General features: G+C 70.2%; 98 protein-coding genes, 2 tRNA genes and 1 pseudogene (1 of these 101 cut by a window edge). 50 read left to right on the forward strand and 51 right to left on the reverse strand.

Translation table 11 applies throughout. The features are described 5' to 3' along the window. Positions 1–237: 237 nt before the first annotated feature. Positions 238–1,929 carry a methyl-accepting chemotaxis protein gene (locus BMX97_RS12250; RefSeq protein ID WP_091750101.1) on the reverse strand — a complete coding sequence of 564 codons (1,692 nt, stop codon included), beginning with the start codon at positions 1,927–1,929 and terminating at the stop codon, positions 238–240. Between the two features lie 478 nt (positions 1,930–2,407). Between BMX97_RS12250 and BMX97_RS32830 the strand changes: the two genes are divergently transcribed. Further along, positions 2,408–2,578 carry a hypothetical protein gene (locus BMX97_RS32830; protein ID WP_167543911.1) on the forward strand — a complete coding sequence of 57 codons (171 nt, stop codon included), beginning with the start codon at positions 2,408–2,410 and terminating at the stop codon, positions 2,576–2,578. Positions 2,579–2,587: 9 nt separating this feature from the next. Here the strand turns inward: BMX97_RS32830 and der are convergent, their stop codons facing one another. The 3 genes from der to BMX97_RS12265 form a co-directional block, all read right to left on the reverse strand. Continuing rightward, positions 2,588–3,934, reverse strand: coding sequence for a ribosome biogenesis GTPase Der (der, locus tag BMX97_RS12255; protein ID WP_060846863.1), 1,347 nt, complete (start codon positions 3,932–3,934; stop codon positions 2,588–2,590). Positions 3,935–4,038: 104 nt separating this feature from the next. Then, entirely contained in the window at positions 4,039–4,839 is an 801-nt protein-coding gene (locus tag BMX97_RS12260; protein WP_177202209.1) for a tetratricopeptide repeat protein, read from the reverse strand. Positions 4,840–5,059: 220 nt separating this feature from the next. Continuing rightward, entirely contained in the window at positions 5,060–5,653 is a 594-nt protein-coding gene (locus BMX97_RS12265; RefSeq protein WP_091750107.1) for an NnrU family protein, read from the reverse strand. Between the two features lie 105 nt (positions 5,654–5,758). On the opposite strand from BMX97_RS12265, the gene BMX97_RS12270 reads away from it, so the two are divergent. Both BMX97_RS12270 and BMX97_RS12275 read left to right on the forward strand, forming a co-directional pair. Then, entirely contained in the window at positions 5,759–6,916 is a 1,158-nt protein-coding gene (locus tag BMX97_RS12270; RefSeq protein WP_091750110.1) for a hypothetical protein, read from the forward strand. Between the two features lie 64 nt (positions 6,917–6,980). Further along, a complete protein-coding gene (locus tag BMX97_RS12275; protein WP_091750113.1) occupies positions 6,981–7,574 on the forward strand; it encodes a COG3904 family protein in 594 nt (197 codons plus the stop codon). 19 nt (positions 7,575–7,593) lie between these two features. Here BMX97_RS12275 and BMX97_RS12280 read toward each other — a convergent pair whose 3' ends face one another. Beyond that, the gene (locus tag BMX97_RS12280) at positions 7,594–7,818 is read right to left on the reverse strand and encodes a hypothetical protein (protein WP_091750116.1); all 225 of its coding nucleotides are present in this window, start codon (positions 7,816–7,818) and stop codon (positions 7,594–7,596) included. Between the two features lie 154 nt (positions 7,819–7,972). On the opposite strand from BMX97_RS12280, the gene BMX97_RS12285 reads away from it, so the two are divergent. Continuing rightward, on the forward strand, positions 7,973–8,899 hold the full coding sequence (locus BMX97_RS12285) for an oxidoreductase (protein ID WP_091750118.1): 927 nt from the start codon (positions 7,973–7,975) through the stop codon (positions 8,897–8,899). Positions 8,900–8,922: 23 nt separating this feature from the next. Here the strand turns inward: BMX97_RS12285 and BMX97_RS12290 are convergent, their stop codons facing one another. Next, on the reverse strand, positions 8,923–9,333 hold the full coding sequence (locus BMX97_RS12290; RefSeq protein WP_244538395.1) for a phospholipase A2 family protein: 411 nt from the start codon (positions 9,331–9,333) through the stop codon (positions 8,923–8,925). A 284-nt stretch (positions 9,334–9,617) separates the two neighbouring features. Here BMX97_RS12290 and BMX97_RS12295 point away from each other — a divergent pair, with 284 nt between their 5' ends. Together BMX97_RS12295 and BMX97_RS12300 are read left to right on the forward strand one after the other, a co-directional pair. Then, the gene (locus BMX97_RS12295; protein WP_091750121.1) at positions 9,618–9,839 is read left to right on the forward strand and encodes a hypothetical protein; all 222 of its coding nucleotides are present in this window, start codon (positions 9,618–9,620) and stop codon (positions 9,837–9,839) included. Then, positions 9,836–10,015, forward strand: coding sequence for a hypothetical protein (locus tag BMX97_RS12300; RefSeq protein WP_091750123.1), 180 nt, complete (start codon positions 9,836–9,838; stop codon positions 10,013–10,015). The genes BMX97_RS12295 and BMX97_RS12300 overlap by 4 nt, the downstream gene beginning before the upstream one ends. Here BMX97_RS12300 and BMX97_RS12305 read toward each other — a convergent pair. Continuing rightward, entirely contained in the window at positions 10,006–11,859 is a 1,854-nt protein-coding gene (locus tag BMX97_RS12305) for an ABC transporter ATP-binding protein (RefSeq protein WP_091750126.1), read from the reverse strand. The two genes, BMX97_RS12300 and BMX97_RS12305, sit on opposite strands and share 10 nt — an antisense overlap. A 443-nt stretch (positions 11,860–12,302) precedes the next feature. Between BMX97_RS12305 and BMX97_RS12310 the strand changes: the two genes are divergently transcribed. The 3 genes from BMX97_RS12310 to BMX97_RS12320 all read left to right on the forward strand — a co-directional run bounded on the left by BMX97_RS12310 (position 12,303) and on the right by BMX97_RS12320 (position 15,685). After that, the gene (locus BMX97_RS12310) at positions 12,303–12,566 is read left to right on the forward strand and encodes a hypothetical protein (RefSeq protein WP_091750129.1); all 264 of its coding nucleotides are present in this window, start codon (positions 12,303–12,305) and stop codon (positions 12,564–12,566) included. A 93-nt stretch (positions 12,567–12,659) separates the two neighbouring features. Continuing rightward, entirely contained in the window at positions 12,660–14,489 is a 1,830-nt protein-coding gene (gene ilvD / locus BMX97_RS12315; protein ID WP_091750132.1) for a dihydroxy-acid dehydratase, read from the forward strand. 5 nt (positions 14,490–14,494) lie between these two features. Further along, positions 14,495–15,685, forward strand: coding sequence for a winged helix-turn-helix domain-containing protein (locus tag BMX97_RS12320; protein ID WP_091750135.1), 1,191 nt, complete (start codon positions 14,495–14,497; stop codon positions 15,683–15,685). A gap of 295 nt (positions 15,686–15,980) precedes the next feature. Here the strand turns inward: BMX97_RS12320 and BMX97_RS12325 are convergent, their stop codons facing one another. From BMX97_RS12325 to dnaE, 3 genes are all read right to left on the reverse strand, one after another. After that, the gene (locus BMX97_RS12325) at positions 15,981–16,559 is read right to left on the reverse strand and encodes an ATP-binding protein (RefSeq protein ID WP_177202197.1); all 579 of its coding nucleotides are present in this window, start codon (positions 16,557–16,559) and stop codon (positions 15,981–15,983) included. A gap of 111 nt (positions 16,560–16,670) precedes the next feature. Continuing rightward, positions 16,671–17,534, reverse strand: coding sequence for an AlbA family DNA-binding domain-containing protein (locus BMX97_RS12330; RefSeq protein WP_143074608.1), 864 nt, complete (start codon positions 17,532–17,534; stop codon positions 16,671–16,673). A 305-nt stretch (positions 17,535–17,839) separates the two neighbouring features. After that, positions 17,840–21,376, reverse strand: a complete 3,537-nt coding sequence (gene dnaE, locus BMX97_RS12335) for a DNA polymerase III subunit alpha (RefSeq protein ID WP_091750144.1) — start codon at positions 21,374–21,376, stop codon at positions 17,840–17,842. A gap of 526 nt (positions 21,377–21,902) precedes the next feature. Between dnaE and BMX97_RS12340 the strand changes: the two genes are divergently transcribed. The 6 genes from BMX97_RS12340 (at position 21,903) to BMX97_RS32835 (ending at position 25,887) form a co-directional block, all read left to right on the forward strand. After that, positions 21,903–23,270: a glutamate--cysteine ligase gene (locus tag BMX97_RS12340; protein WP_091750146.1), complete on the forward strand. Its 1,368-nt coding sequence runs from the start codon at positions 21,903–21,905 to the stop codon at positions 23,268–23,270. 233 nt (positions 23,271–23,503) lie between these two features. Next, a complete protein-coding gene (locus tag BMX97_RS12345) occupies positions 23,504–23,941 on the forward strand; it encodes a hypothetical protein (RefSeq protein ID WP_091750148.1) in 438 nt (145 codons plus the stop codon). A gap of 179 nt (positions 23,942–24,120) precedes the next feature. Beyond that, the gene (locus BMX97_RS12350; RefSeq protein ID WP_091750151.1) at positions 24,121–24,393 is read left to right on the forward strand and encodes a sulfurtransferase TusA family protein; all 273 of its coding nucleotides are present in this window, start codon (positions 24,121–24,123) and stop codon (positions 24,391–24,393) included. A 32-nt stretch (positions 24,394–24,425) separates the two neighbouring features. Continuing rightward, entirely contained in the window at positions 24,426–25,010 is a 585-nt protein-coding gene (locus tag BMX97_RS12355; protein WP_091750650.1) for an NUDIX domain-containing protein, read from the forward strand. A 150-nt stretch (positions 25,011–25,160) separates the two neighbouring features. After that, on the forward strand, positions 25,161–25,463 hold the full coding sequence (locus BMX97_RS12360; RefSeq protein WP_091750154.1) for a hypothetical protein: 303 nt from the start codon (positions 25,161–25,163) through the stop codon (positions 25,461–25,463). A 265-nt stretch (positions 25,464–25,728) separates the two neighbouring features. Beyond that, positions 25,729–25,887, forward strand: a complete 159-nt coding sequence (locus BMX97_RS32835) for a hypothetical protein (RefSeq protein WP_177202198.1) — start codon at positions 25,729–25,731, stop codon at positions 25,885–25,887. 1,165 nt (positions 25,888–27,052) lie between these two features. Here BMX97_RS32835 and BMX97_RS12365 read toward each other — a convergent pair. Further along, positions 27,053–28,300 carry an amidase gene (locus BMX97_RS12365; RefSeq protein ID WP_091750157.1) on the reverse strand — a complete coding sequence of 416 codons (1,248 nt, stop codon included), beginning with the start codon at positions 28,298–28,300 and terminating at the stop codon, positions 27,053–27,055. 243 nt (positions 28,301–28,543) lie between these two features. On the opposite strand from BMX97_RS12365, the gene lptB reads away from it, so the two are divergent. The 5 genes from lptB (at position 28,544) to BMX97_RS12390 (ending at position 33,004) form a co-directional block, all read left to right on the forward strand. Continuing rightward, on the forward strand, positions 28,544–29,419 hold the full coding sequence (gene lptB / locus BMX97_RS12370; protein ID WP_091750160.1) for an LPS export ABC transporter ATP-binding protein: 876 nt from the start codon (positions 28,544–28,546) through the stop codon (positions 29,417–29,419). 368 nt (positions 29,420–29,787) lie between these two features. Then, positions 29,788–31,368: an RNA polymerase factor sigma-54 gene (gene rpoN, locus BMX97_RS12375; protein WP_091750163.1), complete on the forward strand. Its 1,581-nt coding sequence runs from the start codon at positions 29,788–29,790 to the stop codon at positions 31,366–31,368. A 140-nt stretch (positions 31,369–31,508) separates the two neighbouring features. Beyond that, on the forward strand, positions 31,509–32,120 hold the full coding sequence (gene raiA, locus BMX97_RS12380) for a ribosome hibernation-promoting factor, HPF/YfiA family (RefSeq protein ID WP_060845371.1): 612 nt from the start codon (positions 31,509–31,511) through the stop codon (positions 32,118–32,120). Between the two features lie 90 nt (positions 32,121–32,210). Then, positions 32,211–32,675 (forward strand): PTS IIA-like nitrogen regulatory protein PtsN, encoded by a 465-nt coding sequence (gene ptsN, locus BMX97_RS12385; RefSeq protein WP_048451812.1) that lies wholly within the window; start codon positions 32,211–32,213, stop codon positions 32,673–32,675. 11 nt (positions 32,676–32,686) lie between these two features. After that, positions 32,687–33,004, forward strand: a complete 318-nt coding sequence (locus tag BMX97_RS12390) for a hypothetical protein (protein ID WP_091750653.1) — start codon at positions 32,687–32,689, stop codon at positions 33,002–33,004. A 51-nt stretch (positions 33,005–33,055) separates the two neighbouring features. Here BMX97_RS12390 and BMX97_RS12395 read toward each other — a convergent pair whose 3' ends face one another. From BMX97_RS12395 to BMX97_RS12415, 5 genes are all read right to left on the reverse strand, one after another. Next, positions 33,056–33,805, reverse strand: a complete 750-nt coding sequence (locus BMX97_RS12395) for a YdcF family protein (RefSeq protein ID WP_091750166.1) — start codon at positions 33,803–33,805, stop codon at positions 33,056–33,058. Between the two features lie 91 nt (positions 33,806–33,896). Then, on the reverse strand, positions 33,897–34,580 hold the full coding sequence (locus BMX97_RS12400; protein WP_091750169.1) for an IS110 family transposase: 684 nt from the start codon (positions 34,578–34,580) through the stop codon (positions 33,897–33,899). A 790-nt stretch (positions 34,581–35,370) separates the two neighbouring features. Beyond that, on the reverse strand, positions 35,371–38,307 hold the full coding sequence (locus tag BMX97_RS12405; protein ID WP_177202199.1) for a glycosyltransferase: 2,937 nt from the start codon (positions 38,305–38,307) through the stop codon (positions 35,371–35,373). Between the two features lie 276 nt (positions 38,308–38,583). Then, complete coding sequence (locus BMX97_RS12410; RefSeq protein ID WP_091750175.1) at positions 38,584–40,026, reverse strand: mannose-1-phosphate guanylyltransferase/mannose-6-phosphate isomerase; 1,443 nt, start codon at positions 40,024–40,026, stop codon at positions 38,584–38,586. 582 nt (positions 40,027–40,608) lie between these two features. Further along, complete coding sequence (locus BMX97_RS12415; RefSeq protein WP_091750178.1) at positions 40,609–41,151, reverse strand: cytochrome b; 543 nt, start codon at positions 41,149–41,151, stop codon at positions 40,609–40,611. A 196-nt stretch (positions 41,152–41,347) separates the two neighbouring features. On the opposite strand from BMX97_RS12415, the gene ribA reads away from it, so the two are divergent. Next, complete coding sequence (gene ribA / locus BMX97_RS12420) at positions 41,348–42,451, forward strand: GTP cyclohydrolase II RibA (protein WP_244538396.1); 1,104 nt, start codon at positions 41,348–41,350, stop codon at positions 42,449–42,451. A gap of 139 nt (positions 42,452–42,590) precedes the next feature. Beyond that, positions 42,591–43,088, forward strand: coding sequence for a bacterioferritin (gene bfr / locus BMX97_RS12425; protein ID WP_091750181.1), 498 nt, complete (start codon positions 42,591–42,593; stop codon positions 43,086–43,088). A 33-nt stretch (positions 43,089–43,121) separates the two neighbouring features. On the opposite strand, the gene BMX97_RS12430 is transcribed toward bfr, so the two are convergent. Further along, positions 43,122–43,367 (reverse strand): (2Fe-2S)-binding protein, encoded by a 246-nt coding sequence (locus BMX97_RS12430; RefSeq protein ID WP_060845217.1) that lies wholly within the window; start codon positions 43,365–43,367, stop codon positions 43,122–43,124. 294 nt (positions 43,368–43,661) lie between these two features. Between BMX97_RS12430 and BMX97_RS12435 the strand changes: the two genes are divergently transcribed. Beyond that, on the forward strand, positions 43,662–46,163 hold the full coding sequence (locus BMX97_RS12435) for a PAS domain-containing protein (RefSeq protein ID WP_244538397.1): 2,502 nt from the start codon (positions 43,662–43,664) through the stop codon (positions 46,161–46,163). A 165-nt stretch (positions 46,164–46,328) separates the two neighbouring features. Next, the gene (locus tag BMX97_RS12440) at positions 46,329–48,080 is read left to right on the forward strand and encodes a sensor histidine kinase (RefSeq protein WP_091750184.1); all 1,752 of its coding nucleotides are present in this window, start codon (positions 46,329–46,331) and stop codon (positions 48,078–48,080) included. Positions 48,081–48,097: 17 nt separating this feature from the next. On the opposite strand, the gene BMX97_RS12445 is transcribed toward BMX97_RS12440, so the two are convergent. From BMX97_RS12445 to BMX97_RS32840, 3 genes are all read right to left on the reverse strand, one after another. After that, positions 48,098–48,508: a hypothetical protein gene (locus tag BMX97_RS12445; RefSeq protein ID WP_091750186.1), complete on the reverse strand. Its 411-nt coding sequence runs from the start codon at positions 48,506–48,508 to the stop codon at positions 48,098–48,100. 106 nt (positions 48,509–48,614) lie between these two features. After that, a complete protein-coding gene (locus BMX97_RS12450; RefSeq protein WP_244538398.1) occupies positions 48,615–48,884 on the reverse strand; it encodes a hypothetical protein in 270 nt (89 codons plus the stop codon). A gap of 305 nt (positions 48,885–49,189) precedes the next feature. Further along, on the reverse strand, positions 49,190–49,348 hold the full coding sequence (locus BMX97_RS32840) for a hypothetical protein (RefSeq protein WP_177202200.1): 159 nt from the start codon (positions 49,346–49,348) through the stop codon (positions 49,190–49,192). Positions 49,349–49,676: 328 nt separating this feature from the next. Here BMX97_RS32840 and BMX97_RS12455 point away from each other — a divergent pair, with 328 nt between their 5' ends. Further along, positions 49,677–52,580 (forward strand): bifunctional diguanylate cyclase/phosphodiesterase, encoded by a 2,904-nt coding sequence (locus tag BMX97_RS12455; RefSeq protein ID WP_091750189.1) that lies wholly within the window; start codon positions 49,677–49,679, stop codon positions 52,578–52,580. A 146-nt stretch (positions 52,581–52,726) separates the two neighbouring features. Here the strand turns inward: BMX97_RS12455 and BMX97_RS12460 are convergent. Continuing rightward, positions 52,727–52,801, reverse strand: a tRNA-Thr gene (locus tag BMX97_RS12460). Between the two features lie 85 nt (positions 52,802–52,886). Next, positions 52,887–52,961 (reverse strand) — tRNA-Thr (locus tag BMX97_RS12465). Positions 52,962–53,182: 221 nt separating this feature from the next. On the opposite strand from BMX97_RS12465, the gene BMX97_RS12470 reads away from it, so the two are divergent. From BMX97_RS12470 to BMX97_RS12485, 4 genes are read left to right on the forward strand one after another with little or no spacing between them, the layout of a single operon-like run. After that, the gene (locus BMX97_RS12470) at positions 53,183–54,187 is read left to right on the forward strand and encodes an ABC transporter ATP-binding protein (protein WP_091750192.1); all 1,005 of its coding nucleotides are present in this window, start codon (positions 53,183–53,185) and stop codon (positions 54,185–54,187) included. A 29-nt stretch (positions 54,188–54,216) separates the two neighbouring features. After that, positions 54,217–55,500, forward strand: coding sequence for an ABC transporter substrate-binding protein (locus BMX97_RS12475; protein ID WP_091750195.1), 1,284 nt, complete (start codon positions 54,217–54,219; stop codon positions 55,498–55,500). Beyond that, entirely contained in the window at positions 55,497–56,498 is a 1,002-nt protein-coding gene (locus BMX97_RS12480) for an ABC transporter permease (protein ID WP_091750197.1), read from the forward strand. Before BMX97_RS12475 ends, BMX97_RS12480 begins: the two co-directional genes overlap by 4 nt. A gap of 3 nt (positions 56,499–56,501) precedes the next feature. Continuing rightward, positions 56,502–57,398 (forward strand): ABC transporter permease, encoded by an 897-nt coding sequence (locus tag BMX97_RS12485; RefSeq protein WP_091750200.1) that lies wholly within the window; start codon positions 56,502–56,504, stop codon positions 57,396–57,398. A gap of 270 nt (positions 57,399–57,668) precedes the next feature. Here BMX97_RS12485 and BMX97_RS12490 read toward each other — a convergent pair whose 3' ends face one another. The 5 genes and pseudogenes from BMX97_RS12490 to BMX97_RS12510 form a co-directional block, all read right to left on the reverse strand. Continuing rightward, on the reverse strand, positions 57,669–60,764 hold the full coding sequence (locus BMX97_RS12490) for a rhamnosyltransferase WsaF family glycosyltransferase (RefSeq protein WP_091750203.1): 3,096 nt from the start codon (positions 60,762–60,764) through the stop codon (positions 57,669–57,671). Positions 60,765–61,191: 427 nt separating this feature from the next. Then, complete coding sequence (locus tag BMX97_RS12495; RefSeq protein WP_091750206.1) at positions 61,192–61,908, reverse strand: MgtC/SapB family protein; 717 nt, start codon at positions 61,906–61,908, stop codon at positions 61,192–61,194. A gap of 305 nt (positions 61,909–62,213) precedes the next feature. Further along, a pseudogene (locus tag BMX97_RS12500) lies at positions 62,214–62,669 on the reverse strand (NUDIX hydrolase); the annotation flags it as partial. Between the two features lie 321 nt (positions 62,670–62,990). Next, the gene (locus BMX97_RS12505; RefSeq protein ID WP_091750213.1) at positions 62,991–63,452 is read right to left on the reverse strand and encodes a MarR family winged helix-turn-helix transcriptional regulator; all 462 of its coding nucleotides are present in this window, start codon (positions 63,450–63,452) and stop codon (positions 62,991–62,993) included. A gap of 186 nt (positions 63,453–63,638) precedes the next feature. Then, entirely contained in the window at positions 63,639–64,004 is a 366-nt protein-coding gene (locus BMX97_RS12510) for a hypothetical protein (RefSeq protein ID WP_091750216.1), read from the reverse strand. A gap of 270 nt (positions 64,005–64,274) precedes the next feature. Between BMX97_RS12510 and BMX97_RS12515 the strand changes: the two genes are divergently transcribed. Together BMX97_RS12515 and BMX97_RS12520 are read left to right on the forward strand one after the other, a co-directional pair. Then, on the forward strand, positions 64,275–65,174 hold the full coding sequence (locus BMX97_RS12515) for a C40 family peptidase (RefSeq protein WP_091750219.1): 900 nt from the start codon (positions 64,275–64,277) through the stop codon (positions 65,172–65,174). Between the two features lie 221 nt (positions 65,175–65,395). After that, on the forward strand, positions 65,396–66,067 hold the full coding sequence (locus tag BMX97_RS12520) for a helix-hairpin-helix domain-containing protein (RefSeq protein ID WP_091750222.1): 672 nt from the start codon (positions 65,396–65,398) through the stop codon (positions 66,065–66,067). Positions 66,068–66,077: 10 nt separating this feature from the next. Here BMX97_RS12520 and BMX97_RS12525 read toward each other — a convergent pair whose 3' ends face one another. Continuing rightward, entirely contained in the window at positions 66,078–66,848 is a 771-nt protein-coding gene (locus tag BMX97_RS12525) for a potassium channel family protein (RefSeq protein WP_091750225.1), read from the reverse strand. 293 nt (positions 66,849–67,141) lie between these two features. Here BMX97_RS12525 and nhaA point away from each other — a divergent pair, with 293 nt between their 5' ends. After that, a complete protein-coding gene (gene nhaA, locus BMX97_RS12530) occupies positions 67,142–68,338 on the forward strand; it encodes a Na+/H+ antiporter NhaA (RefSeq protein WP_091750228.1) in 1,197 nt (398 codons plus the stop codon). A 219-nt stretch (positions 68,339–68,557) separates the two neighbouring features. Here nhaA and BMX97_RS12535 read toward each other — a convergent pair whose 3' ends face one another. Beyond that, a complete protein-coding gene (locus tag BMX97_RS12535; protein ID WP_091750230.1) occupies positions 68,558–69,520 on the reverse strand; it encodes a CobW family GTP-binding protein in 963 nt (320 codons plus the stop codon). 74 nt (positions 69,521–69,594) lie between these two features. Continuing rightward, on the reverse strand, positions 69,595–70,413 hold the full coding sequence (locus tag BMX97_RS12540) for a creatininase family protein (protein ID WP_091750233.1): 819 nt from the start codon (positions 70,411–70,413) through the stop codon (positions 69,595–69,597). Between the two features lie 196 nt (positions 70,414–70,609). On the opposite strand from BMX97_RS12540, the gene BMX97_RS12545 reads away from it, so the two are divergent. The 3 genes from BMX97_RS12545 to BMX97_RS12555 all read left to right on the forward strand — a co-directional run bounded on the left by BMX97_RS12545 (position 70,610) and on the right by BMX97_RS12555 (position 75,327). After that, positions 70,610–71,191 carry a MarR family winged helix-turn-helix transcriptional regulator gene (locus BMX97_RS12545; protein WP_091750237.1) on the forward strand — a complete coding sequence of 194 codons (582 nt, stop codon included), beginning with the start codon at positions 70,610–70,612 and terminating at the stop codon, positions 71,189–71,191. A gap of 264 nt (positions 71,192–71,455) precedes the next feature. Then, the gene (locus BMX97_RS12550) at positions 71,456–74,491 is read left to right on the forward strand and encodes a PAS-domain containing protein (protein WP_143074610.1); all 3,036 of its coding nucleotides are present in this window, start codon (positions 71,456–71,458) and stop codon (positions 74,489–74,491) included. Positions 74,492–74,640: 149 nt separating this feature from the next. After that, a complete protein-coding gene (locus tag BMX97_RS12555) occupies positions 74,641–75,327 on the forward strand; it encodes an SDR family oxidoreductase (RefSeq protein WP_091750243.1) in 687 nt (228 codons plus the stop codon). Between the two features lie 24 nt (positions 75,328–75,351). On the opposite strand, the gene BMX97_RS12560 is transcribed toward BMX97_RS12555, so the two are convergent. Beyond that, positions 75,352–75,975, reverse strand: coding sequence for a TetR/AcrR family transcriptional regulator (locus BMX97_RS12560; RefSeq protein ID WP_091750247.1), 624 nt, complete (start codon positions 75,973–75,975; stop codon positions 75,352–75,354). A 151-nt stretch (positions 75,976–76,126) separates the two neighbouring features. On the opposite strand from BMX97_RS12560, the gene BMX97_RS12565 reads away from it, so the two are divergent. From BMX97_RS12565 to BMX97_RS12575, 3 genes are all read left to right on the forward strand, one after another. Further along, entirely contained in the window at positions 76,127–76,849 is a 723-nt protein-coding gene (locus tag BMX97_RS12565; protein WP_091750251.1) for a PspA/IM30 family protein, read from the forward strand. A gap of 40 nt (positions 76,850–76,889) precedes the next feature. Continuing rightward, the gene (locus BMX97_RS12570; RefSeq protein WP_060845244.1) at positions 76,890–77,162 is read left to right on the forward strand and encodes a YiaA/YiaB family inner membrane protein; all 273 of its coding nucleotides are present in this window, start codon (positions 76,890–76,892) and stop codon (positions 77,160–77,162) included. A gap of 146 nt (positions 77,163–77,308) precedes the next feature. Beyond that, positions 77,309–80,728 carry an acyl-[ACP]--phospholipid O-acyltransferase gene (locus tag BMX97_RS12575; protein ID WP_091750254.1) on the forward strand — a complete coding sequence of 1,140 codons (3,420 nt, stop codon included), beginning with the start codon at positions 77,309–77,311 and terminating at the stop codon, positions 80,726–80,728. Positions 80,729–80,768: 40 nt separating this feature from the next. On the opposite strand, the gene BMX97_RS12580 is transcribed toward BMX97_RS12575, so the two are convergent. From BMX97_RS12580 to BMX97_RS32845, 3 genes are all read right to left on the reverse strand, one after another. Next, positions 80,769–81,608, reverse strand: coding sequence for a class I SAM-dependent methyltransferase (locus tag BMX97_RS12580; RefSeq protein WP_143074611.1), 840 nt, complete (start codon positions 81,606–81,608; stop codon positions 80,769–80,771). Between the two features lie 194 nt (positions 81,609–81,802). Then, complete coding sequence (gene murA, locus BMX97_RS12585) at positions 81,803–83,092, reverse strand: UDP-N-acetylglucosamine 1-carboxyvinyltransferase (RefSeq protein WP_091750259.1); 1,290 nt, start codon at positions 83,090–83,092, stop codon at positions 81,803–81,805. Positions 83,093–83,204: 112 nt separating this feature from the next. Beyond that, positions 83,205–83,381, reverse strand: coding sequence for a hypothetical protein (locus BMX97_RS32845; protein ID WP_167543866.1), 177 nt, complete (start codon positions 83,379–83,381; stop codon positions 83,205–83,207). Positions 83,382–83,622: 241 nt separating this feature from the next. On the opposite strand from BMX97_RS32845, the gene hemA reads away from it, so the two are divergent. Further along, positions 83,623–84,906 (forward strand): 5-aminolevulinate synthase, encoded by a 1,284-nt coding sequence (hemA, locus tag BMX97_RS12590; RefSeq protein WP_091750262.1) that lies wholly within the window; start codon positions 83,623–83,625, stop codon positions 84,904–84,906. A gap of 30 nt (positions 84,907–84,936) precedes the next feature. Here hemA and BMX97_RS12595 read toward each other — a convergent pair whose 3' ends face one another. The 9 genes from BMX97_RS12595 to BMX97_RS12635 form a co-directional block, all read right to left on the reverse strand. Continuing rightward, positions 84,937–85,218, reverse strand: a complete 282-nt coding sequence (locus BMX97_RS12595) for a type II toxin-antitoxin system RelE/ParE family toxin (RefSeq protein WP_091750265.1) — start codon at positions 85,216–85,218, stop codon at positions 84,937–84,939. Continuing rightward, on the reverse strand, positions 85,215–85,448 hold the full coding sequence (locus BMX97_RS12600; RefSeq protein ID WP_091750268.1) for a hypothetical protein: 234 nt from the start codon (positions 85,446–85,448) through the stop codon (positions 85,215–85,217). The genes BMX97_RS12595 and BMX97_RS12600 overlap by 4 nt, the downstream gene beginning before the upstream one ends. Positions 85,449–85,581: 133 nt before the next feature. Further along, the gene (hisG, locus tag BMX97_RS12605) at positions 85,582–86,592 is read right to left on the reverse strand and encodes an ATP phosphoribosyltransferase (RefSeq protein ID WP_177202201.1); all 1,011 of its coding nucleotides are present in this window, start codon (positions 86,590–86,592) and stop codon (positions 85,582–85,584) included. Then, positions 86,592–87,740, reverse strand: a complete 1,149-nt coding sequence (locus BMX97_RS12610) for an ATP phosphoribosyltransferase regulatory subunit (RefSeq protein ID WP_091750274.1) — start codon at positions 87,738–87,740, stop codon at positions 86,592–86,594. The genes hisG and BMX97_RS12610 overlap by 1 nt, the downstream gene beginning before the upstream one ends. Before the next feature lie 171 nt (positions 87,741–87,911). Then, entirely contained in the window at positions 87,912–88,211 is a 300-nt protein-coding gene (locus BMX97_RS12615) for a helix-turn-helix domain-containing protein (RefSeq protein WP_091750665.1), read from the reverse strand. A 26-nt stretch (positions 88,212–88,237) separates the two neighbouring features. Next, positions 88,238–88,600: a type II toxin-antitoxin system RelE/ParE family toxin gene (locus BMX97_RS12620; RefSeq protein WP_244538399.1), complete on the reverse strand. Its 363-nt coding sequence runs from the start codon at positions 88,598–88,600 to the stop codon at positions 88,238–88,240. Positions 88,601–88,656: 56 nt separating this feature from the next. Continuing rightward, the gene (hisS, locus tag BMX97_RS12625; RefSeq protein ID WP_091750278.1) at positions 88,657–90,192 is read right to left on the reverse strand and encodes a histidine--tRNA ligase; all 1,536 of its coding nucleotides are present in this window, start codon (positions 90,190–90,192) and stop codon (positions 88,657–88,659) included. 129 nt (positions 90,193–90,321) lie between these two features. Continuing rightward, positions 90,322–91,557, reverse strand: a complete 1,236-nt coding sequence (locus BMX97_RS12630; protein WP_091750281.1) for an O-antigen ligase family protein — start codon at positions 91,555–91,557, stop codon at positions 90,322–90,324. 398 nt (positions 91,558–91,955) lie between these two features. After that, the gene (locus BMX97_RS12635; protein ID WP_091750284.1) at positions 91,956–92,990 is read right to left on the reverse strand and encodes a bile acid:sodium symporter family protein; all 1,035 of its coding nucleotides are present in this window, start codon (positions 92,988–92,990) and stop codon (positions 91,956–91,958) included. 172 nt (positions 92,991–93,162) lie between these two features. Between BMX97_RS12635 and BMX97_RS12640 the strand changes: the two genes are divergently transcribed. Beyond that, on the forward strand, positions 93,163–94,014 hold the full coding sequence (locus BMX97_RS12640; protein ID WP_091750287.1) for a LysR substrate-binding domain-containing protein: 852 nt from the start codon (positions 93,163–93,165) through the stop codon (positions 94,012–94,014). Between the two features lie 29 nt (positions 94,015–94,043). Here BMX97_RS12640 and BMX97_RS12645 read toward each other — a convergent pair whose 3' ends face one another. Then, on the reverse strand, positions 94,044–94,355 hold the full coding sequence (locus BMX97_RS12645; RefSeq protein WP_091750671.1) for a hypothetical protein: 312 nt from the start codon (positions 94,353–94,355) through the stop codon (positions 94,044–94,046). Positions 94,356–94,633: 278 nt separating this feature from the next. Here BMX97_RS12645 and BMX97_RS12650 point away from each other — a divergent pair, with 278 nt between their 5' ends. The 4 genes from BMX97_RS12650 (at position 94,634) to BMX97_RS12665 (ending at position 97,588) form a co-directional block, all read left to right on the forward strand. Beyond that, positions 94,634–95,083, forward strand: coding sequence for a DUF2948 family protein (locus BMX97_RS12650; protein ID WP_177202202.1), 450 nt, complete (start codon positions 94,634–94,636; stop codon positions 95,081–95,083). Between the two features lie 96 nt (positions 95,084–95,179). Next, positions 95,180–96,469 carry a histidinol dehydrogenase gene (gene hisD / locus BMX97_RS12655; protein WP_091750294.1) on the forward strand — a complete coding sequence of 430 codons (1,290 nt, stop codon included), beginning with the start codon at positions 95,180–95,182 and terminating at the stop codon, positions 96,467–96,469. Between the two features lie 104 nt (positions 96,470–96,573). After that, positions 96,574–97,062 (forward strand): UPF0262 family protein, encoded by a 489-nt coding sequence (locus BMX97_RS12660; protein ID WP_060845257.1) that lies wholly within the window; start codon positions 96,574–96,576, stop codon positions 97,060–97,062. A 103-nt stretch (positions 97,063–97,165) separates the two neighbouring features. Beyond that, the gene (locus tag BMX97_RS12665) at positions 97,166–97,588 is read left to right on the forward strand and encodes an arsenate-mycothiol transferase ArsC (protein WP_060845258.1); all 423 of its coding nucleotides are present in this window, start codon (positions 97,166–97,168) and stop codon (positions 97,586–97,588) included. A gap of 15 nt (positions 97,589–97,603) precedes the next feature. Here BMX97_RS12665 and BMX97_RS12670 read toward each other — a convergent pair whose 3' ends face one another. Both BMX97_RS12670 and BMX97_RS12675 read right to left on the reverse strand, forming a co-directional pair. After that, positions 97,604–97,924 (reverse strand): AzlD family protein, encoded by a 321-nt coding sequence (locus BMX97_RS12670; protein WP_091750297.1) that lies wholly within the window; start codon positions 97,922–97,924, stop codon positions 97,604–97,606. Then, entirely contained in the window at positions 97,921–98,652 is a 732-nt protein-coding gene (locus BMX97_RS12675; RefSeq protein ID WP_091750299.1) for an AzlC family ABC transporter permease, read from the reverse strand. The genes BMX97_RS12670 and BMX97_RS12675 overlap by 4 nt, the downstream gene beginning before the upstream one ends. A 423-nt stretch (positions 98,653–99,075) precedes the next feature. On the opposite strand from BMX97_RS12675, the gene BMX97_RS12680 reads away from it, so the two are divergent. Both BMX97_RS12680 and BMX97_RS12685 read left to right on the forward strand, forming a co-directional pair. After that, complete coding sequence (locus tag BMX97_RS12680; protein ID WP_091750301.1) at positions 99,076–99,306, forward strand: hypothetical protein; 231 nt, start codon at positions 99,076–99,078, stop codon at positions 99,304–99,306. Positions 99,307–99,314: 8 nt separating this feature from the next. Continuing rightward, positions 99,315–99,590 carry a hypothetical protein gene (locus BMX97_RS12685; RefSeq protein WP_060845262.1) on the forward strand — a complete coding sequence of 92 codons (276 nt, stop codon included), beginning with the start codon at positions 99,315–99,317 and terminating at the stop codon, positions 99,588–99,590. A gap of 113 nt (positions 99,591–99,703) precedes the next feature. Here BMX97_RS12685 and BMX97_RS12690 read toward each other — a convergent pair whose 3' ends face one another. The 4 genes from BMX97_RS12690 to BMX97_RS12705 all read right to left on the reverse strand — a co-directional run bounded on the left by BMX97_RS12690 (position 99,704) and on the right by BMX97_RS12705 (position 101,506). Further along, positions 99,704–99,964, reverse strand: a complete 261-nt coding sequence (locus BMX97_RS12690; RefSeq protein WP_091750304.1) for a hypothetical protein — start codon at positions 99,962–99,964, stop codon at positions 99,704–99,706. 103 nt (positions 99,965–100,067) lie between these two features. Continuing rightward, entirely contained in the window at positions 100,068–100,772 is a 705-nt protein-coding gene (locus tag BMX97_RS12695) for a hypothetical protein (RefSeq protein WP_091750306.1), read from the reverse strand. Beyond that, positions 100,769–101,128: a hypothetical protein gene (locus BMX97_RS12700; RefSeq protein WP_143074612.1), complete on the reverse strand. Its 360-nt coding sequence runs from the start codon at positions 101,126–101,128 to the stop codon at positions 100,769–100,771. The genes BMX97_RS12695 and BMX97_RS12700 overlap by 4 nt, the downstream gene beginning before the upstream one ends. A gap of 114 nt (positions 101,129–101,242) precedes the next feature. Beyond that, on the reverse strand, positions 101,243–101,506 hold the full coding sequence (locus BMX97_RS12705; protein WP_091750311.1) for a hypothetical protein: 264 nt from the start codon (positions 101,504–101,506) through the stop codon (positions 101,243–101,245). A 372-nt stretch (positions 101,507–101,878) separates the two neighbouring features. Between BMX97_RS12705 and BMX97_RS12710 the strand changes: the two genes are divergently transcribed. Beyond that, complete coding sequence (locus tag BMX97_RS12710; protein WP_091750316.1) at positions 101,879–104,737, forward strand: phosphoenolpyruvate carboxylase; 2,859 nt, start codon at positions 101,879–101,881, stop codon at positions 104,735–104,737. A gap of 74 nt (positions 104,738–104,811) precedes the next feature. Here BMX97_RS12710 and mdeB read toward each other — a convergent pair whose 3' ends face one another. Further along, positions 104,812–107,544, reverse strand: coding sequence for an alpha-ketoglutarate dehydrogenase (gene mdeB, locus BMX97_RS12715; protein ID WP_091750319.1), 2,733 nt, complete (start codon positions 107,542–107,544; stop codon positions 104,812–104,814). A 293-nt stretch (positions 107,545–107,837) separates the two neighbouring features. Between mdeB and gcvT the strand changes: the two genes are divergently transcribed. The 3 genes from gcvT to gcvP all read left to right on the forward strand — a co-directional run. Further along, a complete protein-coding gene (gene gcvT / locus BMX97_RS12720) occupies positions 107,838–108,971 on the forward strand; it encodes a glycine cleavage system aminomethyltransferase GcvT (protein WP_091750322.1) in 1,134 nt (377 codons plus the stop codon). An 18-nt stretch (positions 108,972–108,989) separates the two neighbouring features. Continuing rightward, positions 108,990–109,352: a glycine cleavage system protein GcvH gene (gene gcvH, locus BMX97_RS12725; RefSeq protein WP_091750325.1), complete on the forward strand. Its 363-nt coding sequence runs from the start codon at positions 108,990–108,992 to the stop codon at positions 109,350–109,352. Between the two features lie 82 nt (positions 109,353–109,434). Further along, positions 109,435–112,002, forward strand: the 5' portion of a protein-coding gene (gene gcvP, locus BMX97_RS12730; RefSeq protein ID WP_091750328.1) for an aminomethyl-transferring glycine dehydrogenase. The gene runs 297 nt beyond the window's last position; only the first 2,568 of its 2,865 coding nucleotides appear in the window; the start codon lies at positions 109,435–109,437; its stop codon lies off the right edge, out of view.

Below are 112,002 nucleotides of genomic sequence, written 5' to 3' on the forward strand. Positions count from 1 at the left end.
TGGTCTCCGGGGGCGACATTGCGGGACCGGAGATCGCCCTGTGGGCGCTCTTCCCGTCGCGGCGGCTCCTCAGCGCACGGGTCTCGGCCTTCCTGGAGCGCCTGCGAAAAACGTTTCCGACGGGCGCGCCGGAGGAGCTGGCCGCCATTCTCGATGCGTGTGGCGCGCTCGCGCCGCCTCGTTCCCGGGTGGTGAAGACGGCTCACGCCGCCTGGACCCTTGGAAGGTGAAGACGGCTCACGCCGCCTTCACGGCCGCCAGGAAGCCGCCGACCTCGCGGGTCAGCCCGTCGGAGTGGCGGGACAGGGAGAGGGCCGCCTCGAGGACCCGGCCGGCGGCGACACCGGTCTCGCCGGCCTCCCGGCGCAGGTCGCCCAGGGTCTCGGTGACGTGGCCGGTGCCGTGCGCCGCCTCGCCGACGCTGCGGGCGATCTCCTGCGTGGCCGCGCCCTGCTGCTCCATAACCGCCGCCACCGAGGTGGCGGAGGCCGACATCTCGCCGATCACCCGGCCGATGCGCTGGATGTCGGCGACGGCGGCCCGGGTCGCGGCCTGGATCGCCCCGACCTCGCCGGTGATCTCGTCGGTGGCCCGGGTGGTCTGGCCGGCGAGCGCCTTCACCTCGGCGGCCACCACCGCGAAGCCGCGGCCCGCCGCGCCGGCTCGCGCCGCCTCGATGGTGGCGTTGAGCGCCAGGAGATTCGTCTGCGCGGCGATGTCGGCGATGACCGAGACGACGCGCTCGATGCGCTCGGCGGCCACCGACAATTCGCTCACCGTGGCGTCGGTGCGGCGGGCATCCTCCACCGCCTGCCCGGCCATGCGCGAGGTCTGGACGACCTGCCCGACGATCTCCTGGATCGCGGCGGTCATCTCCTCGCTCGCCGCCGCGACGGCGTGGACGTGGCCGGAGGTCCGCTGCGCCACGCCCGCCGCCGCGTCGGTGCGCCCGGCCCCGGCCTCGGCCCCCGCCGCCATCCCGCGGGCGGCGGCCTCCATGGTGCCGGCGGCTCCGGCGAGATCGCGGGACAGGCTCTCGACCTTGGCCTCGAACTGCCGGGCGAGACCGTCGACCAGGGCGGCCCGCCGGGCCGCCGCCTCGGTGCGCTCGCCCTCCCGCTCGGTCAGACGGCGCATCTCGGCGCCCGATTCCTTGAACACCTGCAGCGCCCGGGCGAGCGCCCCGATCTCGTCCCGGCGTCCGGTGCCGGCCACCGCGACCGAGAGGTCGCCCGCCGCGAGGGCGTTCATCGCCCGGGTCGTCCGGGCGAGTGGCCGGGCGATGCCCAGGACCGCGATGGCCGAGAGGACCGAGAAGGCGAGGACGAGCCCGAGCGCGGCCACGAGGGTCAGGCGGGTCTTGGTCGCGGTGGCGGCGGCCTCGGCGGCGTCCCGGGCGGCCGAGAGCTCCGCGAGGGTCGCCTGCACCCGCGCGTCGATGGCCACGGCGGCCTTGGCGCGGCGCTCGGCATCCTGCTCGCTCGACAGCGCGAAGGCGACGTCGGTCATGCCCTGCTGGGCGTTCGTCACCACCTTGCTCGAGAAGGCGAGGTAGTCGGCGACGCGGGCGCGCAGGGCCTCGTCCTGCGCGCGCTCGTCGTCGGTCCCGGCCAGCGCGACGAGTCGCTCGGCCTGCGTGCCGGCGATCTCCTCCGCCGCCCGGTGCTGCTTGGCCAGCGCCTGGCGGACCTCGTCGCTGCCCTCGATGATGACGCTGCGCTGGGCGATCGCCGCCTCGGCGACGGCGTTCTCGACCCGCAGCGCCGACACCGCCCGGTTCGTGCGCACGTCGACGATCTCGCTCATCGTCCGGCCCATGGCGTCGAGGCCGCCGCGGGCGAGCCCGACCAGCCCGAGGGCGACGACGAGCACGAGGGCCGCCGGCAGGGCGAGCTTGGCGAGCAGCGGAAGGTCGTTGAAGCCGCGCATGTCCGGTCTCCGATCGCGAGATGCTCCGGACCGATCGGCCGCACGTCCGGGACGCATCCAAGACCCCAGGCTAGGGATGCGCGGGTTAAGGAGGGATGTGTATACGATCCGGCATCTTATCGTCTCCCGATCGTTTTCCATGGAAGGATATCAAGTAGAGACGATTCATATAGCAATATGAACAATAATTCTACGTTCGATCGCAAGGTGGAATGATAGATCCTGCCGGCGGCGGGCGTGGCGTCGGCATCCTCGGGCGAAGCCTCGATCGCGGCGGGCCCCGGGTTCGCGGCATGCCATCGGGCGCCGGTCGGCCGCCGGGGCGCCGGCGTGATCGCCCGGGCGCAGCCGGACCCAACGTCAGAATCGCCCCCGCGATTGTCCATCGCGAGGATTGCCGGTCGACGATTGTCCGTCGCCAAGACGGCGCGAACACGGTAGAGCCGTCGGCAACCAGTCAGATGCGGGTTGTCGAGCGATGAGCGAATCCACCGACCGGTTCAAGCGTGCGCCCAAGCGCAAGACCGCGCAGGCGCGCACCCTCACGGTGTCGCCCGAGGCCAAGGCGGCCTACGAGAAGATGATCCGCGACAAGGAGGAGCGCGAGGCCTACGCCCGCAACCTCCCCGCCGACCAGAAGCCGCGCTGACGCCGGCCGCTACTCGCTCTTGTCGAACGGGTTCTTCGACGTCCGGAGCGACAGGCGGATCGGCACGCCCGGCAGCTCGAAGGCCTCGCGCAGGCTGTTGACGAGGTAGCGGGTGTAGGATTTCGGCAGCGCGTCGAGCTGGTTGCCGAACAGGGCGAAGTGCGGCGGGCGCGCCTTCACCTGAGTGGCGTAGCGGATCTTCACCCGCCGGCCGGACACCGCCGGGGGCGGGTTGGCCTGCGTCGCCTCGCTCAGCCACTGGTTGATCTTGGCGGTCGAGATGCGCCGGTTCCACACCTCGGCGGTCGAGGTCACGGCGTGCATCAGCCGGTCGATGCCCTCGCCGGCGAGCCCCGAGAGCGGCACCACCGCGGCGCCGCGCACCTGCGGCAGCAGGCGGGTCGCCTTCTCCTTGAGGTCCTTCAGGAGTCCCGGCTGGTCGGCGACGAGGTCCCACTTGTTGAGGCCGATCACGAGGGCGCGGCCCTCCGACTCGACGAGATCGACGATGGTGAGGTCCTGCTTCTCGAACGGGATCGTGGCGTCGAGGAGCACCACCACGACTTCCGCGAAGCGCACGGCCCGCAACCCGTCCGAGACCGCGAGCTTCTCGAGCTTGTCGTCGATCCGGGCGCGGCGGCGCATCCCGGCGGTGTCGTGCAGCTTGATCCGGCGGCCGCGCCACTCCCAGTCGATCGAGATCGAATCGCGGGTGATGCCGGCCTCGGGGCCGACGAGGAGCCGGTCCTCGCCGAGCATCCGGTTGATCAGCGTCGACTTGCCGGCATTCGGGCGGCCGACGATCGCGACCTTGAGCGGCTTGCCCTCGCCGCCCTCCTCGTCGTCCTCGTCGTCGGGCTCGGGCAGCACCGCTTCGAGCGCGTCGAGGAGGTCGCCCATGCCCTCGCCGTGCTCGGCCGAGAGCGGCACCGGATCGCCCAGGCCCAGCGCGAAGGCCTCGTAGGCGCCTGCCATGCCGGCGCCGCCCTCGGCCTTGTTGGCGAGCAGGATCACCGGCTTGTCGGAGCGGCGGACCAATTCGGCGAAGGGCTGGTCCGCCGGCAGCAGGCCCGCGCGGGCATCGATCACGAACAGGACCGCGTCGGCCTCGGCGATGGCGGCCTCGGTCTGGGCACGCATCCGGCCGGCGAGCGAATCGGCCTCGGCTTCTTCCAGCCCGGCGGTGTCGAGGATGCGGAAGCGCAGGTGGCCGAGGCGCACCTCGCCCTCGCGCCGGTCGCGGGTCACGCCCGGCCGGTCGTCGACGAGGGCGAGCTTCTTGCCGACGAGGCGGTTGAACAGCGTCGACTTGCCGACGTTGGGACGCCCGACGATCGCGACGATGGGCATCGACATGGAGGTCTTCCTAAAAATAGCAGCGGGCGGGCACGCCGCGAGGCGCGCCGCCCTGTGTCTGAGGTCATGATGCGGGACGGAAACGCCCCGCGCTACGGGGATCTCTAGCGCGTCGCCGGAGCCTCGGGCGCAGAAGGCTCGGGCGCGGGAGCCTCGGAGGTCGCCGGGGCGTCCTCGTGGGTCTCGGGCTCGGGGGCGGGCGTGCCCAGGAAGGTCGGCGGGCGCGGCGCGGCCGCCGCCGCGGTCACCTGCACGGGACCGCCGGCCACCAGGCCGACATAGATCTCGAGGCGCTGGCGCAGGCCGGCGGGAGTCTCGCGGTCGGCGGCGATCTGGTCGAACCAGCGCCCGGCGCCCTCGAAGTCGCCCTTCTTCAGGGCCACGAGGCCCAGCGTCTCGCGGGCGGTGTGGCGGAAGGCGCTCGACGGGGCGGCGAGGCTCTGGAGGCTGTTGAGCGCGCCCGCATCGTCCTTGTCGACGAGGAGGAGCGCCCCGCGCAGGCGGGCGAGGTCGCGCAGGGACTGGCCCACGGCGCTGTCGTCGGCGATGGTCCCGTAGGCCTTGGCGCCGGCCGCCGGATCGGCCTTGCCGGCCTCCGCCGCGGCGCGCAGGCGCGCCAGCAGGCGGTAGCCGAACGGCGCGTCGGCGACCACGCCCGCGAAGGCCTTCTCGGCATCCTCCGGCGTGCCGTCCTTGGCGCGGCGCAGGGCCTCCTCGAAGCGCAGGCTCGCCGCCTCGGATTGCTGGGCCTGCGCGTGCTGCCAGTAGCGCCAGCCTCCGACACCCAGGACCACCAGCACCGCGAGACCGATGAACACGCCGCTGTAGCGCGACCAGATCTGCGCCAGGCGGTCGCGCCGGTACTCGTCGTTGACCTCGCGGATGAACTCGTTCTCGCTCATGATCTCTTGGGCTCGATCTCTTGGCTCGCCGCCACCAGTGAGCCGGTGGGCTCTTCGCCGCGACCGTGCGACAGGGCCGGTCGCGTAGCACAGTCCCGGCGGGAAGTCAGGCCTGGCGAGCGATTGCGCCCGATGCGGGATTTGGTGCACCTCACAGAACTCCCGCCGCAATGCCGCTGCCACAGCAAGCCGAGGCGGTGATCGGGAGTTTTGTGAGAGACACTCAAGCCTGGCCGGGCCAGACCGCGACGCCGATGAGCCAGGGATGCAGCACCCTGGCGAAGACGAACCAGGCGGCGACGCCGATCACCACGGCGAGCGCATCGTTGCGCCAGCCCGCCGGCGCGGTCACGGGGCCGCCATGCGGCCGCACCTCGTCCCGGCGCTTGGCGCTGATGCGGGCCATCACCGCCCAGGCCAGGAGCGTCCCGAACAGGACGATCGAGCCGAGATCGCCGTTGGCGAGAAGGTGGGCGGTGGCCCAGATCTTCACGCCGAGCAGCATCGGGTGCTTCGCCTTCGCCTTGATCCGGCCCGGCAGGTAGGCGGCGACGAAGGAGATGAAGGCGAGGAGCACCAGCAGCAGGGCGAGGTGCCGGGTCCAGACCGGCGGCGACCAGACCTCGATATAGCCGTGCGCCCGGTACTGGCCGTAGCCGTAGCCGAGCAGCACGAGACCGGCGAGCGCGGCGACCGAGTAGCCGATCTTGTAGGGCCCCTCCCCCACCCGCCCGATCAGGGCGGCGCGGGGCCCGCGCAGCATCGTGAAGGCGTGGGTGCCGAGGAAGAGCACGAGGCCGGCGAGCAGGAGCAGCATCGGGATGAGAAACCTTGCGGGGACAACGGCTCGATTCGCGGAAAGGCCGCAAGCAAGCCTCAAGCACTCTGGCGCAGGGTTTATGGCCAAGTCCAGGGACGCCGCATGCTCCTCCGCCTCATCCTCGCGTGTCTCTGCGTCGCGGCCGCGACGGCCGCCGCCCGCGCCGCCGAACCGCCGCTCTCGGCGCTGACCCTGGTCGGCGCGCCCCGCACGGTGTTCAAGGCCGGCCGGGACGCCTGCGACGGCCACGACGTGCCGGACGCCCCCGCGCGCGCCGTCCGCGAGGCCGATGGCGGGATCGCGCTGTTCGGCATGCATTACCGCAACCGGGCCCTGCGCGGGCGCGACTTCGACAGCCTGAAGCTCGACTGCACGGTCGTGCTCGATTCCGCCTTCAAGCCGGAGCCCGAGGCCTTCGACGACCGGACCTGGATCACCGCCACCTGGACCGAGGACGGCCGGCGGATCGAGGCGCTGCTGCACGAGGAGTACCATGCCGACGAGCACGGCCGCTGCCGCACCACCGGCGTGCTCGCCTGCTGGTACAACGCCGTGCTGGCCGCCCGCTCGACCGACGGCGGGCGCAGCTTCACCCGCGCGACGCCCCCGACGGTGGTGGCGGCGGCTCCCTTCCGCCAGGAGGTCGAGCAGGGCCGCCACCGCGGCTTCTTCAACCCCTCGAACATCGTCGCCGACGGGCGCTACCGCTACTTCTACGCCTCGACCACCGGCTGGGCCGGCCAGCCCTTCGGCGTCTGCCTGTTCCGCAGCGACGAGCCGAGCGATCCCGCCCGTTGGCGCGCCTATGACGGCAAGGACTTTTCCGCCCGCTTCCCCAACCCCTACCTCAAGGGCGCCAAACCGACCGGCGCCTGCGCCCCGGTGGCGCCGTTCCCGGCCCCGGTCGGCTCGGTCAGCCGCCACCGCGGCACCGGCGCCTGGATCGCGGTGTTCCAGGCTGCGTCCGGCGGCGTGTTTCCGCGCTCGGGGATCTACTGGAGCACCTCGCGCGACCTGCTGGCCTGGGACGCGCCGCGCCTGCTGATCGCCGGCTCCACCCTCTACGACGATCCCTGCGGAGCCGGCGGCGAGCTCGTCAGCTACCCTTCCCTCATCGATCCCGCCGCGCCCGGCCGCAATTTCGACACGGTGGGGGACACCGCGACGCTCTTCTACGTCACGCTCAGGACCAAGGGCTGCGAGATCACCTCCGAGCGCGACCTCATGCGGCGGGCGGTGACGATCAAGGTCTGGCCGTGAGGCCGCTGGTCTTCGCCCTCTCCCCGCGTCAGGATGCCGGGACGGACACGCGGGAGGAACGGCGATGCGGTGGTGGGCTCTGGCGGTCGCGGCGCCCCTCTCGCTCGCGGGGGCCGATCCCACGCCCGCGATGAGCCTGTCGGAGAGCGGCGACCGGGTGACGCTCGTCGGCTCCATCGTACCGGGCGACGGCGAGGCCTTCGCCCGTTTCCTCACCGGACCGAACGCCCGGCCGTTGCGGGTCGTCTATCTCGACAGCGGCGGCGGCAAGGTGCTGGAGGGCATCGCCATCGGCCGGGCGATCCGCCGGGCCGGCCTCGTCACGGCGGTCGACGCGCAGGCGGCGCGGTGCGACAGCGCCTGCACGCTGATCTTCGCCGGCGGCGTGCGGCGCCACTATATTCACGGCGAGGATGTCTACGAAGGGATGTCGGGCCGCTCCGGCCTCGGCTTCCACACCGCGCATCGCCCGGGCAGCCGGACCGAGGCCACCACGCTCAACGCGCACGGCACCGAGACCATGCGGCGGTTCTACGCCGAGATGGGCCAGCCCGGCGCCGCGGCGCTGGTCGACAAGGCGGCGTTCAACACCCTGTATCGCCCCTCCGGCAGTACCGCGCTCGGCCTCGGCATCGCCACGAGCCTCCAGGCCCCGTGAGCGGGATCGGACGGCGCCCTCACGCGGCCGGCGGCTCCGGCAGGTAACCGGCATCGCGCAACGCCGCCTCGACGGCGTCGCACAGGGCGCCCTCGGGATCGTCGTTGACGGCGGGCGGGGGCGTGAGCGGCACCATCGGGGCGAAGCGGGCCGCATCCTCCGGCGGGGCCGCCAGGACGGCGTCCTGCGGGATATCCCCGCCGGGAACCGGTGCGCGCAGGGTCGAGAAGAGCCGGCCGATCATGCAGGTCGTTTCTCGCGTCCTCGGGATTTTTCTCGCCTGCAAGGAACGTGCGAGCGCACCGTTTCGATCCTTGCGCCCGGTGCGTCGCCCCTTTTCGCTACCCGCCGCACCCCCATCTCGTGAACTCCTCGTCCCGTCACGGGAGCCCCCGCGGATGCCCTGGACCACCGCCCTGATCCCGCCCCAGGCCGGGCGCCGCGCGCTCGTCACCGGGGCGACGAGCGGCATCGGCTACGAGGCGGCCCTCGCCTTGGCCGGCGCCGGCGCGGAGGTCGTGATCGCGGCCCGGGACGCCGGCCGGGCGGAGGCGTCCGCGCGGGCGATCCGGCGCGCCCATCCCGGGGCGCAGGTCGGCTGGCGCCTTCTCGATACCGGGCGCCTCGCCTCGGTGCGGGCCTTCGCGGACGGGTGGCGCGCCGAGGGCGGGCCGATCGACCTCCTCGTCTTGAACGCCGGCATCGCCGCGGTGCCGCGGCGCGAGGAGACCGAGGACGGGTTCGAGCGGCAATTCGCCACCAACTATCTCGGCCACTTCGCCCTGACCGGGCTGCTGCTGGCGCAGATGCGGAGCGGGGCCGGGGCGCCGGCCCGGGTGGTCGCCGTGGCGAGCATCGCCCATCGGTCGGGCATCGTCGCCTTCGACGACCTGCAGCGCCGCCACCGCTACGGGCCGCAGGCGACCTACCGGCAGACGAAGCTCGCGATGCTGATGTTCGCCCTCGAGCTCGACCGGCGCCTGCGCGCCGCCGGCTCGCCCGTCCGGTCGCTCGCGGCCCATCCGGGCCTCGCCGCCACCGCGATCGCCCGGCGCGGCGACCGGGCCGGGCCGCTGGCGGCGCGCATCGGCAAGGGACTCCTCGGGCTCCTCGGCCAGTCCGCGGCGCGCGGCGCCCTGCCGCTCCTCTACGCCGCCACCGCGCCGGAGGCCGAGGGCGGCGGCTATTACGGCCCGGACGGCCCCTGGGAGATCCGCGGCGATCCGGGACCGGCCGGGATCGCGCCCCATGCCCGCGACCCCGAGGCGGCCGCGCGGCTCTGGGCCGTGTCGGAAGCGCTGACGGGCGTCGCCGTCCGGCCCTGAGGTCCTGCGATCCGGGATTACCTCTACTCGTCGTCCCCGTCGACCGCCGGGGCCGGGACGGTGTGCCCGATCGTGCGGAGCGCCGGGGCGGAGGCCACCCGGGAGCGGGCGGGCATCATGCCGGCCGCGAAGGCGACGAAGCCGGCGGCGTCGCGCAGGTCGGCCGACTGGCGCGGATCCCGGGCGATCAGGGCGGCCTCCCGCTGCAGGCGGGCGTTGCAGGCCGGCGAGGGCAGGCCGCCGCTGGGCGTGCAGGCGTCGTGTCGGGCGCAGGCGGCGTCGAGGGCGTCGACGGGCGGCAACGGCGCATTGTTGCCTGGGCCGCAGTAATTGCCGTGGATGAGGAGGGCCGGCGGCCGGTCCTGGGCGAGGGCGGAGCCCAGGGCGGCGGCGGACAGGCCGCAGGCGAGGATGAGCGGGGTGGCAAGGCGCATCGTCGACGAGTCCCTTCGCGTGGCGAGACGGCCCTGGGGATCCGGCGATCCCCCGGGTTGGTCTCTTGAGTTGATTCCCTGGGTCGAGCCGTCCGGGATGGATCGGCCGAAGCCGGCTTCCGGCGGCAAACGGGGGCTCGCGGCGCCGGTTCCCGGGTTGCGTCGGACGGTCTCGCTTCCCGGGGCGGTTGCTCGCCGGATCGTGGCCGCACGACGACCGGATCCGTGCGAAAGAGCGCCCCGCAAGGCTTGCCGGGCCGGCCCGTGTGCCAAATGTAAGACGGATGATCGCATCCGATTCCGATACGCCCGGGTCGCGCGAGCCGTCCGGTGGCACCCCGACCCTCGACGCGGCGAGCCGGGAGCGGCTCGGCCGCTACCTCCAGGCCCTCTACGAGCCCGTGCTCGACGAGGGACTCGATCCGCGCCTCGCCGAGCTGATGCGCCAGCTCGACCGCGACCGGGCCGGGCCGGACGAAGGACCGGCCGGCGGGCCGGATCATTGAGGCCGGCCGGTCCCGTCCCGGGTTGCGCCCTGGGCGACGCCCGGCCCTACGCGACCCCGGCCGTCGATCGGGTGGCCCTGCGCCTCGACCAGGCCGCCCGGGCGGCGATCACCGATCCGGCCGACCTCGCCGATTACGAGGCGGCGCGCGGCCGGATCGCGGCGCCTCAGCGGTAGCCCGCCGCCTGCAGTTCGAAGAGCTCGGCGTAGCGGCCGCCGCGGGCCACGAGGTCGGCATGCGTGCCCTCCTCCAGCACCCGGCCGCCGGCGAGCACCACGATCCGGTCGGCCCGGCGCACTGTGGAGAAGCGGTGCGAGATCAGGAGCGCGGTGCGGCCCGCCGCCAGGTCGGCGAAGCGGCGGAAGATCTCGGCCTCGGCCGCGGCGTCGAGCGCCGCCGTCGGCTCGTCGAGGACCAGCATCGCGGCGTCGCGCCGGTAGGCCCGGGCGATCGCCACCTTCTGCCACTCCCCGCCCGACAGCTCGACCCCGTCCTCGAAGCGCCGGCCGAGGCGCTGGTCGTAGGTTGCCGGCAGCCGCTCGATCACCGCATCGGCGAGCGCCCGCCGGGCGGCGGCCGCGATGCCCTCGCGGTCCTCCCGCGCCTCGATGCGCCCGACCGCGATGTTGTCGCCGGCGGTGAAGTCGAACCGCAGGAAGTCCTGGAAGATCACGCCGATCCGGGCGCGCAGGGACTCGATGTCGTACTCGGCGAGGTCGCAGCCATCGAGGAGGATGCGCCCCTCGGTGGGCGCGTAGAGCCGCGCGAGCAGCTTGACGATCGTGGTCTTGCCGGCGCCGTTCTCGCCCACCAGCGCCACCACCTCGCCGGCCCCGATCGCGAGCGAGAGGTGGCGCACCGCCCAGCGGCTCTGGCCCGGGTAGCGGTAGCCGACATCCTCGAACACGAAGCCCGTGCGCAGGCGCTCCGGCACCGGGCGGCTCCCCGAGCGGATCGTGGGCGCGATGGTGAAGAATGAGAAGAGGTCGTCGAGGTACTGGGCCTGCCCCATCACCTGCGAGGCGCCGAGCAGCAGCCCCTCGACGAGGCCGCGCAGCCTCAGGAAGGCGCCGCCCAGGAAGGTGAGGTCGCCGACGGTGAGCGTGCCGGCGAGCGCCTCCCCGGCGATGACCAGGTAGGCGGCGTAGTAGGCGAGCGTGCCGAGGGTCGCGAAGGCGCCGCCGGCGAGCGCCCGGTGGCGGGCGAGCTCCCGGTTCTCGGCCAGCAGCCGGGCGGCGAGGTCGCGGAAGCGCGCGGCGAGGTGGGCGGCGAGGCCGAACAGCTTCACCTCCTTGGCGCTCGCCGCATCCGCCCCGAGGTAGCGCAGGTAGTCGGTCTCGCGCCGGTCCGGGCTGCGGCGGAAGGCCAGGCGGTAGCCGCGGCCGTTGAAGTGCAGCTCGTTGAGGAAGGCCGGGATCAGGGCCAGCACCAGGAGCAGCACCAGCCCCGGCAGCATCGTGCCGACCGCGACCGCCAGCGTGATCGCCGTGACGAGGTCCTGGAGCTGGCCGAGCAGCTGCCCGATCAGGTTCGAGCGCCACGCCACCTGGCGCCGGGCCCGCTCGAGCCGGTCCTGGATCGCACTGTCCTCGAACTGCTCGAGGTCGAGGGCGGCGGCATGCGCCATCAGGCGCAAGCTCGTGGCGTTGCCGACTTTCTCCGCCAGCACCCCGTCGACGTAGGAGGTCGCCCGCCCGAGGAGGTCGGAGGCGACCGCGAGCCCGAGCTCGATCCCGACGAGGAGCCCGAGATGGTGCAGCCGCGGATCGGCGAGCCACCCGGCCTCCGGCGGCGGCCCGGCCCGCCCCGCCACCACGGCGTCGACCACGAGCTTGGCGACGTAGAGCATCGCCGCCGGCAGCCCGGCGCGGGCGAGGCGCAAGGCGAGGCTCGCCGCCGTCAGCCGCGGATCGGTCGCGAGCGCGAGGCGAAACAGGGCGGGCAGGTGGCGCAACGGCCCGAGCCGGGCGCTGGCGGCGCGGCGCAGACGGTCGAGGCGGCTCTCGGCGGGGGTGTCCATAGGGGCGGATATAGGTTGGGGAGCGGATATAGGTTGGCATGCCCCGCTTTCGCCGGCCGCACCGCGCCCAGGGACCGCGCACCCGGCCCCCCCCGCAGAGGCGGGGCTGTCCGGGAAAAACCCCTTTGAGAATCAAGCGCGGGATCCCCTCTCCCGAGTGGGAGAGGGGTAGGGGCGATCGAAGATCGCACGAGGGTGCTACGGTTCTGAGTTCAGCACTCAGCGTAGAGCAGCCAGCACGACGCTCAGCGTTTTGCACTGAAGCGTGTCACCCTCACCCCCGACCCCTCTCCCACACGGGAGAGGGGAGGCGCACTATTCTCTTCCCGACAGCCCCGCCCTCTGCGGCGAGAGGGTTCGGGCGCGCGAAGCGTGACCACGGTTCGGGAACTTCACCGTGCGCCCCGCGTCGACCCAGGCCAGGTTTCACGAAGGATCCCCCCATGCCGGCCCGCTTCCTCGCCCCTCTTCTCGCCCTCGCGATCCTCGCCCCCCTCCCCGCCCTCGCCCAGGTGAGCGAGACCGGCACCGGCGGCGGGCCGGCCTCGACGATCAAGGCGCCCAACACCACCGGCACCGGGCAGACCGTGCCCAAGCCCGGCGCCATGGGCCCGAACGAGACCGCCACCGTCTCGCCGCAGATGCGCCGGGAGGCCAAGCGCGAGGACGCGATCATGAAGGGCATCTGCATCGGCTGCTCGAAGTAGCGACCGGTCGCGGACCAGACCTGCACGAGAGGACTTGCGGGAGACGGGCCGGCGGCGGCATGACGCGAGGGAGCCTCCCTTAGAAGAGTTCCCATGCCCGCCTATCGCTCCCGCACCACCACCCATGGCCGCAACATGGCCGGCGCCCGCGGCCTGTGGCGCGCCACCGGCATGACCGACGCCGATTTCGGCAAGCCGATCATCGCGGTGGTGAACTCGTTCACGCAGTTCGTGCCCGGCCACGTCCACCTCAAGGACCTCGGCCAGCTCGTGGCGCGGGAGATCGAGGCGGCGGGCGGCGTCGCCAAGGAGTTCAACACCATCGCGGTCGATGACGGCATCGCGATGGGCCACGACGGCATGCTCTACTCGCTGCCGTCCCGCGACCTGATCGCCGATTCGGTCGAGTACATGGTCAACGCGCACTGCGCCGACGCCATGGTGTGCATCTCGAACTGCGACAAGATCACCCCCGGCATGCTGATGGCGGCGCTCCGCCTCAACATCCCGGTGGTCTTCGTCTCCGGCGGGCCGATGGAGGCCGGCAAGGTCAACCTCTCGACCGGGATCAAGAAGGTCGACCTCGTCGACGCGATGATCGCCGCCGCCGACGATCGCGTCTCGGACGAGGACGTGCAGGTGATCGAGCGCTCGGCCTGCCCGACCTGCGGCTCGTGCTCGGGCATGTTCACGGCCAACTCGATGAACTGCCTCACCGAGGCGCTGGGCCTCTCGCTGCCCGGCAACGGCTCGGTGCTGGCGACGCATGCCGACCGCAAGCGCCTGTTCGTCGAGGCCGGCCACCTCATCGTCGATCTCGCCAAGCGCCATTACGAGCAGGACGACGCGTCCGTGCTGCCGCGCGCCATCGCCTCGATGACGGCGTTCGAGAACGCCATGACCCTCGACATCGCCATGGGCGGCTCGACCAACACGGTGCTGCACCTCTTGGCCGCGGCCTACGAGGGCGAGGTGCCCTTCACCATGGCGGACATCGACCGGCTGTCGCGCCGGGTGCCGGTCCTGTGCAAGGTCGCCCCGGCGGTCGCCAACGTCCACATGGAGGACGTGCACCGCGCCGGCGGCATCATGGCGATCCTCGGCGAGCTCGACCGGGCCGGCCTGATCGACACGGATGTCGGCAATGTCGGCTCCGGCACCCTCAAGGAGGCGCTGGCGCGCTGGGACGTCGCCCGTACCACCAGCGAGAGCGTGCGCGAGTTCTACCGCGCGGCGCCCGGCGGCATCCCGACCCAGGTCGCGTTCAGCCAGGCCTCGCGCTGGGACGAGCTCGACCTCGACCGCGAGGGCGGGGTGGTGCGCGATTCAGCCCATGCCTATTCGCAGGATGGCGGCCTCGCGGTGCTGTACGGCAACTTGGCGGAAGACGGCTGCATCGTGAAGACCGCGGGCGTGGATGCCAGCATCCTCAGCTTCTCCGGCCCGGCCCACGTCTTCGAGAGCCAGGACGCGGCGGTCGAGGGCATTTTGGGCGGCAAGGTCAAGGCCGGCGAGGTGGTGCTGATCCGCTACGAGGGCCCCCGCGGCGGCCCCGGCATGCAGGAGATGCTGTATCCGACGAGCTACCTGAAGTCGAAGGGGCTGGGCAAAGCCTGTGCGCTGGTCACCGACGGGCGCTTCTCGGGCGGCTCCTCGGGCCTGTCGATCGGCCACGTCTCGCCGGAAGCGGCGGAAGGCGGGTTGATCGGCCTCGTCGAGCAGGGCGACCGGATCGAGATCGACATCCCGAACCGGCGCATCCACCTCGCGGTCGATGCGGCCGAGATCGAAAGCCGCCGCGCCGCGCAAAGTGCCAAGGGCTGGCAGCCCGCGGCGCCGCGCAAGCGCAAGGTGAGCGCCGCGCTCCGGGCGTTTGCCAGCATGACCACCAGCGCCGCCCACGGGGCCGTGCGGAAGATCTAAAACCGATGGGGATCGTGCGGCTGACGCCTCCGGAAGCCCGCCGGGTCGCCCTGGCGGCGCAGGGGTTTCACGCCGCACGTCCTGCCACGGCCGGTCCCCGGCACCTCGCCGCCACGATCGACCGGCTCGGCCTGCACCAGATCGACAGCGTCAACGTCCTGGTGCGGGCGCATTACCTGCCGGCCTTCTCGCGGCTCGGCGCCTACGACACGACCCTCCTCGACCGCCGCGCCTGGGGGCCTAAGCGCGACCGGCGGCTGTTCGAGTACTGGGCGCATGAATGCTCGCTCCTGCCGCTCTCCCTCCATCCGCTGCTGCGCTGGCGCATGGCCCGGGCCGATCGGGGCGAGGCCGGCTACCGGGCGATGCGGACCTTCGCCACCGAGCGTCGCCCCGAGGCGATGGCGTTGCTCGCGCGCCTGCGCGACGAGGGCCCGCTCTCGGCCTCCGACATCCAGACCGGCCGGGCCGGCTGGTGGGAATGGAGCGAGCCTAAGCGTATGCTCGAATGGCTGTTCTACGCCGGCCACGTCACCACCGCGACGCGGCGGCGCAGCTTCGAGCGGGTCTACAACCTCACCGAACGGGTGATCCCGCCGGACATTTTTTCGCTGCCCGACGTGCCGGAGGCGGAGGCGCAGGCCCAGCTGGTCGCCCTCTCCGCCCGGGCGCTCGGCCTCGCCACGGCCGCCGAACTCCGCGACTATTTCCGCCTCGACGCATCGGATGCCGCCGCGGCCATCGCCCGGCTGGTGGAGGAAGGCATCCTGCTCCCGACGGAGGTCCCCGGCTGGCCCCCCGCCTACCTCCACCGCGACGCCACAATCCCCCGCCGCGTCTCGGCCCGGGCCCTGCTCGCCCCCTTCGACCCCCTGGTCTGGGAACGCGCCCGCACCGAGCGCCTGTTCGGTTTTCGCTATCGCATCGAGATCTACACCCCGGCGGCGCAGCGGCAGTACGGGTATTACGTGCTGCCATTCCTGTTCGGGGAGGAACTGGTGGGGCGGGTGGATTTGAAGGCGGATCGGGCGGGGGGGCGGCTCTTGGTGCATGCGGTGCATTGGGAGTCGGGGGGGGTGGAGGGGGCGCGGGAGGCGTTGGGGGTGGAGTTGGGGGCTTTGGCGGGGTGGTTGGGGTTGAAGGAGGCAGTCAGACTGTCTCAGTTTCACGCAGTGCCAAAATATTTAACGAAATAGCCTTTTTTTAATTTTCGACAGTATCCAAAAATGTGGAGGTATCTTTCATAAGCTACCTTCATCCATCATCAAACGCTCGGTATGGCGGGCTATTTCATGCGTGAGGCAACCCTCTTTGCCTTCAATCCGCTGGGAGTCCATGTCGGGATAAGCCGTACTCGCTCGCTATAACGCCGGACGCATTCTTTATTACAATAATCTATTATGTTGCAGCGCAACGTTTTCTACATCTATATCTTATACAAATTCCCTTTTTATAGATATGATGTTTGTATCCACTCCTCGGATTGACGGATCACGATTTAGTATTATTTATAATATAATGAGCTTTGGGATCTCTTTGATATTCTCCGGGAACGAACAATAGAACACCTTTCTTGGTTAGACGCTCAAGATCTTTCTTGCTTGTCGCCCAAGTTCTTCCAGTGAGCCGCTGAGCCTCAGAAACTTGGATACTTTTATTTCTAAAAGCATACGCAGCAATTTTTATTTCGTGCTCTTGAAGAGATTTCCATAATTCGGCACCAAAAAATTGCGTCACATCTTTGTCGGTTGACCTTTTTCTAGACTCATGATCGTTACAAAGCGTCACCCTGACAACCACACCGTATATTGCTTCTTGCTTAAATTGAGGATCTGGAAGCCCCCAGCCCTGCATACTCTCTCGAATACGGCGGGTTCCTTCTCTCGCCATAAGTACATAACCAAGATACCTAAGGGCGTCCATAGTATGATGGTTGCGCGACGCCCGAGTGTTATATATTGTATTTTCATTAACTGGGGGCACAAACCCACCTGGACTTTCAATTTCCAATCTTCCAGGGAAAAATTTTATCGTAATTTCCGTTCCGCTAAAACTATATGAGCGATGCACGCAGGCGTTTATCAACGATTCATGCCAAGCCCATTTAGGATATTCGGGAGTTGTTACAAATTTTCCGTCTTTATTTAACCAAGTAACATCGTAATTGAGTTCTTCAATTAGTTATGTTGACCCTGCGATAATTGTGACGAGATTACCTTCTACGAACTTGTCGCGTATAGGGCTGTATGTTTCGCCGGTACCTTCATGATCTGTCGAAAACCTTTGAATACGCACCCTGCATCCCGGAATAGTCCGTAGCGGATCCTTCGCAGCCAACAAAACTAAGCTATTGAGGGGAATTATGTTTTGACCATCACTTGATATTAGGTGCCGATCAAGCAAAACTTCTTCGTTTGACCACTTGTTGCGACCTTCACGGTGCCTGAAATTATCGCAAAAATCATTTATTATCTTAATATCGAAATCGTCTGGATATTTATACGGCGCCTTCTCCATTTCAAATGATAGTTCTTGCCGCGTTGCTCGGAAATCACGCTTCTCTTCGTCGCTCATTTTATGGCGAGAGTCGCCATAGCGTATCCACGCCTCGCCCTTATTCGTTTCGACAAGTCTTCCAACATACGGTATGTAAACGGCGATACAAAAATCTTCCTTCCCGTCAATCGTAACAGGAACGTTTTTGAAAACTGGCTTGGCTTGCGGACACATTTTGGTGTGACATTGTTCTAATCTATTTCGCAGATTAGTACCAGCAGCAGTGCATCCAGTGGCTTCGCCCTTGGAGGTAGCGCCAAATACGATGGTTCCGCCGTCAGGAGTATTTGAGAAAGCGCTTAAATAAGTTGCAAAATCTTCAAAATGCACTTTTTCAGCGCGCTTATATTCAACTCGGCGATCTTCCCCAAGGAAGCTCATTAGGCGCTGACTTAGCCGCACCCAAATGTCGCGCGGCGCCCATAGCGCGGGGTTCTCCCCTAGCTGGTAGGGAGTGTCAAATGGTAGATCGAGTTGCCCTTCACCCACGGTGTCACTTCATATAGTAGGTCGAGCTTGGCTCGACACGCTACATATGGGGTGTCGAGCTATGCTCGACATCCCAGTTCGATGGCTGCTCGCTCGTGTCACGGCGAACTGGCACTTGATATGTCAGCCTTTTACCGACCGCTACCTTGAACACCCAATCCGCACTTTCGAGGACGTAAGCACGAAAAATAAATCACTTACTACACGTCGGAAGCGGTAAATTCCATATGACGGCAAATATGCTATAGAACAGCGACGCCGATAAATGCATTCTACAATGCATTGATTAAGGTAGCACCCATTCCTCAACTCACCTCCACCTGCACCACCCCCGGCACCGCCCGCAGCGCCCCCGCGATCTGCGGCGTCGCCTGATACTTCCCCCCCAGCTTCACCTCCACCTCCCGCTCACCCCCATCGAGGATCAGGATCAGCGACACCTCCCCCTCCCCGCGCACCTGCAACCGCTGCTGCACGCTGGAGATCGGGCGCTCGTCGCGCAGGTAGATCCGCATGCCCTTCTGGTGGCGGGCGGCGGCCTGGTCGAGGGGTTCGCAGGTCTGGATGCGGGCGCGGACGTCCTCGCCCTCGGTGCTGGCCTGGAGCTGGAGCACCAGGGCGGCGCCGGGTTCCAGCATGTCGCGGTAATGCGAGAGGCCTTCGGAAAAGATGATCGCCTCGAAATGGCCGGTCTGGTCGGAGAGCGTGACGATGCCGAGCTTGTTGCCGGTCTTGGTGCGGCGCTCGGCGCGGTCGAGTACGCTCGCCGCGACCCGGCCGACCGTCGAGGTGCCAGCGCGGACCGAGCGGCAGAACTCGGCCCAGGTCTGCACCCGGAGCTTTTGTAGCAGGTCGCCGTACTCGTCGAGCGGGTGGCCGGAGAGGAAGAAGCCGACCGCGTCGTATTCGCGCTTGAGCCGGTCGGCCATGGGCCAGTTCTCGTAAGGAGGGATGCGCAAGTTCACCTCGGCGGCGATCACGCCGCCGAACATGTCCATCATGCCGACGGTCTCGGCCTCGGCGGCGCCTTGGGCGAGCCGCATCATCGGCTCGACGGCGGCGAAGGCCTTGGCCCGGTCGGGCTCGATCGCGTCGAGGGCGCCGGCGGCGACGAGGTTTTCCAGCGTGCGCTTGTTGACCTGCTTCGGGTTGAGGCGCCGGGCGAAGTCGCCGAGATCGCGGAACGGCGTGTCCCCGCGGGCCTGCACGATCGCCTCGACGGCGGCGCGGCCGACGCCCTTGATCGCGGCGAGCGCGTAGCGGATCGCGCCGTCATGCACCTCGAAGGTGACGCCGGAGCGGTTCACGTTCGGCGGCTCGACCTTGATGCCGAGGCGCTGGGCGTCCTGGCGCAGTTCGGCGAGCTTGTCGGTGTTGTCGATGTCGAGCGACATCGAGGCGGCCATGAACTCTACGGGAAAATTCGCCTTCAGGTAGGCGGTCTGGTAGGTGATCAGCGCATAGGCCGCCGCGTGCGACTTGTTGAAGCCGTAATCGGCGAACTTGGCGAGCAGGTCGAAGATCTCGTTGGCCTTGCCCTTGTCCAGCCCGCGCTCGACCGCGCCCTTCACGAAGCGGTCGCGCTGGGCGTCCATCTCCGCCTTGATCTTCTTGCCCATGGCGCGGCGCAGGAGGTCGGCATCGCCGAGCGAGTAGCCGGCCAGGACCTTGGCCACCTCCATCACCTGTTCCTGGTAGACGATGATGCCGAAGGTCTCGGCGAGGATCGGCTCCAGCTTCTCGTGCGGGTACCAGTTCTTCTCGTTGCCGGCGTCGCGGCCGAGCTTGCGTTCGCAATAGACCGGGATGTTGGCCATCGGGCCCGGGCGGTAGAGCGCCACCAGCGCGATGATGTCCTCGAACCGGTCGGCGCTCATCTCGACCAGCGCCTTGCGCATGCCGGCCGATTCCACCTGGAACACCCCGACCGTCTCGCCCTTGCGCAGGCGCTCGTAGGTGAGTTCATTGTCGATCGGCAGCGAGGGCAAATCGACCTCGATGCCGCGCAGCTTCAACAGGTCGGTCGCGGCGCGCAAGACCGTCAGGGTCTTGAGGCCGAGGAAGTCGAACTTCACCAGCCCCGCCTGCTCGACCCACTTCATGTTGAACTGGGTCACCCGCATCCCGGTCTTCGGATCGCGGTAGAGCGGCACCAGCTCTTCGAGCGGCCGGTCGCCGATCACCACGCCGGCGGCGTGGGTCGAGGCGTGGCGGTGCAGGCCCTCGAGCTTCTTGGCGATGCTCATGAGGCGCGCGACGACCGGCTCCTCCTCGATCGCGCTCTGGAGCTTCGGCTCGCCCTCGATGGCCTGCGCCAGCGTCACGGGGTTGGCCGGGTTCTGCGGCACCAGCTTCGTCAGCTTGTCGACCTGGCCGTAGGGCATCTCCAGCACCCGGCCGACGTCGCGCAGCACGCCGCGGGCGAGCAGAGTACCGAAGGTGATGATCTGGCCGACCTGCTCCTCGCCGTAGCGCTCCTGCACGTAGCGGATCACCCGCTCGCGGCCCTCGACGCAGAAATCGATGTCGAAATCCGGCATCGAGACGCGCTCGGGGTTGAGGAAGCGCTCGAACAGCAGGCCGAAGCGGATCGGGTCGAGATCGGTGATGAGGAGCGACCACGCCACCAGCGAGCCGGCGCCTGAGCCGCGGCCCGGCCCGACCGGGATGTCGTGCTCCTTGGCCCACTTGATGAAGTCCGAGACGATCAGGAAGTAGCCCGGGAACTTCATGTTGGTGATGACGCGGATCTCGTATTCGAGCCGGTCGCGGTAATCCTTCTCCGTCAGCCCCTCGGCCGGGCCGTGCTGGCGCAGGCGCTCGGTCAGGCCCTCTTCCGCCTGGCGGCGCAGCTCGGCGGCCTCGTCGGGGGCGATGTCCTTCGCGACCGCGGTCGTGGCGGCGGCGACCTGCGCCTGGAGGGCGGCGCCCTCCGGCGTGCCCTGCGCGGGCGTCGTCAAGCTCGGGGCGCCGAAGCTCGGCAGGATGGGCTTGCGGGTGCGCACCCGGTAGGCGCAGCGCATCGCGATCTCGACGGTCGCCTGGAGCGCGTCGGGCAGGTCGCGGAACAGCTCGGCCATCTCGGCCCGGGTCTTGAAGGCGTGGCGCGGGGTCAGGCGCCGGCGCTTGTCGTCGGAGACGAGCCGCCCTTCGGCGACGGCGAGCAGCGCGTCGTGCGCCTCGTAATCCTCGGGCTTGGCGAAATAGGGCTCGTTCGTCGCCACCAGCGAGAGGCCGTGCCGGTCGGCCAGGCGAATCAGCTCGCCCTCGACGGCACGCTCGTCGGAAAGGCCGTGGCGCTGCAGCTCGACGTAGAGACGGTCCTCGCCGAAGGCCGCCTTCAGAGACTCGAGGCGCGCGAGCGCCAGTTCGGGGCGGTTGGCGCGCAACGCCGCATCGACCGGGCCGCCCATGCCGCCGGTGAGCGCGATCAGGCCGCCGGCGCACTCCTTGAGCGCCTGGGCGGAGACCCGCGGCACCTCGCCGAGCTGGTTGTCGAAATAGGCGCGGCTGGCGAGCCGCAGCAGATGGCCGTAGCCGGTCTCGTCCTTGGCCAGCAGCACGATGTGCGGATGAGAGGCGTTCAGCTTGGCGTTCGCCTCCGGCGCCTCGAAGGCGACGCTGAGCTGCATCCCGGCGATCGGCTGGATGCCGGACCCGGCCGCCTTCTCGGAGAATTCGAGAGCGCCGAACAGGTTGTTGGTGTCGGTGAGCGCCAGGGCCGGCTGCCGGTCGGCGCCCGCGGCCTTCACGAGGTCGCCGATCTTGAGCGCGCCCTCGAGCAGGGAATACGAGGAGTGGACGTGCAGGTGGACGTAGCCGACGGGCTTCAGGATCTGCAAGGCGACTCTCGCTCTGACATCAGCGCGGCAGGATTCCCCCCGAGGCCTTAAGAGTCACGGCTGCCGGCGCACCACCGGCGCGAAATCCACCGGATTCGGGCCGAACGGCCCGGCCCGTGGCCCGTGGGCCACGGCGCGCAAAGCCGGGTCGGCTCAGTGCATTGGCGAGAGCGCCACCGCCCACAGCACGACGGCGCCGGTGAGCAGGCCCATGGAAGCGACCTCCGTGACAGCGGTGAGGATCTTGCGTATGTTCATGGTCTGTCCCCTTTCGACGCCCCGATCTTTGTTCTTGTTTTGTTCCATGTCAAAGGGGTTTGGTGCCGGATCCGGTCGATGTAGTGAACGGAACGTTGACGGGGCCTCGCCGCCCCGGACGCATGTGCCCGGGAGATGGGTCCCCGGGGGCGTCGTGTCCGCCGCGTTGCGGGTCGGTCGTCCGCGGCCTATTTAGGCGCAACCTTGGCGGTGGGCCGCACGCCCGCCGGCATCATCGGTTTTTCGTTCTTCAAGCACGAGGTGGCGCATGGCGCGCGACGTGTCCGACGCGACCCCGCTCAGCGCGCGGTCCGAGCTGATCGAGTGGTTCGCGGCCGGCGAGAAGCCGCACGACGCCTTCGCCATCGGTACCGAGCACGAGAAGGTCCCGTTCTACCGCGCCGACCACGCGCCGGTGCCCTACGAGGGAGAGCGCGGGATCGAGGCCCTGCTGGAGGGCCTGCGGGGCCTCACCGGCTGGGAGACGATCGAGGATGCGGGCCGGGTGATCGGCCTGTCGGCGGTCGAGGGCGGGGGCGCGATCTCGCTCGAGCCCGGCGGCCAGTTCGAGCTCTCGGGCGCACCGCTGCCGGACGTGCACGCCACCGCCCACGAGCTGAGCCAGCACCTCGACGCCGTGGGCCGGGCGGCCGATCCCCTCGGCATCGGTTTCCTCACCCTCGGCATGAGCCCGAAATGGACTCAGGGTGAGACGCCCGTGATGCCGAAGAGCCGCTACCGCATCATGAAGGGCTACATGCCCAAGGTCGGCTCGCTCGGCCTCGACATGATGCTGCGCACCGCCACCGTGCAGGTGAACCTCGACTTCTCGTCCGAGGCCGACATGGTGACGAAGATGCGGGTCGGGTTGGCGCTGCAGCCGGTGGCGACCGCGCTCTTCGCCAACTCGCCCTTCACCGACGGCAAGCCGAACGGCTTCCTGTCGCGCCGCTCCGAGATCTGGCGCGACACAGACCGCGACCGCACCGGCATGCTGCCCTTCGCGTTCGACGAGGGCTTCGGCTACGAGGCCTACGCGGACTGGCTCCTCGACATGCCGATGTACTTCGTCAAGCGCGGCGAGACCTATCACGACGTCAGCGGCGCCTCGTTCCGCGACCTGATGGCAGGGCGGCTGTCCGCCCTGCCGGGCGAGCGCGCCACGGTGTCGGACTGGGCCAACCACGCCTCGACCGCCTTCCCGGAGGTGCGCCTCAAGCGCTTCCTGGAGATGCGCGGCGCCGATGTCGGCGATGCCGCGATGATCGCCGCGCAGGCCGCGTTCTGGACCGGGCTCTACTATGACCAGGGCGCCCTCGACGGCGCCTGGCAGCTGGTGCGCGACCTGACGCCCGAGGAGCGCGAGACGATGCGCGCCGAGGCGCCGCGCCTCGGCCTCGACGCGCCGGCCGGCCGGCGCACCCTGCGTGAGCTGGCCCGCGACGCGCTGGCGCTCGCCGAAGCCGGCCTCAAGGCCCGGGCGCGCCGCGACGCGCAGGGCCGCGACGAGACGCTCCATCTCGCCCCCCTCCAGGCCATCGCGGCGACGCGGACCCGGGCCGAGGACCTGCTGGCGCTCTATCACGGGCCCTGGAACGGCTCGGTCGATCCGGTCTTCGGCGCCTGCGCCTTCTGACCGCCCGGTCTACCGGCCCGGCGCGGGACGCGCGCCGGGCTTATGCTCAAGCTTAAATCGCCGGTTCCGTACCGTCGCCCCAGTCGATCCCGGGCACCGGCTAACCGTAAGCGCGACCGGGGCCGCCTGACGGACGGTCAATTCTTCTCTCCCGATCCTGGAACAGACCCGGCCCCTTGCCCGTTCTTGAGGCCTACGAGGCACGTTCCTCAGACGCTTGGAGAGACGCAGACATGTCGCGCATCACCACCCTCGCCCTCGCGGCCGGCGCCGCCGCCGCCCTCACCGCCGGCACCGTCGGGGCGCAGGCCGCCCCGCTGCCGGCCGCCACCTCGGCTGCCGTCGCCGGCTCGGGCGCGACCGTCGACCAGGTGCGCTGGCGCGGCGGCGGCTACTACGGCGGCGGCTACCGCGGCTATCGCGGCTACGGCTACCGTCGCGGCATCGGCGCCGGCGGCGCCCTGGCGGCCGGCGCGGCGCTGGGCATCATCGGCGGCGCCATCGCAGCCGGCTCGGCCTCGTCCTACGGCTACGGCGGCTACCCGGCCTACGGCTACGGCGGGTACGGCGGCGGCTACGCCCCGGTCGGCGGCTACGGCTACGGCTACGGCTATCCGTCCTACGGCTACAGCTACCCGTCCTACGGCGGCTACTACGGCTACGGCTACTGATTGGCGCAAGCCGGCCAGGACGGGCCGGTTAGGCTGAGACATGAAGCCCGGCGCGGGATGCCCCCGCGCCGGGCTTTCTCGTCCGGGCCGGATGTGCTCCAACCAGCGTCACGCGACATGAAACCGTCGCAAGGGGCGGCACGGGGCCGTCGCGGCGCGGTGCGGCAACTCGGGCGACCATGCGACGACACGACCTCGACCTGCGCGGGCTCAAATGTCCCTTGCCGGTCCTACGCACGGCCAGGGCCCTGCGCGGGCTCGCACCCGGCGAGGGGCTGTCGGTGCGCTGCACCGACCCGATGGCGGCCATCGACATTCCCAACCTGCTGCGCGAGCGCGGCGATCACCTCGATCGGACACTGCGGGACGACGGGGTTCTGATCTTCGAAATCCGCCGCGGGGCCGGGACCGGCGAGACGCCGCATCGCGAGACCGGGGAGGATGCCGCGTGAGCCGGGACAGCCAGGACGACGCGCCGCGCATCATGGGCACGCGCACGGTCTACGAGGGCTGGGCGCGCTACCTCGTGGCGGAGGTGCGGATGCCGGACGGCAGCCGGATCGGCCGCGAGGTCGAGGATCACGGGCCCGCAGTCGCGGTGCTGCCCTACGATCGCGAACGCCGGGTCGCCCTGCTGGTGCGGCAGTTCCGCACGCCGCCCTGCTTCGTCGACGGCACCGCCTCGATCCTCGAGGCGCCTGCAGGCCTGCGCGAAGAGGACGACCCGGAGGCCTGCGCCCGCCGCGAGGCCTTCGAGGAGGTCGGCCTCAGGCTGTCGGTCCTCGAGCCCGCCGGTCGGGTCTGGTCGCTGCCGGGCCTGTCGACCGAGCGGATGGACCTGTTCCTGGCCCCCTACCGCGCCGCCGACCGGAAGGGCGCCGGCGGCGGCCTGGCGGAGGAGCACGAGAGCATCGAGGTGGTGGAGGTCACCCTGGCGACGCTCGCCGCCGAGGCCGATGCCGGCGCCATCGCCGACATGAAGACGCTGTGCCTCCTCCAGACCCTGCGGCTGCGGCATCCCGACCTGTTCACAGACGCAGTCGTCGCCACCGCGACGGAGCAGGACTGAGGGAAAACCGCAACGCCGGCTTCCTGAACGGCCGGTGTACAAGCCGGTCCGTTCACGGGTTCGTGATCGGGGGTAGCGCGTCGTTCATCAGGTGTTAACTTTAGGCGGTTCCGATAGCCTCCGTCGCAGGGGCCTCGACAGGAGACGCCGATGTTCAGCATTGGACCCTTCCACCGCGCCACCGGCCAGCCGGCCGGTTTCTACGACTCGCTGCTGCCGCTGGCGCCCGAACCGCTGGACGATGCATCGGTGAGGACGACGGAGGCCGCGCCGGCCCCTGCCGAGCCGAGCATGACCCGGCACGCGCTCTCGATGCTGGTCCTGCTCTGCCTCACGCTCGCCGTGCATTCGGCGGTCGGCTGGTGGACCCTGCCGGGCCGCGCGCCGACCCTGGCGCCCTCGGCCCAGACCGCGCCGACCGTCCATGTTTCGAGCGTCCGTGCTCCGTCCTGAGCGACGAGACGGCGCTTTCGCGATTGTTTCCACATGATGTCGTCGATCGGCTCGTGAGCCGGCAACATCGGATCCCGCGCGATCGATCTTGTGTCGTCTCTTCGAGAGGCGGCCGACACCGCTCCTGACGCGCCTGTACTTTGGTCCGATCGTGTCGAGAACCGGGCGTTTTCGTGCGCACCCCACTTGCGTGCGCTCCCCGATTCGTTAACGTCACGTTCAAGCCCAAGAAAATCCGTCGTGATTCGCGCAAGGGAGCCAGCGCATGCCCCATGTCATTCGCGTCAAGCCCACGCAGGATGGTACCTACACGGTCTATCGCGGCACGCTCATGCTGGTCAGCGGGCTGACCCGCGCCCAGGCCGAGAGCTACGAGGCGTCGCTGGCCCAGAGCGAACGCAAGCCCGACCAGCCGATCCACTGATCGCGCGCGACGGGCTCACCCTCGTCGCGCCCGCGAGACGGGCGGAGCCGGCAACTCGTTCGGCTCTGCCTCGTGCTTTTCGAATCACGCGCCCGATGCAGCCACGGGGAGGCCCTCGGGGCCCTTGGGCGATGCAGGCCTTGGGCGATGCAGGCGAGGATGCGCGGCCGCGAGCCGCCGAAGCAGTCCATCCGCCGGCATCTCGCGAGACACGGCCCCGTTCAGCACCTAAGCAGGCTTGCGTTGGCAGGCCAACGCAAGCCTGCTTAGGTTCTTGTTCTGACGCAGATTTTCGGCGCCGAACCGGTAACCACTTCGGCGAAATCTGCTTAGTCGATGACTGCGTCGTGCAGCGCATCCGCGACGGGACGGGCGTATTCGCTCAGCATCCACGGCGATAGGCCGGCCGCTCGGCCAGGCGCTGCGTGATCTCGTCGTCGGAAAGTGCCGCGTCGAGGCGGCGGTCCTCGACGTCGCGCACCACCGTTCCGGATCGCCGCGAAGGCGTCCTCTTCGCGCTCCAACACCTTGGCCGGGCCGCGATGCAGGCGCCCGGTCTGGCCCGTCACCTTCATCACCGCACCGCCATCGACGAGGCTGCCGCGCAGGATGACGGGGCTGTCCTCGCTCCCTGAACGGGTCGTCGGCGGAGCGGATCACCGTCCGGCCCTCGGGCGTGGCGCTATCTGCCGAGCGCCTGGACTCCCAGAGCGTCGTGTCCGGGCCGCAGACGGGGATCCGCGGCACTGACGGCAAGAAGAAAGGACGGCATCAGCATCGCCAAATGCCATAGGCTTATGCAGGGCCATCATCAGAATTAATTCGGATCATCATAGTCGAACAGATAGTGGGATTGGAGTCACGCTGCGGATCGGCTGAAGTCAGCTGCTTCCATCGAGATGTAAGAGCCTGGCTGCCTTGAGCAGGAGACCCTGTCCCATTATGAACCTCATCCTGAGGCGTCAGTCCATCGGCGATGGACTGACCTCGAAGGAGGGCTCCAGGGATCACTGCGCCCGCTGAAGCTTCCCCTTGAGGTCATTCGACTGTCAATCGCGCGCGATCGTCGATCGCCAACACATCAGGATGAGGTTGCGTGTTGGAGCAAGATCGTCCGTTGACCTGTTGCGCATGTCGAACAGGATGTCGGACTGACCGGGCGAGGCTATAATTCCCGCAGCGCTCGCTCGATCAGCCCCGCCACCGCGAGCGCCCGGCCGTCGTCGCCGAACCGGGTGATCACCTGCACGCCGACCGGCAAGCCGGCGGACGTGCGGTCGACCGGCAGGGTGACGCAGGGCACGCCCATCAGGGTCCAGAGGCGGTTGAAGCGCGAATCCCCGGTCTGGTCGAGGCTGGCCGGCGCCGCGCCGGGCGCGGCATAGGTCAGGATCGCGTCGGGCCCGTCCTCGGAAAAAACCTCCTTCAGACCGCGCCGCGCGTGGTGCGCGGTGCGCCGCGCCGCGTCGTAGGCCGCCGTCTCGATCCCTTGCGCGGCGTCGAGGGCGGCGCGCAGGCGCGGCGGCAGGGCGTCGCGGTGCGTGGCGTATTCCCAGGCGAGGCTCTGGCGCACCTCGTAGTCCTGGATGGTGGCGTGGGCCGCGAAGGCCTCGCCGAACCGGGCCGGCAGGGCGTAGTCGCGAACCCTCGCGCCGGCCCGCTCGGCGGCGCGGGCGGCCCGGGCGAGGGCGGCCTCCGCCTCCGGGTCGGGGGCGGCGCAGAAGTCCTGGCGCACGATCCCGATGCGCAAGCCCCCGGGCTCGCCGGGACGGGCGATGGCCGGCCGGTCGGCGAGGAGCGCGAGGGCGTGGGCGGCGTCCGGCACGCTCGCGGCGAAGAGTCCGAGCGTGTCGAGGGCCCAGGAATAGCACTTCACCCCGACCGTCGGCAGCAGCCGGAACGAGGGCTTGACCCCGACGACGCCGCAGAACGCCGCCGGGCGGATGATCGAGCCGCCGGTCTGGGTGCCGAGCGCCAGCGGCAGCATCCCGGCCGCCACCGCGGCGGCGGACCCCGCCGAGGAGCCGCCGGGGGTGTGCCCGGGGTGATGCGGGTTGCGCGTCGCGGTCGGGTCGAGGAACGCGAAGGGCGTGGTGGTGGTCTTGGCGAGCGGCACCGCGCCGAGGCTTTTGAGCCGTGCCACCACGGGCGCGTCAGCGCGCGGCCGCCAGCCCGCGTAGATCGGCGAACCCATGGCGGTCGGCAGGTCGGCGGTGTCGACGATATCCTTGATCCCGACCGCGATTCCCGCGAGCGGCCCCGTCGTCGGGATGGCGGGCGTGGGATCGACGCAGACCAGGGCGCCGATCTCCGGCTCGCGGGCCGCGATCGCCTCGCGCACGAGGCCGACCGCCCCCTCGGGGGTGAGACGGCCGTCGTCGATTCGGGCGCAGAGGTCGAGGAGCGAGAGCATCGGGCCGTCCGGGCGGGAGGAGTCGTGTGAACGACTTTGTAAGCGCATTGTGGCGGTGTGTTCCAGAACACGGGGCAAGGGCCGGCAGGATTCGGCGGACCGTCGGGCGCGTTGCGGCCGGGGCCCGGCTTCGGCTAAACCGGCGCCGTTCACCCGCCGCACGGCCGCCTGGGGCGGATCGGGCCGACGCGGCGGGGCGCCGACAGCCGGTCTTCTTCGCCGGCATCCTTCGCGAGAGAGCCCGTGACCTTTCCCTCCGCCCTGCCCCTGCAAGCCCAGACGGTTCCGACCCAGGCGATGCCGGCCGTCACGCGCCTCGGGCGCCTGTTCGGCCGTGGGCGAAAGGCGGAAGCCGTGGCGGCGGAGCGGGACGGCGCCTCCGCGACTTTCGGCGGGCCCGGCATCCTCGCGGTGGCCGGCCTCAAGAAGAGCTACGGCGCCCGCACCGTGGTGCACGATGCCGGCCTGACCGTGCGCAACGGCGAGGCGGTGGGCCTGCTCGGCCCCAACGGCGCCGGCAAGACCACGATCTTCTACATGATCACCGGCCTCGTCTCGGCCGATCGCGGCACGATCAGCCTCGACGGGCACGAGATCACCCGGCTGCCGATGTACCAGCGCGCCCGGCTCGGCATCGGCTACCTGCCGCAGGAGGCCTCGATCTTCCGCGGCCTCAACGTCGAGGACAACATCCGGGCGGTGCTCGAGGTGGTGGAGCCCGACCGCAAGACCCGCGAGCGCAAGCTCGATTCGCTGCTGGAAGAGTTCAACATCACCCGCCTGCGCAAGTTGCCCTCGATCGCGCTGTCGGGCGGCGAGCGGCGGCGCTGCGAGATCGCGCGGGCGCTCGCCTCCTCGCCGTCGTTCATGCTGCTCGACGAGCCCTTCGCGGGCATCGATCCGATCGCGGTCGGCGACATCCAGGAACTGGTGATGCACCTCAAGGGCCGCGGCATCGGCGTGCTCATCACCGACCACAACGTGCGCGAGACGCTCGGCCTGATCGACCGGGCCTACATCGTCCATTCCGGCCGCATCCTCACCGAGGGCACGCCCGAGGAGATCGTCGCCGACGAGGACGTGCGGCGGCTCTACCTGGGCGAGGATTTCCGCCTGTAGGCGGCGCCCGCCCCGGCGCCGGTTCCGGAAAGTCGCAGCGGGCCGCGGGCGGGCCGGATCCGGCAAAGGACCCAGGGATGCCGGCGACGACCCTGCCCCGGGCGAGATCGGGCGGCCGCCTGCGCTTCGTCCCGTCGCCCGGTCGGCTCGCCTCCCCTTGGGTCGCGGCGACGGTCCGGTCACGATGAGCCCATTCTCCACTGGCGCCGGACTGGCCCCGGCGGCACCCTCCCGGACGGTCGGCGCCGGAACCGCCACGTCCGCTTTGACGCGTGCCACGCTTCGGTTTAAAGCTACATTCAGAGACATGAAGCAAGAGTCGTGCCGACCCCGGCCGAAACCGGGGCGTCGCATGTCGGGGCTGGCTGATGGGTTTGCTGCAACGGCTCGAGATGCGCCAGGGCCAGGCCCTGGTGATGACGCCGCAACTCCTGCAGGCGATCAAGCTTCTGCAACTCTCCCACCTCGACCTCGCCGCCTACGTTGATGCCGAGCTCGAGCGTAACCCGCTGCTGGAGCGGGCCGAGGCCGAGGCGCCCGAGATCGGCGATTCCCGGGGCGAGGGCCATGGCGAGGCCGCGGAGGCCGGCCGGGACGGGGGCGACGGCGACGGCTTCGACGCGGATTTCGGCGGCGACGGCGCGGCCGAGCCCTGGCTCTCCCACGACCTCAACCCGAGCCGCAGCGAGATCGAGGGCGATCTCGGCACCCGCCTCGACAACGTGTTTCCCGACGAGGGACCGGTCGGCCGCGAGGCGCCGGTGGGCTCCGAGGGGCTGTCGCTGACCCCCGCCCCCTGGGGCAATGCCGGCGGCAGCTTCGACGGCGACGCGCCGGATTTCGAGGCGACGCTGACGAGCGAATCCTCGCTGCACGAACACCTGTCGGCCCAGCTCGACCTCGCCACCCGCGATCCCGTCGAGCGCCTGGTCGGCGGCTTCCTGGTCGACGCCATCGACGAGGCCGGGTACCTGCGCGAGGACCTGCCCGGGCTCGCCGAGCGCCTCGGCGTCGCCATGCCGGTCGTCGAGCGGGTGCTGGCCCTGGTCCAGGGCTTCGACCCGTCCGGCGTCGGCGCCCGCGACCTCGCCGAGTGCCTGGCGATCCAGTTGCGCGAGCGGGACCGGTTCGATCCGGCGATGCAGGCGCTGGTCTCGCGCCTCGACCTCGTCGCCAAGCGCGACCTCGCGTCCCTGCGCCGCCTGTGCGGGGTCGACGACGAGGACCTCGCCGACATGCTCTCCGAGCTGCGCCGCCTCGACCCCAAGCCCGGCCGCGCCTTCGGGGCCGGCCCGGTCGAGGTGCTGGTGCCGGACGTGTTCGTGCGCGCGGCCCCCGACGGCTCCTGGCTGGTCGAGCTCAACAGCGAGGCCCTGCCGCGGGTGCTGGTCAACCAGAGCTACTACGCCACCGTCACCCGCGGCCCGCAGACCGAGACCGACAAGGCCTTCCTGTCGGAATGCCTGCAGACCGCCAACTGGCTCACCCGCAGCCTGGAGCAGCGCGCCCGCACCATCCTGAAGGTGGCGAGCGAGATCGTGCGCCAGCAGGACGGGTTCTTCGTCAACGGCGTCGCCCACCTGCGCCCGCTCAACCTGAAGACCGTCGCCGACGCGATCGGGATGCACGAATCCACCGTCTCGCGGGTGACCTCGAACAAGTCGATCGGCACCAGCCGCGGCACCTTCGAGATGAAGTACTTCTTCACCGCGGCGATCCCCGGGGCGGCGGGTGCGGCGGCCCATTCCTCGGAGGCCGTGCGCCACCGCATCAAGCAGCTCATCGACGGCGAGGCCAACGACGTCCTGTCGGACGACGCCCTGGTGCAGCGCCTGCGCGGCGAGGGCGTCGACATCGCCCGCCGGACGGTGGCGAAGTACCGGGAATCCCTGCGCATCCCCTCCTCGATCGAGCGCCGGCGCGAGCGTGCCGCGATGCCGGCGCGGTGAGGCGGGGGCCGGCCCGGCCTTCGAGCTGAGCCGGCTTCGTTGACTTCGCGTCCGCGCGTTCCTAGCTCTTGAAGCGCTGGCCCCGTGCCTGAGACGTCCCCGGGACGCGGGCCGACGAACGACGAGACCGGAGGGAGCCAATGGCAGCGTTGCGCGTGTCGGGTCGTGGCGTGGACTTGGGGGAAGCCCTGAGGACACGGGTGGAGGAGCGGATCTCCGCGGCCCTCGCCAAGTACTTCGACGGTGCCTACCACGGCCATGTGACGGTCGCGCGGGACGGGGCGGCCTACCGCACCGATTGCGTGCTGCATCTGCCCTCGGGCATCACCCTGGAAGCGTCCGGCACCGCCCACGACGCCCATGCGAGCTTCGACCAAACCGCCGAGCGGATCGAGAAGCGCCTTCGCCGCTACAAGCACCGCCTCAAGGCCCATCCCAACGGCCACGCCAAGGAAGTCGGCCTCGACGGCGGCCTGCCGGGGAGCCTGCCGGGCCGCGAGGCCGTGATGGAGGCGGCCTATTCGGTGTTCGAGGCGCCGGAGGAGGATACCGGCGAGCACCCGCCGATCATCGCCGAGAGCACCCGCACCCTGCACCGGCGCACGGTGAGCGAGGCGGTGGTGGAGCTCGACCTCACCGGTGTCCCCGTCCTCGTCTTCGTTCACGCTGGCACCGAGCGGGTCAACGTCGTATATCGTCGGGGCGACGGCGCGATCGGGTGGATCGATCCGCCGGAACGCGGCACTCCGTAAGCGGGCTCGAACGCCCTCTCCCGGAAGGCCTCCGGTCCTGGAACAAGTGCGGGGCGCCGATGCGTCCCCGCCGATGAGGCAGCGGTTTCGATGCCATTGCTGGAATTCCTGAAGCCGGAGGCGGTCCTCCCGGCGCTGCGGGCGCAGGGGAAGAAGCAGGTTCTGCAGGAGCTGGCCGCCCAGGCGGCCCGCCACCTGCCGGGCCTGGACGAGCGCGAGATCTTCGAGACGCTCCTGCAGCGCGAACGCCTGGGCTCGACCGGCATCGGCGAGGGCGTGGCGATCCCGCACGGCAAGCTGCCGGGGCTCGACACGCTGTTCGGCCTGATGGCCCGCCTCGAGCGCCCGGTCGACTTCGAGGCGCTCGACGGCCAGCCCGTCGACATCGCCTTCCTGCTGCTCGCCCCCGAGGGCGCCGGCGCCGACCACCTGAAGGCGCTCGCCCGGGTCGCCCGGGTGCTGCGCGAGCCCGGCATCATCGACCGCATCCGTGCGGCCCGCGATGCCGACGCGCTCTACGCGCTCCTGACTCAATCCCCCGCCCAGGCGGCGTGACCGGCGTGACGATGCGGACTTCCCTTCTCGCGGCGGCGTGCCTGCTCGCCGCGGCCGCCCCGGCGCGCGCCGTCGACGGCACCTGCGCCCGCGACCTCCTGGTGGCGCAATCCTCGCAGAAGACCGCGATTGAGCGCCTGGAGATGCTCGGCGACAGCGACGCCGACCGCTGCCGCGGCTGGCGCCAGCACGTCGACACGATGCGCCGCGCCGCCACCGTCTACGGCCGCTGCCTGTCGGGCGCGGAGCGCAGCGAGCGCCTGGCCCAGGTCCAGGGCTCGGAAAAGGAATTCTCGGAGATGCTGCGCACGCGCTGCAAGGGGCGGTAGGCCTCGCCTGCGCCGGCGAGCCCGGAACGGGCTCCGTCACGGTTCCGGGCGTCACCGCACCAGCGGCTCGGCCACCACCTTCACCGAATGGCCGCGGCTGACCAGCACCGCCGCGCTCGAATGCTCGGGGTCGGTCTCGAACCGGGTGCGGACCCAGGCGACCAGGAACTTCGCGTATTCGGAGGCGAGCAGCCGCGCCGAGGCCGGGTGGCGCCACCACTGGTCGGGGTCGATCCCCTCCGAGACGACGGGGTGGGGCACGACCCGGTGCCCACCCTCGAGGGCGTGGTCGAGTTCCACCAGGGTGCGGGGCATGTGGTAGTTCGAGGTCACCACCGCGACGCTCTGGAACCCGTTCTCGCGCATCCAGCGCCGGATCTCGATGGCGTTGCCGATGGTGTTGCGGGCTCGGTAGTCGAGGTCGACGCAGCAGGCGATCAGGTGCTGCTGGCCCGGGTTGAGCCGGGCGATCTCCTCGCGGCTGGTGCGCTCGTTGACGCCGGTGATCAGGAGGCGCCGTCCGTAGCCGCCGGCGAGCAGGTCCATCGCATCCTCGATGCGCTGGGCCCCGCCGGTGAGCGCCACGATGCCGTCGGAGGGGCCGAGCGGCAGCCGCTCGGACCGGGCGAGGCCGGCCACGAAGGCGAGGAAGCCGAGGCCGAGGGCGAGGCCGGAGGCGAGGCCGAGACCCGCGACCCCGAGGGCGAGGCGGCGGCGCAGGCTCCACCGGGCCGGGGGCGGTCCCTCGGATCCGCCGCCCGACCAGGACCAGCCCACCACGTCGCCGGTTCGCGTTGTCATTCCACGCTGCATCCGCGAGGTCATCTCACCCCTGTCGAGCATAGTGCCGATTGCGGCGCCCCGGAGGCAACCGCGCCGGGGGCCGATTCGTTCATCGCGACGGCGTCTCCCTGTGAAGAGCGGGCACACCGAAGGGACCGGCGCCAGGATAGCGACCGTTCCTGGCGCCGGGCTGTCGCGGGAGCCGCCGTCTAACTAGAAACCGGCTCGACGGGCTTGAGTTCGCAGGTAAATCCGTGGCGCTCGATCTGCCGGACGAACGCCCTTGCGCGGATGGCGGGGGCAGCCCTGGGGCCGTGATCGGGCCCGGGATCGCGCAGTCCGTGCCGGTCACGAGCATGTGGTGGATCGCCGTCAACATCGAGGAGGAGACCGCGCAGATCGCCTTCTCGGGACCGCGCCGGCCGCGCAGACGCTGGAACCGCGCCTCGGTGTATCTCACGTTCTTGCGCACCCCGGCCCCGGCCGCCTGCACCAGGGCGGTCTTGCGGCCGGGCACGTTCTCGACGTGGGCGGCGTTGGCCAGGATCAGGGTGTTGGTGTCGGCGTCGAGCACCCGCCAGACCGGGCGCCAGTAGATGCCGGCGGCCTCCATGGCGACGTGGGTGCAGCCATGCCCGTCGAGCCAGGCGGAGAGGTCGAGCGGGGCGGGCCTGGTGGTGGCAAACGTGCGCACCTCATGCGGGACCTTGCTGCCCTCGGCCAGTCGGATGGCTGCGACGACGGTCTCCTTGTAGATATCGAGGTCGGCACAGCGGAGGTAGAGAACCTCCATCACGATCTCCTCGCCGTCGCGCCGTCGGCGCCGGCTCACACGAGATCGAATCTACGAACTCCTAGAGCGCTTCACGATCGCATTGCAATCGCGAAGCGCTCTAGGTTTTTGATTTTGCTGCATTTTCTTTGACGAACCGGCATCCACTTCGTCGGAAAATGCTCTAGCAGAACTCGCTTCGGTGTCTGATAGGTGATCGAAATTGTAGGCGCGAAACCGGTTCAGATAGATGCTCGAAATGACGCGCTCCGGGTCTGGCCCGGGGAGCGGCCCGTGACGCAAGCAAGAAAACTGAAGAGAAGTCCGGATCCAACTGATACGCGGGTTGAGCACACCAAGGACCAAGCGATCTCTCCGCCGATGGCGCGCTCCCCATGACATATGTTTTATCCGCAAGGGGCCGCAACGCCGGCGAACAACTCATATGACATTCGATCGATTGCTCGGCGATGCAGATTTCGGCTTCGCCCGAGCGCCGAGCCATCTGGTGATACGAGATCCGGAAGAGTGCCTCCGGATCTCGTATCAGAGCCTGTTTGACGTGCGGCGACACAATCGCGAGGGGATTTTCTCTCCTACCCTCCACCTCATCCTGAGGTGCGAACGCAGTGAGATTCGAAGGAGGGATCCAGTAATCTCGGAGGCTTCTGGAGCCCTCCTTCGAGGTCAGTCGATCGGAGATCGCGTGCGATCTCCGATCGCCGGCACCTCAGGATGAGGTCGCTCGTGGGATAGAGCATGTCGATCGGTCAAACAGGCTCTCACACACTCGACGGTCATACCCTCCTAATCAGGATCGAACCGCATCGATGAGGTTGCGAGAGAACGCCTCGAACGAAAAATGTCCGGCAGCATACTTCAACGAACCATCCGATAGGCGACGCCACAAGTCAGCACCGGTGTAGAGCTCAATACATTTCTCCGCGAACGACTCGGCATCGTCGGCGGTCAGGAACATCTGGCCATCGGCTTCGCCAATTTGCTTTCCAATTACGTCGGTCACGACCATCGGGATGCCGCGTGAGATGGCCTCGACGCATTTCTGCGGGATACCGGCTGCGGACAGCGTCGGAACGACGAAGACACGATGGTCGTTCATCGGGACGTTCGTGTCCGGAACCATTCCGAGGTAGTGGACGCCGTCCGCGGAGAGCCACTGTGGCTTCGGCAGCTTCTCGTGCCAGAATCCAGCAATATTGAACACGGCGTTTGGCAATGCCTTCCTTATCAGAGGAAGAACATCGGTGACAAACCACTCGAGACTCTGGTAGTTAGGCGTCCATTCTCCATGCATAGCGCCGATGAAGAGGAAGTCTCGCCGTTCTTCGAAACTCTTGATCCCCTCCGCAACTTCCGCGGTACCGGACAATATCAGGCTCTTGTTTTTTATACCGGAAATTTCGGCTATGTTACGATCCAATTCATTGACGTAAACAACCTTATCGAAGTATTCCGCAACCGCCAACTCGCGTCTGACTGCAGCCTTGAGGTAGAGATTGTCTTTGTAGTTATCAGGCAGCGACCCGAATTCTTCCCTGACACAGGCGACCGCCTCCGTATCGAGAATCAGGACAGGCCGTTTCCGGAGCGTGCTGATGGCCTTCAGGGACTTCGAGAATCTGTTGGCATTGTGCGCGCGGCACACCTGGATCGCGAGCAGATTCGGAATCGACTCGATAAAACCCTCCAGATCGTAGTTCATTTCGTCGGCGTAAACGATTTTTGCGCCGTGAATATCGCTGGATTGGGTTTCATGCTCGTAGCGCGACGCCCTGTTGCATACGACAACCACGACATTGATACCGTCGAGCGACAAAGCCTTGATCGCATCGTTCGTTCTGCTGAAACCCGACCCGATCCAGCGCAGAGGAATGAGATCCTCGACAATAATGACCGTCGGCCTCTCGAAAAAGCTGAGATCGGCGACCAAATGCCGGCCGGCCAAGCTGGGGAACGATTTTTCCGAAAGAAATTTCTTCTGCTTGTCGCAAAACATCTGTTTTCGAGACAGGATCATACCATGAGAGGCTTGAGGAGGCCGGCCCTTGCTGAAGCTCGCATATTCATAGTGGATCACTTGGACGCCGGGAACGTACCAGACCTCCGATCCCGCCTGATAGATACGAGCGCACAGGTCGGTCTCTTCGTAATATCCAGGCTTAAAAATCTCGTCGAATAAACCCACCTTGTCCAAGGTGCTTCTGCGCACAGCGAGGAAGCAGCCTGAGCAGAAATCAACCTTTCTCGGATAAGAATATCGAAAACTGCTGGGATCGTCACCACGGCCGTATCCGAATGTCGAGCCATCGGCCCAAACTGCGCATCCGGCTTCTTGAAGGACGCCGGACGTGCTGATGATTTGACCGCCTATTGCACCGGCATCCTTCTTGTCGTCTAAAAATGCAACGATGTTTGTAATCGCGTCGGGAAGGACGACGATATCGTTATTGGCAAATACGACGATGTCTCCGGTGGAATGAGTAGCCCCCAAATTGCAACCCCCGACGTAGCCGCCATTCGATTGCGCTCGAACATATTTTAGGTTTTTATAGTATTTTTCCAGATTGACGGTGTCGTCGGTGGAGCCGTTATCGACTACGACGATTTCATAAGATTTGAAATCACTCGACCTGATCGACTCGATGCACTGTATAGTCATTTCGACTTGATTGTAGACCGGTATGACTATAGAGATTTTGGCCTTGTTCAGCAGCGGGAGCTCGACGGGCTTCCGGCGTGCGACCTTATTTGCGACGGCGAAGGCGATCTTGCTGAATGCGATCTTTGTCGAGTCCGAATCGGCAAAAATACTTCTTAGATCGTTACCAATGTTACGACCCTCTTTGAAGCCGACATCAATGAAATGCTCAAAATAGGAATTGTAGAATTTTTTCTTGATCAGGCGTTCAATATCGGGATTCGATTCCTTATAAATTTTCAAATTCATATATTGATTCGGATTTCTATACTCATCGATACCGTCAGTCAAGAAATGGGAGAAGGCAGAGCTGATGTTTCCAGACCGGACAGCATTTTCGATATCTGGGTAGGTTTTCAAATAATAATTTTCGTCGAAATCTGGAATGGATGATACTCCCCTGCCGAGGCCTTCTCTCAAGAAGTGCTCGTAAGGACCACCGCTATAGCTATTCCGTCTCTCGTCGTTCATGATCTGCGAGCGATACCACTCACCATCAAACAAAGGAGAAGGAGAGATTCCGTCGTAGATGCCGGCCGTCAAGAAGTCGCGGACTGCAACTTGTGGAGATATGTCTCGCTTTTTGGCGTAAAAATAGCTATTGAACAAGTTGCTAAATCGGCGGACCTCAACATCCTGAACCGACATAAAATGCAGATATCCAGAATGAATTTCGCGCTGGTCCACAGCGTGCTTGATATCCGGATTATATTTCAAATATGCATCCTCTGCATATATCCAATGCGGTGAATTTCTAATGCCTTTTTTTACATTATTCATATAATGATAAAGATCGCACACCTCCGTATCATAAATCAAAAAATTTGCTCGATAATAAATGCAATCAAATACTGGGTTCGGATTATGATTTAATCTGAAGCCTTTTTCAACGTAAAAGTCGTAAATCTCTTCCTGAGAATTCGTATCGATACCTCCAAGAAAAGAGCCATATCTCTCAACATACCAGCTGTGATCGAACAGACTCCTGAAACGAACATCCCAACCGTTGCTTACGATTTCCGCGTACATATTTATATCCATCCACGATTAGTGTTTGTATTGTTGGAATGCCTTAACTATTTGCTCATTCTTCTATTTCTCCCGAAGTTCGAGGGCTTCTCGTGTCGATAAGGCTTGCCGATAATCCGACGCCGGCAGGCCCGGCGAGCGGGGATGCGACAATGGCCTTCGTCCCGCGTCGAGGTCTGGAGGCATCACGTCGGCCGAGGTCCCGGCGAGAGGAGCCCGCGCAGCCCTCGGCGGAGGATGTCCGGTCCGCCTCGCGTCGAGACAGTCCTCGCGCGGTCAGCGGCCATACACGTCCTCGATGCGGATGATGTCGTCCTCACCCGTGTAGCTGCCGACCTGCACCTCGATCAGCTCGAGCGGTATCTTGCCCGGATTGGCCAACCGATGGACGCAGCCGATCGGCAGGTAGGCCGCCTCGTTCTCGTGCACGAGCCGGACCACGCCGTCCACCGTCACCTCGGCGGTGCCGCGCACCACGATCCAGTGCTCGGCGCGGTGATAGTGCCGCTGCAGCGACAGTCGCCCGCCCGGCTTCACGGTGATCCGCTTCACCTGGAAACGACCCCCGATGTCGATGCGCTGGTAGGAGCCCCAGGGCCGGTACATCAGCCGGTGGGCGTCCGCCTCCGGCTCGCCGGTCCGCCGCAGATCCTCGACGAGGCCTTTGACCCCGCCGCCGGCCGCGCGGCTCGTCACCAGCACCGCGTCGTCGGTCGCCACCACCACCACGTCGTCGAGGCCGACCACCGTGGTCAGGATCTCGCCGGAGGAATGCACCAGGCTGTTGCGGGTGTCGCGCAATGCCACCCGGCCGCGCCGCGCGTTGCCGTCGGCGTCCCTGTCCGAGACCTCCCAGAGGGCGCCCCAGGTGCCGATATCCGACCACGGGAAGGTCACCGGCAGCACGCCGGCCCGCCGGGTCCGCTCCATCACGGCGTAGTCGATCGAGATCTGCGGCGCGCGGGCGAAGGCGTCGGCGCCCAGGCGCAGGAAGTCGAGGTCGCGGGTCGCGGTCTCGAGCGCCTCCCGGCCCGCGGCCAGCACCGCCGGGGCGTGGGCCTCGAGTTCGTCCAGCATCACGTCGGCCCGGAACAGGAAGTAGCCGCCGTTCCACAGGGCGCCGTCATCGATCAGGGCCGCGGCGCGCGCCGCGTCCGGCTTCTCGAGGAAGCGTGCGACGCCGCGGGCGCCGCTCTCGCCCGCCGCCCCCGCCAGGGGGTTGCCGGGCTGGATGTAGCCGTAGGCCGTGGACGGGCCGGTCGGGGTGATGCCGAGCGTCATGATGTGCCCGGCCTGCGCGCCGGCCCCCGCTGCGCGGGCGGCGGCCACGAAGGCCGCGTCGTCGCCGACCGCGTGGTCGGCGGGCAGGATCAGCACCAGGGCCTGCGGGTCGCGGGAGGCGGCGTGGAGCGCCGCGACGGCGACGGCGGGCCCTGAATCGCGCCGGCACGGCTCAAGCAGGATGTCGGCCTCGATCCCGCCCTGGGCGAGTTGCTCGGCGACGAGGAAGCGGGCGTCGTTGGCGGTAACGACCGTCGGCCGCGCGAACACGGCGGCGTCGCCGAGCCGCGCCGCGGCGGCCTGGAACGACGAGCGCTCGGGCTCGGCCAGCGGGATGAACTGCTTGGGAAAACTCTCGCGGGAAGCCGGCCACAGCCGCGTGCCCGACCCGCCGCACAGGATCACCGGGTGGATCAAACGGTCGTTTTCGAACGTCATAACAGCTTTTCTCTTCCAAAAGCACGCGAGACGGTCGCGCTGGTGATGCATCTTAAGGCTAAAGACTGGGAATGATTGGATTATTACAATACATTCTCCCGCCTTACTGAAGTCTAGCGATCCGACCAGGGATACCGACGAAGCGTGTACACCGCCGGACGCCCGGACACCAGGGACCGGCCTGCACACGGACCGATCGACCGATGTGCTGGGATTGATTGGTCGATCCCCGCGCTACTCCATCCGCGTGACGGATGATCGCGCGAAGAGCGACACGCCGATGACGGAACCTCGCCGCGGGCCGTCGCGTCGCCGGTCCGGTACGCCGTCCCGATGCGGGAGGGGAGCACGGGCCGCCGGGCGATGGGCCGGGCATCGATCCCGCCGTTCGGCCGTGACGGCGATTCCGGCCCCGGTGGCGTCCGGCAGAGCGCGGGCGCGGGACGCGTCCGGGCCGGCTCGCGTGTTTTCCGTCCGCCTTCACGGCTGCGTCTTCGGCAGATATCGGGCCGACGAGGCGCCGCGCGGGACGGCGACGGCATTTCCGCGCCATCGGACGGGCAAGGCGTCCCGCCCCCGCCGTCATCCCTCCCGCCCGAACCACATCCGCCGCAGCGTCCCGTCCCGGCGCACCAGATGATGGTGCAGGGCCGCGCCGACATGCAGCGCCACGAGCCCGACCAGGGTGAAGGCCGCGACCTGATGCACCTTGAGGATCGCCTCGCCCACCGGCATGCCGCCGGAGATCGGCAGCGTGAGGGGCAGGGTGAAGTACAGCATCACCGGGGCGCAGCAGGCCGAGGTGCCGGCCCAGCCGAGCAGCGGCACCAGCATGATCAGGGCGTAGAGCGCGAGATGCGAGGCCCGGGCCGCCTGGTGCTGCCAGGCCGGCAGGCCGGCGACGAGGGGCGGGGCGCCGCGGGCGGCGCGGACCAGCAGGCGGGCGAGCGCCAGGGCCAGCACGGTGAGCCCGACCGACTTGTGCCACTCGTAGAGCGCGTTCTTCACCGCGCCGTCCGGCCAGTTCGCCATGGCGAGCGCCATCGGGACCAGCGCGAAGACCAGGACGGCGACCGCCCAGTGCAGCACCTTCTGGGACGGGGCGTAGGTGGCACGGAGCGTCATGCGGCCTCACTCCTGGGGTGTATGGCTAACCTGGACAATCGCGAAAGGTTGATGGAGGGATCCGAGGAAGGCGGAGCCGGACTTCCCACATGCCGTGCGGTGCAACCGCGGCGGCGTGCGTCCCGGGTCCACCGCACGGCCTCCCGCCACGACGGCGCGGGAGCCGTCTCTGTCAGGGTCGATGATGTCGGTCACGATGAAGAGCAGCAGCAATCTAGACCCGGCCGCGGGCCGGGACCAGATCGATGTCGAGCGCGCGCTGGCGGAGATCCGCGCCGGCCGGCCGGTGGTCCTGCGCGGCCGCGATCCCGTTCTCGCCCTGTCGGCGGAAGCGCTCGACGACACCACGACCGCGCTCCTGACGCCGCTCATGGGCACCGGCGCCCGCCTCGTCCTGCCGGCGCCGCGCCTGCGCCGTCTCGGCGTCACCGAGCGCACGGAGCCCGGCGCGGTCGCCCTGCCGGCGCTCGATCCGGCCCGGATCGAGACCCTGGCCCTGCGCCTCGACGGGCGGATCGACGCGCCGGTGGCGCCGGCCTCGCCCGGCGACGAGGCGGCGCTCGCCCTGATGGCGCTCGCCCAGGTGCTGCCGGCGGTGCTGGTGGTGCCGGGGGAGGCCGCGCCTCCCGGCACGCTCTCGGTCGAGGCCGGGGCGGTGGCCCGCTATCCCGCCCGGCAGGCGGCGGCCCTGCGGCCGGTGAGCCGGGCGCCGGTGCCGCTCGCCGGCGCGCCCGACAGCGAGTTCGTGGTCTTCCGCGGCGGCGAGGGTCTTCGCGATCAGGTCGCGGTGGTGATCGGCCGGCCGGACCTGTCCGAGCCGGTGGCGGTGCGGCTGCACTCGGCCTGCCTCACCGGCGACCTGTTCGGCTCGCTCAAGTGCGATTGCGGCGACCAGCTGCGCGGCACCGCGGGCTGGATGGCGCAGCACGGCGGCGGCATCGTGCTCTACCTCGATCAGGAGGGACGCGGGAACGGGCTCGCCAACAAGATCCGCGCCTACGACCTCCAGGCGCGCGGGCTCGATACCTACGAGGCCGACGAGGCGCTCGGCTTCGGCCTCGACCAGCGCCGGTTCGATTTCGCGGCGGCGATGCTGACGGCGCTCGGCGTGACCCGGGTCCGCCTCGTCAGCAACAACCCCGAGAAGGCCGCGAGCCTGGAGGCCGCCGGCCTGACGGTGGTCGAGACCCAGCGGGCGCTCGGCCGGATCACGCCCGAGAACATCCGCTACCTGACGGCCAAGCGCGACCGGGCCGGCCACGCCCTCGACCTCGACGCCTTCGCGTGCAGCGAGGCGTGAGCATCGGGATCGCGGCACGGACCAAAAGCGGTGTAAGGACCTGGCCGCGGTGGCCCTGCGTCACGTTCGCTGATAGCTAAGGCACCGGATGGGCCGGCATCGCCGGCCCCGACGGACGATCGATACGGGAGATCGAACGATGAAGGGTGACGCCAAGGTCGTCGAGTACCTCAACCGCGGCCTGCGCAGCGAGCTGACTGCGGTGAGCCAGTACTGGCTCCACTTCCGGATGCTGAACGACTGGGGCTACATCGACCTCGCCAAATTCTGGCGCAAGGAGTCGATCGAGGAGATGAACCACGCCGACCGGTTCGTCGACCGGATCCTGTTCCTCGAGGGCTTCCCGAACCTGCAGGAGCTCGACCCGCTGCGGATCGGCCAGAACGTGCAGGAGATCATCGATTGCGACCTCGCCGCCGAGGTTGAGGCCCGCAGCCTCTATCTCGAGGCCGCGAAGTACTGCGACTCGATCAACGACCGGGTGTCGAAGCAGCTCTTCGAGGACCTGGCCGCCGATGAGGAAGGCCACATCGACTTCCTCGAGACCCAGCTCGAGCTGATCCGCCAGGTCGGCCTGCCGCTCTACGCCCAGCGCCACATCGGCGGCCTCGAGAAGATCGAGCCCGAGGTCGAGTGATCCTCGCCTGACAGCAATAGAGGGGGGCCGCCGTCAGGCGGCGGCCTCCTCCAGTTCCTTCAGGGTGCAGGCCGCCCCGCAGGTGGTGGTGCAGGCCGCATGGGTGTCGGCCAGCGCCCGGTCGAGGATGCCCCGGATGGTGCGGGCGCAGCGGCCGCATTTCGGGCTGCAGCCGAGGCAGGCATAGACCTGCGCCGGCGTGCGCGGGCAGCCGGGGCCGGGATTGAGGCAGGCACGCACCTGGCCATCGGAGAGCACGTTGCAGGAACAGACGATCATGCTGTGACGGGGCACCCGATCCGTGGAGCGCCGAGGGAACTGCTCCCGCCAACCGCTCTCAGATTAGAACTTTTGAAAACTACAACATAATCAACAAGTTACCGCGCGGCGCCCGATTCCGCAACCGGGCCGGGCCGGTCATCGCGCCGCAGGGCGGCTCCCGCGCGGGCGACACCCTGACGGACCGGAAACCTGACCCGGCCATCGCCGGTTGTCTGCGCGGCGCGGCCCGTCTATCGGCCATGCCGCAAGGTCGGCACAGGACAAGGGATGCGGGGCCGCGACGATCGGACGATGAGCAGGCACGTCGACAGCGCAGAGAGGGGAGCGGCCGCCCGGCAGGGCGCGGCCGGCCACACCGGGCACGATTCGGGCGGGCATGATCTGACCGACACCGCCCGCCTCGCCCGCACGGTCTGCGGCACCGCCTACGCGATGGTCCTGCGGCCCGGGGTGCCGGCTTGCGGCCCGCTGCCGCCCGGCCTGGCCCCGGACGAGGCGGCGATCCTCGGCCGTCTCGCGGGTGCCGAGCCGATCGTCGTCGCCGACCTGACGCGGGACCCGCGCACCGCCGGGCTGTCGGCGGTGGCCGGTTCGCCGGCCCTGCGCTTCCTGGCCGGCCTCGTCCTCGCCGGCGGGGACGGCCGGCCGCTCGGCGCCCTGTGCGTGCTCGATACCGCGGCGCGGCCCGGCGGGCTGTCGGTCGAGGCGGCGGCGGCCCTCGTCGCCCTCGGCCGGCAGGCGGCGCGGGAGATCGGCCTCCTCGCGGACCTCGCCGCGGCGCGGGCCGACCGGGACGACCTGCGCAGCATCACCGAGGCCGCCCCCGCGCTGATCGCCGCCCTCGACCGCGACGAGATCTGCCGCTTCGCCAACGGCAACTTCTCGCGGTGGTTCGGGCGGGCGCCGGCCGAGACCGTCGGGCGTTCCCTGCGCGAGATCCTGGGCGAGGCGGCCTACGCGGCGCGCCGGCCCTTCCTCGCCCGGGCCCTGGCGGGCGAGACGGTGTCGTTCGAGGCCCCCCATCCCGGCGCCGACGGGCGCCACGCCCTGGTGCGCTACGTGCCGCGCCGCGGATCCGACGGCGGGATCGCCGACCTGCAGCTGCTCGGCGTCGACATCACCGCCGAGAAGGAGGCCCGGGCCGCACTCGCCGACAGCGCCCTGAAGTTCCGGGCCATCGCCGAGTCGATGCCCCAGATGGTGTGGTCGACGCTGCCGGACGGCTACCACGACTACTACAACCCGCGCTGGTACGAGTTCACCGGCATGCCGGAGGGATCGACCGACGGCGAGGGCTGGAACGCGATCTTCCACCCCGCCGAGCAGCCGGAGGCCTGGCGGCGCTGGCGCCGCTCGCTCGCCACCGGCGAGCCCTACGAGATCGAGTACCGCCTGCGCCGGCACGACGGGGTCTATCGCTGGGTGCTCGGCCGGGCGATGCCGATCCGCGACCCCGCCACCGGGGCGATCGAGCGCTGGTTCGGGACCTGCACCGACATCGACGACCAGGTCCGGGCCCGCGAGACCTTGAGCCAGCGCCGCGGGGCGCTGGAGGCCGAGGTGGCCGAGCGCACGGCGGCGCTCGCCGAGGCCAATGCCCGGCTGACCGCGGAGATCGAGGAGCGCACCCGGATCGAGGAGGCCCTGCGCCAATCGCAGAAGATGGAGGCGGTGGGCCAGCTGACCGGCGGCATCGCCCACGACTTCAACAACCTGCTCACCGGCATCGTCGGCTCGCTCGACCTGATGCAGACCCGCATCAACGAGGGCCGGACGCAGAACCTGACCCGGTACGCCGGCCTCGCGATGGCCTCGGCCCAGCGCGCCGCGGCGCTCACCCACCGGCTGCTCGCCTTCGCGCGGCGCCAGCCGCTCGAGGCACGGGCGGTCGACGCCAACCGGCTGGTGAGCTCGATGGACGACCTGGTCCGCCGGACGCTGGGCGAGCGGGTCCGGCTCGAGGTGGTGGTGGCCGGCGGCCTGTGGCTGACGCTGTGCGACCCCAACCAGCTCGAGAACGCGATCCTGAACCTCTGCATCAACGCCCGCGACGCGATGCCGGAGGGCGGGCGGCTCACCATCGAGACCGCCAACGCCCATCTCGACGATGCCTACGTGGCGAGCGAGATCGGGGTGCGGGCGGGCCAGTACGTCTGCGTGAGCGTGACCGACACCGGCGCCGGCATGCCGCCCGACGTGATCGCCCGGGCCTTCGACCCGTTCTTCACCACGAAGCCGATCGGCGAGGGCACGGGCCTCGGCCTGTCGATGATCTACGGCTTTGCCAAGCAGTCCGACGGGCACGTCCGGATCTACTCGGAACTCGGCCAGGGCACGACGGTCAAGCTCTACCTGCCCCGCCATCTCGGCCGGATCGCGGACGAGCCCGCGCCGACCGCGGGCCTGCCGGTTCCGCGGGCCGAGCATGGCGAGACGGTACTGGTGGTGGAGGACGACGCGACCGTCCGGGCGCTGGTCGGCGAGACCCTGACCGAGCTCGGCTACCGGGTGATCGAGGCGCCCGACGGGCAGACCGGCCTGCGCATCCTCGAGGCGCCCGGTCGGATCGACCTCGTCGTCACCGATGTCGGGCTGCCGGGCCTCAACGGGCGCCGGATGGTCGACGAGGCGCTGGCGGCGCGTCCCCAGCTGCGGGTGCTGTTCATCACCGGCTACGCCGAGAACGCCGCCTTCGGCAACGGCCACCTGGCGCCGGGCATGCGGATGATCACCAAGCCGTTCGCCGTCGACGCCTTCGCCGCCAAGGTCCGGGCGATGATCGAGCCGGGCTGAGCCGGGCTCCCGCTCCCCTCACGCTCGTTGAAGAAGGCGGCGGCGCCGGGGAACCGGGGTACGGCGAGGCTATCTCCGGGCGCTGGCCTTGGGCTAAGGTCGGCCCGCAACCGGAGGGCATCCCGCCCCTCGCCCTTCGCGCCCTCCCCTCTCGCGGATCGTCCCGTGCCGCAGCCGCCGCTCCGTGTCTTCCTGGCGCTCGCTCTCGGGATCGTGGGCCTGGTGGCGACCCTGGTGCTCGCCCTGGTGGCGTCCCGGGTGGCGAGCCAGCGGCTCGAGGCGCGCATCGAGGCCGAGCTCGCCGACGTCGCCGGGATGATGGCAGGCCGGCTCGACCGCGGCCTGTTCGAGCGCTGGCGCGACATCGTGATCCTGGCCGAGAACGACACCATCCGCGACCCCGCCGCCCCGCTCGCGCGAAAGCGCCGCGTGCTGTGGCGGGCGCAGGAGACCTATCCCGACTACGCCATCATCGGGCTGGTCGGCGTCGACGGCCGGATCCAGGCGACGAGCACCGGCGCCCTCGAAGGCGCCGAGGTCGGGCACCGGGAATACTTCACCAACGGGCGTCACAGCCCCTTCGTGGGCGACGTCCACGACGTCGTTCTGCTCGCGGCGATCGACCCGCACCACGACCCGGCCGACCCGCCCCGGGTGCTCGACATCGCCGCCCCGGTGCGGGACGATGCCGGGCAGCTCGTCGGCGTGGTCTCGGGCCATCTCGACTGGGCCTGGGCGCGAGCGGCCGAGGCCTCCTTGCGCGAGACCACCGGCACCCCGCGCGACCTTGCCATCCTGGTGCTCGCCCGGGACGGCACGGTGCTGCTCGGCCCCGAGGGCCTGCGCCGCACCCGCCTGCCGGCGGAACTCCCGAGCGTCGCCGGCGCCCGGGACGGGCGCTCGGGCACCGAGACGGAGACCTGGCCGGACGGCCGGCGCTACCTCACCGGGTTCCGGCCGACCCGGGGCTACCGCGACTTCCCGGGTCTCGGCTGGACCGTGCTGGTGCGCCAGGACGCCGGCACCGCCTTCGCGTCGGTGACCGACCTGCGCCGGCAGATCCTGCTGTGGGGCCTCGTCGTCGCGACGGTGGCGGCCGGCATCGGCTGGTTCGCCGCAGGCCTGCTGGCCCGGCCCCTGCGGCGGCTGGCCATCGCGGCCTCCGCCCTCGGCCGGGGCGAGGCGGTGACCGTGCCGGGCTCGGCGGTGCGGGAGGCGCAGGCGATCAGCCACGCGCTCACGGCCGCCGCGCGGGCGCTCGGACGCCAGGAGGAGGAGCGCCGGGCCGCGGATGCGCGCCAGGACCTGCTGATCCACGAGCTGAACCATCGGGTGAAGAACACGCTGGCCACCGTGCAGTCGATGGCGCGCCAGACCGCCCGCAGCGCGGCCTCGCTCGCCGACTTCACCGGCAGCTTCGAGGCCCGGCTGCTGGCGATGTCCCAGACCCACAACGTGCTCACCGCCAACCACTGGGAGGGGGCGGGGCTGTCGGGCATCCTGTCGGCGGAGCTCGCGCCCTATGCGGGCGGGCGGGCCGACCGCATCCGGCTGGAGGGACCGCCGGTCTCCCTCACGCCCGCGGTGGCCCTGCCGCTCGGCATGGCGATCCACGAGCTCGCCACCAACGCGGCGAAGTACGGCGCGCTCTCGGCCGAGACCGGCCAGGTGGCGGTGGAGTGGTCGCTGGAGGGGCGGGCGGGCACCGGGACGCTCGTCCTGCGCTGGCGCGAGAGCGGCGGCCCCGTGGTGGTGCCGCCGAGCCGGACCGGCTTCGGGACCCGGCTGATCCGGGCGAGCCTGGAGCGGGAGCTCGCCGGCGAGGTCGCGCTCCACTACGCGGAAGGGGGCCTGTCCTGCCGGATCGCGGTGCCGCTCGCCGCCCGCGCGCCGACGGCGCGCACGGAGGCCGCGTGAGCACGGGGCCTGCGCGGTCAGCGCCCGTAGGGATAGCAGCGGCTGCGTTCGAGCGGGATGCCGAGATGGGTGCCGAGCCCCCGGATCGCCTCCTCGTGCGCGACGTAGGGGTCGGCGTTGCCGATTCCGACCACGATCGGGCAGCCGGCGCCCGCCGGCACCATCGCGGTCGCGAGCCCGTTGCCCTCGGCGTCGCGCAGGGTGAAGAAGCGCGGCATCGTCCGCACCAGATGCCCCTTGAGGCCGATCCGCTCCTCGACGAAGGGCCCGCCGGCCGGCGGCACGTAGGACGCCTCGGCGCGGCTCTGGGCCTGGCGGAAGTGCTTCTCGACGGCATGGCCCATCAGGGCCGATTCCCGGATCGCCTCCGCCTCGGTCTCGATGCGAAACCAGATCTTCCCACCGGGAACGTCGCAGACGTAGTCCATCGCTCACCTCGACGGCCTGCCCGGGCCACTGCCCCGCCCCCTCAGTGTGGGGACGCGGCGGCCGGTTGTGAAGCACGGGTGCGGCGCCGGGCCCCGGGAGCCGCCGCTACGGGCGGGCGGAGGAGCTCTCCCCCAGGGCGGCGCGACTCTCCCCCAGGGAGGCGCGACCCTGCGCGGTGATGCGCCAGGCCGCGCGGGCGCCGCCGGGCAGCGGACCGGGCTCCTCGCCGAGAAAGAGCAGGTCGCCGTCGTTCGCGAGGGCGCAGAGCCGGCTGTGGTCGCCGGGCCAGGCCCGGTCGGGGTCGCGCCGGAGCGTGATGCGGCCCTCCTCGGCGAGGGCGGCGCGGCTGAGGAGGCGGCGGCGGTGATCGATCATCGCGTCGGGTCCTGGTTTGGGGGCCGGACGCGCGGCGGGCCGCCGCGGACGCGGGCGAGCCGGCGGCACGGCCGACGGGATGCGGGCCCGCAAAGGAGCCGCGCGTCGGTGCAAGCGAGGGTGACGCCCGGGCTCGCGGCATCCGTGACGATGCGCGGGGCGGGCGGCGGCAGGGCGGCCGGGTGGGGCGGCCCGATGGGCCGCGGCGGGTCACGCGAGGCGTGCCGGCACGGCAAAGCTTAACAGCAGGGTCCGCGGATACAACCCGGGCGGGCGCAGGCGGAGCTGGCGGCGCCCGGACGAAGTCAGCCCTGACCCGAGAGGAGCCGCGCGGCACGCTCCCATCCGCCGAGGAGGTCGGCTCCGGCGCAGGCGAGTCCGAAGGCGAGCAGGGCGAGAGCGAGGGTGACGTGGCCGACCGCTTGGAGAGGGCGCCAGCCGTAACGGCGGAGCTGTGAGTACATGCCCGAATCAGTGCGCCGCAATGGTTAACGAATCGTTACCGACGGGCCGTGGCGGCGGCCGCGCGCCGCACCGACCACGACGCCGGCACCCGACGACCGGCCGCACCCTGCGTGGAACCGATGCTTCGACCAGTTCTCCGGCTCGGGCCGGCACCGTCATGCCAGTCGAAGGGCAGTCGGGCGGGCGGACAGGTCCAGCCGATCGGGCGCCGGCAGGGGCGGTCATCCGGGCACGATTGCGGCCGGGCGCCGGCACTGTTCGCCGGAGACGCCCTTTGTTAAGCTCCTCTGAGGCAGGTTGCCGGCATCGTTGGCGTCACGGCAGGACATGATGCATCGTGCGTTCGTCTGCCTGACGGCAGAGCTCACCGTCTGGGCCGTTCCCCTGGCGGCGCTGGTCTGCTGGTTCTCCTGCCACACCGCCCTGCACCTGCTGGAGCAGGCACGCGCCGAGCACGGCAGGGGGTCGCTCGGCTGGCTCGCCGGTGCGGCCTTCTCCGCCGGCGCCGGCATCTGGAGCACGCACTTCATCGCCATGCTGGGCTACGATCCGGGGGTGGGCGTGAGCTACGACCCGGCGATCACGCTCGCGTGGCTCCTCGCCAGCATCGCGAGCGCGCTCGCGGCCTTCGCCCTCCTGCGGCGCTCCCGCGACCGGGCCCGGGCGATCGCCGCCAGCCTGATCCTGGGCCTCGGCATCGCCGCGATGCACTTCACCGGCCTGCGGGGCGTGCGGATCCAGGGCAGCGTCGTCGTGGACCCGGCCCTGGCGGCGGCGGCCATCGTCGCCGGGGTGGCCCTGACCTGCGGCGCCCTCCTGGCGCTGCCGCGGGGAGCCGACGGCGGGGCGCTGCCGCGCGCAAGGGCGGGCGGGGCGCCGCCGGCGGGGCGAGGCGGGCGCCTCGTCCGCGCGAGCCTCCTCATGGCCTCGGGGATCACCGTGCTGCACTTCCTCGCGATGACGGCGGTCCAGGTCGTCCCGGACCCGCAGGCCGAGGCGGTCGTCGACAGCCTGCCGCATGCCGCGCTCGCCGCCGTCATCGCCGTCGTCACCCTGGCGGTGCTCGGCTGCGCGGCCCTGGCGCTGGCGGCGGACCGCCTGCGCAAGATGAACCGCGTGCTGAGCGCGCGGACGGCCGCCCTGGTGGCGAGCGAGGAGCGCATGCGGGCGCTCACCGACACGCTCCCGCAGATGGTCTGGGTCATGCCCGCGGACGGCTACACCGTCTACACCAACCGGCGCTTCCAGGCCCTGTTCGGGGCGGGCGTGTCCTCCCGCGAGCAGCGCTTCGCCAGCCACCATCCGGACGGCCGGGAGGCGATCGCCGCGGCGTGGCGGATCGCGGAGGCCGAGGCGCGCACCTTCGAGACGGAGGCGCGGCTGAAGGACCTGTCGGGCGACTACCGCTGGTACAAGATCGTCATGGTGCCGGTCCTGCACGACGGTGCCGCCGTCGAATGGATCGGCACCGCCCTCGACATCGACGACATGGTCCTCGCCCACGAGGCGCTGCGGGAGAGCGAGGAGCGCCTGGCGCTGGCGCTCGACGCGGGCAGCGACGGGCTGTGGGATTGCGACCTGCGCACCGGCGAGGCCTGGACCTCGGACCGCTGGTGGCAGCTGCTCGGCTACGCGCCGGGCGAGCTGCCCTCCGACACCTGGACGTGGCGCTCGCTGATCCATCCCGACGACCGGGCGGAGGTCGTCGGGCTCCTCGACCGGCACCTCGCCGGGGAGATCCCGGTCTTCGAGTGCGAGCACCGGCTGCGCCGCAAGGACGGGAGCTGGGGCTGGTTCCTGACCCGGGCGAAGGTCGTCTCGCGCGGCGCCGACGGCCGGGCGATGCGGCTCGTGGGGACCCACGGCGATATCGGGGTGCGCAAGGAGGCCGAGCGGCGGATCGCCCACATGGCGGCCCACGACGCGCTCACCGACCTGCCGAACCGCACCCTGTTCCGCGAGCGCCTGGAGGGGCGCCTGGCCGAGATCGCCGAGGCGGGCGGATCCTGCGCGGTCCTGTGCCTCGACCTCGACGGCTTCAAGGAGGTCAACGACGCCCTCGGCCACCTGACGGGCGACGCGCTGCTGCGGGCGGTGGCCGAGCGCCTCGGCGCCGGGCTGGCGGCCGGCGACCTCGCGGCGCGCCTCGGCGGCGACGAGTTCGCGATCCTCGTCGCCTCCGTCGACGGCGCGGGGGACGCGGCGGCGCGGGCGCAGGCGGTGATCCGGGCGATCGGCCGCCCGGTCGCGATCGGCGACCAGTCGATCGAGGTCGGCGCGAGCATCGGCATCGCCCTCGCCCCCGCGCACGGGACCGACGGGGAGACGATCCTGCGGCGCGCCGACCTCGCCCTCTACAAGGCGAAGGCCGACGGGCGGAACACCGCCCGCGCCTTCGAGACCGCGATGGACGCGGCCCTCGCCGAGCGGCGCCTGCTGGAGGCGGACCTGCGCCACGCCCTGGTGCGCGACGAGCTGATGCTGCACTACCAGCCCCAGGTGCGCTCGGCCTGCGGCCGGCTCGTCGGGTTCGAGGCCCTGGTGCGCTGGAGCCACCCCTCGCGCGGCCTCGTGCCGCCCGGCGCTTTCATCCCGCTCGCCGAGGAGACGGGCCTGATCGTGCCGCTCGGCGAATGGGTGCTGCGGGCGGCCTGCCGGGAGGCGGCGGGCTGGGCGCATCCGCTCAAGGTCGCCGTCAACCTCTCGCCGCGCCAGTTCCAGCAGGCCGACCTGCCCGAGCGGGTGCGGGCGATCCTCGCCGAGACCGGGCTGCCGCCGGACCGGCTCGAGATCGAGATCACCGAGACGGTCATCATCAACGACATGACCCGCGCGCTCACGGTGCTGCGGCGGCTGAAGGCACTCGGGATCGGCATCGCGATGGACGATTTCGGCACCGGCTACTCGTCGCTGGCGACGCTGCAGGCCTTCCCGTTCGACAAGATCAAGATCGACCGCTCCTTCGTCAGCCAGCTCGAGCAGCGTCCCTCCGCCGCCGTGATCGTGCGGGCGGTGCTGGGGCTCGGCCGCAGCCTCGGCATCGGCGTGGTGGCCGAGGGCGTCGAGACCGAGGGGCAGATGCGCTTCCTCGCCGAGGAGGGCTGCGAGGAGATGCAGGGCTACCTGTTCGGCAAGCCGCAGCCGGTCGAGCGGCTCGCCGGCCTGATCGCCCGGGACGCGGCGTGGATGCGCGATGCGGGAGAGAACCGCATGATCGCGGCCGGCATCTGAGGGCGCCAAGCCTCCGACCAAGCCGCCGACCAAGCCTCCGACGTGGACGTCCCGCCCGTCGCCGGGCGGCGCCTCGGGATCGCCGACCGCACGGAGCGGCCCGCGGGATCGCGGCGGATGGGTGGTTCAGGACGATCGGGGGAGAATGGTGCCGCTGGGGAGGATTGAACTCCCGACCTCGTCATTACCAATGACGCGCTCTACCACTGAGCTACAACGGCGCGCCGGTGCCGGGCTGCCCCCCCGATCGGGAGCGGACAGACCGCAGACACACCGAGCGAAAACTTGGATTCTCACGGTGAAGGATGGTGCCGCTGGGGAGGATTGAACTCCCGACCTCGTCATTACCAATGACGCGCTCTACCACTGAGCTACAACGGCCCGTCGGCGCCACGAAAGCTGGCCGCGACCGATGAGGCCGGGCAGTCCGTCGCGGTGCGCCGAAGACGAGCGGGGGGATAGCGGATCGCCCGGCGCATTGCAACAGGCCCCGGGGCAGGAATCGCGAGCGCGCCGGACGGCGCCGCGCCGGCCGGTCCCCTCCCCCTGGCCCGTCCCTTGCTTTGCTCGAGGTCCAACGGGAGAGCGCCAAGGGACGGTGCATGGACATCGAGCTGATCAGCCTGACCAAGCGCTACGGCGACACCGTCGCGGTCGACGGGATCAACCTGAAGATCCGCTCGGGCTCGTATTGCTGCCTGCTCGGGCCCTCGGGCTGCGGCAAGACCACGACGCTCCGGATGATCGCCGGGCACGAGACGGTCTCGTCGGGCGACGTGGTGATCGGCCCCAAGGCGGTGGGCGACCTGCCGCCGTCTGAGCGCGGCACCGCGATGATGTTCCAGAGCTACGCGCTGTTTCCGCACCTCACCTGCCGCGACAACGTCGCGTTCGGGCTCAAGATGCGGGGCGTTCCGAAGGCGGAACGCCTCAAGCGGGCCGAGGCGATGCTGGCGCTCGTGCAGATGGACCACCTCGCCGGGCGCCTGCCGGCGCAGCTCTCGGGCGGGCAGCAGCAGCGCGTGGCGCTCGCCCGCGCCCTCGTCACCGGCCCGAAGGTGCTGCTCCTCGACGAGCCGCTCTCGGCCCTCGACCCGTTCCTGCGGGTGCGGATGCGCACCGAGCTCAAGCGCCTGCAGGGCGAGCTCGGCATCACCTTCGTGCACGTCACCCACAGCCAGGAGGAGGCGATGGCGCTGTCCGACCTCGTGGTGGTGATGAACGGCGGGCGCATCGAGCAGGCGGCCGATCCCCGCACGGTGTTCGAGCGGCCGGCCACCGCCTTCGTCGCCCGCTTCATCGGCGGCCACAACGTCATCGCGCTCCCCGACCGGCGCATCGCCGTGCGGGCCGACCGGATGCGCTTCGGTCCGCAGGCCGGCCCCGACGGGCTGAGCGCCCGCGTCGTCGCGGTCGAGTACCAGGGCAGCACCGTCCATGTCGGCCTCGAGACGTCCGGCCTCGAGACGTCCGGCCTCGCGGCCGAGGCCGGCGCGCCGCTCACCGCGATCCTGAGCGACCACGCCTATGCCGGCCACCCCCTCGCCCTCGGAGACACGGTGCGGGTGGGCTGGCCGGCGGACGAGGCCCACCGCCTCGACGCCTGACCCACCGTGAAGAAGAGGGAGACGTCACCGTGACCGACACCAAGACCCCGCGCCTGTCGCGCCGCACGCTGCTGCAGGGCGCCGGCGCCGCGGCCGGCCTCGCCGCCGGCTCCGGCGCGATCACGGGCTTCCCGGCGATCGTCGCCGCCGAGCCGGTGACGCTTCGCTACCTCGGCACCGCCGTGAACCAGAGCGGCGACATCGCCCGCAAGGTGAAGGAGGATCTCGGCATCACGATCGAGTACATCCCGGTCACGACCGACGAGGTCTCGAAGCGCGTCGTCACCCAGCCGAACTCGTTCGACATCGTCGATTCGGAGTATTTCAGCCTCAAGAAGCTGATGCCGTCGGGCAACCTCGTCGGCATGGACGCGCGCCGGATCAAGAACGCCGACAAGATCACCCCTGTCTTCACCAAGGGCGAGGTCGCGGGCAAGAAGATCGGCGACCAGGGCACGGCGCCCAAGAAGGTGTTCTATCTCGAGGGCCAGACCTCGACCAAGTTCGCCGCCTCCCCGACCGAGTGGATCACCCTGATCCCTACGACCTACAACGCCGACACGCTGGGCATCCGGCCCGACCTGATCAAGCGCCCGATCACGAGCTGGAAGGAACTGCTGAACCCCGAGTTCAAGGGCAAGGCCTCGATCCTCAACATCCCGTCGATCGGCATCATGGACGCCGCGATGGTGGTGGAGGCCAGCGGCGACTACACCTATCCCGACAAGGGCAACATGACGAAGGCCGAGATCGACCGCACCATGAAGGTGCTGATCGAGGCCAAGCGCGCCGGCCAGTTCCGCGCCTTCTGGCAGGACTTCAACGAATCCGTGAACCTGATGGCGTCGGGCGAGACGGTGATCCAGTCGATGTGGTCGCCCGCCGTCACCAAGGTGCGCTCGCAGGGCGTCGCCTGCACCTACCAGCCGCTGAAAGAAGGCTACCGCGCCTGGGCCACCGGCTTCGGCCTGCCCAAGACCCTGACCGGAAAGAAGCTCGACGCTGCCTACGATTTCATCAACTGGTTCCTGTCCGGCTGGGCCGGTGCCTATCTGAATCGCCAAGGCTACTATTCGGCGGTGCTGGAGACGGCAAAAGCCCACATGGAGCCCTACGAATGGGCATTTTGGATGGAGGGCAAGCCGGCCGAGAAGGACATCAAGGCGCCGGACGGCACGATCATGGAGAAGGCCGGCGCCTTGCGCGACGGCGGCTCGTTCGAGCAGCGGATGGGCGGCGTCGCCTGCTGGAACTCGGTGATGGACGAGAACACCTACATGGTCCGCAAGTGGAACGAGTTCATCGCCGCATGAGCACGTCCGCGGCTCGGACGCATGCCCTGCCGGAGGCGGCGCAAGCCGCCCCGGCCCCCGTGTCGGCCTCCTTGCCGACCCCCTTGCCGGCCCCCTTGCCGGCCCCTGCGGGCCTCGCAGCAGTGACGCGGCGCCAGCGCCGCCTCGCCTACTGGCAGGCGATGCCGCTCGGGCTGATCTTCCTCGTGTTCTTCCTGGTGCCGCTGGCGCTCACCCTGATCGTCAGCTTCTGGGAGTACAACGAGTACGAGATCATCCCGGCCTTCACGCTGCAGAACTACGCCGACGTGTTCGAGGGCTGCCTGTCCGGGGGCGACCTCTGCACCACCTTCCGCACCTACCTGTCGACCTTGAAGTTCTGCCTCCTCGGCTGGGCCGCGACGCTGACCATCGGCTTCACGGTGGCCTACTTCGTCGCCTTCCACGTCCGCTCGACCGCGATGCAGACGGTGCTGTTTCTCATCTGCACCATCCCGTTCTGGACATCGAACGTGATCCGAATGATCGCCTGGGTGCCGCTGCTCGGTCGCAACGGCCTCGTCAACGACACGCTGATGTCCTTAGGCGTGATCCGCACCCCGATCGAGGGGCTGCTCTACTCCGATTTCTCGGTGGTGCTGGCCTTCATCCACCTCGACACGGTGTTCATGATCGTGCCGATCTTCAACTCGATGATGCGGATCGACCGCTCGCTGATCGAGGCCGCCACGGATGCCGGCGCCACGCCCTGGCAGACCCTGTGGAACGTGATCGTGCCGCTCTGCAAGCCCGGCATCGCCATCGGGTCGATCTTCGTGCTGACGCTCATCATGGGCGACTTCGTCACGGTCGGCGTCATGGGCGGCCAGCAGATCGCCTCGGTCGGCAAGGTGATCCAGGTGCAGATGGCCTACCTGCAATTCCCCGCGGCCGCCGCCAACGCGGTGGTGCTGCTCGGCGCCGTGATGCTGCTGATCGCAGGCCTCACCCGCCTGATCGACCTGCGCCGGGAGCTCTGAGTCATGCGCCGCGACGGCCCCCGCCCCTTCTCGTTCTACGTGCTCGCCGGCTTCTTCGGGCTGTTCGTGCTCTTCCTGTACGGGCCGACCCTGACGATCCTGGCGCTCAGCTTCCAGGGCCCGCAGGGCGGGCTCACCTTCCCGATGAACGGGGTCTCGACCTTCTGGTTCTCGCGCCTCTGGGCCGGGCTCGGCGTGGTCGACATCTGGGCGGCGTTCCGGCGCTCGCTGGCGCTCGGCCTCGTGGTGATGGGCCTCACCGTCACCATCGCGTTCTTCGCCGGGCTGGCCTTCCGCAAGGGCTTCCTCGGCCAGACGCCGCTGTTCTACGTCGCGGTGGCGAGCCTGATCGTGCCGTCGATCGTGGTCTCGCTCGGCATCGGCCTCGAGTTCCGGCTGATCGACGAAGGCATCAAGGCCCTCGCGGCGCGAACCGGCTGGGGCGTCCTCCAGGACCACGGCACCGTGATGGGGCTGTTCACCTCGGCGCTCGGTGCGCACCTGACCTGGACCCTGCCCTTCGGCCTCCTGATCATGTTCGCGGTGTTCAACCGCTTCAACCCGGCCTACGAGGAGGCCGCCCGCGACCTCGGCGCCACCGGCCCGCAATCGCTCCGGCACGTCGTGGTGCCGATCATCCTGCCCTCGCTCGTCGGCGTGGCGCTCTTCGGCTTCACCCTGTCCTGGGACGAACTCGCCCGCACCAGCCAGGCGATCGGCGGGCGCAACACCCTGCCGCTGGAGTTGCAGGGCCTCACCACCACGGTGACGACGCCGGAGATCTACGCCCTTGGCACCGTGACCACCGGCGTCTCGCTCCTCGTCATCGGGCTGTCCTTCGGCAGCTTCCTCATGATCCAGCGGCGGCGGGCGAAGCGGGTGACGCTGCCCGGCACCTGACCACCATGGGGGACCGGGCTGGCATCGCAGTCGCCGATATGGCTGCCCGCGTGCCGGTCACTGCCGCGGACGCACGGTGACGAGCGCCGACGCGCTCCCGGTCCGCAGCCGGGTGCGGAGCCGACACTCTCAAATCGCCTGCCGGAAGCGCTCGATCGAACCGGCAGATCCCGGGTTCGGCATCCATCCCATCGCCCGGCCCCCGACAGAGGGCGGCCTGACGGATCGGCCATGGGCGCCCGGCAAGAACCCGGGCGCCCCGGCCGGTCGTCAGGATGCGTTATGGTCGATCAGCGCCCGGGTCTCATCCGCCAGGGCCGAGATCATCTCGTCGATGTTCGATCGGCCGTCGAAGAACCAATCGACCTTCGACTTCCCGCGCCAGCCGCACTCGGGATCGGCCAGCCACCGACGGCCAAGGTCCGAGACTCTGCGGCTCACGGCCGCCAAGTCGAACACGCCGAAAGACTCGATGTTGTCGTGGATCCGGGACATGTCCTTGTTGTCATAGTCGTTCGTCAGAACGAGGACACCGGCATTCGCGAGTTCCATCGGCGGATAGCTCGGGTGAGGCGAGACCATCAGCGAGATGGCGAGTGCGGCGCGCGAAGCGAGATTGCCGTATTCGGCCAGCGTCAGGCGTCCCTTCGTCGTGATCCGGTCGGTACAGCGCAGCACGTCGGGATCGAAGTCCTCCCCGATCGCGACGAAGCTCCAGTCCTGCCAGAATTCCGGATCCGACGTCGTGACGGCGTCGATCAGCATATCGAGGAACGGCAGGCAGTTTCGCTCGGCGTGCGGCCGTGCGTAGAGCAGGACGATCTTTTCTTTCGGCAAGCTGCGTTCGATGTGCTGATCTATGTTCGAGTTGACACCCGGCTTCAGGACGTGACCACGGTCATAAATATCATTTTTTACAAAATAATCTTTGAGTATATCAGTATTAAATATCGGCACGGTCATGTCGGGGTGACGATACGTCTGGTCCGCCAATGCATATTTCGTCGACCATGGATAAAATCCGCACTCAAAATCTTGTATAAGATATAGGAACTTTTGCGGGCGTGTGGAGAACAGCTTTTTCTGCTGCTCCATGATATTTAACGTTCCCGCGGCCGTCCACCAAGCGGTCGCAAGCATGATATCGTTTCGTCGCATGAAGATCGGATATTGATAGCGACGCGCCCCATCGATCACGACGTCGCGCCCTTCGACATCGGCATCAAGCGCGGAGACGATCTCGAAACCCTCGGCGGGAATAAATTGATTGCCGAAGCTGACGTCCGTCGTGATGATCCGAGCGTCGAAATCGGCACCCAGCCGCTGACGGAGTTCATGGAAGATCTGGATGCCCGTCGCGATGCCGGCATAGCCTTTGCTCTGCTCGATGAGCGGAATCATCAGGTTCAGTCGAGGCTTTTCGACATCGCTGGGCCGGATCAAGTAGTGTGTGCACTCGCCGTAGTACTTACGAACAGCACCGAGATCACGATCTGTCGGGAAGTATCGGTTTCCGATTGCTTCAGCGCCGGTTGCATCGACGACCGTCCCCGAACCGGCTTCGCCGTGGATTACCCACTCGTAGCCCGCCGCTTCCGTGAAGTAGAAGAACCCTCTCTCGATGGCATGCGCGAGCGTGCCGTCGACCTGCCCTTCTTCAGGGTCGAAGTGATAGTGACGCAGATTTAGATCAAGTAGTTTCTTCAGTGCTCGCGGCTTGAACCAGAACATCGATCCGCTCGGGAGATCGAGAACCGACTCATCCCTGACGGTCTCGCCGCACATCGACAGCAGATTCGCGACGTTGTCGAGATTTCCGCCCCATTGGATGAGCGGCTTGATCGGCGCAAAATGATCGGGCGCAACGGCACCGACTTCGGGCCGGCTCAAAGTCGCAACTATCGAATTGACAAGCTCTGGAGACCCCAGATTCATCTTGTAAAGATAGTCGCGCCACCGATCGAACCCGCCTAGGTAGTGCGGCGACTTTTTCGTATGAACGTGGACCGCGTAGTCGCACTCCTCGAAGGCATCGCGAAATGACACTATCATTGGTGCGATGTCGCGACCGCGATTTGGGACAACGCGGATGACAAAATTGTGCTTCGACTTCTTACTGAAGACTCGATCGATAACTTTTGCATCAACAACAGTCGTTGTTGATATGTAGATAGTGCAATTTAACGTAATGTTATTTGTGTATTTAACGACATAATTGGCCAAATCGCTGTAGAAGATGTGCGCAAACACACCAACGTGAGCGTCGATCGTCGGCACTTCGGGGCGAGGCCCTTTGCTGCAGAAGCTGACAACCTTTCGGGATGACGGCAGAGTCTTCAACCGTGTGTCGGGCTGCCTTGGTCTTCTCGGCCTGGCCTTGGAATCGGCTGACCGCTTCAGGTACTCGATCAGAGGATTGGCGTTGCGCGTCTCGGGAAACTGCTCCCAGAAGTAATCAGGCTCGAACAGCGGATGCGGCTGGCGCCCCTCGCGCGCGCCCCATCGTACGTAGTGGCTGAGAGCCCCGATGCCGTTCTGCTTGATATCTTGGTATTGTTTGTAATAAAATTTTTCGCTGAACAAGGGGTGTGGATCTATGCTAAATTCTTTCCCAATTTCTATAAATTGCACTAGAGATGGATATTTTTGCACTTCTTTCGATATCAGTTTACTGCGCGCTTGCTGTACAAAAAACTCCTCGTCAAATATGATGCACGGATTAGCATTTGACCTATTCGTCAAATAATGCTCAAGAGGGCTCAGTTCGAAGCAATCGACCTGCGATCGATAAAAGTTTGAATCGAATAATGGGTGTGGATCGCGGGTTGTGTGGCCACCGTAAATATAATCTATCAGCGCGTTATCTTTGTCGCTCAAGTTGTATTGTTGAACATACCAATGCACATCGAAAAGTGGATTGGGCTGGCAGCCTTTGGTATGTCCCTCGACCAGGAAATGATAGAAAGGATCGATGCCATCGATCTCGTTCAAGTACTTATTTTTGTACCACTGTCCCCAAAAAAGCGGATGCGGATTATTTCCAGCCTGCCAACCTTCTTCGATGTAGTGAATCAAGGGGATGACAGTCGCATTTTCCCCAAGATAGTTCCAACTATACCATTTCGAGTTAAACAGAGGATGGGGATCGTATAGATTCAACAATCCGTTCTCGACAAAGTGGTCGAGAAGATCGATCTCGCCGTCTATCGGATTGTTCGTTACGCGCGCATACCACTGCGGATCGAAATACGGACTAGGCGAAAGCCCTTTGCTTTGTCCACGCTCGCGGTAATGCTGTCGCAACTGGCCGCGCTTAAGAAGGTCTTTGACGAGTGACCTATACCAATCGAAGTCAAAGAGATCCATTTCATCCTCGTCATAGCGATTTATTGGGTATGCGGCGGAACACGCGATTCATTTCAATAATAACAAACTAATATGTTTTTAATATTCACCATTAAACTCATTTTTCGATTTTGAGTTCTCTTCGAAAATAAATCGACTGGGAAAAATTTTCGACCTGATGGGCATGCCCGCGCCTGGTTAGTAACCATACGATAATCGTTTGTCCACATTTCAGCCTTCCAAAGATCGGATGGGTCAAACCAGAATTCGAACGTTACTTCGCATCCCTCTCAGGAATGGATGGATGCTACGTCCGCCGTCCAATCAGGAATGTTGCCCCACAGCGCGCAGCCGGGCTCGCGGCAGACAGCACGCGGAGAAAATCGGATACCGAGGGCGGCGCTCGATTGCAACGCCGCGGTCCACCACAGCATCGGGCGCATGCCCTTCAATCCGTCGTCCGCACCACCCAGGTGGCCCGCCGGATGCCGTCCGCAGCCCCCAGGCGAGCGATCACCGCCTCGATCTCCTCCGGCTCGATCGCGGTGCTGACCAGGGTCGCCACGACCTCGACCTCGTCCTCGCCGCGCTCCTCGACGTCGACCTCGCTCACCGGGTAGTGGGCCGCCTCCAGGCGCTCGACCAGGAGGTCGCGCACCTCGGAGAGGCGGTCGGTGTCGGTGGTGGCGCGGACCTCGTAGGTTGCCTCGGCGTCGCGCTCGTCGATCGGGATGCGGTTGATGGCGTTGACGAGGGGCCGCAGCAGGGTGTTGCCGGCGAGCACCGCGGCGGTGACGAGGGCGGCCTCCGCGGCGAGGTCGACGCCCGAGAGCGCCCCGACGGCGGCCGAGCACCACAGCGTCGCGGCGGTGTTGAGGCCGCGGACGTTCATCCCCTCCTTCATGATCACGCCGGCGCCCAGGAAGCCGACGCCCGAGACCACGTAGGCGACGATGCGGATCGCCCCGTCGGCGTGGCCGATGCGCATGCCGAGATCGGTGAAGGCCGCCGCCCCCACCGCCACCAGCACGTTGGTGCGCAGGCCCGCGGTGCGCTGGCGGTACTGGCGCTCCGCCCCGATCAGGGTGCCGAGCACGAAGGCGCAGAACAGGCTCAGGACCGAGTTGAGGAATTCGCCGGCCTGGAAGGCCTGGATGATCGCCATCGCGTCCGCATTCGTCGGGAGGGAGCCGCGGGGATCACCCCGCGGGAAAGCCTGCCGCTATAGCGGGGCCGTATGACGGCCCGATAGCACCGTCGCCGTCAGGGCGCGCGGCCGGCCGGCCCCTTGGTGGCGGACCCCTTGCCGCCGGATTCCCGGCCGGTCGATGCCTTGGCGGCATTCCTCTTCGCGGAGGCTTCCCGGGCAGAGGCGTCCTTGGCGGCCGCATCCTTGGCCGCATCCTTGGCCGCGGAGCCCGCATGCGCGGCGGCCTTGACCTTCGCCTTGGCCTTGGCGCCGTCCGCGCCGGCGGCCCGGATCAGGGCGGCGAGCCCGGCCTCGGTGACCGCCTCCGCCGCGTCCGGCACGCTGAACCAGCGGCAGTCGCGCTCGTGCTGCTCGGGCCAGGTCTTGAGCTGCTTGCGCACCTCCAGGCGGAAGACCTGGACCTGGCACAGCACCGTGTCGCGGCTCTTCAGGCGCTTCTGGTAGAAGTAACTGCCGAGCGCCCGCCGGCCGACCCGGCCGATCAGCCCGGCCTCCTCGTAGGCCTCGCGGGCGGCGGCCTCGTAGTTCTTCAGGCCCTTCATCGGCCAGCCCTTCGGCACCACCCAGCGCCGGGTCTCCCGGGAGGTGATGAGCATGACCTGCATCTCGCCGCCCGGCAGGGTCCGGAGCGGCAGCACGCCGACCTGGCGGCGCGGCTCGCCGTTGCGCTCCGACCAGCCGGTCAGGGCGCCCGCCAGGGCCTTGAGGCTCCTCATGCGCCGGCCCGGCCGGCGGCGATGCGGCGTCCCGGGCGAGGACGGGTGCAGGTCACGGGTGTCACGTCGCGGCGCACTCGCAAGGGGTCCGGTCGGGGGCGGGAGACGGCGGAGGCGAGAGGCCGATCGCGGGGATCTCGCCGACGCGGAATGGCCCACGCGGATCGAACCCGGGCGCGTCGGCCCTCGGGGACGCGCGACCTTCCGCTCCCCCTCGCGGCGGGCGGCGTCTTCCCGTCCGTCCCTTTAAACGGGATGCGGCGCGGCGCTCAAGCAGGATTTGTTAACCGGCAAAACAAACCGCCGCAGGGTCCGTCGCCTTCAGGCATCGCCGCCCAGGGTGGCGATGAGCACGTCGAGGCGGGCGCGCAGGTCGGCGATCTCGCCTTCGGTCATCTGCAGGGTCTCGACGATCGACCGGCGCACCTCGACGGCCTGCTCCTCGAGGGCGTGGCCCTCCTCGGTCAGGCTGATCTCGACCTCGCGCTCGTCGGCCTGGCGCCGGGTGCGGCGGACGAAGCCGGCGGCCTCGAGGCGCTTGAGCACCGGCGTCAGGGTTCCGGAATCGAGACGCAGGCGGCGGCCGATGTCGGAGACGGTCAGGCCGTCGTTCTCCCACAGTACGATCAGGACGAGATACTGCGGATAGGTCAATCCCAGCCGCTCGAGCAGCGGCCGGTAGCACTTCGTCATGCGGTGGGAGGCCGCATAGAGCGCGTAGCAGAGCTGGTTGTCGAGCCGCAGAGCGGTCACGCCTGACAGGACAGGCTCGAGAGAGTTCATGGTCTCACCATACCGACGGCAATCGGACGCCGCCCTCGCCGAAGGATTGTCGTGCCGCCAGCCTATCATGGCGGGGCGGCCCGCCGAAATCGCACCGATGCGTTCGATGGTGGACAATACTCTCTCGAATGCAACTCCTTGCGCAACAGCACGGGATGATGGGCGGGCCGGCGGTGGCCGCAGACCTCAGCGGCGCCCGTCGAGCGGCGGCCGGATCCGGCGCTCGACCAGGGGCCGGGTGGCCCGGCGCTCGACGATGACCGTGCGGGGGCCGCGCAGGCCGCTGCCGGTGCTGATGATCCGCTCGGGCGAACGCTCGGCCTTCGGCTTGGCCGCCTGGGCCTGGGCCGCCTGGAGCACGTGCGGGCGCACCTCGTCGGGGGACAGGCCGATCAGGCCTGCGGCGATCTCGACCTGCTGCTCGACGTCGTCGGCGAGGTCCTGGGCCGCGGCCACCGCTTCGGAGACGGTCGGCGGCTCCTTGCGAACCCGGATGGGCGGCAGGTTGCGGGGCTTGTCGGTCGGCTTCTTCACGGTGCGGCTCATCATCATGGGCTGACCATAGCGCAGGCACGGCGATTGTTGCAGTGCAACACGCGCATGTCCAACCCGGCGCGGCCGGAATGGTTGCCCGGGCTGCCGGCGCGGTTCCGCAGGGTCCGGAAGGTAACCGCACGCCGGCGCCGCGAAAATTCGACTTGTGCCCGTGCCGGACCCCATCCAGGGCATAACGTCGCAGGTGCGGTCCGCCACGCCGTCATCCCGCTCGATGCGCGCACCGGCTTGCCCCCGGCTTCCCGGCTTGAGAGACTGGCCGGCACCATGACCGCCCCCTTCCCCGCCGACGCCCCCCTCGATCCGCGCCTGACGCCGGCCCGGCCCGACCTCGCCGACGAGCGCCTGCGCGGGCGGGTCGAGGCGGCCCGCTACGTCGCCGGGACGACGCATCGGATCCGCGTCCCCGTGGCGCCCCTGCGCCGTGCGCCCGATCCCGCCGCCGCCCTCGACAGCGAGGCGCTGCTCGGCGAGGCGGCGACCGTCTACGAGGTCCGGGACGGGTTCGCCTTCGCGCAGCTCTCGGCGGACGGTTATGTCGGCTACCTGCCGGCCGAGGCCCTCGGCCCGGTCGATCCGGTCCCGACCCATCGGGTCTCGGCCCTGCGGACCTTCCTGTACCCGGCCGCCGACCTGAAGCGGCCCGTCGTCGGGGCGCTCAGCCTCGGCGCCCGGGTGGCGGTCGCGGGGCGCGAGGGCGCCTATGCGCGCCTCGCCGACGGCCGCTTCGCCTGGGCCGGGCACCTCGCCGCCCTGGACGCGGTCGAGCCGGACGTCGCCGCGACGGCCCTGCGCTTCCTCGGCGTGCCTTATCTCTGGGGCGGGCGCAGCAGCCTCGGGCTCGATTGCTCCGGGCTGGTACAGACGGCGCTCGCCGCCGCCGGGATCGCGGCGCCGCGCGACAGCGACCAGCAGGAGGCCGCCTTCGGCGAGGCGGTGCCGGTCACGGCGGACCTCGCCGGCCTGCGGCGGGGCGACCTGGTGTTCTGGCGCGGCCATGTCGGGATGATGCTCGACGAGGCCCGCCTGATCCACGCCAACGGCCACCACATGGCGGTGGCGATCGAGCCGCTCGCCGAGGCGGAAGGGCGCATCCGCGCCGGGCGCACGGGGCCCGGGACCGGCGACGGGGCGATCCGCGCGATCCGGCGCCCGATCGCCGCCTGACGCCCGCCGAGAGAGGTCGTCCGGGACATCGCGCTCCGCGACACCGGGGAAACCGGCCCGGTGCGCGTCGAATCGCGCGTGCAAATCCGTGGACATCGCACGGAATGGAGCCCGGGCGGGGCTGGCGCCGCCTCGCCTCCGCCATCACCTGCGATAGACTGTGACGTAAGGGACCGCCTCGCGCGGCCCGCTCCTTCGAGCCTTGAGGACACCCGCCCGCGATGCTGACCGGTTCGGCCATCACCCGCGCCCTCGTCATCGTCGTGCTGGCAGCCGGCCTCGCCGGCCTGTGGCAGTTCCTGATGCCGCGCGCGACCGGCCCCCACCTCTCCGAGCCGCCCAAGGTGGGTGGTGCCAAGGGAGACTCCTCCAAGGGCGACTCTTCCAAGGGGGATCCGTCCGGCAAGGCGGACTCGTCCAGACGGGCCGAGAGCGAGCGGAGCGCCGCGGCTCCGGCGACGGGCGAGACCGCGGACCCGGTGCGCTCGGTCTATCCCGGTCCGCGCCCGGCCGAGCCGTCGCCGCCACGCCAGCCGCCGGCAGCCGAGGCGACGCCCGCCCCGGCCCCCATGTCGACTCCCGTGCCGGCTCCCGCCCCTGCCGTTCCCGCCCCGAGCGCCGCCCCGGCGACGATGCCGGCGCCCAGCCCTCCCCCGGTCTTCAGCCCGCCCTCGGTCGCGACGGCCGAGGAGCCGGCTCCCGCCGCGGCCGCGGCCGGCGCCGTCGACCTCAACACGGCCAGCGTGGCCGAGCTGAACGGGCTGGGCGGCGGCATGATCGGCAAGGCGATCGTCGCCCGGCGGCCCTACGCCTCGCCGGGCGAGCTCCTGTCGAAGCGGGTCCTGAGCCGGGCGACCTACGACAGGATCAAGGGCCAGGTCACGGTACGGTAGGGCGTCGGGATCAGTCGGCGCCGTCGTCGGGGATGTTCAGCACGGTGCCGCAGGCCTTGCAGTGCACGGCGTCCGGCTCGTGGCGCTGCAGCCCGCAGGTCGGACAAGGAAACCGCACCTTGTAGGGCCGGAACACCACCTGGGCGAGGCGGAAGAACAGCGTCACGCCGCAGATCATCACGACGACCGAGATCAGCCGGCCGGACGGGCCCGGCAGGGTGATGTCGCCGTAGCCGGTGGTCGTCAGCGAGGTGACCGTGAAGTACAGCGCATCGACCGGGCTGCCGATCGCCGGATTGCTGCCGGCCTGCGTGACGTAGACCACGCCGGTCATCACGAACACGAACACCACCAGGTTGGTGGCGGCCAGGATCGCCTCCTCGTGGCGCTGGAAGATCCCGCTGTCCCGGCGCAGCCGGTCGAGCAGCTGGTAGGTGCGCAGGAGCCGCAGCGTGCGCAGGATGCGCAGGAAGCCGACGCCCTGCACGAACATCGGCGCCAGGAACGAGGCGATCGCCACCACGTCCGTCCAGGTGCTCAGCCGCAGGAACTCGCGCGCCGGCGCTCGGCTGATCGCCAGGCGGCCGGCGAAGTCGGCCAGCACCCCGAGGCCGAGGACCACGTCGCCGGCGGCGACCCAGGGCGAGAGCGGCAGGAACGAGGTCGCGATCACGAAGGCGACCGTCGCGACATCGAAGGCGAGCAGGGCGTACCGGAAGCGGTGCGCCCCGTCGGTGTCGCCCTCGTAGAGGGCGCGGAGTCTGGCTGTGAGGGCGGTCATGGATCCGGTCGGGCGGGCGAAGGCCGCCCCATACCGCATCCGGGACGCCGCCGCCCGTTGCGCGCCGGCCCCGTCGATGGGATACGGAGGCCAAGGTGTGCGGTCCCGGCGCGGGGCTTGCAGGTTCTTCGCCGTTGGTCGGGCCGCCAGCGGGGGAGACCCGTGCCCATGCCCCATCCGATCCTTCGCGGCGGCGATCCGGTCCCGGCGGCCGGCCCCGTGCCGGCTCCGACCCCCCCGGCGATCGGCCGGGCATCGCCGACCCGTCCTTCCCGTGTCGGCACGGCGGCGGCATGAGCGGTCGGGTCCCCCTGCCGGTGCGCCGGCCGCTCTCGGCCCTGCGCACCATGCTGCGCAACGAGGCCGGCGGCGGCCTCGTGCTGATGGCGAGCGCCGCCCTGGCGCTGGTCGTCGCGAACTCGCCCTGGGCGGAGACCTATTTCGCCGTCCTCGCGGCCCATCTCGGGCCGCTCTCGGTGCTGCACTGGATCAACGACGCCCTGATGGCGGTGTTCTTCCTGCTGGTCGGCCTCGAGATCAAGCGCGAGATGCTGGACGGGCGCCTGCGCACCTGGCCGGATCGCATCCTCCCCGGAATCGCCGCCCTCGGCGGCATGCTGATGCCGGCGCTGGTCTACGTCGCGGTCAACCGGCACTCGCCCGAGACCCTGCGCGGCTGGGCGATTCCCGCGGCCACCGACATCGCCTTCGCGCTGGGGGTGCTGGCGCTGCTCGGCTCGCGGGTGCCGGTCTCGCTCAAGGTCTTCCTGACCGCGCTCGCCATCATCGACGACCTCGGCGCGGTCCTCATCATCGCGGCGTTCTACACCGCCGATCTCTCGCTGCCGATGCTCGGCGGCGCCGGCCTGACGCTCGCCGTGCTCTACGGAATGAACAAGGCCGGGGTGGCACGCCTGTGGCCCTACCTGCTGCTCGGCGCGGTCTTGTGGGTGTTCGTCCTGAAATCCGGCATCCACGCGACCATCGCGGGCGTGCTGCTCGCGCTGACGATCCCGCTGCGCCTCAGCGTCGGCAAGCCGGACGACCCGACCTCGCCGCTGCACATCCTCGAGCACGCCATCCACCCGTGGTCGGCGTTCCTCATCCTGCCGATCTTCGGGTTCGCCAATGCGGGCGTCTCGCTGGCCGGGTTCAGTCCGGCGATGCTGCTCGACCCGGTGACGCTCGGGGTGGCGCTCGGCCTCTTCGTCGGCAAGCAGCTCGGCGTGTTCGGGTTCGTGCTGGCCGTGGTCCGGCTCGGCTGGGCGCAGCGGCCCGCGCGTGCGACCTGGCTGCAGGTCTACGGCGTGGCGCTGCTGTGCGGCGTCGGGTTCACGATGAGCCTGTTCATCGGGCTGCTGGCCTTCGCGGCGAGCCCCGAGCTCGAAGCCGAGACCAAGATCGGCGTGCTGGTCGGCTCGCTGGCCTGCATGGCGGCCGGGGCACTGGTGCTGCGGCTGGCGCCGCGCGTGCCGGAGCGCAGGCCCTGATCGCCGGACCCGCTTGATCGTCGGACCCGCGGCCGGACCGACGCCGGAGCCCCGGACGCGGATCGCCGCGCCGCGTCGAGGTCGCGGGCCCCACCCGACAGCGCGGCGGTGCCGGCGACCCGCGGCATGGCCGTCCGGCGCGCGAGCGCGCCGCGAGCGCGCACGGGATCGCCACGGCGCAACGATCGCTCGCTCCCGGTCGAGCCGGGAGCGGGCGGCTCAGGCCCGGCAGGCCTCGAACCCCTTGCGGATCGCCTCCGGGTCGAGGTGGCGGCCGATGAAGACGACGCGGGACTCGCGCGGGTCGCCCGGCTTCCACTCGTCCTGCAGGTCGCCGTCGAGGATCATGTGCACGCCCTGGAAGACGAAGCGGCGCGGCTCGTCGGGGAAGCTGACGATGCCCTTGCAGCGCAGGATGTCGGGGCCCTGGACCTGGGTCAGGTCGGAGATCCACGGCATGAACTTGTTGGGGTCGACCGCGCCGGGCAACCGCGCCGAGATCGACTGGATCTCGTCGGAATGGTGGTGGTGGTGCCCCTCCTCCAAGAAACCGGGCTCGATCTCGATGATGCGGGCGAGGTCGAAGGCGTTGCGACCGAGCACCTTGTCCAGGGCGATGGCGCAATGCTGCGTGCGGTGGATCTCGGCGGACGGGTTGAGGGCGCGGATCTGGCGCTCGACGCCGTCCAGGCCCGCCTCGTCGACGAGGTCGGACTTGTTGAGCAGGATCACGTCCGCGAAGGCGACCTGGTTCTTGGCCTCGGGGGCGTCCTTCAGGCGCTCGGACAGCCACTTGGCATCGACCACCGTCACCACCGCGTCGAGGGTGGCGGCCTCGCCGACATCCTGGTCGACGAAGAAGGTCTGGGCGACCGGGGCCGGGTCGGCGAGGCCGGTGGTCTCGACGATGATCGCGTCGAACTTGCCCTTGCGCTTCATCAGCCCGTCCATGATGCGGATCAGGTCGCCGCGCACGGTGCAGCAGATGCAGCCGTTGTTCATCTCGAACACTTCCTCGTCGGCGCCGACGACGAGGTCGTTGTCGATGCCGATCTCGCCGAACTCGTTGACGATCACGGCGTAGCGCTTGCCGTGCGGCTCGGTGAGGATGCGGTTGAGGAGCGTGGTCTTGCCGGCGCCGAGGTAGCCGGTGAGCACCGTGACGGGGATCTTGTCGGACATGCGGGAGGCTTCTTCTGCAACCGGACCGGGGGCGGGCGCCGCCGGGGCGCCGCGCCAGTCGGTGATATAGTGTGTCACTCGTCGCCGCGGGAGACCAAGGTCGGCGGAGGGAAAGAAGGCAGGGGAAAGCGGGCGATGTCGCGCAGGAGCTCGGCGAAGGCCCGGGCGCCGTGATCGAGGAGGGCCCGCCCCGCCTCCGCGGTGCCGAGGCGCGCGTCGCCGATGGCGCCCGCGGGGTTCAGGTCCTGGGCGTGCCAGGCGAAGGCCGCCGGGCGGCCGGCCCGCAGGTGGGTATAGGTGCGCTCGATCTTCCGCGTCGCCGGCACGAAGTCGCGGATCGCGTCGCGGCGCACGAGGTCGGGGCGCAAGGCCAGCATCAGGGCGGTCTCGATCCCGCCGCCATGGATGCCGTGGCGCGCCTCGTCCCCGGGAAACAGGCCCGGCGGGGTGCCGAAGCGGCTCCAGGCGGTCGTCACCGCGACCATTCCGTGCCGGCCGCGCAGACCCAGGGCCACGAGGTCGGCGAGGGCGCTGTTGCCGCCGTGCGAGGACACGACGACGAGGCGCCGGCAGCCCGCCCGCGCCACCCCGTCGCCGATCTCGCCCCAGGCCCTCAGCGCCGTCTCGGGGGTGAGCGTCAGGGTGCCGGGAAAGTCGGCGTGCTCCGGCGACAGGCCGACCTGCTGGACCGGCAGAACCCGCACGTCGAGGTCATCCGGGACGAGGGCCATGGCCCGCGCGAGGTAGCCCTCGGCGATGACGACGTCGGTCGCGAGCGGCAGGTGCGGCCCGTGCTGCTCCACGGCCGCGACCGGCAGCACCGCCACGGCGGCCCGGAGCGCGCCCGCGCGGCACTCCTCGGTGGTCAGGTCGCCCCAGGGCCGGGCCGGCATGCGCGTCTCCTCGCCATCTGTCCGTCGCCGGCAACATAAGCCGCGGCGGTCCGGGCCGGAACCGGGGCCGCGTCATCCAGGCGTCACAGGCCGGCTGCCATGTGCGTGCGGGGCGCCGCCGCGGCGCCCCGGCCCTCCGTCCTTGCGCCGATGGTGCAGGCGCGGCAGGATCCGTCTCGAAAAAGGGGCTGAACCCATGGCAGCGGGCGAGCAGGCAGTGGCCGTAGCCGGGGACACCCCGCGCCGGGCGGCCAAGCGCCTCCGGCCCCCCGGCGCCAAGAGCGTCGGCTGGGCCCTGATGCAGGCGGCGCGCCTGCACCGCGGCCGCATCGGCGACCGTCTGGCCGATCTCGACCTCTTCGCCGGCCAGGAGCAGGTGGTCCAGGCCCTCGCCGCCGCCGGCACCATGACCATGGGCGACCTCGCCGCCACCCTGCGGGTGCGCCCGCCCACCGCCTCGAAGACCATCACGCGGCTCGCCGCCATGGGGGTGGTCGAGCGTCGCACCGAGGCCGGGGACGGCCGGGTCGTGCGGGTCCGCCTGACCGAGGCCGGCATGGCCAAGGCGGCGGCGATCGAAGGCATCTGGGACGACGTCGAGGCCGAGATGCTCGACGGCTTCGACGGCAAGGAGCGCCGGCGCCTGCGCAAGCTCCTGCGCCGCGCCGCCCGCAACCTCGCCGAGGCCGCCGGCCTCGACGCGCACGATTCCGACGGCGAGGCCGAGGACGACCTCGACGGGCTCGATGCCGGGGATTCCAGCCGCGACATGGATTGAGAGCGGGGAACTGAGGGCGGGGGGACTGAGAACGGCCTGCCCCGCGCCCGCTCCGCCGAACGGACTATCCCGGGGCGAGCAACGGCCTATGTTGGATGAACCGGCGCCGCGGCGGGTGATCACCTTGCCAACACGCCGGTTTGTCAGTCTTCTACCGGAGGCGGACTGCTCGCGGTGGGCGCGAGGTCGCCGGGCCGGGAACGCGTGTCCGATCACGACCACACAGGCGAGGGTACGGCCGAGGCCGCGGCGAATCCGCGGCGCGTGCGCGCCCGCCCCCTCTGGGCCCACGTCACGGCGCTGGCGGTGGCCCTGCTCGTGCCGGCGCTCATCATCATCGGGCTGATCGCCCAGCGCTGGGTCCAGGCCGAGCAGGCCCGGATGGAGGAGCGCACCGCGACGCTCAACGCGCACGCGGTCGAGCAGATCGACGGCTTCCTCGGCGGCCAGGTCGCGATGCTGCGGGCGCTCGCCACCTCGCCGGCCCTGGAGGCGGGCGACGACGCCCGGTTCGACCGCCAGGCGCGGGAGCTGGTGCGCCTGCCGGGCATCGAGATCGTGCTGCGCGATCCCGACGGCCGCGAGCGGGTGAACACCCGGCTGCCCCGGGGCGCGGCCCTGCCGGGCGGCGCCCTCGTCGACGACCCGATCATGCAGGAAACCGGCGCGCCGGCGATCTCGGGCCTGTTCGCCGAGGCCGGATCGGGCCGGCCGGTCGTCGCCGTCACGGTGCCGGTGCGGCGCGGGGACACGGTGACCCACCTCCTCACCGCGACGCTGCCGGCCTCGCTGTTCGGCGAGATCCTGCGGGCGGCGGGCGTGGCGGCGCCCTATTCCGGCTCGGTCGCCGACCGGGCCGGGATCATCATCGGCCGCTCGGTCGACACCGACGCGGCGGCCGGCAAGCCGCTGCCGGGCTTCGGCACGGTCGCGGGGACGACCGGGCAGTGGCGGGGCCGCAACCTGAGCGGCATCGCGGTCTTCGGCACCCATCACCGCTCGGTACCGTCGGGCTGGGTGGTGACGATCGGCGTCTCCCAGTCGGCGCTGCAGGCGCCGCTCGCCACCTCCGTCATGGTGCTGGCGCCGGTGGTGCTCGGGCTCGGGCTGATCGCCCTCCTCGCCTCGCTCCATGCCGGGCGCCGCATCCTGCTGGCCAAGGCGCTCCTCGCCGAGGCGGCGGACGACCTCAGCCGGGGCATCCCGCTGCGCACGCCGGTGACGCCGGTGCGCGAGGTCAACGAGGTCGGGGCGGTGCTGGCCGAGACTTCCGCCACCCTGCACCGCCAGGCCGACGCCCTGCGCAAGAGCAACGCCGACCTCGAGGACCGCATCGCCGAGCGCACCCGCGAGCTCGTCGAGAAGGAGGCGGTGCTCACCACCACCCTCGACGCGATGGACCAGGGCCTGATCATGGTCGACGCGCAAGGGACCGTCGCGGTGACGAACCGGCGCCTCGCCGAGCTCCTCGACCTCGACCCCGCCTTCCTGGCGACGCGGCCCTCGCGGGCGGCTTTGCGGCGGGTGCTCGAGACGGCAGGAGAATATGCCGGCACCGATCTTGCGTTCGGGGAGGCGATCGCGATGGGCGACCTCGCGGTGCTGGGCGAGCGCTACGAGCGCACGCGGCCGAACGGCACGATCCTGGAGGTCCACAACGCGCCCACCGCCGAGGGCGGGGTGCTGCGCACCATCACCGACATCACGGCCCGGCGGGCGGCCGAGGCGGCGTTGCGTCACAAGAAGGCGCTGCTCGACGCGACCCTCGCCAACATGGACCAGGGGGTGCTGCTGATCGACGCCGCGGGCATCGTCCAGCTCTGCAACGAGCGGGCGATCGACCTCCTCGGCCTGCCGCCCGAGTACCGCCATTGCCGACCGGCCCTGGCCGACGTCGTCGCCCACCAGGACGCCGCCGGCGAGTTCGGCGACGCGCAGGCCGGGCGCGAGCCCTGGCTCACCCTCACCGGCGACCTGCTGGGCGCTCCCCCGGTCTACGAGCGCACGCGGCCGAACGGCACCGTGATCGAGGTGCGGACCGTGCGCCTGTCCGAGGGCGGGGCGATCCGCACCTTCTCGGACGTGACCGAGCGCAAGCGGCGCGAACTCGCGGTGCTGGAGGCCAACCGGGTGGCCGAGGCGGCGCGGCTCCAGGCCGAGGCCGCGAGCGCGGCCAAGACCGAGTTCCTGGCGACGATGTCCCACGAGATCCGCACGCCGCTCAACGGCGTGATCGGCTACGCCGACCTGCTGATGCGCGCCGGCGGCCTGTCGCCGGCCCAGGCCCGCAGCGCCGAGCGGATCCAGGATGCCGGCCAGGCCCTGCTGACGGTCGTCAACGACGTCCTCGACTTCTCGAAGATCGAGGCCGGGCAGATCGACCTCGACCCGCAGCCCTTCGCCCCGGCCTGCCTCGCCGACAACGCGGTCGCGATCGTCGGCGGCGCGGCCGAGACCAAGCGCCTGGCCCTGGCGGTGCGGATCGAGCCCGGCCTCGTTCCGCGCCTCGTCGGCGACCGCGACCGGCTGCGCCAAGTCCTGCTCAACCTGCTCAACAACGCGATCAAGTTCACGCCCGCGGGCAGCGTGACCCTGCACCTCGCCAGCGTTCCGCTCGGCGGGGGCCGCCACGCGCTGAAGGCCGCCATCCACGATACCGGGATCGGCATCCCGTCCGATCGCCTCGGCCGGTTGTTCCAGCGCTTCTCCCAGGTCGACGGGTCGATCCAGCGCCGCTTCGGCGGCACCGGCCTCGGGCTGGCGATCAGCCGGCGGCTGATCGAGACCATGGGCGGCGAGATCGGGGTCGAGAGCCGGCCCGGCGAGGGCTCGACCTTCTGGTTCGCCGTGCCGCTGGCGGAGGCCGCCGAGGAGGCCGCCGGCCGGGAGCGTCGAGCGGCGGCGCCGCTGGAGCGGCCGGCCCGGGTGCTGCTGGTCGAGGACAGCCCGATCAACCAGGACATCGCCCGGGCGATCCTGGAGCGCCGCGGCCACCGGGTCACCGTGGTGGCGGACGGGGCCGAGGCGGTTCTGGCGGTACAGGCCGGCGCCCACGACGTGGTGCTGATGGACGTGCAGATGCCCGGCATGGACGGCGTGACGGCGACGCGCCACATCCGCGAACTCGGCTCGCCGCTCGGCCGCCTGCCGATCGTCGCGCTCACCGCCAACGTGCTGCCCCAGCAGGTCGCGCAGTTCCGCGCCGCCGGGATGGACGACCACGTCGGCAAGCCGTTCCGGCCCGACGAATTGCTGGCGACGGTGGAGCGCTGGAGCGCGGGGCGGGCGGCGGCGGCCTGACCGCTTGCCGCGGCGCTCGACCGCTTGCCGCGGCGCTCGACCGCTTGCCGCGGCACTCGACCGCTTGCCGCGGCACTCGACCGCTTGCCGCGGCGCTTGGGACGCTACTTCTCCCGCGGGATCGACAGGACCACTCGCAGGAGACCACCATGGCCAAGCTGGACCGCAGCGCATTGATCGTCGGGGCGTCCCGGGGCCTGGGGCTGGGACTGACCCGGGCCTTCCTCGCCCGCGGCTGGGCAGTGACCGCGACCGCCCGGGGCGAGGCGCCGGCGCTCGCCGCCCTCACCCCCGTCGCCCCGGCGATCCGGCGGGTCGACATCGACGACGACGCGGCCGTGGCGCGGCTGCGCGACGAGCTCGGACCCGAGAGCTTCGACGTGGTGTTCGTGGTCGCGGGCATCGCCGACGGCGCCCACGTCCCGCTGCCCGAGGGCGACCGGGCGACGGCGCTCAAGGTCTACGAGACCAACGCGGTGAGCCCGATCCGCTTCGCCGAGGCCTTCGCCGGCCGGGTCGCCCCCGGCGGCCTGATGGTGCTGATGAGCTCGATCCTCGGCAGCGTGTCGCTCAACGAGGGCGGCACCTGGGAGAGCTACCGGGCGAGCAAGGCCGCCCTCAACACGCTCGCCCGCAGCTTCTCCGCCCGCCACCGCGACGCGCCCTTCGGCACGGTGCTGATGCATCCGGGCTGGGTCCGCACTGACATGGGCGGTCCCGACGCCGACATCGACGTGGCGACGAGCGCGGACGGGATGGCGGCGGTGGTCGAGGGGCAACTCGGGCAGCGGGGCTGCGCGTACCTAGATTATCGGGGGGAGACGCTTTCCTGGTAATCGTGCGCATCGAAGCGCCTGCCCTCACTCCCCCGCCAGCCCCCGCCCCAGCGCTCCCACCACGATCTCGATCTGCCCGCGCAGGACCGGCTCGCTCAGCACCATCAGCTTCTCGTCGAGGCCGAGGCTGACGAGGCCGTGGGTGGCGGAGAACAGCGAGCGGGCGAGGAGCGCCCGCTCGCGGTCGCCGAGGCCGGGCCGCAGGACCTGCAGCGGGGTCTCGATGTAGCGAAACAGGCGCACCTGCTCGACGAGGTACCAGTCGGGCAGGGCTTGCGTGATCCGGTGCTGGAACAGCGCGCGCCACCGGGCCGGGTTCTCGGCGGCGAAGTGCAGGTAGGCCACCGCCAGCCGTACCAGGGTGTCGGCCGCCGCCGCCCGCTCGGCCGGGCTCGCCGCGCCCGTCGGCGGCGGGGCGATCGTCACCTCGGTGATCGCCCGCTCGAACAGGGCGAGGGTGCGCAGGTTCACCGTGAGGATCAGGGCGTCGAGGTCGGGAAACGCGGTGTAGATCGCCCCGAGCGCGCAGCCGACCTCCTTGGCGAGGTCCCGTGCCTTGAGTGCCGCCAGGCCGTCGGCCGCGATGGTCGCCTCCGCGGCGTCGATCAGCGCTATCCGCAGCCGGTCCCGTCTCTCCTCGTTGCGCATGCCGGTCCCACCTCTCGCCGTGCGTTGTCGCATCTTCGTACCCCGTGCGTCTCCGCACATACGTGAACGATGTTCAAATTTGCGCTTGAACAACGTTCACGGCTGTGGAAAGGTGCCTTCGTGAACAACGTTCACGGAACCGGAGCCGACGATGCTCAACCTCCTCTCCACCCTCGTCCGGGGCGCCGCCGCCCGCGCCGCCGAGGATCTCCACGACCAGCACGCCTTCCTGATCCTGGAGCAGCAGCTGCGCGACGCGGCCGCCGCCCTCGACGACAGCCGCCGGGCGCTCGGGCGGGCCATCGCCCAGGAGGCCGTCGACGCCAAGCGGCAGACGGCGCTCCACGCCAGGATGGTCGATCTGGAGGCCAGCGCCGTCGCGGCGCTCGCCGGCGGGCGCGAGGACCTGGCGCGGGAGGCCGCCGAGGCCCTGGCCGAGATGGAGCAGGAGGCGCTCACCCTCGAGACGACCCGGGCGGCCTATGCGGCGGAGGTCGCCGCCCTGCGCCGCGCGGTGCGCAAGGGCACCCACCAGTTCGCCGAGCTGGAGCGCGGCCAGCGCATCGCCCGGGCGACGGAGGCGGTGCGCCGCCTGCGGGCCCGGCGCGGGCAGGGAACGGGGAGCCCGGCGGCGCTCGCGGAGGCGCAGGCCACCCTGCGGCGCCTGCGCGAGGCCCAGGCTGCCGACGCCGCCTCCGACGAGGCGATGGCGATCATCGACGCGGCGGCGCCCGAATCCCTGTGCGAGCGCCTGGAGGAAGCGGGCTTCAGCCCGCGCCCCCGGCCGAGCGCCGGCAGCGTGATGGAGCGCCTGCGCGCCAAGGCGCAGGCCGAGGAGCAGGCCAAGGGCCGGACCGAAGCCGGCGCCGCCTGACCGCACCGAACCCGCATCCCGTTTCCGAGGAGACACCGTCATGACCCAGCAGACCACGCAGCACACCTCCGCCTGGGTGGCGTTCACCTACGCCTCGTTCATCGGCGCCGCCACCATGGTGGCGGGCGGCATCCTGTTCCTGCCCCTCGATCTCTGGACCAAGGCCTACCTTGCCATGGGCGTGACGATGCTGGTCCAGTCCTGCATCACGATGGTCAAGACCGTGCGCGACGTCCACGAGGGCAAGCGCCTCGTCAACCGCATCGAGGATGCCCGGGCCGAGCGCCTGCTGATGGAGATGGGCAAGGAATAGCCGGTTCCCGTCCGCGGCGGCCCGACATCGGATCGCCGCAGACCGCGGCAACAAAGCCGATTAGGGTTTACCGGCTAAGCACTCTGTCCGCGGCGGCCGGGACCCGGCCTCCACGCACGACGCAACACCCAGCGAGGAACGCCCCGATGTCAGGATCGCTGATGGCCAGCCGGCGCTTCGCGCCCCTGTTCTGGTGCCAGTTCTTCTCCGCCTTCAACGACAACTTCCTCAAGAACGCCCTGGTGTTCCTGATCATGTTCGGGGCGGGCGGGGTCGGCGGCGGCGCGGATGGCGGCTCGGCGGCCCTGGTGACGCTGGCCGGCGCGGCCTTCATCGCGCCGTTCTTCTTCCTGTCAGGCCTCGGCGGCCAGCTCGCCGACCGCTACGACAAGGCGTTCATCGCGCGGCGCCTCAAGGCGGCGGAGATCCTGGCGGCCGCCGTCGCGGTGCTCGGGTTCTGGCTTTCCTCGGTGCCGATCCTGTTCGTGGCCCTCGTCCTGTTCGGGATCGTCGCGGCCCTGTTCGGGCCGATCAAGTACGGCATCCTGCCCGACCACCTGGCGCGCGCCGAACTGCCGGCCGGCAACGCGCTCATCGAGGCCGCGACGTTCCTCGCCATCCTCACCGGCACCATCGCGGGCGGGCTCGCCGTCACCCATGGCGGGGCGCACGCCTTCGGCCTCCTGGTGATGGGCTTTGCCGGCCTGTGCTGGCTTGCCAGCCTCGCCATCCCGACGACCGGCGAGGCGGCGCCCACCCTCGAGGTCGACCGCAACGTGCTGCGCTCGACCGGCTCCCTGATGCGCGACCTCTACGAGGACACGCGGCTGTGGCGCACCGGGCTCATCACCAGCTGGTTCTGGCTCGTCGGCGCCGTGGTGCTGGCCCTGCTGCCGGCCCTGGTGAAGCGCACCTTCGGCGGCGACGAGACCGTGGTGACGGCGCTCCTCGCCCTGTTCTCGGTCGGCGTGGCGCTCGGCTCCGGCCTCGCCTCCTGGCTCTGCGCCGGCCGGATCGTGATGCTGCCGACGCCGATCGCGGCGCTGATCATGGGCCTCGTCTCCCTCGACCTCGCGCTCGTGGCGTCGGCGAGCGTCCCGCCGCCCTCCCCGGTCGGCGCCCTCGAGTTCCTGGGGTCGTGGCGCGGCGCCCGCATCGCGGTCGATTTCGTGGTGCTCGCCGCCGCCGCCGGCCTGTTCATCGTGCCCTCCTTCGCCGCGCTCCAGGCCTGGACGCCGAAGGAGCGCCGGGCCCGGGTCATCGCGGCCTCGAACGTGCTGGCCGCCGCCTTCATCGTGCTCGGCGCCGTCAGCCTCGCGGTGCTGCAGAAGGCCGGCCTGTCCTCGGCCGGGCAGTTCCTGATCGTGGGCATCGCCAACCTCGTGGCCGGCGTCGCCGTCATGGCGGTCCTGCCGACGAGCGGGTTCCGCGACTTCCTGTCGATCGTCTTCCGGGCCTTCTACCGGCTCGAGGTGCGGGGCCTGGAGAACATCGAGAAGGCCGGGCCGAACGCCATCATCGCCCTCAACCACGTCAGCTTCCTGGATGCGGGCCTCGCCCTGTCGCTGACCGAGCGCGAGCCGACCTTCGCCATCGACCACACCATCGCGCAGAAATGGTGGGTGAAGCCGTTCCTGTGGCTGACCCGGGCGCTGCCGCTCGACCCGACGAAGCCGATGGCGACGCGGACCCTCATCAACGCCGTCAAGGGCGGCGAGACCCTGATCATCTTCCCCGAGGGCCGCCTCACCGTCACCGGCAGCCTGATGAAGGTCTATGACGGCGCCGGCCTCATCGCCGACAAGTCCGGCGTGCCGGTGGTCCCGGTGAAGATCGAGGGGCCGGAGCGGACGGCGTTCTCGCGCCTGTCGCGGGCCCAGGTCCGCCGGCGCTGGTGGCCCAAGTTCATCGTGACGGTGCTGGAGCCGGTGCGGCTCGAGGTCGATGCAGGCCTCAAGGGCAAGGCCCGCCGCCAGGCCGCCGGCGCGGCGCTCTACGGGGTGATGTCGGACCTGATCTTCCGCACCGCGCCGATCGACCGCACCGTGTTCGACGCGGTGGTCGAGGCGGCCGAGCGCGAGGGCGGAGCCCGGGTCGCGCTCGAGGATCCGGTCTCCGGCACGCTCACCTACCGGCGCCTGCTGATGGGCGCCCGGGTGCTGGGCGCCAAGCTCGGGCCGCTCGCGCCGCAGGGCCGTGCCATCGGCGTGATGCTGCCGAACGCCAACGCGGCGGCCGTCACCGTGCTCGGCGTGATGTCGGCCGGCCGCGTGCCGGCGATGATCAACTTCACGGCCGGCCCGGCGAATATCTTGAGCGCCTGCAAGGCCGCGGAGGTCGACACGATCGTCACCTCCCGGGCCTTCGTGCAGAAGGGCCGCCTCGACGCGCTCCTGGAGACGCTGAGCCAGAGCCTGAAGATCATCTACCTGGAGGACGTGCGCGGCCGGGTCGGCCGGCTCGACAAGCTGCGCGGGCTGATCGGTTGGCGCCAGGCGCTCCACCCCCGCAAGCCCGAGGACCCGGCGGCGATCCTGTTCACGTCGGGCAGCGAGGGCACGCCGAAGGGCGTGGTGCTCTCCCACCGCAACATGCTGGCCAACGCCGCCCAGGCCCAGGCGCGGATCGATTTCGGCCGCACCGACAAGGTGTTCAACGTCCTGCCGGTGTTCCACTCGTTCGGGCTCACCGTCGGGCTGGTGCTGCCGCTGGTCTCCGGCGTGCCGGTCTACCTCTACCCCTCGCCGCTGCACTACCGGATCGTGCCCGAGCTGGTCTACGGCTCGAACGCGACGATCCTGTTCGGCACCGACACGTTCCTGGCCGGCTACGCCCGGGTCGCCCACGCCTACGACTTCCGCTCGCTGCGCTACATCCTGGCCGGGGCCGAGCCGGTGAAGCCGGCGACCCGCAAGGCCTACGCCGAGAAGTTCGGCCTGCGGATCCTGGAGGGCTACGGCGTCACCGAGACGGCGCCGGTGCTGGCGCTGAACACCCCGATGTTCAACCGCTTCGGCACCGTCGGGCGGATCATGCCCGGCATGGAGGCGCGCCTCGAGCCGGTCCCCGGCGTCGCCGAGGGCGGGCGCCTGTTCGTGCGCGGGCCCAACGTGATGCTGGGGTATCTCAGGGCCGAGCGCCCCGGCGTGCTGGAGGCCCCGGCCGAGGGCTGGCACGACACCGGCGACATCGTGACGATCGACGCGGACGGCTTCGTCACCATCCGCGGCCGGGCCAAGCGCTTCGCCAAGGTCGGGGGCGAGATGATCTCGCTCGCCGCGGTCGAGGCGGTCGCCGCCGAGCTCTATCCCGACGCCGCCAGCGCGGTGGCGGCCCTGCCCGATGCCCGCAAGGGCGAGCGGCTGGTGCTGGTGACCGAGAAGAAGGATGCGACCCGCGCCGCCTTCCAGGCGCGCGCCCGGGCCAGCGGCCTCAGCGAGCTCGCCGTGCCGGCCGAGATCGTGGCGGTGGACGCGCTGCCCCAGCTCGGCTCCGGCAAGGTCGACTTCGCCGCCGTCACCCGGCTCGCCGCCGAGCGGACCAAGCCCGCGGAGGCGGCGGCCTGAGGACCGGGCCGGGGCGGATCCGATCCGCCCCGGCTCCCGTTCAGCCGCGCTTGCGGTAGACGTAGACGTCCTGATGCGCGTCGAGCTGCATCGGCCGGTACGAGACGGGCTCCAGCTCCGGCGCCGCCTCGGCCACCAGACGCTCGACCGCGTCCTTGGTGAACCAGGTCAGGCCGTACTCGTCGGTGTAGTAGGGGTAGCGGGCGTAGTAGTAGCCGGCCTGCGCCATCGCCGAGAGCACCCCCGGCTTGTCGAGCCAGTACTGCTCGTAGCGCTCCGCCGTCTCGGCCGATCCCTGACCGTGGATCGTGAACACCGCGACGCCGCCGGGCTTCAGGGCGCGGGCGACGTCGCGCAGGTTCGAGACCACGAAGTCCCGCGGCAGGTGGGTGTAGACCGAGAGCAGGTAGATCAGGTCGTAGGCTGCGGACGGCTTGACCGCGGCGCGCTCCATCACCGGCACCTGGGTCGCGCCGAACTCGGATGCCGTGAAGCGGGCGCCCTCGTCGATCACGTCGCAGACCGCGATGCGGTTGCCGGGCAGCCGCCGCGACAGCTCGCGCACGATGCGGCCGTAGCCGCAGCCGATTTCCAGCGCCTGGCCGACCGAGTCCCAGTCGCGCCCGGCCTCCTCGAGCGCCGTCTCCAGGATGTCGACGAACTGGCGTGCGCCCGTCGTATAGCTCGCCACCCGGTCGGGGGCGGTCGAGGTCAGCATGAAGTCGTTGTAGTGGGCCCGCCCGATGCCGGCGACCGGCCGGGCGCCGAGGCGCGAGCCGAGCGCGAAGCGGGCCTTGCGCCCGGCGGCGTAGAGGGACGGCGAACGCTTGATGACGTTCAGCATCCCGGGCGGGATCAGCTTGGTTGAGAGAGAGGGCACGGGAACGCTCCGGTTGAACCGCTCCCGCCCGCGATCGACCGAGAGTGGCGGCACGATGCCGGCCCCCGGCCGCCCGGACAACGATTGACGCGCCTCAAGCCTAACGGAGGCTTGAGCCCGGCGGGAACATCCGTCGGGCCGGTTCAGCCGCGCCTTTTGTTAGATCCCATCGCCCGATCGTCTGGACGTGGACTTCACACCCGCTCGCGGCGGATCTCGGCGCCGCAGCGCACGAGCTTGGCCTCCAGCGCCTCGAAGCCGCGGTCGAGGTGGTAGACCCGGTTGATCTGGGTCTCGCCCTCGGCGGCGAGCCCGGCGATGACCAGCGAGACCGAGGCGCGCAGGTCGGTCGCCATCACGGGCGCGCCCTTGAGGCGCTCGACGCCCTCGACCACCGCGACGTCGCCCTCGAGCCGGATCTTGGCGCCGAGCCGCGCCAGTTCCTGCACGTGCATGAAGCGGTTCTCGAAGATCGTCTCGCGGATGCGCGACTGGCCCTTGGCCCGGGTCATCAGGGCCATGAACTGGGCCTGGAGGTCGGTCGGGAAGCCCGGGAACGGATCGGTGGTGATGTCCACCGCCGCGATGCCGTGGCCGTTGCGGCGCACGCGGATGCCGTGGTCGAGCGGCGTCACCTCGGTGCCGGTGGTGGCCAGGATGTCGAGCGCGCTGTGCAGGAGGTCGGCCCGGGTGTTCTCGAGCGTCACGTCGCCGCCGGTCATCGCCACCGCCATCGCGTAGGTGCCGGTCTCGATCCGGTCCGGCAGCACCGCGTGCCGGGCGCCCGAGAGGCGCGACACGCCCTCGATCTCGATGCGGGGCGTGCCGGCGCCCTCGATCCGCGCGCCCATCCGGGAGAGGCAGGCGGCGAGGTCCACCACCTCCGGCTCGCGGGCGGCGTTCTCGATCACCGTGGTGCCGTGCGCCAGCACCGCCGCCATCAGGGCGACGTGGGTGCCGCCGACGGTGACCTTCGGGAACTTGATCTCGCCGCCACGCAAGCCGTTCTTGGTGCGCGCCACCGCGTAGCCGCCGTCGATCTCGATCGTGGCGCCGAGGGTCTCCAGCGCCATCAGCAGCAGGTCGACCGGGCGCGTGCCGATGGCGCAGCCGCCCGGCAGCGACACCCGCGCCTCGCCGAAGCGGGCGAGCAGCGGCGCGATCACCCAGAAGCTCGCCCGCATGGTCGAGACGAGGTCGTAGGGCGCCGTGGTGTCGATGACGTTCGAGGCGGTGAGCCGGATCGTCTGGCCGGCCTCGGTGGTCTGGCCCGGACGCTTGCCCACCACCATGTGGTCGACGCCGTGATTGCCGAGGATGCGCAGGAGCGAGGCGACGTCGGCGAGCCGGGGCACGTTCGAGAGTTCGAGCGTCTCGCCGGTGAGCAGGCTGGCGATCATCAGCGGCAGGGCCGCGTTCTTGGCGCCCGAGATCGGGATGATGCCGTGCAGCGGCTTTCCGCCGACGATGTGAATGCGATCCATGGTGAGAACGTCCCTCGCGCCTCTCGCGGCGCGTCCGGCGCGCCATTGAAGCGCGCCCCGATTCCGAAACCCGTTTATTGCACCGCAGCGATGCGACCGCTACGCTTGCGCGTCAACGCCCATCCCCGCCGGTTCGATCCGCGGGTGCGTCCGGCGGGGCCTCGCCGGGCTCGGCCGCCTCCCGGCCCCGCGCCTGCGCCTTGCGGCGCTTGAGGTTGTCCCGGAGCGCCGCCTTCAGGCGCTGCTCCCGGGTTCCGTCGCCGGACCTGCCGTCTTCCCGCCCGCTCATCGCGCGCGACCCTTCGTCGCCATGACCAATTTCCAGCTTCCGTGCCCGTGCGGGAGGCGTCAGAACGCCCGCCTCGCCCTCGACTTTTTCAAAAGACAAAGCCGTCGCATTTGAGCGAGATCAAGGCGCGACCAGCGGCGGATCGGCGATCCCGGTCCCACGCCGCGCGGACGGGCTCCTTCCCGGGGCCTCGCCCGGTCCCGCCCCGGACAGCCGTCCGGCCAGACCGCGAAGGACCACGATGCCCGAGACCCGGCCCGAGACCCGCCCCGACCCCGTTCAGGGCGCGACCGACTACCAGGCCCTCTTCCGCGGCGCCATCGAGCGCCTGCACGGCGAGCGCCGCTATCGCGTCTTCGCCGACATCGAGCGCATCAACGGCCGCTTTCCCGCCGCGCAGTGGCGCCGTCCCGACGCCTCGACCCGCGAGATCACCGTGTGGTGCTCGAACGACTATCTCGGCATGGGGCAGCACCCGGCGGTGGTGGGCGCGCTCACCGAGACCGCGCAGCGCTGCGGCGTCGGCGCCGGCGGCACCCGCAACATCGCCGGCAACAACTCGCCGCTCGTCGACCTGGAGCGCGAGCTCGCCGACCTGCACGGCAAGGAGGCGGGCCTCGTCTTCACCTCCGGCTACGTCTCGAACCAGGCCGGCATCTCGACGATCGCCAAGCTGATCCCGCACTGCCTGATCCTGTCGGACGCCTTCAACCACAACTCGATGATCGAGGGCGTGCGCCAGTCGGGCTGCGACAAGCAGATCTTCCGCCACAACGACCTCGCCCACCTCCAGGAGCTGCTGATCGCCGCCGGCGACCGGCCGAAGCTGATCGCCTTCGAGAGCGTCTACTCGATGGACGGCGACGTGGCGCCGATCGGCAGGATCTGCGACCTCGCCGAGCGTTACGGCGCCATGACCTATCTCGACGAGGTCCACGCCGTCGGCCTCTACGGGCCGCGGGGCGCCGGCATCGCCGAGCGCGACCGGGTGATGGACCGGGTCGACGTGATCGAGGGGACCCTCGCCAAGGGCTTCGGCTGCGTCGGCGGCTACATCACCGGCTCGGCGGCGCTCTGCGACGCGGTGCGCAGCCACGCCCCCGGCTTCATCTTCACGACGGCGCTCCCCCCGGCGATCGCCGCCGCCGCCATCGCGTCGATCCGCCACCTCAAGCAGTCGGGCACCGAGCGCGAGGCGCACCAGCGCCAGGCCGCCCGCACCAAGGCCGCCCTCCTCGATGCCGGCCTGCCGGTGCTCGCCACCGAGACCCACATCGTTCCGGTGATGGTCGGCGACGCGGAGGCCTGCAAGGCGGCGGCCGACCGGCTGCTGGAGCGCCACGGCATCTACATCCAGCCGATCAACTACCCCACCGTGCCCCGCGGCACCGAGCGCCTGCGCATCACGCCCTCGCCGTTCCACGGCGAGGCGCATATCGCGGCGCTGACGGAAGCCCTGGTGGAGGTGTGGGACGCGCTGAACCTGCCGCGGGCCGGGACGGTGTTCGTCGAGGCGGCGGAGTAGGTTCTGTTACTGGAGCACTGACGCGAACCGTCAGTGCTCCTCCCGGCGGGCGGCGTGGCGAATCGTAAAGATATTGATCTCGTCGAGCGCCGAATCAATGCCGTAAAAGATGAGATATGGGCAGCGCGGCACGGCGAAACGCCGTACATCGCGTCTCTGGTGCCTACCGATCTCCGGATAAGACGAAATGAGCCTGAGTGCGGCTTTCAGATCCGCCTCAACACGCAATGCTGCACTCGGATTGCGAGCGTAGAGATAATCGGCGATACGCGCGAGGTCCGCTTCGGCTCGATGCGTGAGCCGCAGCTTCATCGCCGAGCACGGCGGAAGGCGGCACTCACGATGTCAATGGCATCGCCTTCAGCGAACTCGCCTCGCCTAGCCTGTGCTATTCCCTCGAGTACGGCTTCGAGGTGCTCAGGCTCGATTTCTTCAGGCTCGCCATCCTGCGCGTAGGCCAGCAGCGCTCGTGCCAAATCGTCCTGTGTCTCGGGGGGCATCGTTTCCAACGCCACGAAGGCTTGCCGAAGCAGTTCCGTCATCGATGAATGCCCCCTTTTTCGTGCCGTTCACCCGCATAGCATGGATGGCGTACAGGTCCCATCGCTTCGCATCTGACGCTGCGTCATCGACATGAGAAGCTGCGAGAGCCGAGAGCGACGCTCTCAGCTCGGCTTAGACCCGCCCCAGCAACCGCTCCACCAGCGGGTTCTCCGCCGCGAAGGCGTAGTCGATGCGCCGCACGCTCACCGCCTGGGCGCCGGCCTGGACCAGGGCTTCGGCCAGCCCGAACACCGCGTCGGTGGGGCAGCGCAGCACGATCTCGCCGCGCCCCTCCGGCGCGCCGTAGGGCAGTTCGGCCTCGTGCAGGGCGGCGAGGCCCGCCAGATCGATCTCGCCCGAGGCCGGCATGCCGGCCCGGACCTCGCGGGTGGTGCGGGCCCGCTCCTCGGCGCTGATGCGGCCGAGCACCGCCTGGACGGCGCGGCGCGGGGTCTCGCTCCAGGAGGCGGCGAGCGAGGCGACGAGGTTGGCCTCCGAGCGCAGGATCACCCCGTCGTCGAGGATTTTCAGCGCGTTGGCGGCCAGCGTCGCGCCGGTCGTCGTGATGTCGACGACGATCTCGGCGCTGCCCGAGGCCGGCGCGCCCTCGGTGGCGCCCAGGCTCTCGACGATGCGGTAATCGGCGACGCCGTGCTCGGCGAAGAAGCGGCGGGTCAGGTTAACGTACTTGGTGGCGATGCGCAGGCGCTTGCCGTGGCGCACCCGCATGTCGCTCGCCACCTCGTCGAGGTCGCTCATCGAGCGCACGTCGATCCAGGCCTGGGGCACCGCCACCACCACGGTGGCCTGGCCGAAGCCGAGCGGGGTCAGGAGCTCGACCTGGCCGGCGGCGTCCGGCAGGGTCTCGCGGATCAGGTCCTCGCCGGTGATGCCGAGATGGGCCGCGCCGCTGGCGAGCTGGCCGGCGATCTCGGAGGCCGAGAGGAAGCGGACCTCGACCCCGTCCACGCCTTTCAGGCGGCCGCGATAGTCGCGGGCGCCGCTGGTCTGGGCGAGCGTCAGGCCGGCGCGGCCGAAGAAGGCGGCGGCGTTCTCCTGCAGGCGGCCCTTCGAGGGCACCGCGAGGACCAGGGGACCATCGACGGGATTGGCCATCGTCCTTGCCATCATCGTGTCGCTCATCAGCGCTCACCCCCGAGGCGTTCGAGCCAGAACGAGCAGCCCACGGCGGGCAGGGCGTCCCGGCTGCCGAGATGCTGGAGCAGGCCGTCGTAGCGCCCGCCGCCGACGAGCGGCTTGATGCCTGCGGCGGACTCGCCCCCCTCCCCGTCCGCGACCTCGAAGATGAAGCCGGTGTAGTAGTCGAGGTTGCGGGCGAAGCTGCCGGTGAACACGAAGCGCTCGAGCGGCAGGCCGCGGGCGGCGATGAAGCCGTTGCGCTCCTCGAACAGGGCGAGCGCCGCCTCGAGTCGCGGGTCGTCGAGGCCGGCCCGGCGGGCGAGGTCGCGGGCGGCCGAGGCCGCGGCGTCGGGATCGCCGGTCAGCGCCAGATAGGCGTCCAGCACCTCGCGGGCTTTGGAGCCCAGGCCGGCGCCGCCCTCGGCATGGGCCGCCGCCTTGGCGAGGAAGCGCTCGGCGATCTCGCCGGCGGTGCGGCCGCCGACCCGGCTGATGCCCGCGATGGCGAGCACGTCCTCGACGAAGGCGCGCACCCCTTGCGGGTCCTGGCCCTGGATGGCGGAGAGGAGGCCGGCATGGGCCGCATCGACCGCGACGGGCGCGGCGACCGCGTCGAGGGAGCGGCCGGCCGCCACCGCCCGCAGCGTCCGGCGCTTGGCCGCCGGCTGGACGTTCAGCGCGTCGAGGAGCGCGGTGATCAGGCCCATGTCGCCGAGGCGCACCTGGCCCTCGCCGCGCCCGAGCCGGTCGAGCCCGTCGAGGGCGAGACCCAGGATCTCGGCATCGGCCGCCGGCACGTCGGCCCGGCCGATCGACTCGATGCCGGCCTGGTGGAACTCGTCGGGCTCGGCCGCCCGCAGGCGGAAGACCGGGCCGAGATAGCTGTAATCGGCGGCCTGCCCGTCGGCGACGGCGCGGTGGTGGCGCCCGACCGGAATCGTGTATTCGGGCCGCAGGCACAGTTCCGCCCCGGCGCCGTCCTGGGTGATGAAGATGCGTCGGCGGATGTCCTCGCCGGACAGCTCCAGGAAGGGCTCGACCGGCTGCAGCACCGGCGGCTCGACCCGCGCGTAGCCCCGGTCCTCGAACAGCGCCAGGAGCGCCTCGTGCGCCGCCGCCGGCCGGGGGGCCGCGGCTCCGTTACCCGTCATTGGTCACAACACCTGCAAATCTCGGACGGCCCTGTAGCAGCCGCGGGCGGGCTTGGCGACCGTGGGGGTGTGCGGAGGCGACGATCTCGGATCGCAGTTCGCTCTCTGCGCCTCGGACCCTTTCGCTGTTCCCGGCGTCGCTTGGGCGACCGCATCGTCGGAATGAAGAACTCAATCCGGCTGGCCGAGCATATCCTCCACCAACCTCGGATTTTTCTCGATCAGCGCCAGCAGCACGCGAGCGGGTCCCTGCGGCTGCCGTCGGTGATGCTCCCATTGCCGAAGCGTCGCGACCGGGACACCGATGCTGGCCGCAAAGGCCGTCTGTGCCTTGCCCGTCTGACGGCGGATTGAGGCCACGTCGATCGTATCGGGGATATGGACGATCATGCCGGGCGGAGTTTCGCCCCTTGCATGAGCCTCGGCCTCCTGCAAGGCCGACAGCGTCCTCTCGAAGATGTCTCTGGCCATGCGCTCAAACCCGATGCTGCGGCGGATCAGTGCTGCCGCCGGTTCCAATGCGCCCTGATCGAGGATGTCAGCTTGGCAAGCTGCTGCACCTCGGCGTCGCTGAAAGTGTCCCGGTCGCCCTTGCTCAGAACGGCCAGCAGATAGACAGGCGCATCGGGTCCGACATAGGCCGTCAACACGCGATATCCTCCGCTCTTCCCCTTGCCCCGACCGGCAAGTCGGACCTTGCGGATGCCACCAGAGCCGACGATGAGATCACCCGCCTCCGGATCGGCCGCAAGCATGGCCTTGAGCGCAAGTCGGCTCGTCCGCGGCATGCGCGCGGCCTCGGCATCTCTGATGAACGCCGAGGTCTCGGCGACCGTGTGCAACGGAGAACCGACGCTCATCTCTGAACCTGCGAGCCGACTATGTCAATGACGCAGACCAGGGGGGCGGACTTGCTTCACCCCCCGTAATGCCGCGCCAGCACCTCGCGCACCCGCGCCACCATCTCGTCCACCGGCACCGAGAGCTGGGCCGGGCGGGCGGCCTTCCACTCGGCGTTGCTGGCGATCGCCTCGGCGGCCTTCGCGCCCTCGATCAGGTCCTTGATCTGGACCTCCCCCTTGGCCCGCTCGTCGCTGCCCTGGATGACGACGCACGGCGCGCCGCGGCGGTCGGCGTACTTCATCTGGGCCTTCATGCCGGAGGCGCCGAGATAGAGCTCCGAGCGGATGCCGGCCTGGCGCAGGCTCGAGACGAGGGCCTGGTAGGCGGCGGTCTCCTCGCGGTCGAGCACCAGCACCACCACCGGGCCGGGGGCGGCCTGGCCGGAGACGATCGGGCTGCGCACGACCTGGAGGGCGGAGAACAGGCGCGAGACGCCGACCGAGAACCCGGTCGCCGGGACCGGCTCGGAGCGGAAGCGGCCGACGAGCCCGTCGTAGCGCCCACCGCCCGCCACCGAGCCGAAGCGCACGGTCTGGCCGTCCTCGTTGACGACCGGGAAGGTCAGCTCGGCCTCGAAGACCGGGCCGGTGTAGTATTCGAGGCCGCGCACCACGGAAGCGTCGGCCCGTACCCGGTCGTGGCCGTAGCCCGCCGCCTCGCACAGCTTCATGATCGTGTGCAGTTCGGCGATGCCCTGGCGCCCGGTCTCGGACGTGCCGACGACCTCGCTCCAGCAGCCGAAGAAGTCCTCCCAGAAGGCGAGGCGGTCGCCGCCCTCGGTGGGGGCGGCCTGGAACGAGACGTAGCGCAGGATGCGCTCGATCGCCTCGTCGGAGAGGCCCGCGCCCTTGGTGAAGTCGCCGCTCTCGTCCTTGCGGCCGGGGCCGAGCAGCAGGCGCACGCCGTCCGCGCCCAGGCGGTCGAGCTTGTCGATCGCCCGCAGCACGATGAGGCGCCGGCCGGCCTGGTCGGCGCCGCCGAGCCCGATCGCCTCCATCACGCCGTCGAGGACCTTGCGGTTGTTGACCTTGACCACGTAGTCGCCGCGGCCGATGCCGACCTTCTCCAGCGTGTCGGCGGCCATCATGCAGATCTCGGCATCCGCCGCGACGGTGGGCGCGCCGACGATGTCGGCATCGAACTGCATGAACTGGCGGAAGCGGCCCGGGCCCGGCTTCTCGTTGCGGAAGACGGTGCCGGCGCGGTAGCTGCGATAGGGCTTGGGGAGCGCGTCGAAATGCTCGGCGACGTAGCGGGCGAGCGGCGCCGTCAGGTCGTAGCGCAGCGACAGCCAGGACTCGTCGTCGTCCTGGAACGAGAAGACGCCCTCGTTCGGCCGGTCGAGATCGGGCAGGAACTTGCCCAGCGCCTCGGTGTACTCGATGAACGGGGTCTCGACCGCCTCGAAGCCGTAGAGCTCGAAGCTCTCGCGGATCTTGTCCAGCATCCGGTTCGTGGCGGCGATCTCGGCCGGCCCGCGGTCGACGAGGCCGCGCGGCAGGCGGGGCTTGAGGGTGGCGGCCTTCTCGGCCTTTGCGGGCTTGGACATCGGGTCTCGCACAAGAAGCGGTCGGCGCGGCCTCGGGCGCCCGTCGCGGGGACGGGCCCGGGCGGGAGGCCGGCGCGGGGTTTGCCGGGCTCTAGCCCATTTGCCCGCGGCTGCAAACCGAGGCCCGCCTCACGCCTCCCCGGAGGCCAGCCACCGCACCCGCGCCGCCTCCAGGCCCCACACCATGCCGAGCATCATGTAGACGTGGCGCCACTTCTCCATGTCGATCTGCATCGCCTGGAGGAAGAACATCAGGAGGGCCGGAACCACGATCTGGGCGTGGCGCCGGTAGGGCGTGTCCTGGCTCATCAGCCGAAACCCCACCCGGCTCGTCATCAGCACCAGGAACACGAAGGCGACGCCGGCGACCCAGCCGCCGTTGGCGAAGGCGCCGATGTAGGAATTGTGCGGCTCGAGGTTGAAGGTGCGGCGCCAGCGCAGGGGGCCCATGCCGAGCGGGTCCTCGATCAGCATGCCGATGCCGCGCAGCTGGTTGCCGAAGCGGCCGGTCTCGCCCTCGTCGTAGTCCTGGGTGACGGCGGCGCGCTTCGCGAACGTCTCGCCGACATCGCCGACCGAGAGGAGGCCGGCGAGCGACACCGCCCCGAACCCCGCCGTGAGGGCGGCGAGCAGCACGATGCGGCGGCGCAACCGCGAGGCGCTGGTGCGGTAGAGCATCACCACCAGCAGGATGCCCATCGCCAGGGTGCCGCCCCAGGAGCCGCGGGAGAACGACAGGAACACGCCGGCGAGCAGGACCGCGAGGCCGAGCCCCGACAGGAGCGGGCGCCGGGCCCGGCCGGTGAGCAGGTCGTGCATCAGGTAGAAGGCGCCGAGCGTCAGGAACGAGCCGAACACGTTCGGATCCTGGAAGGTGCCCGACGCCCGGCCATACATGCTGAACAGCTTGTCGTTGCCGATCAGCTCGAGATAGCCGCCGATGCCGAGGATCCCGCAGAACAGCGCGCTGGCGGTGTAGACCTTGAGGGCGGTCTCGACCCGCCGGTCGGACTCGTCGGAGAAGAACATGGTGAAGAAGATGCCGGTGACGGCGAGGTAGCACAGCTGCACCGTCCAGACGGGCGGCAACTCCTCGTCGAGATAGGGCATCAGGGCGACGACCGTGGCTCCCACGAAGACCAGGAGCACCAGGACGAGGGGCACCGCCCCCCGGTAGAGCCGCACGCCGAGCAGCACCCAGAGCACGATCGTCGGGATCGCCACGAGGTCGTAGGGCGACGTGTCCGAGAAGGCGAAGCAGGCAAAGAAGATGAACGCCGCCATCAGGGCGTGGCCGAAGCCGCGCAAAAGCTGAAGGAACGGCACCGCCGCGAGGTCGCGGCGCGGCAGGACGAACGTGCCCATCGGGCGCCTCCTCGGGTGACGGCGCCCGGGAGGTTAGCGGCGGATGGTGTGCGCCCGCTGAAGCGATAAGGTGAATGAAATACGAAATATCTTGGTAAATTATATTCCACCCGCAACCTCATCCTGAGGTGCGACTGAAAGGAGCCTCGAAGGAGGGCTCCAGAAGTCTCCGAGGTTACTGGAGCCCTCCTTCGAGGCCCACTGCGTGGGCACCTCAGGATGAGGTCGTGGGTTGGAAAGGCCGCATGAAACCATCGAACGGCCCCATCAAACGGCACGGCCCCGCCGCGGAACACGCGACGGGGCCGGATATCCAGGAGAGCCGGTACGCAACTTGGCTCCCCATGAAAATGACCTGACGACGTGAATCTTTCGTCAACGCGCCGCGAGCCTTTCGCTCAACGCGCCGCGAGCTTGGCCGCCGCGGGCGCCACCCCGGCCCGATCCGGGCCCTCGGCGGCGAGCACGGCTTGTGCGCGCGCGGCGTAGCGGCGGGCGAGCGCCGCGCAGGCCATGAGCTGGACCTGGTGGAACAGCATCAGCGGCAGGAGGATGCCACCGACGTCCTGGCCGGCGAAGATCACGTTCGCCATCGGCACGCCGGAGGCCAGGCTCTTCTTCGAGCCGCAGAACACGATGGTGATCTCATCCTCCTTCGAGAAGCCGAGGAGGCGGCTCGCCGCGGTGGTGATCGTCAGCACCAGGGCGAGGAGGACGAGGTCGACGACCAGCATGGTGGCGAGCGCCGGCAGCGGCGTGCGGCTCCACAGGCCGGTCGCCACCGCGTGGCTGAAGGCGATGTAGACGATGAGCAGGATCGAGCCGCGGTCGACCACCATGGTCAGGGGCTTGTGCCGGGTCAGCCAGGGCCCGAGGCGCGGCTGCAGCAATTGGCCGAGCGCGAAGGGCAGGAGCAGCTGGGCCATGATCTTGCCGACCGCCGCCCAGTCGAACTCGTGGTGGCTGCCCTGCGAGTTCAGCAGCACCGCGACGAGGAGCGGGGTGATGAACATGCCGAGGATGTTCGAGGCCGAGGCCGAGCAGATCGCCGCCGGCACGTTGCCGCCCGCCACCGACGTGAAGGCGATCGAGGATTGCACGGTCGAGGGCAGCACGCAGAGGAAGAGCACGCCGGCGGCGAGCGCGGGGGTCAGCAGCGTCGGGCTCAGCAGGCCGGCGGCGAGGCCGAGGATCGGGAAGAGCACGAAGGTCGAGGCGAACACCACGAGGTGCAGGCGCCAATGCACCAGGCCGGCGAGCGCCGTCTGCCGGTCGATGCGCGCGCCGTGCAGGAAGAACAGCAGCGCGATCATGCCGTTGGCGAACAGGCTGAGCCATTCGGCCGCCCTGTCCTGCACCGGCAGGACGCTGCCGAGGATCAGGGCGCCGACGATCATCAGCGTGAAGTTGTCGGGACGCAGGCGAGAGAGCATGGCGGGCCGGAAGGATCGGGGTCTGACGGGATCTCCTTCTCCCTAACCGGCCCGTGCCCGCATGGGTACGCAAGGCTCCAGGATTACAGTTATCGCGAAATGCGATAGCCTGAGTCCCGTTCATGCAGGATGCGGAGAGCCGCCATGGTGCCTTCGACGTGATGCGACCGACATGACCCGCTTGGTCGATCCCGTGCTGCTGCGGACCCTGGCGGCGGTGGTGCGCAGCCGCAGCTTCAGCCGGGCGGCCGAGCAGCTCGGGCTCGGCCAGTCGACGGTGAGCCAGCATGTCCAGCGCCTGGAGGCGCAGCTCGGCCATCGGCTGGTCGCCCGCGACACCCACTCGGTGGCGCTGACCCCGGAGGGCGAGACGGTGCTCGGCTTCGCCCGCACGGTGCTCGACGCGCACGAGCGGCTGGAGCGGGCGCTCGCCGGCGGCCCGGTGCGCGGCAAGGTGCGGTTCGGCGCCTCGGAGGATTTCGTCCAGAGCCGGCTGTCCGACGTCCTGCGCGATTTCCGTGAGGCCTATCCGTCGGTCGACCTCGAGCTGAGCGTGGCGCTCACGGGATTCCTGAACGACGCCCTGGCGCGCGGCGAGCTCGACCTCGTGCTCGGCAAGCGCCATGTCGGCGAGACGCAAGGGGTGCTGGTGCGGCGCGACCGGCTGGTTTGGGTCGGGCTGCCCACCGCGCTGCCCGAGCGGGGCGAGCCGGTGGCGCTGGCGAGCTTCCCGGCCCCCAGCATCACCCGGGCGATCGCGCTGGCGGCGCTGACCCAGGAGGGGCGGGCCTTCCGGGTCACCTGCACCTGCGCCAGCCTCAGCGGGTTGCGCGCCGCGGCGCTCGCCGGCGTCGGCGTGATGGCCCAGCCCCGCAGCCTGATCCCGGACGGCCTGCAGGAACTGGCGCACCCGGACCTGCCGCGGCTGGCCGACATCGAGTTCGTGCTCTCGGGGCCCGGCCTCCACCGCGAGCCGAGCCGGGCCCTGGCGCACGAGATCCTGAACGCGGACATCTGGGATTGACGCCGCGTCCAGTGGATGGGCGATCGGGATCAGTACCCGATGGCGCCGCGCTTGAAGCCGAAGCCCGGGACCTCGCAGCCGCAGGACGAGTTGAGCGGGGCGGGCCGGGTCGGGCAGTTGCCGCGGGCGGTGACGCAGATCCGGCCGAGGCGGCCGCCGCCGTACTCCCGGTAGCCCGGGCGGTCGTAATCGTAGCGCCGGGCGCGCGGGCGGTCGTAATCGTAGCGCTCCTCGTAGCGGCGGCGCGGGCGGTCGTCGTCGTAGCCGCCGTAGCCGTACTGCGCGAAGGCGGGTGCGACGCCGAGGCCGAGGGTCAGGGCGGCCAGGGCCGCGGTCATCACGGTCTTCACGGATCTCTCCTTCGTATCGGATGGTGTGCCGGATCGTTTCACCGGTCACGCTAGGTGCAGCCACATGAACGCGCGCTGAGGCGATTCGGTGCCGTCACGGCAGCGGGGCGGGCGCGGATGCCACGGCGCGGCCTCATCGCGCGGGGAGCGGTTGTCGCGGGCGGGGGACGTCGCCACCTACGGGCGACCACCCTTTTCGACAGCACGGGCCGCGACCGCCGAGGCGACCGGCCCCCAGCACAGGGACGCCGACAGTGAAGGATGCGGAGATGGAGCTCCTGAAGCTCGCTGCCCTCGACGCCGACGATCTCGCGATCATCTCGACCCACCTCCAGGACGCGGTCCTGCGCACCGGGGACCTCGCCTACCTGCCGCGGGAGCGCCGCTTCGCCCTGGTGGCGCGGCGCTTCGACTGGGAGAGCCCCGACGGCGCCCCGCCGCGCCGCCGGCTCACCGGGCTGCACTTCGAGCGGGTGCTCTCCGTGCGCTGCCGCAACATCCCGCGCGACGAGCCCGACAGCCCGCTCGAGCTCCTTGCCATCACGTTCGAGCCCGGCGAGGCGCCGTCGGGCACCGCCACCCTGGTCTTTGCCGGCGGCGGGGCGATCCGGCTCGAGCTCGAATGCATCGAGGCGGCGATGAAGGATCTCGGCCCGGTCTGGCAGGCCGACAGCAAGCCGCTGCACGCCGCCCACGACAGGCCCCTCGACGCGGCCTGAATTTTTTGGCAGTCGGCGGGCCCTGGCACGATCCGCCGGCCCGTCCCTCCTCTCGGGCCACTTCCTTCGGCCCGCCGACACGAGACCGGATTCCGCATGCAGCGCCTCGATTCCCGCGATCCCGATTTCGAGTCGCACTTCGCCCGCCTGCTCTCGGTCAAGCGCGAGGTCTCGGAGGACGTCGACGCGGCGGTGCGCGACATCATCGCGGAGGTGGTCGCCCGCGGCGACGACGCGGTGATCGACTACACACGCCGCTTCGACCGGCTCGACCTGACGCCGGACACCATTCGGGTCTCCGCCGAGGAGATCGAGGCCGCCACCGCGTCCTGCCCGGCCGAGGCCCTCGACGCGCTGGCGCTGGCCAAGGCGCGGATCGAGACCTACCACCGCGCCCAGGTGCCGGCGGATCACCGCGAGACCGACGCGCTCGGGGTGACGCTGGGCTGGCGCTGGACCGCGATCGAATCGGTCGGCCTCTACGTGCCGGGCGGCACCGCGAGCTACCCGTCCTCGGTCTTGATGAACGCGGTGCCGGCCAAGGTCGCCGGCGTGCCGCGGATCGCCATGGTGGTGCCGACCCCGGACGGGGTCACCAACCCGCTGGTGCTCGCCGCCGCCAGGCTCGCCGGGGTCGACGAGGTGTTCCGCGTCGGCGGTGCCCAGGCCGTGGCGGCCCTCGCCTACGGCACGGCGACGATCCGGCCGGTGGCCAAGATCGTCGGCCCGGGCAACGCCTACGTGGCGGCGGCCAAGCGCCGGGTCTTCGGCCAGGTCGGCATCGACATGATCGCCGGCCCCTCCGAGGTGCTGATCCTGGCCGATTCCTCCGCCAACCCCGAATGGGTGGCGGCCGACCTGCTCGCCCAGGCCGAGCACGACACCGCCGCGCAGGCCATCCTGGTCACCGACAGCGACGCGCTCGCCGACGCCGTGGCGGCGGCGGTGGAGGGCCAGCTCAAGACCCTGAAGCGGGCCGAGATCGCGACCGCGAGCTGGCGCGACTACGGGGCGATCGTGCGGGTCGCGCGGCTCGCCGACGCGATCCCGCTCGTCGACCGCCTCGCGCCCGAGCACCTCGAGATCGAGTCGCACGACGCCGAGGACCTGGCGGCACGGGTGCGCAACGCGGGCGCGATCTTCGTCGGCGCCCACACGCCCGAGGCGATCGGCGACTATGTCGGCGGCCCCAACCACGTCCTGCCGACCGCCCGCTCGGCCCGGTTCTCCTCCGGCCTCGGCGTCCTCGACTTCATGAAGCGGACCTCGCTCCTCTCCTGCACCCCCGAGGCCCTGCGGGCGCTCGGCCCCGCGGCGGTGACGCTCGGCCGCTCGGAGGGGCTCGACGGGCATGCCCGCTCGGTGGCGATCCGCCTGAACCTTTGATCAACCCGCCCAAGCCACCCTACGTCCGGCTTGCGCGGGAGGCCGCGCTCGCCTCTGCTGCACGCCCTGACAACGAACCCGCGACGATCCGGGGAGGAGATCCGATGGCGAGCGAGGCTCCCGATCCGCGACAGCGCCTGGCGGCGGTGACGCTCGACGAGGATTCGATCGGGCGCGGCAATCCCGACCAGGAGCACGAGCGCGCCATCGCGATCTACGACATCCTGGAATCGAACACCTTCCGGGTCGCCAACAACGACGGCGGTCCCTACGGGTTGTCGCTCGGCCTCGTCGAGAACAAGCTGTCCTTCGCGATCTCGACCGCCGACGGCCAGCCGGTGATGACCCATCTCCTGTCGCTGACGCCGTTCCGCGGCGTGATCCGCGACTACGAGATGATCTGCGACAGCTACTTCAAGGCGATCCGCACCGCCTCGCCGAGCCAGATCGAGGCGATCGACATGGGCCGGCGCGGGGTCCACAACGAGGCGTCCGAGCTGCTGCGCCAGCGCCTCGAGGGCAAGGTCGAGATCGACCACGACACCGCCCGCCGGCTGTTCACGCTGATCTTCGCCCTGCACTGGAAGGGCTGAGCCGGTGCCCGAAGGCCCCTCCGCGGACGGCGCCGCGCCCGCCGGGGCCGATCCGACGAAACCCGACCCGTCCCGGCCCGACCCCGCGAGACCGGGCCGGCGGGTGCAGTCGGTGCTGTTCGTCTGCAACTTCAACGCCGTGCGCTCGGCCTGCGCCGAGGCCCTGGCGCGGCACTATTTCGGCAAGTCGGTCTACGTCCAGTCGGCGGGCGTGCGCGGGGGCGAGCCGGCGGACCCGTTCATGATCGCGGCCCTCGACGAGATCGGCATCGACGCCTCGCGCCACCGCCCCCGCACCCTGGAGGAGCTGGAGGAGTGGGAGGGCCTGAACTTCGACCTGATCGTCTCGCTCTCGCCGGAGGCCCACCACGCCGCCCTCGAACTCACCCGCACGCTCGCGGCCGAGGTCGAGTACTGGCCGACCCCGGACCCGACCGTGGGACAGGGCTCGCGCGAGCAGCGCCTCGACGGCTACCGCGACGTGCGGGATGGGTTGGGATACCGGATCCGACAGCGGTTGCGGTGAAGACCGCCGGTCGGTCTACAGCCCGACGGCCCGTCCCAGCGCCACCACCCCCATCCCGGCCAGCACCGCCGCCAGCTCGAACCGGGTCAGCGCCATCACGCCGGCCGCGGTGACGAGGCCGAGGAGCCCCGGCAGGCCGGCCGAGAGGCCGGTGGGCACGGCGGTCGCCACCACGATCGAGCCCGGCAGGGCGCGCAGGCCCCGCTCGACCCGCGGGGTGAGGCGGACCCGGCTCATCAGCACCACGCCCGACGCCCGGCAGAGATAGGTGACGAGGGCGAGCGCCAGGATGGCGATCCAGGGGCCGGCGGGGCCGGCCAGCAGCGCGTCGATCATCGCGCCGCCCCGTCGTCGACGAGGAGGCCGGTGACGAGGCCGGCCGCCGCACCCGCCGCGATGAAGGCGTAGCCCGGCACCAGCCGCTGCACCACGAGCGCGACGAGGCCCGAGGCGAGCCAGGGCAGGGCCGGCCGCACGCCGCGCCAGAGCGGCGCCAGCATGGCGGCGAAGAACACCGGCAGGATCATGTCGAGGGCGTAGGCCCGGGGCTGGGTGACGAGCGCGCCGGCCAGGTGCCCGGCCACCGTCGAGGCGACCCAGAGCGGCCACAGGCCGATGCCGGCTCCGAACAGCACGCCGAGATCGCGCCCGCCCTCGGCGCGGTGGCGCACGCCGATGAGCCAGCTCGCATCGACGAGCACGAACAGGGTCATCGCCGTGCGCCAGAGCGGGGTGCCGCGCATCCAGGGCTGGATCGTCGCGCCCATCAGGATCATGCGGGCGTTGATGAGCCCGGTCACCGTCATGGCGGCGAGCAGCGCACGCAGCGTCCAGGGCTGGCCCCACACCTCCAAGGTCACCATCTGGGCCGAGCCGGCATAGACGAGCGCGCTCGCGCCCGCGGCCTCCGCCAGGGTCACGCCGCGCTGGGCCGCCGCGGCCCCGAAAGCGGCGCCGAAGACCGCGATGCTCGGCCAGAGCGGCAGGCTGAGCCGGATACCCCGAAGGATGCCGGCGCGGGTGAACGGGGCGGCGGGGAGCGGGGCGGCGGGCCCGTGGGTCATGGGAGCGGCGGGACTGGGCGCCGCCGGCATGGGACCGGCAGGCTCTTGGGACGACCCTTGGGAGGACATGGGAGCGGGAGCCGTGCGGACGCGTCTTGACGGAACCACCGTCTGTTGCCCCCCGGCCCGCCGGGCGTCAATCCGCGCGGGCGACGACCCCGGGTTGCAGGACCCACATCCGTCGCCGGCCTGATCGCGTCCCTTGGAGCGGTGTCGCCGACCAAGGGCGGGCGGGCCGCGAGGGTCTCCGGATGCGGCCCGGACGATGACCCGAGCGATCAATCCAAGTGTTGCGGTGCCACCACATCGGTTTCCGAAGTGGAAGCTCGGCCACAGAGCAGGGATTGTGATCCTGACGCGGATGGGCAGTTTTGGAGGCGAGGGCTGATCCTGCAAGGCGAGGCTGCGATGATGTCACGGACGATGCACGATCGTTCCGGCGGGCCGGTTCCCGCCATCCTGCCGCCGCCGGCCCTCCGGTCGACGGACGGCGCGGGTCTCCTCGCGGCCGTCCTGGCGCCGGGCCTGCACGCGGCGTTCGACGGCTGCCTCGACGAGGCGCTGCCGGCGGACCTGTCCGACCTCCTGGGGCGGCTCGACCGCACCGCGGCCGGGCCCCGCGCCCGGGCTTCCGATTCCTTCAAGCGTTCGTAAAGAGTCCCATGAGCGAAATCGCCGCCGAAACCACCCGCGTCGTCGCCTTCCCGCAGGCCGTGGCCGCGAGCCCCGTCGACGAGAACACCGCCTCGATGATCGAGGTGCTGCAGGAGCAGCTGCGCCTGGCCCGCGAGGGCAAGCTGCGCTCCGTCGCGGTGGTCTCGGTCTCCTCCGACGGCGGGGCGGTCGGCACGCAATGGTCGTGCACCCACGGCGACATTACCAGCCTGATCGGCAAGCTGACGGTGCTGACCCACGACATGATGGCCGCCCGCAAGTGAGCGCTGCCAAGTGACGGGGATCGAGTGACGGCGGTCGAGTGACGGCCGGCGAGTGACCATGCGATCCGCGACCGGCCGCGGGCGTACCGGGACGGGAGACCCCGTCCCCCGCCTCAGTCGCGGCTGAGGCGGTAGGCGTTGGCCCGCACCTTCCGGCGGTAGTCCCGCACGACCCGCTCGGGCGTGCCGCCCGTGGCGAGCGTCATCGCCGCCTCCGCGGCGGCCTCCATCTTCTCGACCACCATGCGGTGCGCCTCGTCCTGGGCCGCGCTGCCGCCGAGCGAGAGCTTGGCGAGCCGCAGGGCGACGACCGTCTGCGCCTCGAGGCCGAGGCGGACCGTGTCGAGGCCGAGGCGCAGCCAGGAATCGTACATCGCGAAGCATCTCCAGATCGAGGCTGTGGGGGTAGGGAACCGTCCGGCGCGAACGGCCGCGACGGACGGGGCGCGGCCGCCGGACCGGACGGCGGTCGCCGAATCAGGGAATCGCGCCCTGGGGCAGCATCAGCCCGCCGGGCGTCCGGGCCGGGGCGTCCGGCGCCCTCTCGCGCCGGGGCTTCGGCGCGCGGGGCGCGGGCTTCGACGCCGCCTTGGGCGTCTCCGCGGACGGATCGGCCGCGGCCCCGTCGGCCGAGGCCGCCTCGACCTTCGGGTCTGCCTTGACGTCTTTTTTGGCGGCGGCCCTGCCCTTCGCGGTGCCGCGGGCCACGGGGGCGGGCTTGGGCATCGCGACCTTCGGGGGATCGCCGCAGGCCTTGAAGGCCAGCTCGGCCAGGACCTGGCCGTCATCCTCGGACAGGATGCGCAGGGCCGCGGGCAGGCCCTCGAGGGCCTCGGACCAGCGGATCGGCGCACCGTTCTGCGCCTCCAGGGCCGCCGGCGACGGGCCGCGGCGCAGGCCCGACAGGTCGGGTCCGTAGGCGGTGGCGAGCTTGTTGCGGATCACCACCTGCAGCACCTGCAGGGCTTCCGGCGAGAGCGGCCGCAGCGGGTTGTTCCAGGTCATGGTCCCCTGCCGGGTGACCCAGAGGCGAAAGCCCTTGCCGCCGGCGAATTCCGGCGCCTGCGGGGCCGCGCAGGCGGGCACCGCGTCCTCGGGGGCCGCACGGGCGGGGCCGGCCGACAGGGCAAGGCCGGCCAACAGGGCGGCCAGAAGGACGGCCGTCAAGGCGGCACGGGTCACCGGGAATCTCCGTTACGCTCGAACGGCTGGGGATGGGGACGGCGCGCGCCCGGACCGGAGCCGTGGGGTTCCGGCTCGGGCAGGCCGGGTTCGGCGGGATCGTGGTCGATGGTCATCGGCCCCTGGGGGCGGGGGCGAGGCGCCTCCAGCCGCTCGTAGGCCCGCGGCGCCTCCGGTTGATGGGCAGCCTGCTCGAACACCCCGGCGAGGTCCTGGTCGAAATCGCGAAACAGCTCGTCGCCGCGGTCCTCCAGTTCCTGCTCGTGCGGGAGCCGCAGGGTTGGACGGCCGCGCCCGCGCCCGAACACGAGCATCACGCCGGCGAATACCAGGGCCGCCGCCGCGGCCAGAATCACGATCATCTCCATCGTGATGCCAGCCTTAGAGCATTTCCGGCGGCCTGTCCGGTCGCGCGGCGCCGGGCCGGTCTGCGGCGTGCGGGGGCCGCCGCCCGGGCGTGTCCCTCGTCGTCAGCCCGGCAGGCGGGCCGCCCGGGCACCCCGCAGGTAGCCGGCCTCGCGCAGCAGCAGGCCTGCCTCGACGGCCTCCAGAAGCGCGCCGTCGACGAGCGCATCCTCGGGGGGCGCCCTCCCGGACGCCGCCGCGGCGGGGAAACCCGCGATGGGCTGCCCGGGGGTCGCCGACGCCCGCGGGCGCTCGCCCATCAGCCCGGCGGGCAGGGCCTGGCCGACGAGGGTGGTGGCCGCCGTGACGGCCACTCCGATCGACATCATGGCGTGGTCCCTTTTCGCGAGCCGGCATCGGCGAGGCTCGCAGGATGGCGCGCGAAGCAGATTTCGCCGAAGTGGTTGCCGGTTCGGCGCCGAAAATCTGCGACAAGACAAGAATCTTAGCGGGCGAAGCGTTGGCCTGCCAACGCAAGTCCACTTAGGCAAATCTTAACCATTGTCCGGGTCGCCGCAGGGGGATCTTGGGTCCCGCGCCGATCGCCCGGCAACGCGTCGGCCCCCTCCCCTCGCAACCGGCGGGATCCCGCGGTAGAGCGTGGCCGGAATGCGGAACGCTCCTTGCGTCACCGCTCGCAGGCGCGAGCCCGCGCGCCGCGCGATCCGGACGGTGATCCGGCCACAGGACGAAGCGACCCGATGGACAGCCCCCACCGCTCCGGCACCCAAGGCCTCGATGCCCGAGAGGCCGGCCCCCGACAGGCCGACGCGCTTGAGGCGGACCTGCTCCGCCTGGTCGAGGAGGCGCGCCATCAGGCGAGCCAGGACCCGTTCCGCAATCCCGTCCTGACGGTGGCGCTGGCGATCAGCCGCCGCTTCGACCGGGGCGAGATCGGCGAGGAGGATCTGGGCGGCCTGTTCGTGCGCCTGCGCGCCCAGGCGCTGGAGGCGCGGGCGGCGCGGCTGCGGGCCTATCTCGGCCTCGGGTCGGAGCCGGATTCCGCCGCCGCGACCGAGGCGGTGGCGGGGGCGGCTCTGGGCGATCCCGAGATGACGTTCGACACCGCCCGCACCCGGGTCGAGCGCACGCGCTTCGCCGCGGTGTTCACCGCCCATCCGACCTTCGGCATGCCGAAGGAGGTGGCCCGGCTGCTGGCCGAGGCGGCGTCCGAGCCCGACCCGGCGGCGCGGCGCGCGCCGATCGCGCAAGCCGCCGCGCTCTCGGCCCGGGCCGACCCGGTGATCACCCTCAACGACGAGTTCGACCAGGCCCGGCACGCGGTCCAGCACGGCCGCGCCGCCCTCGACGGGCTGAACGAGGCGCTGCTGCGGGCCGCCCGCGAGCGCTGGCCCGACCGCTGGAGCGAGCTCGTTCCCAAGCCCGTCGTGATCGCCTCCTGGGTCGGCTGCGACACCGACGGGCGCACCGACATCGGCTGGTACGACACCCTGCGCTACCGGCTCGAATCGAAGCGCACCCAGTTCGACCGGGTGCTGGCCCAGCTCCCCGACGACCCGGCCGCCGCGCCGGCGCGGCGCCTCGCCGAGGAGGCGCGGGCGGCGGTCCTGCGCCAGCTCGCCGTGGCGCCCAAGCTCGGCGACCAGCCCGGGCTCGAGGCGGTGCACCGCTTCGCCCTGGCGCTGATCATCGAGCGCGACCAGGCCCAGACCGAGGCGGGCCCCCTCCTCGCCCTCCTCGACCGGGCGATCCTGGACGCCGACGACGACGAGGCGCGGCTCGGGCTCTGCGTCCTGCGGGCCGGCGTCGCCGCGCACGGGCTCCAGAACGGCCTGCCGCATTTCCGGCTCAACGCCAGCCAGGTCCACAACGCCGTGCGCCGGGCCCTGGAGCAGGACGGCGACCCGATCGATCCGGCCCAGCGCCGCTCGCACCTCGCCTCGATCAACGCGCTGCTCGACACGGTCGCGGCGGTGCCGGTGGATTTCGGGGCGCTCGCCGCCGAGCGGGCCTCGGCCGCCCGGCTGATGATGACGATCGCCCAGATCCTCAAGCACGTCGACGGCACCCACCCGGTCCGCTTCCTGATCGCCGAGACCGAGACCGGCTACACGCTGCTGGCCGCGCTCTGGCTCGCCCAGCATTTCGGCATCGGCGACCGGGTCGAGATCACGCCGCTCTTCGAGACGGCCTCGGCGCTGGAACAGGGCGTGCACGTCATCGAGGACGCGCTGCGCTCACCCCACTGGCGCGCCTATCTCAAGCGCACCGGGCGCCTCGTGGTGCAGTTCGGCTACTCGGATTCGGGGCGCTACGTCGGCCAGCTCGCCGCGACCTTCTGGATCGAGCGCCTGCGCTTCCGCATCACCGAATTGATGGCGGCGCACGACCTCACCGACATCGAGCTCGTCATCTTCGACACCCACGGCGAGTCGATCGGCCGGGGCGCCCATCCGACGAGCCTGTCCGACCGCCTGGCCTACCTCGCCCCCGACCACGCGCGGCGGCGCAACCGCGAGGCCGGGATCCGCACCAGCCTCGAATCGAGCTTCCAGGGCAGCGACGGCTACCTGATGTTCGGCACGAAGGCGCTCGCCGAGGCCACGGTCGCGCGCATCGGCGAGCACGTCTACAGCCGGCTCCAGCCCGCGCCCGACCCGATCTACGCGGAAGGCGACTTCGCCACCGAGTTCTTCACCGGCGTGCGCCAGGACATGGAGACGCTCGTCAACGATCCGGGCTACGCGGCGCTCCTCGGCACCTTCGGGCCGAACCTGATCGACCGCACCGGCTCGCGCCCGGTGGCGCGGCAATCCGACGGCGGCGGACCGGTCGCCATCACCCATCCGCGCCAGATGCGGGCGATTCCCAACAACGCGATCCTGCAGCAGCTCGGCTTCCTGGCCAATTCCCTGCACGGGGTCGGGCGGGCGGCGGGCCGCGCGCCCGACCTGTTCGTCGAGATGCGCGAGCGCTCCGAGCGCTTCGCCCGCGCCTTCCGGCTGGTGCAGGAGGCCACCGCCGTCGGCGACCTCGACGTGCTGCGCGCCTATATCGACACCCTCGACCCCTCGGTCTGGCTCGAGCGGGCGCGTCGCGCGACGCGGGACGGGCGGCGCGAGGAGATCGTCGCGGTCGCCGCCGCCCTCGACCGGCTCAACCTCGCGCCGCACCTGCGCCGCCTGTTCGGCCGGCTGACGCAGGACCACCTGATGCTGCACACGGTCGCCCCGGACCTGCCCGAGATGACGCCGCGGCTGGCGCTGCTGCACGCCCTGCGCCTGGCGCTGATCCACCGGATCTGGTTCCTGGCGGTGCACATCCCGGGCTTCCGGCCGCAGAACGGCATCACCCGCGAGGCCCTGATCGAGCGCATCCTGCGCCTCGACGTCGAGGGCTGCCTCAAGCTCCTCGACGACATCTTCCCCGTCACCCCGGACCCGACGCTCGGCCTCAATTTCGGCGAGCCGGCGGGTCCCCGGGGCGTCGGCACCTACGAGGCCGAGCACCGCACCCTGTTCGCCCCGATCCGCCGCCTGTTCGGTCTCGTGCGCGAGATCAGCGGCATGATCCAGCACGAGGTCGGGGCGTTCGGCTGACGGGGGAACCCCCCGCGGAAGCGATCGCGGGATTCCCTCGCCCGGCGGCCGAGGGGATCCCGCGCCTTTCCGCCTCACACCGTCCAGGGCGCCGGGCGGTTCGCGCCGAGGCCGTAGCGGGCGACCGCCTCGGCCACCGTCGCCCGGTCGAGCTTGCCGTCGTCGGCGAGCGCGGCCAGCGCCGCCACCGCGACGTGGTGCCGATCGACCTCGAAGAAGGCGCGCAAGGCGCTGCGAGTGTCGCTGCGGCCGAAGCCGTCGGTGCCGAGCGTGACGTAGCGGGCCTGGATCGCGGTCGCGATCAGCTGCGGGTAGGCGCGGACGTAGTCGGTGGCGGCCACCACCGGGGCGGGGCCGGACAGCGCCTCCTCGACGAGGCTGCGCTTCGGCGGCAGGCCCGGATTGAGGCGGTTCGATCGCTCGACCTCGCGGGCGTCGCGGGCGAGCTCGCTGAAGCTCGTGACGCTGTGGACCTCGCTGGCGATGCCCCATTCCTCGGCGAGAATCTTCGCGGCCGCAATGACTTCCGGCAGGATCGCGCCCGAGCCGAGGAGACGTATAGCCGGCTTATCGTTTCCATAGCCGGCGAAACGATACATCCCCCGGATGATCCCGTCCCGCACGCCGTCGGGCATCGACGGCTGGGCGTAGTTCTCGTTCATCGCCGTGACGTAGTAGAACGCGTCGACGTCGCGCTCCATCATGTCGCGGGCGCCGTGATCGAGGATCACCGCCATCTCGTAGGCGAAGGCCGGGTCGTAGGCGCGGCAATTCGGGATGGTCGCGGCGACGAGGTGGCTCGACCCGTCCTGGTGCTGCAGGCCCTCGCCGCCGAGCGTGGTGCGGCCCGCCGTGGCGCCGATCAGGAAGCCGCGGGCGCGCTGGTCGGCCGCCGCCCAGATCAGGTCGCCGACGCGCTGGAAGCCGAACATCGAGTAGTAGATGTAGAACGGCAGCATCGCGAGGCCGTGCACGCTGTAGGACGTCGCCGCCGCGGCCCAGGACGAGATGGCGCCGGCCTCGGTGATGCCCTCCTCCAGGAGCTGCCCGTCGCGGGACTCCTTGTAGTAGAGCATCGAGCCGGCATCCTCCGGCTCGTAGAGCTGGCCGAGCGGCGAGTAGATGCCGACCTGCCGGAAGAGGTTGGCCATGCCGAAGGTGCGCGCCTCGTCGGCGACGATCGGGACGACGCGCGGGCCCAGCTCCTTGTGCTTGATCAGGCTGCTGAACAGCCGCACCGCCGCGGTGGTGGTGGACATCTCCTTGCCGTCGGCCTCGAGCGCGAAGCCGGCATAGGTCGAGAGGTCCGGCACCGGGACGTGGGCCGCCGTGCGGCGGCGCTTCGGCAGGAAGCCGCCGAGCTTTTCCCGGCGCTCGCGCAGGTAGCGCAGCTCGCGGCTGTTCTCGTCGGGCTTGTAGAATTCCAGCCCCTCGACCTGCGCGTCGGTGAGCGGAAGGGCGAAGCGATCGCGGAAGGCCTTCAGGGCGTCGGTGTCGAGCTTCTTCGCCTGGTGGGCGGTCATGCGCGACTCGCCCGCACCCCCCATGCCGTAACCCTTCTTGGTCTTGGCCAGGATCACGGTCGGACGGCCCTTGGTGGCCTTCGCCGCCGCGAAGGCAGCAAAGAGCTTGCGGAAATCGTGGCCGCCGCGCTTCAGCTTGTCGACGTCGCCGTCCGACATGTGGGAGACGAGCGCCTTCACCTCCTCGTCCTCACCGAAGAAGTGGGCGAGGTTGTAGGCGCCGTCCTTGGCGCCCAGCGTCTGGTACTTGCCGTCCACCGTGGCGGCGAAGCGGCGCAGGAGGGCGTGGTTGGTGTCGCGGGCGAAGATCGCGTCCCATTCCGAGCCCCACAGCACCTTGACGACGTTCCAGCCGGCCCCGCGGAAGACGCTCTCCAGCTCCTGGATGATCTGGCCGTTGCCGCGCACCGGCCCGTCGAGGCGCTGCAGGTTGCAGTTGATCACGAAGGTGACGTTGTCGAGCTTTTCGCGCGCCGCCAGCGTCAGGGCGCCGATCGATTCCGGCTCGTCCATCTCGCCGTCGCCGAACACGCCCCAGACGTGCTGGCCGGCGGTGTCGGCCAGCCCCCGGTCGCTCAGGTAGCGCATGAAGCGCGCCTGGTAGATCGCGTTCATCGGCCCGATGCCCATCGAGCCGGTCGGCACCTGCCAGAACTCGGGCATCAGCCAGGGATGCGGGTACGAGCACAGGCCCTCGCCGGCGATCTCCTGGCGGTAATGCTTCAGGTTGGTCTCGGAGAGCCGGCCCTCGAGGAAGGCGCGGGCATAGACGCCGGGCGCCGAGTGCGGCTGGAAGAACACGAGGTCGGCGCCGGCCCCGGAGGCGTCGCCGGCCTGGAAGAAGTGGTTGAAGCCGAGCTCGAAGATCTCGGCGGCGGACGCGTAGCTCGCGACGTGGCCGCCGAGCTCGCCGTAGGCCATGTTGGCCCGCACCACCATGGCGAGCGCGTTCCAGCGCATGATCGAGGTGATCCGCTCCTCGACCGCGAGGTCGCCCGGATAGGGCGGCTGCTTCTCGAGCGGGATGGTGTTGCGGTAGGGCGAGTAGGGTGGCGCCTCCTCGACGATGCCGATCTCCCGCGCCTTCTGCTCCAGCCGGTCGAGGAGGAAGCGCGCCCGGGCCGCGCCGCCGTGGCGCAGGACCGATTCGAGGGAGGCGAGCCAGTCCGCGGTCTCGGCCGGATCCGGATCGGCCACGCCGCGGGGACCCAGGATCGCTTGACCGGTCGAACGGTCGTTCTCGTTGACCGGCACGGCCGGGCTCGGCTTGGCGCTCGCGCTCATGGCGTCTCGTCTCCCATCGATGGCGCCAGGATAATTCCCCGGTCGCGGCAGAAGCTGCTTCGTTTGCCGCCTCCCGAGCCGATCGCGCAAAACATTTTCGCTTGAGCGGTCCGGTTCGGTCGTTCTTGCCGCAGGCGGGCGGCAAAGCGGCACCGTTGCCGATCGGTCCGTACGGGCCGGCGAGCCCGACCGGGTAGCGTCAATGGCACTTTTGTCCTAGCCTCCCGGGTGAAGTCGGACCGCAGGGGACCGGTGGTCCCGCCTGCGGCCGGACACGCTCGGGAGCCTCCGCGATGACCGCCAGCCTCCGTGAGACGCCCTTGCACGCGCTGCACGGGGAGGCCGGCGCCCGGATGGTGCCGTTCGCCGGCTACAGCATGCCGCTGCACTATCCCCTCGGGCTCCTGAAGGAGCACCTGCACACGCGCCGGGCCGCCGGCCTGTTCGACGTCTCGCATATGGGCCAGATCGCCGTGCGGGCCCGCTCCGGCGACCTCGGCGAGGCCGCCCGTGCCCTCGAGACCGTCCTGCCGATCGACGTCCTGGGCCTCGGCGCCGGCCGCCAGCGCTACGGTGTCCTGACGATGCCGGGCGGCGGCATCCTCGACGACCTGATGCTGGCCCACTTGGGCGACCACTACCTCCTGGTCGTCAACGCCGCCAACAAGGCGGCCGACCTCGCCCACCTCCTCGACGCGATCGGCACCGCCTGCACGGTCGAGCCGGTCGAGCGGGCCTTGCTCGCCCTCCAGGGCCCGGGGGCGGAAGCGGCCCTCGCCCGCCATCTGCCGGCGGTCGCCGGGATGCGCTTCATGGATGCACGCCCGATCGCGTTCGGCGGCGAGGCGGGCGCGGTCGTGCGCTCCGGCTATACCGGCGAGGACGGGTTCGAGGTCGCGCTGCCGGCCGCCTCCGCTGTGGCGCTCGCCCGGGCGCTGCTGGCCGAGCCGGAGGTGAAGCCGGTCGGCCTCGGCGCCCGCGATTCCCTGCGCCTCGAAGCCGGCCTGTGCCTGCACGGCTCGGATATCGGCCCCGAGACCTCGCCGGTCGAGGCCGGTCTCGCCTGGGCGATCCCGAAGGTGCGCCGCCGCGGCGGCGACCGGGCCGGCGGCTTCCCCGGTGCCGAGCGCATCCTGGCGGAGCTGGAGGAGGGACCGGCGCGGCTGCGGGTGGGGTTGAAGCCCGAGGGGCGGACCCCGGTGCGGGCCGGTGCGGCGCTCTACGCGGCGGCCGACGCCACCGAGGCGGCCGGCCGGGTGACCTCCGGCGGCTTCGGCCCGAGCCTGGACGGGCCGATCGCCATGGGGGTGCTGCCGCGCGCGCTGGCCGTGCCCGGCACGCAGGTCTTCGCCGAGGTGCGCGGCCAGCGCCTGCCCTGCGCGGTGGTGCCCCTGCCGTTCCGCCCTGCCGGCTTCAAGCGGTCCTGACACAAGGGAGTTCTCTCGATGCTGAAATACACCGACGAGCACGAGTGGCTCCGCCTGGAGGGCGATGTGGCGACGGTGGGGATCACCGACCATGCCGCCGGGCAGCTCGGCGACCTCGTCTTCATCGAGCTGCCGAAGGTCGGCGCCACCCTAACCAAGGGCGCCGCCGCCGCGGTGGTGGAATCGGTCAAGGCGGCCTCCGACGTCTACGCGCCGGTCGACGGCGAGGTGACCGAAATCAACGAGGCGGCGGTGGCGAGCCCGGAGAGCGTCGGCACGGACCCGCAAGGGGAGGGCTGGCTCTACCGCGTGCGCCTCTCGGACCCGTCGCAGCTCGACGGGCTGATGGACGAGGCGGCCTACCGGGCCTCCTTGGGCTGACATCCCGACGGGCGGGGCAGCGACCGGCTCCGCCTTCGCATCCCGAGCCGCCCCACGCGGCTCCGATCAGGGCGCGCCTCCCATGCCGATGGACAAGTACGATCCCTACGACTTCGCCAACCGCCGCCATATCGGCCCGTCGGTGGACGAGATCGCCCGGATGCTGGAGGTGGTCGGCTCTGAGAGCCTCGACGCCCTGATCGACGAGACCCTGCCGGCCGGCATCCGCCAGGCGGACGCGACCGAGTTCGGCGCCGCCCTGTCGGAGCGCCGGGCGATCGAGCGCCTGCGTGCCACCGCCAACAAGAACAGGCTCCTGACCTCGCTGATCGGCCAGGGCTATCACGGCACCACGATGCCGCGGGCGATCCAGCGCAACATCTTCGAGAACCCGGCCTGGTACACGGCCTATTCGCCCTACCAGCCCGAGATCAGCCAGGGCCGGCTCGAGGCCCTGCTCAACTTCCAGACGTGCGTCGGCGACCTGACCGGGCTCGACATCGCCAACGCCTCGCTCCTCGACGAGGCGACGGCCGCCGCCGAGGCGATGGGCATGGCGCGCCGGATCGCGACCGCCAAGTCCGATCCCTCAAAGCCCGACACCTTCTTCGTCGACGCGCAGTGCCTGCCCCAGACCATCGCGGTCCTGAAGACCCGGGCCGAGCCGTTCGGCTGGCGCATCGTCGTCGGCGATCCCTTCACCGACCTCGATCCCGCGGGCGTGTTCGGCGCGATCGTCCAGTATCCGGGCGTCGAGGGCGCGGCCCACGACTTCACCGACGTGTTCGCCAAGCTCCATGACGCGGGCGCCATCGCCGTGGTAGCAGCCGATCCGCTGGCGCTGACGCTGCTCAAACCCCCGGGCGAGATGGGCGCCGACATCGCGGTCGGCTCGATGCAGCGCTTCGGCGTGCCGATGGGCTATGGCGGGCCGCATGCCGCCTACATGGCGACCCGGGACGCCCACAAGCGGGCGCTGCCGGGCCGCATCGTCGGCGTCTCGGTCGATTCCCGCGGCAACCGCGCCTACCGGCTCTCGCTCCAGACCCGCGAGCAGCACATCCGGCGCGAGAAGGCGACCTCGAACATCTGCACCAGCCAGGTGCTGCTGGCGGTGATCGCCTCGATGTACGCGGTGTTCCATGGACCGCGCGGGCTCAAGGTGATCGCGATGCGGATCCACCGCGACGCGACCCGGCTCGCCGCGGGCCTGAACCGGCTCGGCTTCGAGACCCACCCGAATACCTTCTTCGACACGATCACCGTGACGGTAGGCCCGTTCCAGGGCGTGATCCTGAAGAATGCGGTGGCCAACGGGATCAACCTGCGGAAAGTGGGCACCGACCGGATCGGCATCACGGTCGACGAGCGCACGCGGCCCGACATCGTCGAGGCGGTGTGGCGCGCCTTCGGGGGCGACGCGCTCACGTATGACGAAGCCTGGCCCGCGCCGCGGCTGCCGGCCGGGCTGATGCGGACCTCCGAGTACCTGACCCACCCGATCTTCCACATGAACCGGGCCGAGAGCGAGATGACGCGCTACATGCGCCGCCTCGCCGACCGGGACCTCGCCCTCGACCGGGCGATGATCCCGCTCGGCTCCTGCACGATGAAGCTCAACGCCACCGCCGAGATGCTGCCGATCTCGTGGCCGGAATTCTCGGAGCTGCACCCCTTCGCGCCGAAGGACCAGGCCGAGGGCTATGCCGAGATGATCGCCGATCTCTCGCAAAAGCTCGCCGACATCACCGGCTACGCGGCGATCTCGATGCAGCCGAATTCCGGCGCGCAGGGCGAGTATGCCGGCCTGCTCGCGATCCGCGCCTATCACCTGTCGCGCGGGGAGGGGCACCGGACGATCTGCCTGATCCCGTCCTCGGCCCACGGCACCAATCCGGCCTCGGCGCAGATGTGCGGCATGACCGTGGTGGTGGTCGGGGCCGACCGCAACGGCAACGTCGACGTGGCCGATTTCCGTGCCAAGGCGGAGAAATACGGAAAAGACCTCGCCGCCTGCATGATCACCTACCCGTCCACCCACGGAGTGTTCGAGGAGGCGGTGCGGGAGATCTGCGACATCACCCACGCCCATGGGGCCCAAGTCTATCTCGACGGCGCCAACCTCAACGCGCTGGTCGGCCTCGCCCGGCCCGGCGACATCGGGGCGGATGTCAGCCACATCAACCTGCACAAGACCTTCTGCATCCCGCATGGCGGCGGCGGGCCCGGCATGGGGCCGATCGGCGTCAAGGCGCACCTGATCCCGTTCCTGCCCGGCCACGTCGAGACCGACGGGCGCGAATTCTCGGTCTCGGCCGCGCCCTACGGCTCGGCGGCGATCCTGCCGATCTCGTGGAGCTACTGCCTGCTGATGGGCGGGCGGGGGCTGACGCAGGCCACCCGGATCGCGATCCTCAACGCCAACTACATCGCCAAGCGCCTCGCCGGGGCCTACGAGGTCCTCTACACCGGCACGCACGGGCGCGTGGCGCACGAGTGCATCATCGATGCCCGCCCGCTGATGAAGAGCGCGGGCGTCAGCGTCGAGGACATCGCCAAGCGGCTGATCGATTGCGGCTTCCACCCGCCGACGATGAGCTGGCCGGTGGCCGGCACGCTGATGATCGAGCCGACCGAATCCGAGACCAAG

Source organism: Methylobacterium sp. ap11, assembly GCF_900110515.1.
Classification (GTDB): Bacteria; Pseudomonadota; Alphaproteobacteria; order Rhizobiales; family Beijerinckiaceae; genus Methylobacterium; species Methylobacterium ajmalii.

What these genes read in the sequence shown, in the direction of transcription:
- BMX97_RS12390 (WP_091750653.1), top strand. Translation starts at nt 32,687, where the DNA reads ATGCGGACTTCCCTTCTCGCGGCGGCGTGCCTGCTCGCCGCGGCCGCC.
- BMX97_RS12515 (WP_091750219.1), top strand. Translation starts at nt 64,275, where the DNA reads ATGACCGCCCCCTTCCCCGCCGACGCCCCCCTCGATCCGCGCCTGACG.
- mdeB (WP_091750319.1), bottom strand. Translation starts at nt 107,544, where the DNA reads ATGAGCGCGAGCGCCAAGCCGAGCCCGGCCGTGCCGGTCAACGAGAAC.
- BMX97_RS12490 (WP_091750203.1), bottom strand. Translation starts at nt 60,764, where the DNA reads ATGGATCTCTTTGACTTCGATTGGTATAGGTCACTCGTCAAAGACCTT.
- BMX97_RS12560 (WP_091750247.1), bottom strand. Translation starts at nt 75,975, where the DNA reads ATGCGCAACGAGGAGAGACGGGACCGGCTGCGGATAGCGCTGATCGAC.
- BMX97_RS12310 (WP_091750129.1), top strand. Translation starts at nt 12,303, where the DNA reads ATGCCGGCCCGCTTCCTCGCCCCTCTTCTCGCCCTCGCGATCCTCGCC.
- BMX97_RS12510 (WP_091750216.1), bottom strand. Translation starts at nt 64,004, where the DNA reads ATGATGATGAGCCGCACCGTGAAGAAGCCGACCGACAAGCCCCGCAAC.
- BMX97_RS12250 (WP_091750101.1), bottom strand. Translation starts at nt 1,929, where the DNA reads ATGCGCGGCTTCAACGACCTTCCGCTGCTCGCCAAGCTCGCCCTGCCG.
- BMX97_RS12410 (WP_091750175.1), bottom strand. Translation starts at nt 40,026, where the DNA reads ATGACGTTCGAAAACGACCGTTTGATCCACCCGGTGATCCTGTGCGGC.
- BMX97_RS12680 (WP_091750301.1), top strand. Translation starts at nt 99,076, where the DNA reads ATGCACGATCGTTCCGGCGGGCCGGTTCCCGCCATCCTGCCGCCGCCG.
- BMX97_RS12435 (WP_244538397.1), top strand. Translation starts at nt 43,662, where the DNA reads ATGAGCAGGCACGTCGACAGCGCAGAGAGGGGAGCGGCCGCCCGGCAG.
- BMX97_RS12360 (WP_091750154.1), top strand. Translation starts at nt 25,161, where the DNA reads ATGTTCAGCATTGGACCCTTCCACCGCGCCACCGGCCAGCCGGCCGGT.
- gcvH (WP_091750325.1), top strand. Translation starts at nt 108,990, where the DNA reads ATGCTGAAATACACCGACGAGCACGAGTGGCTCCGCCTGGAGGGCGAT.
- hisG (WP_177202201.1), bottom strand. Translation starts at nt 86,592, where the DNA reads ATGAGCGACACGATGATGGCAAGGACGATGGCCAATCCCGTCGATGGT.
- BMX97_RS12280 (WP_091750116.1), bottom strand. Translation starts at nt 7,818, where the DNA reads ATGATCGGCCGGCTCTTCTCGACCCTGCGCGCACCGGTTCCCGGCGGG.
- BMX97_RS12430 (WP_060845217.1), bottom strand. Translation starts at nt 43,367, where the DNA reads ATGATCGTCTGTTCCTGCAACGTGCTCTCCGATGGCCAGGTGCGTGCC.
- BMX97_RS12660 (WP_060845257.1), top strand. Translation starts at nt 96,574, where the DNA reads ATGGCGAGCGAGGCTCCCGATCCGCGACAGCGCCTGGCGGCGGTGACG.
- BMX97_RS12285 (WP_091750118.1), top strand. Translation starts at nt 7,973, where the DNA reads ATGCCCTGGACCACCGCCCTGATCCCGCCCCAGGCCGGGCGCCGCGCG.
- BMX97_RS12640 (WP_091750287.1), top strand. Translation starts at nt 93,163, where the DNA reads ATGACCCGCTTGGTCGATCCCGTGCTGCTGCGGACCCTGGCGGCGGTG.
- BMX97_RS32835 (WP_177202198.1), top strand. Translation starts at nt 25,729, where the DNA reads ATGCCCCATGTCATTCGCGTCAAGCCCACGCAGGATGGTACCTACACG.
- BMX97_RS12485 (WP_091750200.1), top strand. Translation starts at nt 56,502, where the DNA reads ATGCGCCGCGACGGCCCCCGCCCCTTCTCGTTCTACGTGCTCGCCGGC.
- BMX97_RS12345 (WP_091750148.1), top strand. Translation starts at nt 23,504, where the DNA reads ATGTCGCGCATCACCACCCTCGCCCTCGCGGCCGGCGCCGCCGCCGCC.
- BMX97_RS32845 (WP_167543866.1), bottom strand. Translation starts at nt 83,381, where the DNA reads ATGAGCGGGCGGGAAGACGGCAGGTCCGGCGACGGAACCCGGGAGCAG.
- BMX97_RS12365 (WP_091750157.1), bottom strand. Translation starts at nt 28,300, where the DNA reads ATGCTCTCGCTCCTCGACCTCTGCGCCCGAATCGACGACGGCCGTCTC.
- BMX97_RS12320 (WP_091750135.1), top strand. Translation starts at nt 14,495, where the DNA reads ATGGGGATCGTGCGGCTGACGCCTCCGGAAGCCCGCCGGGTCGCCCTG.
- BMX97_RS12575 (WP_091750254.1), top strand. Translation starts at nt 77,309, where the DNA reads ATGTCAGGATCGCTGATGGCCAGCCGGCGCTTCGCGCCCCTGTTCTGG.
- BMX97_RS12615 (WP_091750665.1), bottom strand. Translation starts at nt 88,211, where the DNA reads ATGGCCAGAGACATCTTCGAGAGGACGCTGTCGGCCTTGCAGGAGGCC.
- BMX97_RS12670 (WP_091750297.1), bottom strand. Translation starts at nt 97,924, where the DNA reads ATGATCGACGCGCTGCTGGCCGGCCCCGCCGGCCCCTGGATCGCCATC.
- murA (WP_091750259.1), bottom strand. Translation starts at nt 83,092, where the DNA reads ATGGATCGCATTCACATCGTCGGCGGAAAGCCGCTGCACGGCATCATC.
- BMX97_RS12405 (WP_177202199.1), bottom strand. Translation starts at nt 38,307, where the DNA reads ATGTACGCGGAAATCGTAAGCAACGGTTGGGATGTTCGTTTCAGGAGT.
- BMX97_RS12595 (WP_091750265.1), bottom strand. Translation starts at nt 85,218, where the DNA reads ATGAAGCTGCGGCTCACGCATCGAGCCGAAGCGGACCTCGCGCGTATC.
- BMX97_RS12710 (WP_091750316.1), top strand. Translation starts at nt 101,879, where the DNA reads ATGGACAGCCCCCACCGCTCCGGCACCCAAGGCCTCGATGCCCGAGAG.
- BMX97_RS12565 (WP_091750251.1), top strand. Translation starts at nt 76,127, where the DNA reads ATGCTCAACCTCCTCTCCACCCTCGTCCGGGGCGCCGCCGCCCGCGCC.
- ilvD (WP_091750132.1), top strand. Translation starts at nt 12,660, where the DNA reads ATGCCCGCCTATCGCTCCCGCACCACCACCCATGGCCGCAACATGGCC.
- BMX97_RS12290 (WP_244538395.1), bottom strand. Translation starts at nt 9,333, where the DNA reads ATGCGCCTTGCCACCCCGCTCATCCTCGCCTGCGGCCTGTCCGCCGCC.
- ptsN (WP_048451812.1), top strand. Translation starts at nt 32,211, where the DNA reads ATGCCATTGCTGGAATTCCTGAAGCCGGAGGCGGTCCTCCCGGCGCTG.
- BMX97_RS12450 (WP_244538398.1), bottom strand. Translation starts at nt 48,884, where the DNA reads ATGATCGATCACCGCCGCCGCCTCCTCAGCCGCGCCGCCCTCGCCGAG.
- nhaA (WP_091750228.1), top strand. Translation starts at nt 67,142, where the DNA reads ATGAGCGGTCGGGTCCCCCTGCCGGTGCGCCGGCCGCTCTCGGCCCTG.
- BMX97_RS32840 (WP_177202200.1), bottom strand. Translation starts at nt 49,348, where the DNA reads ATGTACTCACAGCTCCGCCGTTACGGCTGGCGCCCTCTCCAAGCGGTC.
- hemA (WP_091750262.1), top strand. Translation starts at nt 83,623, where the DNA reads ATGCCCGAGACCCGGCCCGAGACCCGCCCCGACCCCGTTCAGGGCGCG.
- BMX97_RS12690 (WP_091750304.1), bottom strand. Translation starts at nt 99,964, where the DNA reads ATGTACGATTCCTGGCTGCGCCTCGGCCTCGACACGGTCCGCCTCGGC.
- BMX97_RS12635 (WP_091750284.1), bottom strand. Translation starts at nt 92,990, where the DNA reads ATGCTCTCTCGCCTGCGTCCCGACAACTTCACGCTGATGATCGTCGGC.
- BMX97_RS12705 (WP_091750311.1), bottom strand. Translation starts at nt 101,506, where the DNA reads ATGATGTCGATCGGAGTGGCCGTCACGGCGGCCACCACCCTCGTCGGC.
- BMX97_RS12545 (WP_091750237.1), top strand. Translation starts at nt 70,610, where the DNA reads ATGGCAGCGGGCGAGCAGGCAGTGGCCGTAGCCGGGGACACCCCGCGC.
- rpoN (WP_091750163.1), top strand. Translation starts at nt 29,788, where the DNA reads ATGGGTTTGCTGCAACGGCTCGAGATGCGCCAGGGCCAGGCCCTGGTG.
- BMX97_RS12355 (WP_091750650.1), top strand. Translation starts at nt 24,426, where the DNA reads ATGGGCACGCGCACGGTCTACGAGGGCTGGGCGCGCTACCTCGTGGCG.
- BMX97_RS12295 (WP_091750121.1), top strand. Translation starts at nt 9,618, where the DNA reads ATGATCGCATCCGATTCCGATACGCCCGGGTCGCGCGAGCCGTCCGGT.
- BMX97_RS12525 (WP_091750225.1), bottom strand. Translation starts at nt 66,848, where the DNA reads ATGACCGCCCTCACAGCCAGACTCCGCGCCCTCTACGAGGGCGACACC.
- BMX97_RS12395 (WP_091750166.1), bottom strand. Translation starts at nt 33,805, where the DNA reads ATGACAACGCGAACCGGCGACGTGGTGGGCTGGTCCTGGTCGGGCGGC.
- BMX97_RS12505 (WP_091750213.1), bottom strand. Translation starts at nt 63,452, where the DNA reads ATGAACTCTCTCGAGCCTGTCCTGTCAGGCGTGACCGCTCTGCGGCTC.
- raiA (WP_060845371.1), top strand. Translation starts at nt 31,509, where the DNA reads ATGGCAGCGTTGCGCGTGTCGGGTCGTGGCGTGGACTTGGGGGAAGCC.
- BMX97_RS12400 (WP_091750169.1), bottom strand. Translation starts at nt 34,580, where the DNA reads ATGGAGGTTCTCTACCTCCGCTGTGCCGACCTCGATATCTACAAGGAG.
- BMX97_RS12350 (WP_091750151.1), top strand. Translation starts at nt 24,121, where the DNA reads ATGCGACGACACGACCTCGACCTGCGCGGGCTCAAATGTCCCTTGCCG.
- BMX97_RS12555 (WP_091750243.1), top strand. Translation starts at nt 74,641, where the DNA reads ATGGCCAAGCTGGACCGCAGCGCATTGATCGTCGGGGCGTCCCGGGGC.
- BMX97_RS12675 (WP_091750299.1), bottom strand. Translation starts at nt 98,652, where the DNA reads ATGACCCACGGGCCCGCCGCCCCGCTCCCCGCCGCCCCGTTCACCCGC.
- BMX97_RS12305 (WP_091750126.1), bottom strand. Translation starts at nt 11,859, where the DNA reads ATGGACACCCCCGCCGAGAGCCGCCTCGACCGTCTGCGCCGCGCCGCC.
- gcvT (WP_091750322.1), top strand. Translation starts at nt 107,838, where the DNA reads ATGACCGCCAGCCTCCGTGAGACGCCCTTGCACGCGCTGCACGGGGAG.
- BMX97_RS12470 (WP_091750192.1), top strand. Translation starts at nt 53,183, where the DNA reads ATGGACATCGAGCTGATCAGCCTGACCAAGCGCTACGGCGACACCGTC.
- BMX97_RS12630 (WP_091750281.1), bottom strand. Translation starts at nt 91,557, where the DNA reads ATGGGCACGTTCGTCCTGCCGCGCCGCGACCTCGCGGCGGTGCCGTTC.
- BMX97_RS12610 (WP_091750274.1), bottom strand. Translation starts at nt 87,740, where the DNA reads ATGACGGGTAACGGAGCCGCGGCCCCCCGGCCGGCGGCGGCGCACGAG.
- BMX97_RS12540 (WP_091750233.1), bottom strand. Translation starts at nt 70,413, where the DNA reads ATGCCGGCCCGGCCCTGGGGCGACCTGACCACCGAGGAGTGCCGCGCG.
- hisD (WP_091750294.1), top strand. Translation starts at nt 95,180, where the DNA reads ATGCAGCGCCTCGATTCCCGCGATCCCGATTTCGAGTCGCACTTCGCC.
- BMX97_RS12265 (WP_091750107.1), bottom strand. Translation starts at nt 5,653, where the DNA reads ATGCTGCTCCTGCTCGCCGGCCTCGTGCTCTTCCTCGGCACCCACGCC.
- hisS (WP_091750278.1), bottom strand. Translation starts at nt 90,192, where the DNA reads ATGTCCAAGCCCGCAAAGGCCGAGAAGGCCGCCACCCTCAAGCCCCGC.
- BMX97_RS12620 (WP_244538399.1), bottom strand. Translation starts at nt 88,600, where the DNA reads ATGAGCGTCGGTTCTCCGTTGCACACGGTCGCCGAGACCTCGGCGTTC.
- BMX97_RS12480 (WP_091750197.1), top strand. Translation starts at nt 55,497, where the DNA reads ATGAGCACGTCCGCGGCTCGGACGCATGCCCTGCCGGAGGCGGCGCAA.
- ribA (WP_244538396.1), top strand. Translation starts at nt 41,348, where the DNA reads ATGAAGAGCAGCAGCAATCTAGACCCGGCCGCGGGCCGGGACCAGATC.
- BMX97_RS12455 (WP_091750189.1), top strand. Translation starts at nt 49,677, where the DNA reads ATGATGCATCGTGCGTTCGTCTGCCTGACGGCAGAGCTCACCGTCTGG.
- BMX97_RS12495 (WP_091750206.1), bottom strand. Translation starts at nt 61,908, where the DNA reads ATGGCGATCATCCAGGCCTTCCAGGCCGGCGAATTCCTCAACTCGGTC.
- BMX97_RS12520 (WP_091750222.1), top strand. Translation starts at nt 65,396, where the DNA reads ATGCTGACCGGTTCGGCCATCACCCGCGCCCTCGTCATCGTCGTGCTG.
- der (WP_060846863.1), bottom strand. Translation starts at nt 3,934, where the DNA reads ATGTCGATGCCCATCGTCGCGATCGTCGGGCGTCCCAACGTCGGCAAG.
- BMX97_RS12340 (WP_091750146.1), top strand. Translation starts at nt 21,903, where the DNA reads ATGGCGCGCGACGTGTCCGACGCGACCCCGCTCAGCGCGCGGTCCGAG.
- BMX97_RS12685 (WP_060845262.1), top strand. Translation starts at nt 99,315, where the DNA reads ATGAGCGAAATCGCCGCCGAAACCACCCGCGTCGTCGCCTTCCCGCAG.
- BMX97_RS12535 (WP_091750230.1), bottom strand. Translation starts at nt 69,520, where the DNA reads ATGTCCGACAAGATCCCCGTCACGGTGCTCACCGGCTACCTCGGCGCC.
- BMX97_RS12270 (WP_091750110.1), top strand. Translation starts at nt 5,759, where the DNA reads ATGCTCCTCCGCCTCATCCTCGCGTGTCTCTGCGTCGCGGCCGCGACG.
- BMX97_RS12415 (WP_091750178.1), bottom strand. Translation starts at nt 41,151, where the DNA reads ATGACGCTCCGTGCCACCTACGCCCCGTCCCAGAAGGTGCTGCACTGG.
- BMX97_RS12570 (WP_060845244.1), top strand. Translation starts at nt 76,890, where the DNA reads ATGACCCAGCAGACCACGCAGCACACCTCCGCCTGGGTGGCGTTCACC.
- BMX97_RS12445 (WP_091750186.1), bottom strand. Translation starts at nt 48,508, where the DNA reads ATGGACTACGTCTGCGACGTTCCCGGTGGGAAGATCTGGTTTCGCATC.
- BMX97_RS12650 (WP_177202202.1), top strand. Translation starts at nt 94,634, where the DNA reads ATGGAGCTCCTGAAGCTCGCTGCCCTCGACGCCGACGATCTCGCGATC.
- BMX97_RS32830 (WP_167543911.1), top strand. Translation starts at nt 2,408, where the DNA reads ATGAGCGAATCCACCGACCGGTTCAAGCGTGCGCCCAAGCGCAAGACC.
- BMX97_RS12600 (WP_091750268.1), bottom strand. Translation starts at nt 85,448, where the DNA reads ATGACGGAACTGCTTCGGCAAGCCTTCGTGGCGTTGGAAACGATGCCC.
- BMX97_RS12275 (WP_091750113.1), top strand. Translation starts at nt 6,981, where the DNA reads ATGCGGTGGTGGGCTCTGGCGGTCGCGGCGCCCCTCTCGCTCGCGGGG.
- bfr (WP_091750181.1), top strand. Translation starts at nt 42,591, where the DNA reads ATGAAGGGTGACGCCAAGGTCGTCGAGTACCTCAACCGCGGCCTGCGC.